This is a genomic window from Butyricicoccus sp. Marseille-Q5471 (assembly GCF_951230135.1).
In the GTDB taxonomy this organism is placed as follows: domain Bacteria; phylum Bacillota; class Clostridia; order Oscillospirales; family Butyricicoccaceae; genus Agathobaculum.
Genome location: NZ_CATNVC010000004.1, coordinates 57,672 through 173,014 on the forward strand (window position 1 = coordinate 57,672; position 115,343 = coordinate 173,014).

A 115,343-nucleotide genomic window follows, 5' to 3' on the forward strand; every position below is an offset into this window, starting at 1 on the left:
GACCCTTGGGGGTAACCGGGCTGGTGACATAATCGGTCGCCATGAAGATCGCGCCGAGCATCAGGCCGCCCGAAAGCACCTGGGACAGCATCCAGTCCAGACGAGCAACGCCGCCCATCGGGAACAGGAAGGTAATCACGGCAACGGTCAGGATGTAAGCCGCGGGGATGTTGATGGTGATGACCTTGCGGTACAGCAGGTAGATACCGCCAACCAGCAGAGCCAGTGCCGAGGTCTCGCCGATTACGCCGCCGGTCTGGCCGAGCAGCAGATCAAGCGCGGAAGCGTCCGGCAGGGTGCCGTTCTTCAGCGCAACCAGCGGGGTTGCGGTCGAAACCACGTCCACCTTGCCGAACAGCGGCAGTGCCGTGTGCGGGTCGGTCCATGTGGTCATCAGTGCCGGCCAGGAGGCCAGCAGGAACGCACGCGCACCGAGCGCGGGGTTCATAAAGTTACGGCCCAGACCGCCAAACAGCATCTTAACGATGATAATTGCGAACATCGCGCCGAGAACCGGCAGCCACCACGGCGCCGAAACGGGGATGTTGAAGGCAATCAGCGCACCGGTCACCATGGCAGAAAGGTCGCCGACCGTGACAGGCTGCTTGGTAATCTTGCAGTACAGTGCCTCAAACACGCCGCAGGCAATCATCGAGATGACGGTCAGCACAAGCGCGCGGGGGCCAAAGGTGAATACTGCGACGGCGAGCGCGGGAATCAGCGCAATCAGCACGTCGAGCATGAGGGAACGGGTGTCGTCCTCCGCCTTGATATGGGGCGAGGAGGATACGACGACTTTACTCAGATCGTACATTTCGTTTTCTCCTCCTTACTTGTTCTCGGCTTCGGCCTTGGCCTTGGCTTCGGCTTCCGCCTTTGCCTTGGCAGCCTGACGGGCAGCCATGATCTTGCCCTTGGACAGGCGGAACTGCTGCACGAGCTGGATACGGGCCGGGCACACATAGGAGCACGAGCCGCACTCGATGCAGTCGAGCATGCCGCATTCGACCGCCTCATCAAGGTTGTCGTTCTTGCCGTGGACGTTCATGTAAATCGGAAGCAGGTGCATCGGGCAGGCGTTGATGCACTTGCCGCAGCGGATGCACTGGGGATTGGCCTCACGCTTATCCTCATCGCCGCAAAAGGCGAGGAACGCGTTGGTGCCCTTGAAAATCGGGATTTCGAGCGAGAACTGCGCCACACCCATCATCGGGCCGCCCATAAGCAGCTTGTTGGGCGCTTCCTTGAAGCCGCCGCACGCGTCGATCATCTTTTCGACCTGCGTACCGATACGCACCTCGAGGTTCTTGGGTTCCGCGATCGCCGAGCCGGAAACGGTGACGATACGGCGGATAACCGGCATGCCGGTTGTAAAGCGGCGGTAAACCGCGCCCGCGGTGTCTACGTTGAACACGGCGCAGCCTGCGTCAGCTGGCAGCTTGCCCGAGGGAACCTCGCGGCCGGTGCAGGCGTTGATGAGCTGCTTCTCCGCGCCCTGCGGGTACTTGCACTTGAGGGGATACAGCTTCAGGCGCGGATCGTCCGCGATCAGCTTTTCGATGCCGGGGAAGGTATCGGCCTTGTTCTCCTCAATGGCGATGATGGCGTTCGGCACGCCCATGATGTCGGCGAGCATCTTCAGGCCACCGATGACCTCCTCCGGCCGCTCAAGCAGCAGACGGTGGTCGCTGGTTATGTACGGCTCGCACTCAGCCGCGTTGATGATGACCGTGTCGCACTTGCCGATACCCGACTGAATCTTGACGTGGGTCGGGAACGTTGCGCCGCCGTGGCCGACGATGCCGGCCGAGCGAATCGTCTCGATGCGCTCCTCGTTGGTCATTGCCGCAAAGTCATAGGGATGCACGGATTCGTGCAGGCGATCCTCACCGTCATTCTCAATGACGATGGACAGCACCTTGCTGCCATTGGGATGCAGCCGGGGTTCTACCGCCGTGACCTTACCGGACACGGTTGCATGGATGGGTGCGGAAACGAAACCGCCTGCCTCAGCGATCGTCTGACCCAGATCCACGGTGTCACCGACCTGAACGATCGGCTTCGCCGGGGCGCCGATATGCATCGAGACGGGCAGGATTACCTGTTCGGGCAAAGCGAGCTTCTCGATCGGCTTGGTGTTTGTCGCGGCCTTGTAACCCGGATCGCTGTGCGGACCGGGGTGAATGCCGCCACGGAACGAATACACCATGTTTTTCACCTCTCTAGTTTTTTGCACAAGAAGAGCCGAGGCTCCATCTTATCACGGAAAAATACAGGTTGAGCCTTCGCGCAACCTCACATAGTAGATTATACTGTTTTTACACCCATGGGCGCAAGGGTGAAATGCAAAAAAGTTCACCATAAATTAAAAATATTTCGTATGAGTTGGGCAAAAGTTGGTCACTTTGTCTATTCCTATATGAACAGACTGTGAATCATTGCGGGCGATACCTATTAATAGCAAACAAAAACGGGGCGCTGCCGTTTCATACGGCAGTGCCCCGTTTTTTCATTCGATTGCGCCTTTACAATACATTTCGGTATAAGCGGTTGCGGCAGGGTCAACGCGCGGCGCACCGTTTTGCGGCAGATCGGGCGGCGGCGTGATTGCGTTTGAGTCGATATGCCGAACATCGTCATATCTCGGGAATTTCTTGGGATGCTCCATCGCTTAAACACGCTCCTTTCGCCATTAGTGTGCCGCGATACGCCGCAGGTTAAACCTGTCACATCGCTACTCGTTTGGATAAAAATTGAGCGGCGGTTTGGCTCAGCTTGGAGTCGACCTCACTTGCAGCTGCGCCTTCATCCTCGCTGAGGAAGGTAACGCAGCCGGTCACATCACCATCGGTGATGATGGGCGCTGCAACTACGATATGGTAGTTGTCATGCTCCGAGACCGTATAGTCCTGCGCATCGCCCAAGCGGTGCTCATAGACGGTACGCTGTTCCATCAGCGTTTCAAGGCCTGCGGAAATGCTTTTTTCATAAATATCCTTTTTCGCCCCGCCAGCCGCGGCAATGACTGCGTCGCGGTCACAGATGGCACAGGACATGCCGGAGGTGCGAGCCAGTGCTTCGGCCAGTTCGCCCGCTACCGCACCCATTTCCCCCATCGGGGAATACTTTTTAAAAATGACCTCGCCGTCCCGATCCGTGAAAATCTCCAGCGGATCACCCTCGCGAATACGAAGTGTTCGGCGGATTTCCTTTGGAATGACGACGCGGCCTAAGTCATCAATTCGTCTGACAATACCGGTTGCCTTCATTAATGCGTTCCCTCCCATTACGGAATTTCTGGTTGTGTTGTTAGTATGACGAAAGGAACGTTAATTATGTAAGCAATATGTATGACAAATTTTTCTTAAATTTGCGATGCGCCTTTAGGCCGCGCTTCGCCGTTTATCTGCACTTAGACAGTAGCTCTTTCCACTTTTTATCCACATAATTCTGTGCAACCTCGAGCATCCACTCGTTGCCGGACGCAAACATGTGCTTAAAACGCCCCTGCTTTTTCAAAAACTCCGCAACAGGCAGCTTGGTTTTTGGCTCATAGCTCAGGCGGTACTCGCCTTCAATGACCTCATAGAGCGGCCAGACGCAGGTTTCAACCGCAAGGCGACAGATTTCGGCCATTTCCTCGGCCGGATAGCGCCAGCCGCGCGGACACGGGCTCATCACGTTCAAAAACGCGGGGCCGGGTGTGTAAATGGCGCGGTGCGCCTTTTCGTGCAAATCCTTAAAATTGCCCAGGAAGGTCGACTGTGCCACATACGGAATGCCGTGCGCCACCATGATTTGGGTCAAGTCCTTCTTGTTCTGGCGTTTGCCGTTTGACACCTTGCCGGTCGGCGAGGTGGTCGCGTCGGCAAAGCGCGGCGTGGAGGACGAACGCTGGATGCCGGTGTTCATGTACGCCTCGTTGTCGTAGCAGACGTAAACCATATCGTGTCCGCGCTCCATCGCACCCGAGAGCGACTGAAAACCGATGTCATACGTGCCGCCGTCGCCGCCAAAGGTGATGAACTTGAAATTGTCCTGCACCTTGCCTTTTTTCTTGAGCACATTGTATGCCGCTTCGACACCGCCGCAGGTCGCGGCCGCATTTTCAAACGCGGAATGAATGTAGCTGTCCTCCCACGCGGTATAAGGATAGAGGAAGGACGAAACCTCAAGGCAGCCCGTCGCATTGGTGACGACGGCTCTGTCCTCCTCCTCGAGTGCACGCAGCACCGCGCGCACCGTGATGCCTGCACCGCAGCCCGCGCACAGGCGGTGTCCGGGGGCAAAACGTTCTTTTTTCTGCACTTCGGCTCTGAGATTGTATGCCATATTGCTCATTCGCTCCTTTGTCCGATATGGCGATAAACCTCGCCCGTTTTTCCGGTTGCAACGATTTCGTCCAGCGCGGCGAACACGGTTTCCGCCGTGTCGACCGTGAAATCGCGGCCGCCCAGACCGTATACGTAATTGATCGCCTTGGGGCGCGTATCCAAATCGTACAGTGCGCTTCTTGTTTCGGCAAACAGCGGGCCGCCCGCGGCGGAAAAGCTCTCCGCCTTGTCCATGACGGCAATCGCCTTGCAGCCCGCAAGCGCCGCGGCCAGCTCCTCCATCGGGAACGGACGGAACACGCGCAGCTTGACCATGCCGACCTTTTTGCCCTGCGCCCGCAGCTTGTCGACCGCGGCACGTGCCGTGCCGGCCGACGAACCAATCAGCACGAGCGCGGTTTCCGCGTCCTCCATGCGGTAGCTTTCAAAAAAGCCGTATTTACGACCCGATACCTTCTCAAACGCCTCCGCGATCTTGAGAATGACCGGCTTTGCCGCCTTCATCGCTTCGGCCTGCTGGATTTTGTGCTCCATATAATAGTTGGTCACGTCGTAAGGGCCGACGGCGAGGGGATTTTCGTGCTTGAGCAGGTAGTTTTCCGGCTGATACTCGCCGACAAAGTCCTTGACAATCTCATCCTCAAGCAGCTCGATGTTTTCCACACCGTGCGAGGTGATAAAACCGTCCTGACAAATCATGACCGGCAGGCGCACGTCGGGATGCTCGCCAATCGGCATGGCCTGCAAAAAATTGTCATAGGCCTCCTGATTGGTTTCGGCGTAAATTTGAATCCAGCCCGCGTCGCGCGCGCCCATTGAATCAGAGTGGTCGTTATTAATGTTAATCGGCCCTGTGAGCGCACGGTTGACGCAGGCAAGCGTCACCGGCAGGCGGGACGAGGACGCGACGTACAGCAGCTCAAACATCAGCGCCAGACCGCAGGACGAGGTCGCAGTCACCGCGCGTCCGCCTGCCGCCTGCGCACCGATGCAGGTGGACATGGACGAGTGCTCGCTCTCGACAGTGACATATTCGGTGTCCACCAGACCGTCGGCCACGTACTGGGCAAAATACTGGGGAATTTCGGTCGAAGGCGTGATTGGGAACGCGCCCATCACATCGGGATTAATCTGCTTCATCGCATAGGCGACAGCTTCGTTGCCCGAAAGACGTTCACGAATGGACATATTATTCCCCCTCCTTTCCGAAAGAAATCGCGCCGAAGGGACACACTTTTTCGCAAATGCCGCAGCCCTTGCAGTGGTCGAGGTCAAAATCCAGCCGTTCTTTTCCCACGACCGGAATTGAGCTGTCCGGGCAAAACGGCACGCACAGCATGCAGTGTTTGCACTTTTCCGCGTCAAATACGGGCGTTTTGGTGCGCCATTCGCCGGTCATGGTCAGGCGGGACGTGCCGCCCTCGTAAATCTCACCGCCGATGGTCATCTTCTGCCACGGCGATGTTTCGTGAATCTCTGCTGCTTTGAAACTCATCCTACCTGTACCTCTTTCATCGACTGGGTGAGCGCGGCCATATTGCCGGTAATCACCTGCGGTTTGTGCGCAAATTTGTGTTTGAAGGACGCCTCCATGTCGGAAACAAACTTGTCGGCCTCCACCACGCCCGAAATCTTGACCGCCGCGGCCAGCATCGGGGTATTCGGAAAGTTCTTTCCAAGTGTCTGCTCGGAAATGGCGCGGGCATCAATGGTACATACCTTGCCCGCGTAGTCGCCCAGCATGGGGCGAATCTCCTCCGGGCGCTTGGGTGTGTTGACGATAATCGCGCCCTCCTCGCTCAGGCCGCGGGTCACGTCGACCGCGTCGAGCAGCGTTTCGTCCACCACGACCACGTAATCCGGCTCATAGATGTTGGAATGCACCGGGCAGCGCTCGTCCGATATGCGGTTGTAGGCCGTAATCGGTGCACCCATGCGCTCCGGGCCGTACTCCGGAAAGCCCTGCACATATTTGCCCGAGGAAAACGCCGCGTCCGCCAGTAGCAGGCAGGCCGTTTTCGCACCCTGACCGCCGCGGCCGTGCCAGCGGATTTCTACCGGTTTGTTTGCCTTTTTCATAACATACCCCTCCGTTTGAAGTGTTTTGATGACAAATAAAAAAAGCGGCCGTCCTGTAAAAGGACGACCGCTGTATTACCGCGTTCGCTGTACCACCTGTTACCTGCATACCAACATATGCGCTCCTGATAACGGCAGGAATCCGTCGCGTCCTACTCTCTTCGCGCAAAGCGCGAGAGGGGTCGGTGCGCGGCTCGGGAGTGATTTTCAGTCGCCTGCTACTTGCACCGGGCTTGCACTGTCCCCGGCTCGCTGTGTCGTTCGCGTTTGGCGGCTTACTGTCTCCGTCGTAGCCTTTCACGTGTTAACTGGTTACCAGTATACGCCGCACTTTCATCTGATGCAATGGTAAAACCCCACAAAATCGCGCGTTTTCATCCATGCTTTATGCACAGTTGTCCACGCCTCGCGTACATTCCCAATGTTTGTCTTCTGATTCACCCTTTTATTCTGCCAGTCGACAAAAAAGTGCGGCCGCAATCCCACATCACGGCCGCACACCTTCCGCCCCCCACGGACGGTCGGATTCTACTCACTATCCTACTGTTGCGCCCTCCCCACGAGGGCTTTCTGCTCTGTTTTCCTACTGCTTGATGGTCACGCCGCCGACCGTGACCGATGCCACCTCGCGCACAATGTCGAGAAATCGCTTGCCGCCCTCCGGGTCCTGATAGTCAAAGCTCAGGTCGAACCGCATACTGCCGCCCTGTGCATCCCCGGACAGCGCACTCATGCCGCAATGGGTTTTTATGCTCGTGCCGTCCCGCAGCGTCAGGTACACATCATCGTCCTCGAGTTGATTGATCCAATCACTGTCAATCGCCCCGCTGCCGCTGATTCGAATGCTGAGCGGCGAAACGCTCAGCTCGTCCACCTGCACCTGCGCACCCGCCAATTGCGCCGCAATGCCATCCCGAATGACCCAGGAGTTCACGCCGCGCGCCTGAAAACGGAACGTCCACGGCTGCTGCGTAATCGGCGTCTGCATACGGTATGTAATTTCGGCTTCAAGATAGGGCAAATCACGCGCCGACAGTCCTTCAAAGGCGGTGCTGTACACCGTCATATGCTCGCCTGCACCGCTGCCCGAGGTCGAATCCGCCCGATAAACCTGCCCGCTGCGCGTGTCGGTCAGGTGCGTGACCTCCACCGATTCACAGTAGGAACTGTCCGACCTGCGGCTGTCATCCAGTTCAAAAACCACCTGCAACGCACCGCCGAAAAAACCGACGCCCGCCAGACGGCACCCCTTTTCCGCGCCGTTTGGCAGCGCAGGTGCGCTGTCGCGCTGTCCGGCAAACAAGTCCATTTCATCGGACATGATATCCGGCTCGGCCGCCTGCTCCACCGGCTGCGCACGATACATCCCATCCAGTGCGCCGGCTTGCAGCGTGCTGTGCTGTTCTCCTTCAATGGCGGCCGTACCCATGCTGAGCGTCAACTCACGCCCGCGCGGATTCTCAGTCAACTCATATTCCTGGTACAGGTAGGCTACACTGCCATCCTCCTCAGGCCGAATGGTCATGCTGCTGCCGTTCATGGCGTCCGTACCTTCAATGAGCAGTTCGTTCTGCCCAAACTGCGGCACATCCTCCATCCGCTGGCCGTCCGCACGGCGCAGGGTCAGAATGAGCGCCGCATCGGTGTCGCTGATGATGGCATCCTCAAGCGTGAGCGTGTAGCCGTTCTGTGACAGGCTTTGGTGCAGCGAAATCGGCAGATGGGCGGGCAGCAGCACGCGGTCGCCGAACATCGCTTGCCACGCGCCCGACAGCTGCAAAACCGCGGTCGCGGTGACGGTCAGCAGCGCGGCGGCGACGGCGGCAAGTACAATGCGGCGGGTGTTGTGCCACGGAATGCGGCGGAGATGGGTGCGCCGCCGCTCCCGCACCGAGGATTGAATATCAAACGCGGGCGTTTCAATGCCTTGAAGCGCCAAACGGATGATGCACTCATCCGATTCTTGATTCACAGCCTCTCCCCCTTTCTGCGGCCGTTCCGGTCAGCGCGGCGGCCAATTTTTTTCGTGCGCGTTCATAGCGCTTGCGCAGCGTTGCGGCAGATTTTCCGTAAATGACCGAAAGCGCTTCGAAGCTGCGCTGCTCAATCACGCGGCCGAACACTAGCGCACGCTGTTCTGGGCTGAGCTTTTCCAGCGCCTGCCGCAGCTCGTCCCCAATATAGTCGGGATCGCTCTCGGCAGCAGGCGGCGTGAACAGCTGCACCCGCCGTCTGCGCAGCAGGTCGATGCAGGTCGTATAGGCCAGCCGATACAGCCACGCGCTCAGTGAACTGCCGTTTTGAAAGCGCTTTCGGTTGTCATAGGCCTTGATAAAAGTGGTCTGCACCGCGTCCTGCGCCTCGTGATAATCACAGAGAATGTGGTGACAGTACCGCAGCAGCGGCTGACCGTATAACGCAATTGCCGCGTTGAGAGCCTCTTCGCCCGCTGTGGCAAAGCAAGCGTCGAGCGCACGTGCATCCATGCAGCCGCCCCCTTTCGATAGAACATGTTCATTTACTATAACGAATGACAACAGGATTTTGTGACATGATTTCGCAAAATTTGTAAAAATTTTTCCACAAAAAAACCGCCCCTCTGCAGTTGAGGGGCGGGAATTTCAGTTTTCCATGATACGAACACCGGTTACTATCGCGCGCGGCGTACCGAAGAGCGGCATGTTTGTATACGGAGTGTTATTTGATTTGGATTTATACTCTTTGTATACCTTCTCGCCATCCCAGTCAAGCAGCACCAGCCGGGCGAAACCGCCCGGTGCAACCGCGTGGGCGGGCAGACGGTAAATTTCCGCCGGACTTTTACTCATTTTCTCAATGAGCTGCATTTTTGTCAGCTTTCCCGTGCGCACCAGATAGGTATTGCACACCGAAAACGCGGTTTCCAGCCCCGTGATGCCGGACGGCGCTTTGCCAAACGCACGCGCCTTTTCCTCGGCGGTGTGTGGGGCGTGGTCGGTCGCAATCATGTCAATCGTGCCGTCGAGCAGGCCGTCAATCAGCGCGAGCCGGTCGCTTTCTTCGCGCAGCGGCGGGTTCATGCGGGCAAGCGTGCCGTGGGCGATGACATCGTCCTCGGTCAGGCTCAAATGGTGCGGCGTTGCTTCGGCAAAGACCTTTGCACCCATCGCCTTGCCCGCCCGGATGAGCGCGACCGACTGTCCGCACGAGATATGCTGAAACAGCACGCGCGCACCGGTGTCGAGCGCAAGGGCAATGTCCCGCGCGACCATCGCCGTTTCTGCGCAGCCCATCGCGCCGGGCACACCGAAATGTTCTGCCGCCGCCGAGCCGAAATTCACGCCGGGCGAGGGCACAAGCGAAGGCTCCTCCTCGTGGAAGGACAGCAGCATGTCATGTTTGACCGCCTCGCACATCGCCGTGCGGCATAGCGCCGCCGAGGTCAGGTTGATGCCGTCATCGGTCAGGCAGGGCGCACCCGCTGCACGCAGTGCAGCAAAGTCGGTCATCTCCTGCCCCTTGAGGCCGCGCGTCACCGCGCCCGCCTGCAGTACCTGAACCGGCGCGTCTGCGGCCTTTTCGGTCACATAACGGATGGTTTCCGGCGTATCGCAGGTCGGAATCGTGTTCGCCATGCAGATTACGGTGGCATAACCGCCCGCAGCAGCAGCAGCCGCGCCTGTGTGCACGTCTTCCTTTTCGGTCTGACCGGGATCGCGGAAGTGCACATGCCCGTCGACAAAGCCGGGCGATACCGTCAACCCGCGTGCGTCAAGCGTTTTGCAATCCGCAGGCGCGTCGATGTGCTCTTCCACGCGCACAATCACGCCATCGTCCCCGATGAGCACGTCGCGCGGCGCATCCACCCCCGTAAAGGGGTCGAGCACGCGTCCGTTCTGAATCAAAAGCATAGGGTCTTTCCTTTCTTACATCTGGTGATCGAAGGTTACCACCAGATTATACCGTTTGTCTATCTCTTTCATTTTATTACGCATTGTAATCATTAAAGTTCGCTTGCCCTCATCGTTATAGCTATACGGCACGACGACATCGAAAATCAGGTTGATGTGCCGTTCACCGTCTACCACGCGGAAATCATGCATGGTCAGTCCCTCGTCAATCTCGCGCAGCACGCCGTCTACCTGCGCGCGCAGGGCGCTGACATGGGCGTTGTTGACGTCCACCGGATCCATATGAATGACCAAATACACGCCTGTTTTGTGCCAAACACGCTTTTCCGCCTCGTCAATCACCTCGTGCACGGCGACAAAGTCCGCGTCGGACGGCACCTCAGCGTGCAGCGAAGCGAGCGTGCGCCCCGCGCCGTAGTTGTGAACAATCACGTCATGTACGCCGACAATATGGTCCGCCTCCATGACGATATTTTCAATGGTGCGTACGATTTCGGGGTCAGCCGCCTCGCCCAACAGGGGCGCGACCGTGTCACGGGCGATGTTAAAGCCCGCCCACAGGATAAACAGCGCGACAAGCACGCCGATATAGCCATCCACCGGCAGTGTGGTGAACCGTCCGGCAATCATGCCGACGACGACCACGCCGGTCGTAATGACATCATTTAAGCTGTCCTGCCGCGCCGCCATCAGCACGGGTGAGTCAATCAGCGTGCCGATGCGGTGGTTAAACGTGCCCATCCACAGCTTAACGAGCATGGAAATCGCCAAAATCACCGTCAGCACGGCAGAAAAGGCAATCGGCTCCGGATGCAGGATGCGGCTGAACGAGGTTTTGAAGAATTCAAAGCCGACAATCACAATGATGAACGACACAATCAGCCCCGCGATATACTCCGTGCGGCCGTAGCCGAACGGATGCTTAGCGTCCGGCTCGCGCCCCGACACCTTGAAGCCGACGATCGAAATCAGACACGACAGACCGTCCGATAAGTTGTTGAACGCATCGGCTGCAATTGAAATCGAGCCGGTGAACAAACCGATCAGCACCTTGAGCACGAACAGCAACAGATTGCAGGCGATACCAACCGCGCCCGACAGCACGCCGTAGCGTTCCCGCACCCGTGCATCGCGCACGTTATCGCGGTCTTTGATGAAAATACGGATTAACGCGTTTGTCATACAAGTCCCCTCGAATACAAAATGTAATATATCCCGACAATGATTACTAGCTGTAAAATCATAATTGCCGGGATGCCCAGCATGAACTGCTTATGCAGCGTTTTATGGCGGATAAGCAGCATGGTCACATAAACCCCGGGACCGCCGCCGACCAGCGCCCAGAAAAACAGAGTGCGCTCGGGCACGCGCCGCCAATCCCGTCCGGCGGCGATCTTGTCGTATGCGCAGACAATTGCCCCGATCAGGCTGACTGCGGCGAAATAGGTTAATAGATATGGAAGCAACGTTCTCCCCCTTTTCTTCGGAACGGAATGTCTTCATATTTTACCATAACCCATGGAACGATGCAAAGATTTCGCCAAAAAGTAGCCGCCCCTAACGCAAAAGCAAAAAAATCGCCGCAAGCGGCGATTTTTGGTGCATTTTTCAGAGAGTCGCAAGCATTTTGGGATTGCCGCTGTCAAACGGCTCATCAAACTCCTGCCGCAGGAACCAACCGTCCGCAAGCTGCGCGGCATACTGCCCCGCAAGGGCGGCGGCGCGGATGCGGGCAAGCGACAGCAGCTCGGGTACCGATTCGGTGCGCACTTCCTCCGGTCTCCACAAATTGCGCCATGGCGCATGCTCTTCATTGAGTGCGTCCCAGTCGGGCGCGGCAACCTTCATGTGTCCGGTCAGCAACGCGCCGCGGCCGAGCAGCCGCTCCGCCCCGCGGGCGGTATGATACACCGCGCGGCTCTCTGAATACAGGAAGTTTTCCCACGCACGCATTTCCGAAAAGGCACGGCGCAACTCCTGCGTCGGCACATCCTCGCCGTAGACACAGCGCAGCACCGTGTGCAGCAGGCAGGACAGCACCGCGACCTCGTCCGGCGCAAGCTGATACTGCTCGTCCGGATCAAACGCGGTCACTTTGCAGCCGGTTTTGCCCTGATAGAGCAGAAAATCGATGTCGCTTTCAATCTGGCAGTGCACCGCAGCACCGGAAACCCGAGGGTCGGCGGCGCGAATTTGCTCCTGCCGGCAGTATACATAAGGATGAATCACGCTGTCGAGCGCGTAATGGCAGAGAAAGCCGTAAAAATAGGCCTGCGCCATATCGCCCGCCGTGCCGGACAGGCAGTGCACTGCACGGGACAGCGCCGAGAACAGCGCGGTCGTCCGCTCCGAATGCATGCTGTTGCCCACCTTGTGCAGCGGACTTCCGCCGAGCACTTTGCGGTAGAACAGCGGGTCAGGGCCTTGACAGCCCCAATAAAAGCACGCGGGTCGTATCGCCGCCACCCGCTGCGCGGGCGCAGGGAAAACAGACAGCGCTTCGCCGCCGAACAGATGATGGGAAACGAAATCAGCCATGACAATCCGCCCTTTCCTTTGTGAGATATGCATTTATTATACCTTCTTTTTACAAGAACCGAAAGAACAATTTCACATATTGAGCGAAAAAGCATATATCCGGTCATTTTCCCGCCGTCCGCGCATTGTGCGGACGCGCTGTGCATGGTAAAATAAAATTATCTTTTTCTTATCCAAGGAGGCTGACCATGGAGCACCAACCCACTGCCCCGCTGCATTTTGCCCGCTATGAGGACGGCGCCCCCCCGCCGGCTCTCAGTCACAGCATTCTGGATTTGCTGTGTCTGAACATCCCCGGCGGCATTATAGGCGGTTATATCTCCAAAGGATATCCGGTTTACTGTGTCAATGACTATATGATTCAGCACCTCGGCTACGAAAGCTTCGCGGCGTTTTCCCGCGACATCGGCGGACTGCTCGCAAACGGCATTCACCCGGACGATCTTGAGGCGGTTGACCGTCAGGTCGGCACGCTGCTGACCACGGGTGAAACCTATGAGGTGCAGTATCGCATGCGCCGCCAAGACGGGCGCTACATCTGGGTCAACGATATCGGCCGCACCCTGACCGACGCGCACGGCGACGCGGTCTGTATCAGCGCCATCCGCGACATCACGCGCGAGGTCGAGGACCGCATCGAACTGGAAAAGCGCGAAGCACGCTACAACGGTCTGTTCCAGTCCGTGCCCTGCGGCATCACGCGGTATGCGATTGCGGGCGATGCCCGCTTGCGTTTTATCGCAGCCAACGACGAGGCGCTGCGCATCTTGGGCTACTCCTCCGCAGAGCTGTTTGAAAAGGAATACTGGTCGGTCGATGAGCTGATTGCAACGCCTGACTGCGATCGTGTCAGCGCCGATTTGACACAGCTCAGCCGCCTTGGCGACAAGCTGGAATTTGAATACTGCGTGCACAAAAAGGACGGCTCTCCGTGCTGGATTCTGGGCACCTCGGAAGGCGTGACGGATGAACAGGGACAGTCCATTGTGCAGAGTGTCTTTTTAGACGTCACCACCCGCAAATCCTCTGAGCGGCGCAACCGCATGTCGGACGCGCTGCTTCGTCTGGCGCTGCGCGGCACCACCATCGGCGAATTTTACTACTTCCCTGCCGAGCACCGTCTGACCGCACCCGACCGTACCTGTGAATGCTACGGCTGCGACCCGCTGTACCGCGACGCGCCCGCGGATTTCACGACGCGGTTTGTGCATGCGGACGACCGCCCCGCCATCACCGCACTGTTTGCACGCGTCAACGCCGGTGCGGATACCGCGTCGGCAGAATGCCGCACGGCGGACAGTCTGCACTGGAACCGGCTGACGCTCTCGGTCGCCGACCGCGATGCGGGCGGCCAGCCGCTGACCGTCGTCGGCCTAATCGAAGATTTGACCGACCAAAAGCGCGTCGAAACCGAGCACTCCGAGCTTTCCGCACTCAATCAAGACATTCTGCATTCGCTTGAGGATCTGTTTCTGGGCGTTTACCGTATCGACCTCGCTGCCGGAACCATCCGTGGCATTCGCATCCCACAGGATGCCGCATGCTACGGTCTGTTCCGCGAAGATCAGCCGTACAATCCCGATATGCTGGCGCGCGCCTACCATCCCGAGGACCGGGAGGACTTCACCCGCGACCTCAGTCTCGATGCGCTGCGCCGCCAAAAAGCGCAGGGCGTACGCTCGTTTGAGGGCGAATACCGCCGCCTGATTAACGGCGAATGGCTCTGGGTCTCCTGCGTGGTCTATCTCAACCACGCCGACTTTGGCGAGGATTCGGCCATCGTCGTGCTGACCGACGTGTCCGACCGCCGCCGCCAGAATGACATCATCCGCACACTCGGCCGCAGCTATTTCGCCATCGGCTATATCGACCTTGACCGCAACACGATTGACGTCATGCGCAGCGAGGACGAGATTTTCAGCCTGCTCGGCGGCGAAGTCGGCAACAACTACAGCCAGTTCATGCGCCGCTATGTACAGCGCTTTGTTCATCCGGATGATCAGGCGGTGTCCTCGGTGTTTTTCAGCCTGTCCAACCTGTGCGGCACGCTGCTTGGCGCTGACGATGCGACCGAGCTGTGCCACACCTTCCGCAAACGGGACGGCGCGGGCTACCAGTGGGTGCAGGCGACGATTATGCCGAGCGACGCACCCGCCGCGCTCTCGCGCAAGGCCACCATCGGCCTGCGCGTGGTGGATGATACGCTGCGGCACAATTTGGAGACCAAGCAGCTGCTTGAGGCCGCGCTGCGCCGCGCGGAAAACGCCAGTGCCGCCAAGAGCGACTTCCTCTCCAAAATGAGCCACGACATCCGCACCCCGATGAATGCCATCATGGGCATGACCTCGCTTGCCGCCATCCACCTGAACAATCCGGATCGCGTGCGCGACTGCCTGAACAAAATTGCAATCTCCAGTCAGCACCTGCTCGGCCTGATTAACGAGGTGCTCGACATGTCCAAAATCGAAAGTGGCAAGCTTGACCTCGACCTGCACGAGAGCAGCCTGCCGGAATTCGTGCAGAATACGCTGACCTTGGTGCGCCCCTCTATCGAGCAGAAGCATCAGCGCCTGCGCATCAATCCCCGCCTGATTGAGCACGAACGCGTTATCTGCGATGCACTGCGCTTGCAGCAGGTGCTGGTCAACATCATCTCCAACGCCTGCAAATACACGCCCGAGGGCGGCGAAATCCGACTGGGACTGAGCGAGCTTCCCGGTCCTACACCGGGTTACGCGCGGTATCAGTTCACCTGCCGCGACAACGGCATCGGCATGGACCCGAATTACCTCTGCCACCTGTTTGAACCGTTCTCCCGCGCCGCCGATTCACGCGTCAGCGCCGAGCACGGCACTGGGCTTGGCATGGCAATCGCCCAAAGCCTGATACAAATGATGGGCGGTGAAATCGCCTGCGAAAGCGAGCCGAACCACGGCACACTGTTCACGGTGACAGTCGACCTCGAGCTTGCCCATATGGATCAGGATGAGCTAAACCGATTTAAAGGGCTGTCCGTACTGATTGCGGACGATGATTCGGACAGTCGCGAAAGCACCTGCGCCATTCTATCCTCTATCGGCATCAAGGGCGAAAGCGTTCGCACCGGAGGGAAGGCGATCGAACGTGCGGTGCAGGCACACGAAGCCGGGCAGGACTTTTTCGCTATTTTGCTTGATTTTGCTCCGTCCGATATGGATGGAATTAAAACTGTCCGCGCCATCCGCAGCCGCATCGGCGACGCCGTGCCGATTATCCTGCTCTCCTCGTGCGATTGGTCGGATGTGCAGGAGAAGGCCGCGCGGCAGGCCGGCGTGGTCGAATTCCTATCCAAACCGCTGTTTCGCTCCAGCCTTGCCTACCTGTTCAAACGGCTTGCGGGCGAACACGGGTGCGCGCCCAGTACAGACACCGCCATCAATCAGGATGCGCTGCGCGGCAAGCGCTTACTGGTGGCAGAGGACAACCTGATTAATCAGGAAATCGCCTGCAACGGCCGCGAAGCAGTCGAACGGTTCGCAGCATCGCGCTCGTTCTATTATGACGCCATTTTGATGGACATCCGCATGCCCGAAATGGACGGTTACACCGCGACTCAAACCATTCGCAGCATGCGCCGCGCAGATGCCGGCATCATTGCCATTCTTGCGATGACCGCCGATGCCTTTGCCGAGGATGTGCAGCGCGCGCGCAGCGCCGGCATGAACGGCCACATCGCAAAGCCGCTTGACCTTGCAAAGCTGCTGCGCATGCTCCAGCTCTGGACGTAACGCGCATAGCCTGTACCGTAACAAAGTCACGGAAGCACAAGACCGTTTGGTGTATCCTGTTAACAGGAATTCACCGAACGGTCTTATTTTGTGTTTTGAAAGGGTTTTTCCATGAAAGTTGCAAGCATTCAAACCGATGCATGTGTCGCCTGCGGCGTGTGCGCGAAAACCTGTCCGCGAGGCGCGGTCACCATTTTCAAAGGCTGCCACGCTGTGGTGGACGAAAGCCGCTGCGTCGGCTGCATGCTCTGCGCCCGCGCCTGTCCGGCAAGCGTTATCACCAAGAAGGAGGCAAATACATGAAAAAGCACTGGTATGACTATCTTTGGATTGTCTCTCTGGCCTACCTTGTATTGGGATTTTTCAATATCTTATTCGCATGGCTCGGTCTGATTTGTTTTTTTGTGCCGCTCCTGATTTCGATTGCTACGGGCAGTAAAGCCTATTGCAACCGTTACTGCGGCCGCGGACAGCTGTTTTCCGTGCTCGGCGGGCGGTTCGGCCTGTCCCGCGGACGCGATATTCCCGCTTGGATGCGCTCCAAGGCATTTCGGTACGGATTTTTGGCCTTTTTCCTCATTATGTTCGGCAATATGCTGTTCTCAACCTATCTGGTCTTTTCCGGCGCAAACAGCCTGCGTGAAGTTGTAACGCTGCTGTGGACCTTCCGCCTGCCGTGGCAATTTGCCTCCCCCGCCATCGCCGCGCCGTTCTGGGTGCAGCAGTTTGCCTTCGGATTCTACTCCGTGATGCTGACCTCGACCGTGCTCGGACTGATTACTATGGTGCTGTTCAAGCCGCGCTCGTGGTGCGTCTACTGCCCGATGGGTACCATGACACAGGCCATCTGCCAATGCAAAGCCAAGAAAACCGACAATCGCAGCGCATAAAAAAAGCAGCCTTCTCCGCCATATTTCGGCGAAGAGGGCTGTTTTTTAATTGTCCGGCCGCAAGACTCCCACGTCACGCCGTTGTTGCCGTAGGGATACTAATATAATCCCGAATCACAAGCCAGTCCTCAATCATGTCCTTCAGATGAATTTCCGACGCGCCATGCTTATGCAGCATGGAAACAATCCATTCCGCCTCCGACCTAATAATTGTGACATCATGTACACAGATTTTCCCGACCCTCACTCCATAGTGCTTTTCCGCAGCATCCACTAGCAGTTGATACATCCAAAAACCCCCTTTTTAGGAATTATAGTGCATAACGATCTTTGAGAAAATACTCACTCTCCACAAAAGTATACTAAAAGGCAGATGTTTTTTTGTCCGCTTACAATATCTAGTTACTTTAGCCTGATAACAGTTCAATCCGCTGATTTACTTTGATTTTCGAAACAACAGCTTACAAATTTAGAATCCGTTGTCTACGCCACACCAGCACGCTTTGAAATGCGTATATTGTTACTGAAGTCTAATAAAAAGTGAGCTGATTCATTTGAAAGGAATTCGATTCATTACTGCTTGGGGATTGTGTTTTATTTGCCTGCTGCACCCCATCGCTGCGCATGCGGCTGAATTTGCCGGACTGGATGTCAGCTTCTGGCCCGGCACGATTGACTTTGACGAAGTGCATGATGCCGGATACGACATCGTCTATATTCGCGCGGGCTATGGCCTGACCGAGGATTCTCAGTTCCAGACCAATGCGTCAACCGCCAAAGAAGCCGGTTTATTGATTGGTTTTTATTTCTATGTTACGGCCACAGATGTCTACTCCGCCGAGCAGCAGGCAAAATACTTCGTGTCGCTGATTGAAGAGTACGACTACGATTGTCGCCCAGCGGTTGATTTTGAGCAGTTCGGCTCCCTATCGAACGATGAAATCAACCAGGTCGCACTTGCATTTGCCCAAACGCTCGAAACCGAAACGCAGGTTACGCCGGTTTTCTACTCCGATGCCTCCAATGCGTCCTCCGTTTGGGATGAGGCGCTGACCGTCTATCCGCTTTGGGTGGCCGATTACGATGTTTCCTCCCCCTCCACGGGCGTGTGGAGCGACTGGGCAGGCTTTCAATATACCGATGAAGGCAGTGTACCCGGCGTGTCGGGCGATACCGACCTTGATTATTATACCAGCGCGGTCCTGACCAGCGACCTGCCGTTTCTCGATGTGCAGACGAGCGACTGGTTTTACAAGGACGTTCTGCGGCTGTATCGAAAGCAACTCATGAACGGCATCAGCGCCGACGAGTTTGCGCCCTATGCCGGGGCGGTACGCGCCGCACCAATCACCATCCTGTATCGGCTGGATGGATTTACGGCCTTTAAAGATGTCACCGGCAGTATTTGGTATACGGATGCCGTGCTGTGGGCAAAACAGGCCGGCATCGCGATGGGTACCAATGACTATTTCTATCCAAATCGAGTGATTAGTCGGGAGGAGCTATGCGTGTTCCTGTACCGCTATGCCGACTATCGTTCCTATGATGTGACCAAGCGCGCCGATTTGTCGAAATATACAGACGAGAGCGACGTTGCCGACTGGGCGCTTTCCGAAGTGGAATGGGCCGTAGCGATGGATCTGCTCGATGGCACCACCGACACCATGCTTTCCCCCACAGCAAATGTCAGCCGCGCCGATTTGGCCGTCATGATTGATCGGTTTATGACGGTTTACGACGTCAGCTAATTGCCGCCGCTTTGAAAGAAAAAGCAGTCCATCCCCGCGGACTTTTCGTCTGCAGGGTGGACTGCTTTGCTGTATTCATCAAACCGCGTGAGCGTAACGCTTTGTTGCATAACCGTAAAATACCCCAGCCTATCCAACAGATAAGCCGGGGTATCAATTTATGTTCAGTTAAACATCCAAATAGATAGATTCAGGTATGCCGCAAAACAAAGCCACACCAAATACGGAACAAGCAGCCACGCAGCCGCCTTATCAATTGGATAAAACGCTAAAATTGTTTCCACTACCAAAACAATCAGCAACAACAATAGAATAAGTGCTGCTCCATAATTCTGTTGGTTAAAGAAAACAATCGGCCAAATAAAGTTCACAGCCAGCTGCAGTGCATAGAGAATCAATGCGCGTTTTTTGACGCCCTGCTCGGCCTCTGCCGTATAGATTTTATACGACGATATACCCATCAAAATATACAGAATCGTCCATACAATCGGAAAAACCAACGGTGCCGGCGCAAGCGACGGCTTAATGAGTGTTTCATATACTGCGACATGATCTGCCGTCAGTGCGCCGGAAACCCCGCCGACAACAAGCGGAAGCAGGATGCTGATTAACAATTTCATGATAGCCACCCCTTTTCCACATCCTATGCATGTCCTGCGGGCGAGATGACTATTTTTTCCACAGTGCTAAAGTACACTTACATACTCCTGTGCCTTGACAGGGATATCCCAATCCTCACGCATGACAAGCCAATCATCAATAATATCCAGGGCATGAATTTCTAACACTTCATAGTGTTTCAAGGTTGCTACTATTACTGCAGCCTCAGCGTAACTGGTGGTTATGGATGGAATAACGGTGTTTCCCACTTGGACTCCGTAATTCATTCCCACCGGATTAATGATTAACTTGTACATTTAGCACCTTCTTTTCCATTATTATACTTGAGCCGGCAGCCTGTTGCAATTAGGCATTTATACATATATTACTATTTATTTTTGTAGCAAACATGCATATAGAATTTCTATATGTTTGGCACCATACGTATTGATTTTTTCAGCTTTTCTAAATATTTGATCGTTTGTATACAATTATTGTTCACACTTTTAGATGTGCGTCTCAAAGTAAAAAAGCCACTCCGAAGGGCGGCGCGAGAGAAGGTTCAATGCGCGTAAATTATAGCACGTGCGGTGCGCGAAAAAGCAAGAAAGCCCCCGGCTAAACGGTCGGGGCATCTTTGCGTCCGGGGTCAGAATCTGACACCACCTATTTATTTCCCGCGCTGCACCATCACAGCGACCTGCTCACGCCTGGCATAGGACTGAGGCGCTGTACCATCTGTTATGCCGTTTTCCTTGGCTTGTGAGAGTTCAGCCTTTGCCCAATCGCTTGCTGGTAGCTGTTCACGCTCAGCTTTATACTTTTGCATCTATGCTTTGAATTGTTCGTATGTCACCATTTTATCGACCTCCGGTTGTGCATTGAAATCTGTCCATGCCTGCGAATCTCACACCCACGGTTTCGGGCAGGCTTTATGCGTTGCGTCATAGTGTCGACAGACACGTGCTGTAGGAATATCGTGATGAAAGTCAACATCCATGCCATCACGCAAACCTATAATATATGTAGCGGTGTCAACTTGATTAATGGTTTTAGTAGCTGACCGTATACCTGTAGCACAAACAATATCTGATGCAAAGTCACGCTCAAATGCCAACAATCCTGATGTCAACAATCTTTTCATTTTTGCCGCACTAGCTTTAAATTGCGTGTTGGTACTATGCCGAGAACTGAAACACCCTTCAAATATGTTGTATTGTTCCATATCCGCTACCAGTTCCTGCAAATCTTCATACTCGATGTTTTCCAGAATCATTTCGCGATACTTTTCACGTTCCTCTGCCCTGTCTGCTACGTCCTCATCCATCGCATCAGCGTCGCTTTGCCTTAAGGGACAACGCTGTGTTTTTGAGGTGATGATTTGCCATCACCGTATAGCCGTGTGTCTTATTGATTCGAAAAACTGCCATTACAGCTGCTCCCCAACAGACGGGATACGCTATATACGTCGCTGCCATTTTGCAGTTGGCACTGTGCAAAATAGTGCCTGCATGTATGCGGTGAGCAACAGATATTCTTTCTCACTTTCGCAGTTTCTCCTGCCATCCTGACCACGCGCTCAACAGCCACAACTGTTAACGGCTTGCCCGTGCAGGACAGAAAAAGAGGATCCGGTATTTGCTTGAACTCGAAGAAGCCTTGATGAAGTGTGTAATACCGCAGTAACACCTTAGCCATGTGCGGGCTTTTGGCCACGAAGCGTTCCTTGTTGCCTTTGCCCATGATGTGGATATTATCATTGAATACATCTGCATTTTTCAAGTCACATGGCTCACTGCATTTCCAAGATGAATTTTGATGTGCACAGCTTTTACATGCTCCACCTCTTCTATGCCGCTGACCTCCAGAAATTTAATCAGCAGCTCATTCCTGTTCCGATATGATTTGATCGTTTTTGGGGAATAGCTTCTCACCTCGCAGTCGATCAAAAATTCGTCCAGCGCCGCTTTCATTTGCATAAAAAATAGCCTCCTCGCGTGTTAGCAACAACACACAAAGAGGCTAAAGTACAACATACAAACCGGCAATCATCGCTCACGAAAAACCGCGGAAATGCTTGTTATAGCTTGCCTGTCGTAGAATCATCGTTCAATTTAAAGCAGTCCAAAGAGTTATGAAAACTCGACTTTTTTTACAAGGAAACAGCTATTTAAGCTTATCCCTCGTAATCGTCCTCATTCTCCCAGTTATGCCAAACGGCCTGCACGTCATCGTTGTCCTCGAGGTTGTCGAGAAGCTTGCGCATCTTGGCCATGTCGTCCGTGCTTTCGATGGTGATGTAGTTCTGCGGTACCATCTCAATCTCGGCCTCGGCAAAGGAATACCCCAGCGTTTCGAGCGCTTCACGCACGACAGAGAACTCCTCCGGTGCGGTGTAAATCTCAAAGGTGTCCTCGTCAGCCTGGAAATCCTCCGCGCCGGCTTCCAGCGCCTGCATCATAACGGTATCCTCGTCCAGATCGCCGCGCTCAATGAGAATGACGCCCTTCTTATCAAACTGCCACGATACGCAGCCCGAAGCGCCCAGACCCGCGCCGTACTTGTCAAACAGGTGGCGCACATCGGCGACGGTACGGTTTTTGTTATCAGTCAGCGTTTCCACAACGACCGCAACACCGGCAACACCGTAGCCCTCGTAGTTGTTTGCCTCGAAATCAACGCTGCCCGCAGCGCCCGAGTACTTGTCAAGCGTGCGCTTGATGTTATCGTTGGGCATATTGTTGGCCTTGGCCTTGGCGACAACGTCGCGCAGACGAGAGTTGTTGTCCGGATTGGCCGAGCCGCCCTCTTTAATCGCAATCGCAAGCTCACGGCCGATTTTGGTGAAAATCTTGGCGCGCTTTGCATCGTTTGCACCCTTGCGCTTGGCGATATTGTGGAACTTAGAATGTCCCGACATGGTGAATTTCCTTCTTTCTATGCAGATTCAATCATAACAAATTCAGGAGCACGTGAAAGTGCATAATAATTTTATCAAAAAAATTCTAATTTCGCAAGGGGTCCCATGCATATTTTGCTGGAAGCGCGTCCATAATAGTCTCGAAATCCAATAAAGAGGTGAATTATTATGGGTAAGCAGAACCAGAACCAGCAGCAGAACCAGCAGAATTCTCAGAGCCAGCAGAATTCTCAGAATCAGAATCAGCAGAACAGCCAGAACAAGAAGAAGGATCAGCAGTTTTAACTGACTGTGCTGCTGAAGAGCCGTCGGAACGTCCGTTCCGACGGCTCTTCCCTTTTGCACCGTAAACGACAGCGGTTGCACCGGGATACGGTATAATGCTATAATAACAGTAAAATCCAAAGGAGCGGCACATATGACAGCGCAGGATATTTTAAAACAGTATTTCGGCTATTCCGCATTTCGTCCGGGGCAGGACGCGCTGGTTTCACACATTCTCGAGGGGCGCGATACCCTTGGCATCATGCCAACCGGCGCGGGAAAGTCAATCTGCTATCAGGTGCCCGCTCTGGCTTTTTCGGGACTGACGCTCGTCATTTCGCCGCTGATTTCGCTGATGAAGGATCAGGTCGGCGCGCTGCACGAGTCGGGCGTCGCCGCGGCATACTTAAACAGCGCGCTCTCCGCCCCTGAAATGCGCGAGGTAATCGCGAACGCACGGGAAGGTCGCTACAAGCTGCTTTACATCGCGCCCGAGCGGCTGACTACCCCCGACTTTCTCGATTTCGCATGCCAAACCGAGATTTCCATGGTTACAATCGACGAAGCGCACTGTATTTCACAGTGGGGACAGGATTTTCGACCGAGCTACCTGAAAATCCTTGATTTTCTCCGCCTGCTGCCGCACCGACCGCTGGTTTCGGCCTTCACAGCGACCGCAACCGCCGCCGTGCGGGACGACGTCATCCGTGCCCTCGGGCTGCGCGAGCCCTTTGTGCTGACCACGGGTTTTGACCGTCCCAACCTCTATTTCTCGGTCGAGCAGCCCTCGTCCAAACCGCAGGCACTGCTGCGCCTGCTCGCTGTGCGGACGGGCAAAAGCGGTATCGTCTACTGCGCCACGCGCAAGACGGTCGAGGACGTGTGCGATATGCTGCGCATCAAGGGACTCGGCGCGACACGCTATCACGCCGGTCTGCCCGCCGAAGAGCGGCAGCGCAATCAGGATGATTTCCTGTACGACCGCGCCCCTGTCATGGTGGCGACCAATGCCTTCGGCATGGGCATCGACAAATCAAATGTGTCGTTTGTCGTTCATTATAATATGCCGAAAAACATGGAAAGCTATTATCAGGAGGCCGGCCGCGCGGGGCGTGACGGCGAAGCCGCCGACTGTATCCTGCTGTACAGCCCGCAGGACGTGCGCACGGGACAGTTTCTGATTGAGCGCAGTCACGAAGCTGCCGACGAGCAGGTCGACCCCGAAACACGGCGGGCACTGATCGACCGCGATTTGGAGCGATTGCGGCAGATGACTTTCTATTCGACGACAACCGAGTGCCTGCGGCGGTTCATTCTGCAATATTTCGGCGAAAGTGCGGCGGTGTCCTGCGGGCACTGCGGCAACTGCGACACCACCTTCGAAGAGATTGACGCAACGGTTGACGCGCAGAAAATCCTGTCCTGTATCTACCGGCTCGACGAGCGACGGCTGCATTTCGGCAAGGCGATTGTGTCGAGCGTGCTGTGCGGCGGCAAGACCGAAAAAATCGAGCAGTTCGGATTGGACACGCTCTCGACCTACGGCATCATGCAGGACGCGACCGCCGCGCGCGTGCGGCAGCTGATTGACGTGCTGCTCGAGCGCGGTTATCTGCTGAGCGACCCCGAACGGTTCAACGCGCTGTTCCTGACCGCATCCGGCAACGCACTGATGCGCGGGCGGGATACCTTCGTCATCAAGCTGCCGCGCGAGAAAAAAGCCGCCCCGGCCAAGGGCGGCAAGGGCGGCGCGGCAATTGCCGGAGACGAAGCGTTGTTCGACCGTCTGCGCACGGTGCGCGCACGGCTGGCAGAGCAAGCGCATGTGCCGCCCTATGTCATTTTCTCCAACGCCACACTCGCCGATATGGCAGCGCGGCAGCCGATTACTGAATTTGAGTTCCTCGAAGTACGCGGCGTGGGCGAAGCAAAGGCCAACCGCTACGGAGAAATTTTCCTCGAGGAAATCAAATCCTATCTGCGGAGCTGACGCATCAGGCGAAAAACAGCACCGCATCCTGCAGAAACTTTGCGCATCCGGCAACATTTCGGTCATAATATGCGGTAAATCGCGCATCCTGAACATAACCCTGTGTCAGTCCCTTATGGGCTTCAGCGGAGTATTGCGGCCACGTATAGCACAGCCACTCACGGTGCTTTTCGACAATGCTGCGGCCCGCATCGCTCGTCGGCCGCTCGCCCGCGCGGACGGCCTGCTCCAAATCGTGCCGAATTTCGGCCTCGAGGGCTTGGAAACGCCCATAATCCGCCCGGCTCAGCCCCAGCATGCGCGCGTTGGATTCCTCCATCGCCGCGTCACCGTATTTTGCGCGTGTCTCCGCGCCGTATGCCTCTTCATTCTCGCGCACCATACGCGCTTTGAAGGCTTCAAACTTCTCTGTATCACTCATTTTGGCTCCTCCTTCCAAGGATAAAAGCGTTTTTTGTACGGTTTCAATCAGCAGTTTAGTCTGCGTCTGCCGTGCACGCAGCGCCGCCAAATGGCTCTCAAGCGCCTGCCTGCGGTCGAAATCATCCGCCTGCACGATGCGGGCAATCTCGGCAAGCGGCAGATCGAGCGCGCGGTAAAACAAAATCTGCTGCAGCAGATCAACCTCTTCCGCGCCGTACAGGCGGCATCCTGCGCGGCTTGTGCCCACGGGCTTTAACAGTCCGATTTGGTCGTAATACCGCAGTGTACGTGTGCTCACTCCGGCGAGCCGCGCCAGTTTGTCAATGCTGTATTCCATTTGGCTTTCCCTCCCTGCAAGCACAGTATAACCGTTGACGCTGCGTCAATGTCAACCGTTTTTTTGAATTTTTTCTTCCGAAAGGCCGATTTTATGATTTACACCGTCACGCTCAACCCTTCGCTCGACTACATCGTACATACCGACTGTCTCGCGCTCGGCGCACTCAATCGGACGCACGACGAACGGCTCTATCCGGGTGGTAAGGGCATTAATGTTTCGCTGATGCTGGCGCGGCTCGGCCTGCCCACATGCGCGCTCGGCTTTGCGGCGGGACTGACCGGACAGATGTTCAGCGAGCTGCTTGCGGAAACCGGCATCGCATCGGATTTCATCGCACTGGACTGTGGCATGACGCGTATCAACGTCAAAATCAAGTCGGCCGCCGAAAGCGAGCTGAACGCCGCCGGCCCGGAGGTTTCCGCCAAAGCGCTGCGGGCGCTCGAACAAAAACTCGGCGGACTGTGCACCGGCGACACGCTTGTACTGTCCGGTTCGGTGCCGCAGGGTGTGCCCTGCGATATTTACGCCCGCCTTGCCCACCGCGCGGCGCAGGCAGGCGCGTTCGCCGTCGTGGACGCGGCGGGACAGGCGCTTGCGGACGCACTGACCGAACACCCATTCCTCATCAAACCCAATCTGGACGAGCTGCGCGGCCTGACCGGCTGCACGCCGCACTCGCTGGACCATCTGGTCGAGTCGGTGCGCGGCTTGCAGCAGCAGGGCGCGCAGAATGTGCTTGTCTCGCTCGCGGGCGAGGGCGCGGTGCTCGTCCCCTGCGAGGGGAAAGCGCTGACCATCCCCGCACCGCATGGCAGGGTGCGCAATTCGGTCGGCGCGGGCGACTGCATGGTCGCGGGTTTTCTGTCCGGACTGTACCAAACGCGCGAATTTCCGACCGCGCTGCAGGCCGCCGTCGCCGCGGGCAGCGCCTCTGCTTTCTCCGATTGGCTGCCCACCGAAGAAGAGGTCTGTGCGCAGCTTGTGCGCACCATACTGCCTGCCACGCTGCACGCATGATTCATACGTTTCTTGTTTGAATTGCAGTTTTATGATATACTATATCCTCACAACGGAGAAAGAGAGGGGATTTTATGAGTAATACCCGTATTTGGATTACGGGCTCGAGCGGCCGTCTGGGCTCGGCGCTGCGCCGCTTGCTCGACTGTGTGGAATGCCGCATTCTGGTGAGTGATGACGACGTTCCGGTCGGAGACAGTGCGGCGGTCAACCACTTTGCGGATGTCAGCCATCCGGATGTCATCATCAACTGCGCCGGCCTGACCGACGTGCATCTGTGCGAAAGCGATCCGGAGCTTGCCTACAAAACCAATGCGCTGGGCGCGCGCAACCTTGCCGTGGCCGCCCGTCGGCTGGATGCAAAGCTCATCCAGATTTCGACCGATGATGTATTTGAAGGCCTTGGCACAAAGCCTTTGCATGAGTTTCTTGAGCCGCATCCGACCACCATCTACGGCAAGAGCAAGTACGCGGGTGAATGTCTGGTACGCGAGCTCACGGACAAGCACGTGATTGTGCGTTCCTCGTGGATTTACGGCGCGGGCACGAATGATTTCGTCGATCAGGTACTTGCAGCCGCGCGGAATGGACAACCCATCTGTCTGCCGGGCGACGAAATTTCCTCCCCGACCAGTGCCGACGCGCTTGCGGACTTCATCCAAAAGCTGATTTACACCCGTGAATACGGTGTTTATCACGCTTCCTGCACCGGCTCATGCTCCCGCGCGGAGTTTGCGCGCGAGATTCTGCGCCTTGCGGGTTACGACGATGTGTCCGTTGAATCGACCATTGCCGGCGAAACGCTGCGGCCGCGCTTTACGCTGCTCGATAATATGATGATGCGCATGACAGAACTGCATCAAATGCCCGACTGGAAGGACGCACTGAGCGTCTATCTCGCGGGACGGAAGGAGGGCAAAGCGTGACGAAAGCGAAACGAAAGCTCGGTTTGACCACGAAAATCTTTATTGCCCTGCTGCTTGGTGCGGTTACCGGCACGCTGCTGCACTATTTTGCGCCAAGCAACGCCTTTTTTGATGATATTTTGGTAAACGGCTTCTTCTATGTCATCGGTCAGGGCTTCCTCCGGCTGATGCAGATGCTGGTCGTACCGTTGGTGCTGTGCTCGCTCGTCTGCGGCGCGGCCGCCATCGGCGATACCAAGACGCTCGGCAAGGTCGGTGTGCGCACGGTTGTTTTCTACCTGTTTACAACCGCGCTGGCCATTTGCGTCGCGCTGGGCGTTGCAAAGCTGATTAATCCCGGCGTAGGCATGGATTTATCGGCACTCGAGACTACTGAAACCGCCGTTACCGCCCAGCAGTCGATGGCGGAAACGCTGTTGGATATCATCCCGAAAAATCCGTTCAGCTCATTGGCAAGCGGCAACATGCTGCAAATCATCGTATTTGCAATTATCATCGGCATCATTCTCGCCAAGCTGCAGGACAAGACGCAGCTCATTCACAACTTTTTTCAGCAGGGCAACGACATCATGATGGAAATGACGATGATGGTCATGTCTCTTGCGCCGATCGGTGTATTCTGCCTGATTGCAAAAACCTTCTCGGGCATGGGTTTTGACGCATTTCGCCCGCTGCTCAAGTATATGGGCGCGGTGCTGCTCGCGCTGATGATTCAGTGCTTCGGTTCGTATCAGGTGCTGCTTAAGGCCTTTACGGGACTCAATCCGATCAAATTCGTCAAGAAATTCCTGCCCGTCATGGGCTTTGCTTTCTCGACGGCGACCTCGAATGCGACTATTCCGCTTTCGATTGACACGCTGGAGCGCAAAATGGGCGTTTCGCGCCGCATTTCGTCGTTCACCATCCCGCTCGGTGCAACGATTAACATGGATGGCACTTCAATCATGCAGGGCGTTGCCGTCGTATTCATCGCGCAGGCGTATGGCATTGCGCTGACACCGGCGGACTATTTAACCGTTATTGCCACCGCGACGCTCGCGTCCATAGGCACGGCAGGCGTGCCGTCGGTCGGACTGGTCACACTGTCGATGGTGCTGGCCTCGGTCGGTCTGCCGATTGAGGGCATCGGCTTTATCATGGGCATCGACCGCATTCTGGATATGACGCGTACCGCAGTCAACATCACGGGTGACGCGGTGTGCACAACGATTGTCGCCAGCCAAAACCAAGCGCTCGATCGTGACGTTTTTAACGCCGAAAGCGTTTAAGCGGACAGACCTATCGCAGAAAGTTGACTTTCTGCGGTAGGTCTGTTATAATACAGGAGCATGCCGCCATGGCGGAACTGGTAGACGCAGGGGACTTAAAATCCCCCGGTGTTATAACCGTGCCGGTTCGATTCCGGCTGGCGGCACCAAACAGGATTCTGTAACTCTTTCAGAGAGAAACAGAGTCCTGTTTTAATTTTTATTTGAAAATCGGAACAAAATATACAGGATTCTCATACAGTTAAAACGCCTGTCTCTGCAGGTTTTTTCGGCCGCTGGCATGCCATTTCTCCAAGATTTCTCCAAAACACTTGACAATTTCTCTTCGGCCTAGAAAAAAGAAGAGGTATTTGAATGTGGCAGCGGCCACAGCATCTCATATCTCATTTCGCAGCCCCACGCGCTGATTCAGTTGCCATTAGTGAAATAAGCACCCTTGCCACTTGTATCTTCCTGATTCTTGAAGTATCATTGAACTATAGTATGATAATGGTGGTATGTACAGACAAACTGCTTGACGACAAAGGAGGGATTGTCATCAAAGAGATGCTGCACCATATAGCCGACAGACTCCAAACCGTACGTAAGCCGGGGGCGGTTCTGTCCCCGCGCTCCATTCGCAGGGAATCGCTGCCGTATTTCGCAGGGTGGATTATCATTTTCACCTGGCTCTACTGCTATTTCCTGCCCAACGGCAATCTGTTGTTCTTGGACGGGGGTGCGCTCACCGGCCATGAGCGCACCGCAACCTATATCTGGCTTATCGTCTGCCCGCTGATTACCACCTTTTCAAAGGGTGTCCGCTATGTGCCTGTCACAATTTACAGCGTAGCAGCGGCGATGCTCAGCTTTGTTCTGCTCACTTTTTTTAAGTTCTCTATGGCAATGGTCTTTTGGCTTGAACTGATTATCGCGGTAGCAGTGGGGCATATTTTTGCATCCTGCGGCTATGGCTTTTTCATGATGCTGAATAACGCAGAAAAGTTTTACTCCATGATCCTTGGCATTTTTGTCCCCAAATTGCTCATGATGATTCATCCGTTGGTAGCCGGTTATCTGAAAGGGATTTCCTTTTCCGCATTTATTCTTTTTTGCTGCCTACTGTCCATGCTAGTCTGCTCCGTCTATTTCACGTGCGAGCGAAGTTTAGTCCCAAATGTGGAGAAAAATCCGTTCCCCAGGCAAGGGTGGTCACTGATGGCTCTCGTATTTGTTATCCTTGCGTTTAATGATGTAATCGCGCCGCTGCTGCTATTTGAGATGAAAAACACATTGAAGCTTCCCTTGGCATTTTGGTATTTCGGGGGCATCGTCGCGGGGCTGTGCCTGGTTCTTTTGTTGCAAAAGCAATGGAAACTTAACCTTTGCACCATGCTCAACCTCTCCCTGGCGCTACTGACCATTGGCTTTGTCATCGGAGTTGTGGCGGAGCATTATATCGCCGCCGCTCTCATCTGCACAGTCTGCTTTGGACTTGCCTATTCCATAGGTCTGGTCAATATCTACTATCTGGCGGGTTTTATGGCAAAAAAGTTTCAAAACATCACTTTTTATCGTGTGGGCATCATTCTTTCTGCCGTTTACTATTTCTATGGCTTTGGCAGTATGCGGTTATTCAAACATGCGCTGCCCATTCTCAGCACGTTGTCGGTCTGCATCCTAATCCTGTTTTTCCTACTCTCGCCGCTGTTTGTGCGGCTGCTGTACAGCGGTGAGTGGATTGACGATAGCTACCGTCAGGACGTGAACTTTGAAAGTCGCCTGCGCGCCAGACTCAAAGACCTTCGGCTCTCCCCAAAGGAAACCGAGGTATGCGAGCTATTGCTGCGTGGCTACACCCTGCGTCAGACTGCCGCCATGCTCGAAATTGCTTACCCAACCGCCAACACTTACTGCACGGCACTTTACCGCAAGCTCTGCATCAACAGCCGCACCGAGCTTACACTGCTCTTTAAGGAATTTATCGAGTAACGCTACATATAGAATGTGCAGATAAAAAGACGCAAAATACAGTACCTCATTAGAACTAATGAGGTACTGTATTTTTGTTTTCAGATAAACTAATGAATTGTGTGTCATCCGTTTTCCTTGCAGAATGAACTTGCCAAAGCAAATTTAACGTTGGGAGGCGAACAGATGATATGTCGTTTTGGGAACAGCTAAAAAAGCAGTTTAGAAAACCGGTCAGACCTGATTCTATCAAAGCCGAGGGCGCACAGCCGTTGGGGTTGACACCAAGGGAGATGGATGTCTTTCGGCTCCTCTTGGATGGCTACACCCTGCAAGAAACAGCCAATCAGCTTGGGGTAAAATACTCTACCGTTAATACCCATATGACGGCAATCTACAAGAAATTGGGTGTTACCTCCCGAGCGGAGCTGATTATCCGCTATCGCGATTTTGAACAGGAGAATGACACATGAATCGAAATAAAAGAAGCTGTAAATTGTGGGAACGGAAGCTGTGGAAGTGCAGGTGAAGGAAATGATGAAACAAATTGCAGCCTTGTTGTCCGCACTGCTGATTTTGTCCGGCTGCTCAAACGCAGCTGTGCAGAATGCGCAGGACAGCCACACCGCAGACAGTTCGGAAAACACGCCAGAGCACTTAACGCTATATCCTCATGCAGTAGAAATGCCGGTAGGGCGTATCCTAAAGCTCAAGACCTCCACCGTGCCGGCAGATGCCGCTGTACAGTGGGAAACGGCGGATGCGGCTTTGCTTGACATCAGCGAGGATGGAACCTTGACTGCGAAGGCGGCAGGAGAAACCACGGTTACCGCGAAAGCAGGAGATAAAGCCGCCAGCTGTGCGGCGAGAGTGACCGCCGAAGGGTTAACACTGCTCTGGAGCGGCAGTCTGCCGCCCGAAGAGCCGCCGCTACCGCCCGACCGGCCAGACGATTCCCCAGAGACTCAGGGCGAGGAACCCGAGATTCCCGTGGAGGTGCCGGACGATGTGATTACCGTAGAAACAATACCCGAGCTTGACGAATATCTCTGGAAAATCAAGATTGATACGCAATACCCTACCACCGTGACCAATGACGGCATAACCTTGGATGCTGATGTTCATATCAAGTTCATTGTGGAAAAAAAGGGCGGCAAAACACCTCTTGGTACATATCACGGCATTTTCTACGGTGACGCTGACTTAAACCGCGAAAAACTGCTGGCCTTTATGAATGCACAATTGGCAGGCGCCGGAGAGGTGATTGATTATCAGGAGCACGATACTGCCGAGGAAAGTCCCATCACCGTGGAGGTTGTGAAAATGGACAATGCCGCTTACCACGCGGTGATCGTTCCCCATCCCGACCCCAACAGCATCACGCAGCAGCTTCCCGTAGCACATCTGCCGGGAAGCTTAATGGCTCTGGGCGAGCTGACCAGTCCCATTACTGTCAGCGGCAGCTATACGTATCAAGTTGGCGGCATTACTGCAACCGCGCCATTCGGCGGTACGAATGCGGAAAGCCAGCCCTATGCCCTTGATATATACGGCCGCTACGCTACGGTGCGATTCCCGGCAGCGGAACAGAACGGCCTTGCCCAATGCAGTGCCGATGGCACGTTCTCCCGCAGTCCTATCTTCCCATAATCACAACTGCCCGATGCGTGTGGTTGACGCTGCGTTTTACTGAGAAAGGAAGCAAACATGAAAGCGAAAATGATTGCCCTTGCCGCAGCCCTGTGTTTGGCAGCGATTTGCATGCCGCAAATCGCCTTTGCAGAAGCCAAGGCGGCAGACTACCGGAATTACAGCGATTGGGCATACCCTGAGCTGGAAAAAGCCGAGTCTGTCGGCCTCATAACCGACCGGGTTCGCGGTAACATGAAAGCGAATGTCACCCGTGAGGAGTTTGCCGAACTCATGGCCAATCTGGGCGAGAGTTTTTACGACCTCTCCTCTCTGGAGCTGAATCCAAACACCTTTACAGATACCCAAAACCCCCGCATTCTGCTCGCCTATGAGATGGCGGTTGTAAACGGTGTGGGCGGCGGCAGATTTGACCCCAACGGAAACGCCACGCGCGAGCAAATTGCCGCCATGCTCGGGCGGGCAGTGCTTGTGCTTGCACCGGATGCGGACACCACCTATGACGTGCGCCGCATGTTCACCGATCAAGACCAAATCGCCCCCTATGCCCTGCCCTTTGTGCTGTATCTCACGCAATATGAGGTCATCGGCGGCATGGGAGACGGGCGTTTCGCCCCGACGGAGCCCTGCACGCGGGAGCAGGCCGTGGTGATGACCGTGCGGCTGTACGAAGCTCTGGGTGGTGCAGTACCGGAGGTGACTACACCGCCGGCACAGGTCAATCAAAGCATTGTCGGCTCCTGGTCCTCCGAGGGGCCGAACGTAGACTATTTTGACGCCTACGGCAAGCTGATTCAGAGCGCTTACAGCGGAACCTATTATCGGTTTAACGCCGACGGAACCTTCAAATATATGTTGGGCGGCTCCGGCTGGGTGGCCAGCGGCCTCCTCCTCTGGCAGGGAAGATACGCTGTTTCGGGAAATACCATTGCACTGACCGGCATTAAAGAGAGCTGGAGTCCCTTTGGCAGCGGCCAACAGGCAGCCTATTCGGACAAAAGCGTGGCCGATGCCCGGCTTCTGTTTGTATTTGAAGCGGATGGACGCCTGACACTGACCGAGGATGACAATATCGGCATCGAAAAGAGCTTTTATCGAATCAACCAACAGGAATGAGTACAAGGAGATAGGTTATGAAACCGAAGGCAACCGCATTTGCATTGGTGCTTGCATTGCTGCTGGCCCTTCCTCTGTCTGCGGCAGCGGCTGATAGCAACGTGATTCACCCCGCCCCTGCCGTTAGCGTTACCGTCACCGGTGAGGAGGCGGATGGCAGGACAATGCCGCTCTATCTGTTCATCAGCTTTTCTATCCCCCAGAGCGTGCAGGACTTAGCAATGGATGATGCCTATCGCGTGGGCTATGTCATTGAATACCGCATTGCGGACGGTCCGTGGCAGCTCCATAACGAGGACTGGGAAAAGCGGGTGGATCTCACTTACAGTAACAGCCCCACCTCCGTGTTCTTCAGCTTGGATATCAAGGGGGTCCAGCACGAAACGATAGGCCTCACAAGCACGGATTTTTACAGGGAGAAAGAATTGTCTGCCGAACACGAAAAACGTCTGGGAGAGCTTGCTGCCGCCGACGATTTTGATGGTTTTAGCGTATATTTGAATACGATAGACCCTTTTGGCTTTTATAAGAATTGGGTCTATACCTTTCGCGTGCGATTCTATTCATTCCTGAAAGTAATGGGTGGCAGTGACTATGCCGTCATGCAGCTTTCTCCTTATTCCGGCGAAGTGCGTGTAAACGGTCTTGGAACCTTTACCGCAGGCGGAACAAGCTCCAATCCTGATGCATTTTGGACAAACGCGTCTCCATGGGCGGCCGATGAACTCAAACAAGCATATAAGAACAACCTTATTCCGGCATCTCTGATAGGTGTCGACCTGACGCAGCCGGTTACGCGAGCAGAATTTGCACAAGTTGTGATGGCCGTATACGGTGCAATTGCCGAAGATCCGCAGGCTTATGACTACGATAGCGCACCCTCTCCATTTTCCGATGTCGTGTTGGGGGAAACACAAGGGGGTTGGGAAATCATTTCCGCAACGCGGTTGGGCATCGTTTACGGGGTCGGAGGCAGAAAATTTGCGCCCGACCTGCAATTAACCCAGCAAGAGCTGGCAACGATGCTGTTCCGATGCATTCAAGTTTCTTTGCCGGAGGAACGCTTAAGTGCCGCTCCTCCCTCTCATTTCAATGACAGCGAGCAGATTGCCGCATGGGCTGTTGATGCGGTTTCCTATTTGTCGTCCGAAGACATCATTAGAGGTTCGGCCGGTGCTTTCATGCCGCTCCATTCCTGTTCAAGAGAGGCGGCGCTGCTGCTTGCCAATCGCATCTGTCATTCATATTAAATAAAGCTGTTTTTAGGAAAGGACGCGTACCATGAAAACAAAAACATTATCCCTTGCACTGGTTTTTATGCTGGTGCTAACCATGCTCCCCACGATCGCCTTTGCTTCCGGTGATCCTAAGGTGGATGCGCCGCAGAACGTGGCGGTTTATGAAATTGCTGCAAACGATGGCCAAACAATCGGGCTTGGCCTCAAGCTCACCTTTGACCAAACCTTTTTAAAGGCTGTCACCCCTGTGGGGGAGGATAGCTACGGCCCATACTGTGCCCGCATCTACTACGAGTTCAAGGTGGATAACGGAAACTGGTTCGCTCTGCCGGACAGCTATTACGACTCCTTTTGGAGCAGCAGCTACGGCACCGGAGGCAGCACCTACAACAATGCATTCTTCGTCTACTTCCAACCTGGATACGGGGCGCAGAACCGAGGGGAGGAATTCTTCTCCGGCTTCCAGCCCATGCTGAAAAAGACCGTGGTGGATGACGAAGCCGACTCTTATATTCTGGACGGAGTCAATCACATGTTGGAAGCGCGGGTGCGCTATGAAATGGTTTCCGCCGAGGATTATGAGGCGGCTGCCATCTATCCCTCTGCTTGGTCTGCCGTCAAATGGGGCAAGGGCGCGGCAGTAGAAAAGCCTAAGTCATTCCCGACCGCTCCTGTACTCTCGGGCATCAATGTGCAGCTTTCCGGCATTGACAAGCGGCCCCAAGTGAAATTCACAGTCAAACACCCCGATGATGTGATGAACGCTGCAACCAATCCCACAGGTCTCGCCTGTTTTCGACTTGAGGTCAGCTATGACAAGGGGACATGGCAGCACGATATGACGCAAACGGTCTCCTGGCTCTTCGCCAGCGGCGAGAGTTGGACGGATTTACCCGCGCGTCAGGACGGGGAGCAAATCAAAATCGACGCCACTGCCGTTCAGCTTCGCATGCGCTATGAGTGGTACGACGGGCTGACCGACGGCCATGCGCCCGTCAACGGTGACGGGACACCCACGTTCGTCTCGCCCTGGTCAAATAGCATCGGCACCAACGCAGATGCATGGAGCAACGCATCCGCTTGGGCGACGCCGGAACTTGAAAAGGCAAATCAAGCGGGGCTCATCCCCGATTGTCTGAAGGGGCAGGATTTGGCCCGTGACATCACCCGTGCCGAGTTTGCCGCCCTGTCTGTCCGGCTCTACGAAGTGATGAGCGGCAAGACCGCCACCCCCAATCCGCAGAATCCCTTTACCGATACCGCTGACGCGGAAATCCTCAAGGCGTATGCTCTCGGTATCACCAAAGGAACCACGCCAACCACCTTTCAGCCCAATCTTCTGATTCCACGGGAGCAGGTTGCAACCATGCTCACCCGTACCGTGCAGGCGGCGAAGCCCGGCGTCTCGCTTGACGCCGCCGGCGCATTGCAGTTTTCCGATGACGCAATGATTTCCTCTTGGGCGAAAGAAAGCGTCTATTTCATGGCGAAGCACGAAATCATCAAAGGGGTGGGTGACAATAAATTTGCCCCCAGAAACACCACCGCTGCAGAGCAAGCTGCAGGCTATACCAACGCCACCAGAGAGCAGTCCCTTATCATTGCGGTGCGCAGCTTGGAAACGCTCGGGAAATAGGAGGTATGATGAATGGCCGTCTATAAACAACCGTGCCGACAGTGCGGCTCGTTGATTTCTCAAGACAGTCGGTTTTGCCCCAAATGCGGCAGTCGTGCACCCTTTGTCGATCTCTGCCCCACCTGCCTGCGGGAAATCCGCCGGGAGGATATGCGATGCTCCGGCTGCGGCAGGCCACTCCATATTGCCTGTCCCCGATGTGGAAAGCAGACCTTTGTCGGCGAAAAATGTGACGCATGCGGCGGCAGTCTGTTGAAGCAGTGCCTAAATCCGCGCTGCGGCGAGATGCAGTTTTTTGAGAATGCCAAATGCACTGCCTGCGGCAAAAAACTATAAATCGGAGGGATTTTATCATGATGACAGCATTCACCCGGAATTATGAGGACAACAGCACGGAGGCCGGGTTTCAATTTACTTTTTACTGCGATGTCTGCAACGACGGCTACAAGACCAGCTTTATACAATCGGAAACCTCAAAGAAAAACCGCGGACTGCGGGGCTTAGCACGAGGTGCGGGTGCTTTAGGCGGCCTCTTTGGCGGGGCGCTCGGCAACCTTGGTTATTCGTTGGAGCGAGGCGGAGATATTCTATCCGAACGGTTCGATGGAATGAGTGCCGAATGGCAAAAGGAGCATGAGCAGGCGTTTGTACGCGCACAAAACGAGGCGCAGCAGCACTTCAGCCGTTGTCACGGCTGCCATCACTGGGTGTGCGCCTCCTGCTTTAATGAAGAGGAAGGCATGTGTACCGACTGCGCACCTCGGCAGAAAACCGCCGTCGCCAGGGCAAAGGCGCAAGCCATGCAGCGCAATTTGGATGAAGCTGCCGCAGAGCAAACGGTTTGGAGCGGCAAGCTGGAAACGCAGGTCATCACCTGCCCTGTTTGCGGCAAGCCGGCCGGTGCGGGAAAGTTCTGCCAGAATTGCGGCGCTGGCTTGCAAGCGAAAAAATGCCCCGCGTGCGGCGCGGCGGTTGCGGACGGGATGCGCTTCTGCGGCGATTGCGGCACAAAGCTTTAGATCGTATTGTTCTTTCGGCTCTCAGATACGCAGTGACAATCTAAACCGTAGTGATATCGCTGTTGCGATATTGTAATTGTCGCATTCTCAGAAAAAGCATTCGTAGATGCCATCGATGCACAGGAAGCGTATACAAGTAATTTGATTAATCACGATATGCTCTGGCTCGAGATGCTCCAAACATTGATGGCACAACGTCCATTAACGCAGCCCAATCGCTGCTATTTACCCAATCAAGCACAAGACCATACTGCATCAGCAAGGTCAATGCTATAAATGAGATTGCGCACAATGCTACCCATACCGATTTTTGATTACGGCACAAGGCCAGCACCTAATTTGTCACAGTAAACACAACGCTTATCCTTCCACATATAATCCACATTTACTTCCCCCTCAAACTCTTGTTTGGCATCGCGTCATAAGCATCACTCTGTTTTTTGTCATTTCCGCATAATTCGGAAGCCCCATCAATTATAACCTTGTCAGGAAGTACGCCAACCCACAAAAGCTTTCAGGCGACAGATATGATCATCTTTCTATCTGCCGCCTGAAAAACTATCTCTGTTAGCGTGAACCTCTCCTCCTTTTATTGTCTGATAAGATGATTCATAATCTTAGTTGCCAACAAAGTCGCACATGAATGCCGCAAATCGTGAAAACGAACTTTTTTGAAGCCTTTCCGCTTGATAAAGTCCCGGAATCGATTGGTAATCTTATCAGGAGTGGGCAAGGCAGTCAACTGCCTCCGGCAGCCGCCGTGCTGCCGAATGATGCCCCCTCCCCCCTGCTTTTCCTTCGCTTTTTAAGCCAAAAGCACCCCCGATACGGCAGTTGCCGTATCGGGGGTGCTTTCTTTACATATGCAGCAGAAAATAGTACGCCGCGCCGACCAGTCCGGCATGGTTTTGCAGCTGCGCTGCGCGCACCTCCAGTCCCTTGGCGAAGGCCGGCATCACGCCCGCCCGAATTTTGTCCCGCAGCGGCTCAATCAGCAGCTTCTGCTGCCCCGAAACGCCGCCGCCAATCAGGATAACCTGCGGGTTAAACAAATGCGTCAGACCAATCAGTCCCTCTGCAATTTCACTCATCCAGTCATCCAGAAGCGCCAGAACATCCTCACGCTGCTCTGCAGCCGCCTGAAAAATTCGGCGGCCGTCAGTCAGTGAAGCATCGAGCGCCCGCGCCCGCCCGACCAGTGCCGTGACCGAGGCGTAGCGCTCCCAACAGCCGCGTTGTCCGCAGCCGCAGGCGATTCCGTCCCGCGCGTGCAGCATCATGTGCCCCAGCTCTCCGCCCAGTCCGCGCGCGCCTTCGAGCAGTCTGCCACCGGTCAGCACGCCACCACCTACTCCCGTGCCCAGTGTAACGCCAATCACATCGGTATAGCCGACGGCCGCGCCTGCCCACGTTTCGCCGAGGCACATACAGTTTGCATCATTCGCAACCGTAACCGGCAGTCCGAACGCCTCGCGCAGACGCTGGGCAATGGGAGCATCCAACCAGCCCGGGAGATTGCCACCCGTTCCCACCACCACACCGCGGCGGCAGTCAACCTGACCGGTGGCGGAGACCCCGATTCCCGCCAAATCAGCGGGCATAGCCTGCTGGTGCGACAAAAACTCCTCCGCCGCACGCAGCACCGTGTCCAGAATGGGCGTGCGGTAGCCGTCAAAGCTGACGCTTTGCTCCGCATGCGCCACAACCGCACCTTTATCGTCCACCAGACCCAGTTTTACCGCAGTTCCACCTATATCAATGCAGAAAATCGGTTTGCTCATGCCGTCCGCCCTCAGTTTCTGCCTTGCAGGGCGGCGGTGAAGCGTGCGGTAATCTCGGCCGGACGCGTAATCGCTCCGCCTACCACGACCGTCCACGCGCCTGCATCCAGACAGCGCACCGCCTGCTCCGGCGTATGGATATGCCCCTCGGCAATGACCTTGGCCGGGCATTCGCGGGCAAGCACCGCGATGAAATCAATGTCGGTCTCGTCAATGCCCTTGGTTTCCGGCGTGTAGCCCCGCATCGTCGTTCCGACGAAGTCTGCGCCTGCCGCCGCGCAGTCCATTGCTTCCTCAAGGCGAGCAATATCCGCCATAATCAGCTGATTCGGATATTTTTCCCGAATCGCACGGATAAAATCAGCCGCACTGCTGCCATCCGGCCGCAGCGCACTTGTGCCCTGCACCGCAATGATATCCGCCCCGCAATCCACCAGTGCATCGACCTCGTCCATGGTCACGGTGATGTACATTGAGGTGCCCGGATAGTCCTTTTTGATAATGCCGATGACCGGCAGCTCCACCGCCTGTTTGATTTGCCGGATGTCCCGTACCGTGTTGGCGCGGATGCCGACTGCGCCCCCCTGTAAAGCAGCCTTGGCCATCAGCGGCATCACGCCGCCCTCCGGCCGGTAAAGTGGCTCGTGCTCAAGCGCCTGACAGGATACGACCAGACCTCCATGCAATTGTTCTAACAGCTGTTGTTTGTTCATGTTTTCCCTCTTTTCAGATTTCAGCGGCCGCTTCTTGATCGACAATCAGTGTAAAGTCGGGATGAATCTGCAAAATGGAGGCGGGCACGGCAGGTGTGACCGGGCCGAAAAATGCCTGTCGAACAATTTTCGCCTTGTCCGCACCGCTTGCCACCATCAGCACGCGGCGCGCCTGCATGATATCGCGAATACCCATCGTATAGGCTTGGCGCGGCACATCCTCCTTCCGCGCAAAGAAGCGCTTGTTTGCCTCAACGGTAGACTCGGTCAGATCGACGCAGTGCGTATCCATCTCAAAAACGGTGTTCGGTTCGTTAAAGCCGATATGACCGTCGGTGCCGATGCCGAGCAGCTGCAAATCTATGCCGCCCACGCTGCGGATCATCTCGGTATACGCGCGGCAGACCTCCTGCGCATTGAGGTTGCTCCCTTCCGGCAAATGAATGCGTTCGGGTGCAATATTGACATGATCGAAGAAATTGCTGTGCATGAAGTGCCAGTAGCTTTGCTCGCTCTCGCGGGAAATGCCGCGATATTCATCCAGATTAACGGTGGTAACCTCGGAAAAGTCCAAATCGCCTCGTTGATACCATTCAATCAGCTGCCGATAGATACCCACCGGCGTGCCGCCTGTGGCGCAGCCCAGCACCGCGTCCGGCTGCATGATGACCTGTGCCGACAGAATATTGGCGGCCTTGCGGGACATATCCGAATAATCCTTCGCGCGAATGATTCTCACGATTGTCTATTCTCCTTCCGCTTTAGCAGTATTTAGAAATTGCCTCGTCAATCATCCGGCAGCAAGTCTCAATCTGCGCTGCGTCGTCCGCGTGCACAGGGGCAAGCGGCGCACGCACGCTGCCAATATCCAGGCCTTCGCGGCGGCGCAGCACCTCTTTGATGACTGCATACATGTTGCCGCGGCAGGCGCACAGTGCATAGATAATATTATCCACTGCGTACTGCACCTCGCGTGCCTGCTCGATTTTGCCTGCGGCAAGCAGTGCGTCCGCCTTGAGCAGCAGCTCGGGCATGGCCGCATAGGTGCCGCCGATGCCGCCGTCCGCGCCCATGACGCGGCCTGCGATAAACTGCTCGTCCGGGCCGTTGAATACCGCAAAATTGCCGCATCCGCGTGCTTTTTCTCCCGCATCCTTAAACATCTGAATGTCCTGCACCGGCATGGAGCTGTTTTTCACCGCCACCACTTGGGGATTCTTCAGCATTTCGGCCAGCAGGCTCATGGTCAGCGCGGTGCCGGCCAGCTGCGGAATGTTATAAATCACAAATTCGGTGTTCGGCGCGGCAGAGGAGATGTCGTTCCAGTATTTTGCCGTCGCATGCTCGGGCAGATGGAAATAAATCGGCGGGATGGAGGCGATAGCATCCACACCGCAGGACTCGGCATGGGCGGCAAGCTCCATCGAATCGGCCGTGTTGTTTGCCGCAACATGACAGATGACCGTCAGTTTGCCCTTGGCCTCCTCCATCACGGCTTCCAAAATCGCCTTGCGCTCGGCAATCGACAGATAGATGCACTCGCCTGACGAGCCGTTGACATACACGCCCTTAACGCCCTTTTCCACCATATAGCGGGTCAGTGCACGCACGCGTGCGGTGTCTACCGCGCCTTCGTCATCATAGCAGGCATAAAACGCAGGGATAATTCCCTGATACTTTGTCAGATCTTTCATGTTAAACTCCGTTTCTCCAAAAGGATGGTTTCTATTCAGTTCCCCGCAAAACGCACGGTTACATCGCCTTGTTTCAGCGCAATTTCGATCCGTTCAGCCAACACGGCCTTTGGTGCGGGATAATCAATTCGATGATGAGATCCGCGGCTTTCCCGCCGCAGCAGCGCCGCCGAGAGCAGGGCATCCGCGGTCAGCAGCTGCGCGTCGACCCGATGGGCGAGCACCGTTTGCGCAATGGTCTCCGCGGGCGTTCGGGTCAGGCCGTCCGCTGCGGTGCGCAGAGTGTTCCGTGCCTCGGCAAGACCCTCCTCGCTGCGGGCAAGCAGTGCATACCTCGACATCACCGCGCGAAGCTGCTCCTGCGCCTGCCCTGCCCGAGCCGATGTCCATGCGTCAAACGCGGCACAGGCCGGACAGCGAGGTGCGGCGGCCGCGTCCCGCGCGGCCTCCCGCCCTGCAATGCCGCCAAACACCAGTGCATTTGCCGTGGACAAACCGCCGATGCGATCCGCACCGTGCATACCGCCGGTCGCTTCGCCGCAGGCAAACAGCCCCGGCACACCCGTTGCGGCACGCGCATCAATCACAATGCCGCCGTTGGACGCATGCGCAAACAGTCCAATCTGCACCGGGTCGTCCCAGCTCAGCCCCTTTTCCCGCCGCAGCCAGTCAAAATAGGTACGGATGAATTCGGGCGGCGCGTCCTTCATCGCCTGCGAATAGCGCACGGTCACGCCCTCCGGATGTGTCAGGCAGGCACGGAAAATCGCCAGATCGACCGCCGCCGAGGACAGGCGCGTGGTAAAGGGCCCATGCGTCGCGCGCTCGGCAAGCAGGTCATCTGTGTGCGTATTTTCCGGCAGCAGAGGGGCATTTCCTGCCCAGAGCGACGCAAACCGAAAGGTTTTTTCATTGAAAATCGTATTCTTCGCAGGCGAAAGATAGCCCGGCATGATTTGAAAGAACTCCAAATTGGTCAGCCTTGCCCCCGCCCGGAGCGCAAGCGCCTGACCGCAGCCAGTCACATCGCCGGTGGTCAGCCGCTCACGGAACAGACCGCCGCAGCCGCCCGTCGCCAACACCAGTGCCCCGCAGCCGAAATAGTGCAGCACACCCTCGTGCGCCGCAATCGCGCCGCACACGCGGCCTTGTGCACGCACCAGTTCGAGCACCTCGCAGTGCGGAACGACCCGAATGTTCAGCGCCGTCAGCCGTGCCGAAAAGACGCTGCGCGCACTGTCAAAAGCAATACCGTTCCAATCGCGTGCCTTGTGGTCAAAGCAGGGGATGAACTCCCGCTGCCCCGCGTGCTCCGCACGCAGCAGATGAACGCCGTCTGTCCGGAGCGCTTCGATTGCCTTACCGATGCCGTCAACCAGCGTGCGGACGAGCGTCGGCTCGGCCATCCCACAGCCAACCGCGAGAATGGTTTCCATCAAATCCTGCCGATCCGCGTCGCTTTCCGGCGCGATAAGTCCCAGACCCCACGTGCCCGGATAAAAGCTGGAGCCGGAAAAGACCGCCCCCGCCGAAAGCAGCGTGACACGCGCGCCGTTTTCGGCGGCGGCGATTGCGGCGGTCACTCCCGCAAGACCGCAGCCGACAACCAATACATCGCTCCTCTGCTCAGGCAAAAGGCGAAGCACCGCGTTGTTTTCCGCGCCGCTCATGACGATACGGCTGCGTCATACAGGTGGCAGGCGACCAGATGCGTCTCATCCCCCGCCTTTGCGCGCAGCGGCGGGTCTTCGGTTTTGCAGCGTTCGGTGCAGTGCGGGCAGCGGTTGTGAAACGCGCAGCCTGTGGGCTTGCGAATGGGACTGGGCACCTCGCCCTCGAGCACCTGCCGTTTTTTCGGGTTGTGAATATCGGGCACAGGAATCGCGCTGAGCAGCGCGCGGGTATAGGGATGCATCGGATCGTCATACAGTGCGCGGGAGTCGGCGAGCTCGACCACCTTGCCCAAGTACATCACCGCGATGCGGTCGCTCATATACTGCACGACAGACAGATCGTGCGCGATGAAAATGTAGGTCAGCCGCAGCTCCTTCTGAATGTCCTTCATCAGGTTGAGTACCTGCGCCTGAATGGAAACATCCAGTGCGGAAACCGGCTCGTCGCACACAAGCACCTCGGGCATGACCTCGAGTGCCCGGGCGATGCACAGGCGCTGCCGCTGCCCGCCGGAAAACTCATGCGGATAGCGCATCAGATAGTCCGGCTGTATGTTGACCATGCGCAGCGCGCGGCTCATCAGTTCCTCCCGCTCCTGCTGCGATTTGATGCCGTGCACAATCAGCGGCTCTTCAAAGCTGGTGTAGATTTTCTTCTGCGGGTTAAGGGCAGAATACGGATCCTGAAACACCATCTGCACCTTGCAGCGGAACTGGAACATTTCTTCGCGGCTGAACTTTGTCACGTCCTTAAAGTCGTTTCCGTAGCGGAACAGGGACTGTCCGCCGGTCGGCTTTTCCAGCATCATGATGGACTTGCCGAGCGTTGATTTGCCGCAGCCCGACTCACCGACCACGCCGAGCGTTTCGCCGCGGTACACATCCAGACTGACACCGTCGACCGCCTTCACGTGCCCGACGACCTTTTTAAACGACCCCTTGGTAATCGGAAACCAGGTGCGCAAATCCCGGATTTGAAAGAGAATCTCTTTTTCCTGCTGCTTCATATCAATCCACCTCCGGGAAATGATCAAATTGGACACAGCGCACCCGATGGCCGGGCGCGATTTCGTATGCGGGGATATTGGCGCCCCGACAGCGCTCCGTGCACTCGGCGCAGCGGTCGGCAAATTCGCAGCCCGGCTTCAAATCGGCAGGGTTTGGCGTGATGCCGGGGATGGTTTCCAGCTTCTGGCCGTCCGCCAGTCCGAGCACCGGCACGCTGCGCAGCAGCGCCTTGGTATACGGATGGCTCGGGTGATCAAAAATATCTTCGAGCGAGCCGAACTCGACCACGCGTCCCATGTACATGACGCACACTTCGTCCGCCATTTCGGCAACAAGACCCATATTATGCGTAATCAGAATGATGGATTTCCCGTTTTCCACCTGCAGTTTTTTCAGCAGCTCCATAATCTGTGCTTGAATGGTCACATCGAGCGCGGTGGTCGGCTCGTCGCAGATGATAAGCTCGGGATTGCAGATCATCGCGATTGCGATGACCACACGCTGCTTCATGCCGCCCGAAAACTGGTGCGGATAGCAGTCGATGCGGCTTTCCGGGTCGGGAATGCCCAGTCTGGGGAACAGCTCGAGCACCTGCTCCCGCGCTTGCTTCTTGCTGATGCCCGTGTGCTGAATCAGTCCCTCCGCAACCTGATCGCCTACCTTATATACGGGGTTCAGACTGGACATCGGGTCCTGAAACACCATGGACATCTGCGGTCCGCGCAGGGCGCGCATTTCGGCGCCGTTGGGATTTTTAATGCCTTCAAGCTGATGGGGTTCGGCAGTGCCATCCGCACGCTTGGCGGTGAAACGGATGCTCTCCGCCTCCACCTTGGCATTGCGGCCGAGAAAACGCATGATGGAATTCATCGTCACGCTCTTGCTGCAGCCGGATTCTCCCACCACCGCAAGCGTTGTGCCGCGCTTGACGGCAAACGACACATCCTTGACGATTCTGGTTTCCTTTTTATCTGAAACGAAGGTCGTATTGAGTTTTTTAACCTCTAAAATCAGTTCCTTGGATTCCATTTCTGCACCTTCCTTACTGCTGCTTGGCGTCAAGCACATCGCGCAGGCCGTCGCCGAAGAAGTTGATCGCCAGCACAAACAGGGTGATTGCAAGTCCGGGGAACACCCAAATCCACCACTGGTTGGTGACAACCGCAACCGACTTGGCCGCGTTGAGAATATTGCCCCAGGTGGGCGTGCTGTCCGCCACGCCGAGGCCGATGAAGGAAAGCGCCGCTTCCTGCAAAATGAAGAAGGCAACGTTCGTCGTTGTGGATACGATAATCGGGCTCATGACGTTGGGCAGAATCTGACCAAACATAATCCGCCTGTTGGACATGCCAAATGCCTCGCACACTTTGACATAGGTCTCATTTTTTAGACTGAGATACTCGTTGCGCACCATGCGGAAGGTGGTCATCCAGCCGGTAATCACGAAAATGAACAGCAGGTTTCCCAATCCGCGCTGATTCATAATTGCAACAATCATCATGACCAGCACCAGCTGCGGGAACGCCTGAAAAATCTCGGACACGCGCACAAGGAGCTTGTCGACCTTGCCGCCGAAATAACCCGCGACCGCGCCCAGTGCCGCACCGATGACATTGCTCAGCACCGCGCACAGCACACCGATCAGGATGGAATAGCACCCGCCATACAGCACGCGCGCAAACAGGTCGCGGCCGATGGTGTCTGTGCCGAATAAGTGCTCGCCGGACGGGCCAGCCTTCATGTTGGACAGGTCGGGCGTGTTGTAGTCCACACCCATCAGCGCACCCGCGACGCAGGCCGCCACCATAACGATAATCACAACCAGACCGACCATCGCCAGCCGGTTATTCAGAAACTTGCGAATATTCTTTTTCAGCAGGGACGCGGATGCGCTTTTATTGCGCTCCTTGATGCCTGTGACTTGGTTTTCCATATGGATGCCCCTCCTCCGGCGTCATTCGCCAAGCCGAACGCGCGGGTCCAGCAAAGCGTTGAGTACATCGACCATGAACGAACAAATCAGCATCGCCGCTGCGATAATCAGCGTTGTGATAAGCACCACCGGATAATCGCCCGAGGTGATGGCATTGGTCATAGTCAAACCGATGCCGGGATAGGAGAACACGCTTTCAATAACAACCGAGCCGCCCACCAGCATCGGAATACGGAACAGTACGATGACCAGTACCGGCTTCATCGCATTGCGGAAGCCGTGCTTGAGGTACACCTTCCACTCGGGGATGCCCTTGGAGCGGGCGGTCTTGATGTAATCGCTGTTCAGCACATCGAGCGTGGTGTTGCGGGCATAGCGCATCAGCACCGCGACCATGCCGATTGTCAGCGTGAGCACGGGCAGGAACAAATGCTGCACCGCATCAATAAAGGCACTCGCCGCCCCCGGACTGACGCGGTTGCCTGCCGGGAACCAACCCAGCTGAATAGACAAAATCTGAATCAGGATAATGCCGACCAAAAACTGCGGCACGGCCTGTCCGAACACGGCCAGCACGCGGCCGACATAGTCAATAATGCCGTTTTGGCGGATGGCCGACAAAATACCGATGCCCACGCCGATGATGGCCGAAAGCAGCAGGCTCCACCCTGCCAGTTCAAAGGTATAGGGCAGGCGCACCGCGATGGTTTCGGCAATGGACGAGCCATCGAACGAATACCCTAAATCACCTGTGACCACCTTGCCCAGCCAGTGAAAATACTGCACGATAACGGGGTCGTTCAGTCCCAGAGAGTCGCGCAGTGCCTCCACATTGGCGGCATTGGCCGACAGAACGTCCGGACTGACCATGAAGTTAATCGGATCAACGCCGGTGAGCTGCAGGCCGAAGAATACGATCATGCTGATGAGCAGCAGCATGGGTATCATCGCCAGAATCTTTTTCAGGATGTACTTTAACATGATACAGCTCCCTTCCAGAGCACGCGAGATTTGGGAAAAAAAGCGGAGACGCGGAACGCGTCTCCGCCGGTGCCGGATGGGTTAAGCCAGTTCCCAGTTGGCAAAATCAAGGTCGCACATATAAAGCGGGTTGCAGAAGGTCACGCCTGAGGGCACTTTGACATGGTTGCTGGTGAATACATAAGTACCTACGGTGAACATCGGCACCTTATAAATGTTGTCCTGCTCCAGCTTCTGCAGGCTGGCCAGCGCGGTCTTGCGTGCACCATCGTCCGTTGCCGCAAGCAGTGCCGCAACCGAGCTGTCAAACGCGGTATCGCCGCCGAACACCTTGCTGAAGAGCGCATCGCCGCTCATATACTCGGTGTACCATTCGTTGATGGTAAAGGCGCTCTTGCCCTTAAAGCCCATATCATATTCACGGGTGGTGAACAGGTCGGTCGTGCCGTCGTTCGAGAGGGTTGCTTCCACCTTGAGTCCGATTTGCTCCAGATAATAAACAACCGCGTTAATCAAGTCAATCGAGGTCTGGTCGTTGTTGTAATAGCAAATGCGCAGCGTGCGGCTCATATCGTAGCCGGAGGCCTTCAAATCTGCCTTGGCCTGCTCGGGATCGTACTTCCACTAAAAGCCGTTGTTCGCGCTGTCCGTCATGGGAACGCCGCTGGACAGAATGTTTGCGTTCGGGTACAGGCTTGCAAGTGCTGTGCGGTCAATCGACTCAATCAGTGCCTTGCGCACGAGCGGATTTTGCATTGCGGTGTTTTCCTTGCCGTCCGCGCCCTTCATATTAAAGAGGAAGTACTTGTAGAACAGCACATCCACCTTGTTTGCGGTATAATTCGGCATGCCGGAAAGGGTTTCCACCAGATCAGATGCATTGCCGAACACATAATCCGCCTTGCCGGACTGTGCAGCCGTGATATAGTCCGCCACAAAGTAAACGGTCACACCCGGAATCTTGGGTGCGGCGCCCTCGTACTGGTCGTTTACCTTGAGCGTGAAATAGTTGCCGGGCTTCAGTTCATCGAGGGTGTACATACCCGAGCAAACCGGTGCAGTCCAGAACTTATCCGACTCCATCTTGAGCGGATCGGCATCCTTCAGGCTGTGCTGCGGCAGGATGGCGAACTGTGCCAGCACCGCTGCCATGGCGGAATACGGTGTGCTGAGCGTAATCGTAATCGTACCATCCGCAGCCGACAGCTCCTTGATGTTTGCAAAGGCGGTTGCATAGTTGGGGTTAATCTGCGCGGCGGTCAGCGCGGTTTGAATCGACCAAACCACATCGTCCGCGGTCAGCGCTTCGCCGTCGCTCCACTTTAGGCCGTCCTTCATTTGAATGGTGTACACCAGTCCGTCGTCGCTGACTTTGTAGGATTCGGCCAAGTCCGGCTTGACCTCGGCGAGCGTGCTGTCTGCCAGGAAGAGAGATCGGAACATCAGGTTGGTGGCAAGCGTTCGGTTGTACCAGGGGGTAGGAATCTTGTCGTCGGTAGACGAGCCGTCGCCGGTAGTAACGGCGAGGTTCAGACTGGTGGCCGCGGCCGTACTGCCGGCCGTACTATCCGCAGTGCCCGCCCCGGTGTCCGTCGTTTTGCCGCCCGCGCCGCATGCGCTCAGAAGAATTGCTGCAGCCAGCGAAGCGCTGACGCCCTTTAATAGCTTGCTAAAGGTACTCTTTTTCATGTTTCTTGCTCCTCTCAATTTGTGCATTACCGCCTGCTTTAACAGTTGCCCGCAAGAGGGGATTCAGGCTTTCTGTTCCTTCGGCTTTCGTTATCAGCATTGTATGCTTTGTGTAAAACTTTTTTAATAGTATAAAAATATGAAAATTTATTTCACAAATTGTGCAAATGGCTGAATTGCATTTTTTTCACGGCTGACGTCTTGTAAGCCGCTCCATTTTCGGCTACACTGATGGCAGACTGATAAAGGCGGTGATTCTATGCCAGAGCCAACCAAGGACGTGTTTTCCCGTATCATTGACGCATACTGCACACTTTCCCGCTCGGAAACCTCGCTGGCCGACTATGTACTGCACCATAAATACCAAATCGCGCAGTCGTCCGTATCCGAACTGGCCACAGCCTGCGGGGTGAGCATTGCCACAGTGACGCGGTTTTGTCGTTCCATCGGCTGCGGCAGCTTCCGCAATTTCAAATATGAGGCCGCACAGGCCACCTTCTCCGATGCAAACAAGCCTGCCGAGGAGGACATTGACCTCTACGGGGAAATTGCGCCCGATGACAGCATTGAGCAAAAGAGTATGAAGCTTTACAACGTCGGCAAGCAGGCGCTTTCCCAAACGCTGGATCAACTGGACTATCCGCGCATTGATCAGGCGGTTGCGCTGCTCGGTCAGGCGCGCAACATTTACTGTTTTGGGCAGGGCAACTCCTCGATTGTAGCAATGGATGCGTGGGGGCGGTTTGCTTCGATTGCGCCCAACTTCCACTGGGTGCCGGATTCGCATTTGCAGGCAGACACCGCCGCCATTCTCGGAAAAGACGATGTTGTGCTGTATTTCTCCTTTTCCGGCATGACGCGCGAGCTGTCCGAGGTGGGACAGCTGCTGCAAAAAACCGAAGCCAAGCTGATTCTTGTGACGCGCTTCCCGACCTCACCCGGCGCGGCTTATGCAGACATTCTGCTCATCTGCGGCGCGGACGAGAGCACCCGTCAACAAGGGTCGATTGCGGCAAAAATCAGCCAGCTTTTTCTGATTGATATTCTTTATAACGAATACTGTGCCCGCCGCCTCGACTACACGAATGAGAACCGGCAAAAGGCGCTCGCCGCCACCAAGGCAATGATGATTGGCAAAAAAGATTGATTTTTTGACAGAAAGGGATAACGCAGCATGATTTATGACAAACTTTCAAACCTTGCGCATTACATCGGCCTTTCCCCCGCGCTCGACCGTACGATTGCGTATCTGACCCGCACGGATTTGTCCGCATTGCCCCACGGCCGCACCGAAATCGACGGCGACACGGTTTATCTCAACCATTTTGGCTATGAAACCTCAGAAAAGCAGGCTGACTCGCTGTTTGAAGCACACGAAGCTTACCTCGACCTGCACATCGTGCTCTCCGGTCGCGAACGCATGGCGGTCACCGCGGTGGAGAAATTGTCCCATGCGGAGGATCGCCTCGCTGAGGACGCCGTCATGTACACCGGCGAAGCCGATTACGCGCTGCCGCTTGCACCGGGCCAGTTTGCGCTGGTCGCACCCGGCGAGGGACATCTGCCCCATCTCGTACTGGATGTCTCCTGCGCTGTGGACAAGTTGGTCTGCAAAATTCACATCTAAACAAAATGCTCCGCCCCCTGCGCAAAAAAACGCAGTGGACGGAGCATTTTTTATGTCCGAACATCCCTTTCAGTTGGTGCAGTCACGGAAACAGGCTGCTGTTTGTGCTCTCTGCGCCGCAGAACCATCCAATACGCCACCAGTGCGACCCCGACCAGCACCCAGCTAATCGGGTAGGACAGGTAGACCCACGCAACCCCGACCTTGCTTGTATCCATCAGCTCTACCCAAATCAGGCGAAACACGCAGGTGCCCAGCAGGTTAATCACGACCGGCACCAATGGGATGCCGTAGCCGCGAATCGCACCGACAAACACGTCGGCCACGCCGAAGATGGTGTAGCAGGTGGCCACCGTCCACAGCCTCTCCACACCCGCCTGAATAATTGCGGGATCGCCGTTGTAGATGCCGATGAGCTGCGGCGCGAACAGCACGGCAAGCGCACTCTGCGCCACACCCAGTACAACGGTGCACAGCACGCAGGTGCGCAGAATACGGCCGACACGGTCATACTGTCCCGCGCCGATATTCTGGCTGATAAAGGTCTGACCGGCCTGATGGAAGGAGTTCATCGAGAAATACAGAAAGTTCTCAATGCTCGCCGCCGCACTGCAACCCGCCATCACAATGCTGCCATAGGAATTGATTGCGCCCTGAATCGCCACATTGGACAGACTGAACAGCGTGGCCTGCACCCCGGCCGGAATGCCGATGCGCGCCATATCAATCAGGCTTCTTTTGTCAAATGCCAGCCAGCGCCAACAGAAGTGCAGCTCATCCGGCGTATCGGTCAGGCAGCGCAGAATCAGCGCGGCGCTCAGTGCCTGACTGATGACGGTAGCCCAGCCTACGCCGGCCACATCCAGCCGCAGCGCAATGACAAAAAACAGGTTGAGCACCAGATTGACCGCTCCGCTGAGCAGCAAAAACACCAGCGGGCGGCGGGTGTCGCCCTTGGCGCGCAGCGCAGCCGCACCGTAATTGTACACAGCCGCAAACGGCGTGCCGACAAAATAAATCCGCATGTATAAAAAGGCAAGCGGACGCACATCGTCCGGCACGCCCATGCTGTCGAGCGCCCAGCCCGACGCAGCAATGCCAATCAGCGCAAGCACCGTGCCGCCCGCCATCGCCACCGCCATCGCGGTGTGCAGCGCGCGGGAGATTTCCTTCTCCTGCCCGCTCAGTCCCAGATAGCGGGCAATCAGCACATTGACGCCGACCGACAGTCCGACGAGCAGCTGAATGAAGAGGTTAATCAGGCTCACCGTGCTGCCCACGGCGGCCAGCGCCGTGTTGCCCGCAAAGCGGCCGACCACAACGATATCCGCCGCGTTGAACAGCAGCTGCAGAATGTTGGACGCCATGAGCGGCAGACTGAACAGCAAAATCTTGCCGAGCAGCGGGCCGTGAGTCATGTCAATCGTCATTTGCTTTCTCACAGGCATCGTTCTCCCAATTCGGTATCAAAACAAATTTTTTAGCAGACGGGCAAAGCGCCGCGGCAATCGGCAGCGTCAGTGCGCCGCAAGCGCGGATTCCGCCGCCGCAAGCGATGGATAACCGTACTGCGCCGTCATATTTTCCAGAATGCGCGCGCCAAGACTCTGATTTTCACGCTGCAGCTGTGCAACATAGGCCGCGTAGTGCTCCAATGTTTGGCGCGAGTAGGTTTGCAGCTCGCCCCAGAGATAGGTTTCAAACGAAGTGACCGCTGCGCTGTCCGACGTGCGCCGAATCGGTCTGCCCTGTCCGGTCAGGCGGGGATACCGCGCGGCCAATTCCTCCTGCCACATCACATGCGCCGCGCAAATGCCGTCAATCAAGCGATCCTTTTCCGCCTCGTGCGGCGGCAGCGCACTTTTGAGTGCTTCATATTCCGCCGGATGGGTGTGCGCCATCATGTAGGCGTATTTTTCGCTCAGCAGACTGCGCCCCTCGAGGGACGCGTCCAGCAGGTCACCGTAATAGCTGTCGCGCATCGCCGGACTCCACGCCGCAAGCTGACTTGACCGCATGATGAAAAACGTTTTCTGATCCTGCTGGCAGTGCGCCTCACCGCCGATGTTGCGCACCTTGCCGAACAACGCCCACTCGGCCGCGACAATCTGTTCCACGCTTTGAGTCATTTCACAAAATCCTCCCGCATCGGGGTGAAAACATCAAGCACCACACCCGTTTCGGACAGGGCGCACAGACCGTGCGGCACGTCCGCCTCTACATATACGCACTCGCCGCCGCGCAGCACACGTTTTTCGCCGTCGACCTCGGCCTCAAATTCGCCCTCGATGATGTAGCTGCACTGGCGGTGCGGATGGGTGTGCACCGCGCCCTTCATTCCCTTTTTCCACCGCAGCTCCACCACCATCAGGTCGTCCAGATGCCCCTTTACCGTGCGCACCACGCCGTTCGGCAGCGTTTCGGGGACAAACGCTGCGGCAGTGATAAATGTTCCTTTCATATCGCTTACTCCTCCATAAAATGTGCCTGCCGCAGCGCATCGTCCTTGATACGCGCTGTCAGCTCGGCGCAATGCGCCTGCAAAAAAGTTTCGCCGCTGCCGCTCAGTCCCTGCCGCCGCAGCTCGGCGGCGCACAGCAGACAGATCCGCTCAATCCCCTCCTGCATCGGCACCTCCCCGCGGCACAGTTCCTCCAGCAGGCCGGATACACGAGGCAGTACAGGCAGCTCCCGCAGACCCCGATGCATCCATTTGTAAAACGGCGCATAGCGACGGTTGAGCAGATAAACCATCGACATCGCCGCGCGCAGAAACTCGGCAAGCGCCAGTTTTGCCGCAACCGCCTCGCCGCGCAGCACGCAGCGCGGATAGTTGTACTGTCCGGCCTGTGCCATGACGGCTGCGCGGGCGGCCAGCTTTTTCAGGCGGACGTCCTCCGGATAAAACGCCAGCAGACGCTGCCGCACGGCGGTGAACTGCCCCACAGGGTCGGCAAAAACCTCACCGTTCGTCGCGGTCGCAAGAAATGCTTCGGGCGCACGCCGCCATTCGGACAGCGTGTGCGGCCCATCGGGTGCACCCGTGTACCGCGAAAACCACTGCTGCCTGCACAGACAGCCGATACGCCCCCCGCTCAGTGTACCGCTCTGCCGCGGCGGGCGGCCATCCAGTCCGGGCAGGGCAGCATAAACCGCCTGCACCCGCTCGCCGTGCGCCCGCCAGTCCTCCTGCTCCAGCCAGATGCAGAAGGCAGGGCCCCAGTCATGGTCGTGCGAAAGCCGATCGTCGAACCCGAAGCACTCCGACCCCTCGCCTGCCAGACCAAAAGCCATGCGCGGCACAAGGTCGGGCAGTGCACGCACAAACGCCGGTCGGCCGACTTCCTCATAATACCGCCGCGCCAGTGCCGAACCGCCGCTCACGCGAGATTGGCGCGCAGACGGCGCAAATCGTCGGCTGCGGCGCGCGTGCGCTCATGTTCCGAGCCGAGCAGGCGCTCAAATACCTCATATGCCTTTTGCAGTGCGGCATCCGCATCCTTCTGACGGCCAAGCTGCTGATATGCCCAACACATGTTGCGGCAGGTGATTGCGTATTCGATGTTCTCGCCGAAAAATCGCTTGGTATACTGCCCCGACCGACGGTAAAGCTGAATCGCGCGCTCGTACTCGCCCTCGGTGTACAAAAATCCGGCAAGGCTGTTGAGTCCGGCGGCATAGTGAACATTTTCCTCGTCCGCACACTTCTCAAACTGCTGCAACGCACAGTTGAGCGACTGCATCGCGCGTTTTTTGTCGCCCGCCGCCTCATACAGCGCGGTCAGGTTGTTGTAGGTCACGGCAAGCTCCTGCGTGCAGCGGGGGTATCGCTCAATCAGCGCACATGCACGCTCCAGGCAGTCGATTGCCGGGGCGAGCTGCCGCGTTTCCCGATAGGCAAGCGACAGATTGTTCAGTAGGCTCGCGTAAGCACAGCTTTCCGTTTCGCCCTGCTGCTCGTAGATTGCGAGCGCCTGCCGAAACAGGGCGATGGCCTCCTCATACTGACACATCAGCCGCTGCGTGCCCGCCATATTGTTGAGGATGGTGGCGTACTGCACGCAGTCCTCGCCGAGCGTCTCGGCCGCGGCGGCACGCGCCTGCGCAAACGCCGCAAGCGACTGGGCATAGCGTCCCTCCCCACGGTAAAAGCCGCCCAATTCGTTGCAGACGGCGATGAGCATTTCCGCGTCTGCCCCGTCCCCCTCCGCCTCTTTTCTGTATTCCAGCAGCAAACGCTCGACCTCATCGCGACTGCCCTGCGTGTAGCAGCAGTCCAACGCTTCGTAGAAATCTTCCATTCTGTTCCGCACGGTCTCATCTCCTGTCTCAGGCTGCACCTATCCCAATTTTGTATCAGTATAGAAGATTCGCCGCCGAGAAGGTGTGCCTGCTCTCACACAAATTTTGCATTTTACCGTAAATCACACGTCCGCACACGGTTGTCTTTGGTGCAAATATGGATTTTGCGCCGCACGCCCGGCAATCGCTTGACAGAGTGCGTCGCCCGTCGTATCATTGGTCTTAATTAAGACTATTGTAGGACTGAAAGGACGAAACCCACTATGGACGCTGAAACCCTGCGCCTGATGAGCGACCTGAACATCGCCATTAACCGTATTCGAGGTGCGTATGCCGGCTGGACGCGCGAAAACCAGCTCAAATACCACGAAATGCTCATCCTCTACACGCTGCAGGATGTTTCCTGCTGCACGCAGAAGCAAATCTGCGACCAATACCTGCTGCCCAAGCAGACGGTGAACAACATCATCACCCTGCTGCGCGCGCGCGGGCATCTGCGCCTGATGACGAACGAAGCCGACCGGCGCGGCAAATATGTCGAGCTGACCGTCTCCGGCCGCCGCTACGCCGAGCAGACGCTGTCCTCGCTGCGGACGGTCGAGCAGCAGGCCGTGCTGAAAATGGGCGCAGACGAGCTGCGCTGCATGACCGATATGGCGCTGCGCTACGGTCACATTCTCGAAACCGTGCTGGCAGATGCAAAGAGCTTGGGAGGCAACACCGCAACATGAACCAAACCACACCGCAGGAGCGCCTTTTTGCGTCCGAAAGCATTTGGAAGCTGCTCATTCGCATTGCGCCGCCCGTTATGCTGGCGCAGCTCATTCAGGCGCTTTACAACATCATCGACAGCTACTTCGTCGGCCAATTTTCGGGCGACGGACTGACCGCGCTGTCCGTTATTTTCCCAATTCAGCTCGTCATCACAGCGTTTTCGGTCGGCACGGGCGTGGGCGTCAACATCCTGATGGCGCGGCTGTTTGCACAGAACCGGTACGAGGAATCAGACGGCATCGCCGGTGCGGGCGGCATGCTTGCCCTGATTACATGGGCGGTATTTTCCGCGCTGTCCGTTGTGCTGCTGCCCGCCTATGTGCGCACCTCGGTCACCTCGCCCGCCGCCATTGAGCACGCCGTCACCTACGGCAACATCGTCTGCATCGGCAGTCTGGGCATCTTCCTTGAAAGCGTGTGGACGAAGGTGCACCAGGCGGGCGGCAACATGCGTCTGCCGATGTTCGCGCAGATTGTCGGTGCGCTGCTCAATATCGTGCTTGACCCGCTGCTCATCTTCGGATGGGGGCCGTTTCCCGCGCTCGGCATCGCGGGCGCGGGCATCGCCACGGTCATCGGCCAATTCGCCGCGGCCGTCCTCGTCGGTCTGCACGGCATGCGCCGCCCGCCCAAGCCCGCCGCCTTTGTGCGCTTTGCGGCACAAATATATCAAATGGGCTACGCTTACATCCTGATGCAGGCACTGTGCACGGTCTACATCATCGTGCTCAACGTCATCCTCGCCGGCTTTTCGGATGGAGCGGTCACCGTGCTCGGACTCTATTACAAGTTTCAAAGCTTCTTTTTCATTCCGCTGCTCGGTCTGGAAACCTGCATCGTGCCCGTGCTCAGCTACAACTACGCCCGCAGGGATTTCGCCCGCTGCAAAAAAATTCTGACCAGCTCCATCCTGATTGCGCTTGTCTTTATGCTGGCAGGTGTGCTGTGCTTTGAGTTCCTTCCCGCCCAACTCATCTCGCTGTTTTCGGGCGATTCCACCGTGCTTGAAATCGGGATTCCGGCCTTCCGCATCATCGGCGCGAGCTTTTTCCCCGCGGTGTTTTCGCTGATGACGCCGGTGTTCTTTCAGGCCATCGGCGCTACGCTGCCGAGCGTCCTGCTTTCGCTCACCCGCCAGATTTTCTGCCTGATTCCGATTTTCTGGCTGCTGTCGCTCATCGGTCTGCCGTTTACCTGGATTGCCTTTCCCGCATCCGAATGCATCGCGGGAGGGCTGGGCATCGTGCTGTGTGTGCGTCAGATACGCCGGTGGGAGCAACCCGTTCCGGCCGAATAAATGAGATTCTGCAAAGAAAAGAGGAGGGCAGGCACACCCTCCCCGCGCCTCCCGTTCTATAATCAAATTACAATCAAACAGGTAGTTCATAACGAAAAATGTAATTGATTTTAGGGAGGTCTACAGATATGGATAACTTTACTTTTTACAGCCCCACCTACTTTGTCTTCGGCAAATCGACCGAGGAACAGACCGGCGAGCTCGTCAAGAAGTATGGCGGCAGCAAGGTGCTCATCCACTACGGCGGCGGCTCGGTGGTACGTTCCGGCCTGCTCGACCGCGTGAAGCAGTCCCTTGACCAAGCCGGCATCGCGCACGTGGAGCTTGGCGGCGTAAAGGCCAGCCCCTTGAGCGATCTGGTCTACGAGGGCATTGAGCTGGCACGCAAGGAAAAGGTTGACTTTGTGCTCGCAGTCGGCGGCGGCTCGGTCATGGACTCCGCAAAGGGCATTGCGCTCGGCGTACCCTACGGCGGCGATTTCTGGGATTTCTACTGCGGCAAGCAGGGACCTGTCACCGAAGCGCTGCCGGTCGGCACGATTGTCACCATCGCAGCCTCCGGCTCGGAAGGCTCGACCGACTCGGTCGTCACCCTCGTGACCGAGGACGGCAACCAGTACAAGCGCTGCGCGGACGGCGATATCCTGCGTCCGCTGTTCGCCATCATGAACCCCGAGCTGATGATGACCCTGCCCCCCTATCAGACCGCCAGCGGCATTGCCGACATCATGGCGCACTGCATGGAGCGTTACTTCACCCATTCCAAGGATGTGGAGCTGACCGACCGCCTGCTTGAGGCCGTTATGCTGACCATGGTGAAGGAAGGCCGCCGCGTCATGCAGAATCCGAACGACTACGAAGCCCGCGCGAACATTATGTGGGCTGCGATGATTGCCCAGAACAACTCGACCGGCGTCGGCCGCGCACAGGACTGGGGCACCCACCACATGGACAACGAAATCGGCATTCTTTACGGTGCATCCCATGGCGCAGGTCTTGCGCTGCTCTTCCCCTACTGGATGGAGTACGCCATGAAGAGTCAGGGCACCGACCGCTTTGTGATGTTTGCAAACCGCGTCTGGGGCTGCCAGATTGACTTTGAGCACCCTGAAGTGACTGCGACGGAGGGCATTAAGGCCTTCCAGAGCTTCATGCGTGACATCGGCATGCCCACCACCATCGGCGAACTGGGCGGCAAGGAAGAGGATATCCCCAAAATGGTGGAAAACATGTTCCACGGCGCGCCCAACCACGGTAATTTCGTCAAGCTGACCCGCGAAATCGCCGCTGAAATCTACAAAATGGCACTATAAGCCGGCGCTGCGCCGGATATGCTTTCCCGGCAGCGCGCCTCTGACATTGATTTTGCCGGAGCCTGCCAACACATTTCCCTTTGTGTTGGCAGGCTCCGCCCATTTTTCCGATGCGTGTATCCCTCCTCAAACTCGCTTTGCACGGTGGACAGCTCACGTGCGCCGCGCAAAGCTGCCTGATAAGCCAGAAAGGGGCATAGGCCATGAAGTATATTGCGGCAATTGATGCTGTGGAAGAACTGGAGACCCTTGAACAAACCGACGGCGTCATGCTGACCGGTGAAGACTGCCTGATTCGCATGGAGGATCAGCGCCTTTTGATGCAAAGCCTGCTGCTTAATCCGCCGCAGGTGGAAACCGACAAACGGCTTGCGCAGATGCTGCACAGCCAGCACATCCTCTGGCTCGAGAAAATCGAGGAGTGTGCGCGCAGCCAGTTATGCATCCGCCTGCCCGACCGCCCGGCGGACGACATGCTGCCTCAAACGCAGGCGGAGTTTGCCCGACTTGCCGACTACACCGGTCAGTCGGCGGCCGAGTTGCAGGAGCAGGTCGCGAGTCTGCGCTCGGTTAACCCCGATTTGAGCAGCCGCGGCTGCCGCATGATGATTGACAACGAGCTGCTGTTCCGCACGCTTTTGCGCGCGATGTTCATTGCGGCCGATCAGCGCGGCGTGCATGAGCTGTCCATTCTGTTGCCCTTCGTGTCCGACGCACGCGAGGTACAGTTTCTCAAAGCGATTATTGCGCAGCACGCGGCCACCTATCAGATTACCTGTGCCATCGGCATTGAGATCGCCACCCCGCGCGCCGCCTGTATCGCCGAGGAGCTGGCTGTATGCGCGGACGCGATTGTGTTCAACGTGGAGGAGCTGGTGCAGCTGCTTTACGGCATGTCGCAGCGGGATTCCAAAAAGGTGCTGTGCCGCTATCTGCACGAAAAGGTGTTCCGGCACAACCCCTTCCATGAGTTCGACGAAATCGGCATCGGCACGCTGCTGACCATCGCACTCGAGCAGATTCGCCGTGTCAAGCCGAACATCCGCCTGAGTGCAATCGGCCATCCGGTGCTCTGCGAAAAGGGCCGCAAGTTCTGCAACGACATGGGCATCGACATGCTGATCGGCCAGCAGCATCTGTTCCGCATGGCGGGCGTGCTGGAATCGGCCACTTGACCCCGCCTGATTGAGTTCATCGTATGCAACGTCCCACGCCGCAAAGACTATCTTTGCAGCGTGGGACGTTTTTGCTGCCCTTTATCATTTTTCATGCACGCAAAAATGCAGCGAATATTTCCATTCGCTGCATTTTCAAAGAGTACGTCCTTATTTATGCGTCTTTTTCTTCCAAAACCCGCTCATCCTCTTCGATGTGATCCTTATTAATTTCCATCCAAACATCTGCATTCTGAATGCCAAGCTTTTGGGGGTTGAAGTAAGGCTCCTTCACACCGTCTGCACGCTGTTTCATGTAGTCGTCATAGACCTTTTTCACGGTCGGGAACAGGAACACAAGCGCGCCGACGTTGACCCACGCCATCAGGCCGAACATGACCTCGCTGATTGCCCACGCCGTGGAGGCCGTAATGTTGGCCCAAACGAAGAAAAGAATCGGCATGATGATGCGAATTGCCCAAATCAGCTTGCCGCGCGTTTCCTGCTTGAAGCTGCGGAACAGATATGCAAGGCCGGACTCGCCTTCATAGTAGTAAGCGATGCAGGTGGAATATGCAAAACAGGTCAGCGCAATGGCAACCAACGCACCGCCCACGCCGGGAATGACCGTGTTGGCTGCTTCCTGCACCCAAACAACGCCCGCAGTCCCGCTCGCGGCCTGTGTGGCCATCATTTGCGAGCCCTGACCGATGTGCATAAAGGTGCCGTCCGGCCCAAGTACGTTAAAACAGTCCGTGACCAGCGCCATAATGCCCGAGCAGAAGCAGACAGCAACGTCAATATAAACAGAAAATGCGTTTACCATGCCCTGTGTTGCCGGGTGTGCGGTTTCCGCAGCCGCTGCGGAGGACGGCGTTTCGCCGAAGCCGGAACCGGAGGAGTTGACCGCGCGCTTGACGCCGTAAGAGAACGCGCCGCCGATCATACCGCCGAAAATCGCGTGCGTGTTGAAGGCACTGCCGAACATCATTGAAATGGTGCCCGGAATCGCGCTGGCGTTTTTCACCAATACCGCAATGGTGACCAGCAGGTAGCCGATTGTCATAAAGGGAACAATAATGGTTGAAAACTTCGCAATACGGCGCACACCGCCCGAAATGACGAGGAACAGCAGCACGGCAATGACAGCACCGGAAACGACCGGGCTGATACCAAAGCTGTTTTCAAATGCCATTGCAATATTGTTGGCGCTCGGCCCGGTGACGAGCAGCGGCACGCCGATTGTTGCCATCAATGCAAACCCGACGGCAAACACCTTGCCGATTTTCTTCCACGGCAGACCGTTTTCCATGTAAAAGTAGGGGCCGCCGCGGTACTGTCCGTCCATGCGAACCTTGTAAATCTGTCCCAAGCTGTTCTCTGCGTATGCGATTGCCGAGGTGACGAGTGCCGTGACCAGCATCCAGAACACCGCGCCCGGACCGCCGTACATGATTGCGACCATAACGCCGCCGATATTGCCGACCGCCACACGGTACGCAGCAACCGAGCAAAACGTTTCAAACGGAGAGATGCCCTCCGCCGAGCCTTCGCCTGAGGTCAGCAGCTGCCATTGCAGCTTTGCCTTGGTGACATTTCCAAACTTCATTGCGAAGCAATATGCAATTGCGGTGCCAAAAACCAGAACAATCAACGGGGTTGCCCATAACATATTATCTATTTTTAGGATCCAATCTCCAAAACTCATGATAATCTCCTATCTCCGTCCCTTGTTTGTTGGTTAACGTGCAGGAATGTACTCACTCAGTATAATTGCAATTGGCCTTTTTGGCAAACTCAGCGTCCCCTCACGCCGATACCCAGCACCTCGTGCATGTATCGGATGCTCTTGCGCATCGCCTTGAGCTCCTCCTCGCGGCCCTCTTCGAGTGTATAACCCGAAAGCGGCAGCTCAATTTCAAGATCAATGGTGTCCAGTTCCTCCGGCGCCTGCTCGCGCAGGATTTTCATGACCTCAATCACATCCACATCGCCGTCGCCGATTGCGCAGCCGAGCGAATGCGTGCCGTCCGGGTCGGCAAAAACGCGGTTGTCGCAGAAATGGACACAGTAGCAGTAGGGCGCCATCTTGCGCACACATTCCTCAATGCCCTCAGCCATCATCAGCGAGTTAATCGTGTCGCAGCACGCGCCGATCAGCGGGTGATTGAGCTGCTTTACCATCCACACGACCTCGTCCGCAAACAGGTCGCAGTGGTTTTCAATGGCAATCTTCATGCCGTATTTTTCAATCGTCGGCAGGTTTCTTTTGAAATCCATCACGATGTCCGCCATTTGCTTGACCGCCTCGGGGCACATGCAGGCGTGCGAAAGCGGGTGCGGATGCTCAACATCGGTGCTGAATTTGACCAGCGTCGCGCCGATTGCGTGGCCGATTTCGAGCGCTTCCTCGATCGTCGCGTTGACACGTGGGTCGGACGGAGCGTTAAAGGACACGTTCAGCTCCAAATCCAGCCCGTGCTTTTCGGCATTCGCCTTGACTGCCGCCAGATGTGCGGGAGAAACGTCGTTATCCAGATCGACCAGCGTGATGTGCAGCACCTCGATGCCTTCCTCCACCGCCAGATCCATCAGCTTATCCAGATCAATTACCTTTTCAAAGGCATAGGTCTTGCCCTCGCTCTGGAAGCCCCAGCTTTCTCCAAGGCCGCTTAAATGCAGGGTGTAGCTGTGCATGCCCAGTTTGAATTTGCGGTTCGCGTTTTTCATGTTGTCACACTCCTCATTTTAATACGAGACGCATTCCGTCTCTTTTTGCATGGGGTTTTTCTATCCCTCAGCCCAATCGGTTCAGCCAATCCGCTGCAGCTCGGATTGCTCTCGGTACGCCTTGGGCGTCATGCCGGTGATATTGTGAAATGCGCGGGTAAAGGTTGAATTGCTGCTGTATCCGACCATGACCGCAATCTCCATGACGCTGAAATTGGTCGTAACCAGCAGCTCCTTGGCGTGCTTGATGCGCGTGCAGCGCAGATAAAGACTGGGTGAAAAGCCGGTTTGCTGCTTAAACCAGTCGTTATAATAGGTTGCGTTGTAGCTTTCTATCTTGGCGAGCTGATCGACCGTAATCGGCAAGTCGTAATGCTCGCTGATGTATCGGATGGACGGCGCGGCCGAGCTTTCGATGAGCTTGCTGTACAGATAGCTGTACAGGTACCGCACGGCCTTGCTTTCCGGATTCTGCTGCAATTCCGCCTGAATCAGCTCGACCAGACGGGTAATCTGTCCCTGCATCGAGATGATGAGCGGATAGGACAGCAGCACCACGTTGCGCTCGTCAATCATATCTTCGGAAAGGTTGATGGCCAACAGCTTACCGCAGTAGTTGCACTGGTGCGCCATGCCGGAGGGCACGAAGCACAGTTCCCGCGGAGTGACTTGATATTCGGATGTGCCGATGCAAATCTGCATCGTCTGCTGCAGCGGCACGAGGATTTGCGGGTAATCGTGCGCATGCTCTCCGCTGCATTCGTGGAAAATCTGAATGTCTACCTGCTGATTCATGAGTCTCCCTCCCTGTCAGTCAATCTCTGCGGTTGGATACAGTGCCTGCGGCTTTGCGTGCAATTCCTTTTTTGCGCCGGCCGCCAAGCTTACGTCTGCCTCGGTTTGGAGCGTTTCCTCCTCCTCCAGCAGGTGTGTTTTGGACTTCAGCAGCCTGCCGCAAAGGCGGAAGCAGATGAGTCCGAGCCAAAGCGTTGGTATTGTCATCAGCAGACCGCCCAGATTGAGCAGCCCCTTGACCGCGTCCATCCCGCCCGCAACCACGAGCAGATAGGCCACCACCGACACGCCGATGCCCACGCCGATTTTGATGTTGCGCGGCGGCTCGGCGTCGATCTCCTGTCCGTGTACGCACAGGGTGGACAGTGCCGAGGTGTTGGGATCTGCCAGCGTGACAAATGACAAACAGACGGCAATCAGGAACACAAACTGCACGATTTTGCCGAACGGCATGCTGCCAAGCACCTGATAAAGCGCGGTCTGCATGCCAAGCTCCTGCACCTTGCCCCAAACGTCCACCATGCCGGAGCACTGCATTTTCATAATCATGCCGGCGAAGATAGCAATGAACATGCAGCAGAACAGCGAGGGCACCAGAATTTCAACCAGCAGGAACTGCCGCACGGTGCGTCCCTTGCCCATGCGGGCGAGGAACATGCCGATGACCGGCGCGTAAATAAAGAACGAGTTCCAGAAGGTAATCGTCCACTCGTTGGCCCATTGATCCTGCGGCGCGAGCGTGTTGTTGAAGGTAATTTTCTGCCAGAAATTGTTCATCAGATCGCCCATGGCCTCGGTGCCGATTTTACCGATGAACTGCGCATCGCCGAATACCAGCACATAAATCATCAGGCCGAAGAAGCAGATCATGCAGGCGGTGGACACATAAGTAAGTCCCTTATTGATGCCGGTCAGGCACGAAAGGATGAAAAACGCGGCCACGAACACGGTAATGAACAGATACATCGCCGGCCCCTGCTGCACACCGAACACGGCGTTGATGCCGCCGCTGATCTGCATCAGTCCCGCGCCCATCGAATTGGAAACGCCGCTCGCGACCGCATAGGCACACAGAATGTGCAGCAGCGTGGTCATCCACGGCCGCTTGCGCCGAAAGGTAACATCCAGCAGCGAGGAAAAGGACAGTGTTTTCTTGAAATTGAACGCCAGCAGCGCGAAGGCTACGGCGGGCAGTGCGTAAATAAAATACTGTACGAATGACCAGTCAAACATCGCCTGACTGACCGCGAAGATTGCCGCGTCCCGGCTTTCGGGCGTAATATTTGCCGCCACGGGAGGCGATATGTAGTGATAAATCGGCTCGCCCATCGCCCAGAACAGCAGGCCGCAGCCGATGCCGCCGCAGATGGAAATCGAAAACCACTGCCAGGTGCTGAAATCGGGCTTGGCGTCCTTGCCGCCAATGACCACATCGCCGTATTTAAAGATAACAAGCGCAAGGCCGATCACAATGCAGACAACCGCCAGCAGATTGATCCACCAGCCGAAGTTGTCGCCCACCAGATAGATCATATTGATCATCAATCTGCCGAACTGATCGGTGAAAAATACACCGAATATCATTTCAATCAGCAGCAGCACGCCCAGCGTGATCAGCACAGGCTTGTAGATTTTCCCTTTTTGTGTGGATTCCTTCATTTGCGTAAATTCCTCTCTTGTCCTTTGAAATGATGCGCGCAGCAGCAAGTAAGGCGGCCGTCAGACGGTATTTTCCACAAACCGCCGCACTGTTGCGCGGCAGCGCTCCATCTCGCCCGCCGAGGGGGATTTGACGCCCTCCAACAGATAAGGGCGACCCAGTTTTTGATAGGTGCCCGTCCCCAGTCGGTGATAGGGCAGCAGCTGAATATGGCGCAGCCGCGTCAGCGATGCGGCAAACGCGCCGATTTTCTCCAGCTCCTCTTCTGAATCGTTCACGCCCGGCACAATCGGCGTGCGGACAATCAGGCGAAAATTTCCTTCCGCATCGTTCGTATGCAGCAGATTCTGCAAAATCTGTTCATTGTCCACGCCGCAGAACGCGATATGCTTTTCGCGGCTGACCAGCTTCAGGTCGACAAACACAGTGTTCAGATACGGCAGAATCGAACTGATTTGTTCCCACGAAGCGAAGAATGTGGTTTCCATCGCGGTATTAAAGCATTCCTTCTTGCAGTTTTGCAAAATAGCCTTGGTGAACTCCGGCTGTGCCAGCGGTTCGCCGCCCGAAATGGTCACCCCGCCGGTCGAGATGAAGAAAAACAGCGAATCCTTGCGAATTTCCCGAATCACATCCTCAACCTTCATGCGCGAGCCGTACCGCGTTTCCCCCGCCTGCTCCGGCTCAAACTTCTGGCTTTCCGGGGTGGAGCACCATTGACAGCACAGTGGACAGCCCTTGAGAAATACAACCGTGCGGAAGCCGTCACCGTCGTGGATGGAGGAGCGCTCGATACGGAGCACCGTTCCCTCTCTGTCATTGTCGATCATTACCATTGCGCCGTGCGCCCCTTTCCGGAAAGCTCCGTTTTTCTGTCTTTTCACAAATCATCCGCCCGCTTTTTCAGTCCGTACCGGAAAAGCGCAACCGCCGCCGAGCTCATGCCGATAATTTCGCACAGCGCGCCCCCATAGGAGCGGATGAATACACAATAAATGAGAAAGGTCGGCCCCGCGATTGCAAGCTTTGCCATCCGGATGACCTTTGCGCTGCCCGACCACGCGCTCCAAATCACCGACAAAATCGAAGCAAAGGAGCACAGGCTCGGAATCGGGTCAAAGCTTTTCTGCCAGACCATCAGACTGGCGGCCAGCAGAAGGGCGGAAAAGAACCATTTCCAACCCTTCCACTCTGCCCACCGGCTGCCTCTGCAGCCGCAAACCAGACCGTTCAGTGCACATACGGCAACCGTCACGCAGCCGGTATATGCGCCAAGCAGAAAATAGTGGAGCACGTAGATGGAGTCGCCGATCACCTTGCACAGGATCAGCAGCCTTCCGCTTTTGAGCTGATAGCTGCCCACGCAGAACAGCATGGCGAGAAACCCCAACCCTTGTGCAAATATTTCGTACATCGGCAGCACCTACTCTCTTTTTTGCGGCAATTTTCTGCCGGTGCTATGCTTTTCGTTAACCGCAGCAGCCCTTACCGTCCCAGCTTCCGATCTCGGTGCGGCCGATGATTTCATCCTGCGTCTCCTTGCCCAGCTCGACGAAGAAGGCGGTGTAGCCTGCCACGCGAATCAGCAGATCGCGGTGCTTTTCGGGATACTGCTGCGCATCGAGCAGGGTTTCGCGATCAACCACGTTAAACTGTGCATGGTACACATCAAGCATGCACAGGGTTTTGAGCAGGTTCATGCCGTGAGCCAGTCCGTCGTTGCCGCGCAGCAGCTCAGGTTCGACCTTCATATTCAGCTGCGTGCCCTGTGTGAAGCGGGCGTGCGGAATACGGCTGACCGATTTGAGCAGCGCGGTCGGGCCGTTCACATCCGTGCCGCCGGTCGCGCCGATGCCGTCCGTCAGCGGGGTCAGTGCGTTGCGACCCGAGGGCAGCGCACCCACCCACTGCCCAATCGGGGTGTTGCCCGATACCGGCAGCATGCCGCAGGTCATCTTGCCGAACTTGGTGTCGTATTTCTCAAACTGGTCGATGATGTGGGTGAACACCTCACCCACGCAGAAGTCCGCGCGCTCGTCGTCATTTCCGTACTTCGGGGCGGCCAGACACATCGCCTGCACATCCTCATAGCCCTTGAAGTCGGCAGCAAGCGCGGTGCAGAGCTGCTCCATCGTCAGCTTTTTCTCGTCGTAAATCAGGTATTTGACCGCTGCGAGGGAGTTTACAATATCGGCCTGCCCGACGGTAATCACGCCGCCGCCGCACGAATACTTGGTTGCGCCCGGCTGGCTGTAATCCTTGCCGACCTCCATGCAGTGCGGAAAACCAAGGGACAACGCGGGCACGGTGCGGTAGTTCATGCTCAGGTAATCGAGCAGCTGGTTGCCCGAGGTGATAACGTCGACCGCATAGTCGATATGCGCCTTGACGGCATTGAAAAAGTCCGTAAACGTCTTGAAATTCTTCGGATCGCCGGTTGAAACCGACACGCGCTCGCCCGTGATGCGGGATACGCCGTCGTTGAGCGCAAACTCGACCATCGCGCCGAGGTTGATGTCCGCGATGTCGGTATACTGCTTCATGCGGCCCGCGAGGTTGGTTTCCACACAGCCGCAGGGGTTCCAGTCCCACGCCTCGGAGAGCGGCACGCCCTTGTTCTGCATCATGCGCAGACCGACGTCGTTGCTGTACACCGCCGGCATCGTAAGGCCCATGCCAATGGCCTCAACCGCCTTGCGCAGCAGCGCGTCCGGGTTCTTGGACAGACTGTAGGTGACTGCAAGGTTCGGCTCCTTAAACTTAACATCCATTGTCGCCTGAATCATCATATAGGACAGCTCGTTCGTCGCATCGTTTCCGTACTGGTCGATGCCGCCGCAGCTCGTCTGCACGGTGATGCAGTAGCCTGCCGCGTACTGTGCGGTGATTTCATCCTGAAACAGGCTCATTTCGGCAATTTTAATCCACATGCAGTCGAACAGCTCCTGCGCGCCCTCGTCATCGAGCAGACCCGCAGCCTTATCGGCCTGATAATACGGATATAAGTACTGATCCAAACGTCCAAGGTTGTAGGACGAAGCGTTTTGCTCCATAAAGATTGCAAATTCATAGAACAAGATGGACTGGCAGGCTTCATGGAAGCTTTGTGCCGGATTTGCGGGCACATTGCGGCAGACTGCGGCGATTTTCAGCAGCTCGGCACGGCGTGCCTCGTCGGTGCAGGCAGCGGCCTGCTCTTCGGCGAGCGCGGCGTGGCGTTTGGCCAGCAGCATGATACCGTCGCAGGCGATCATTTCGGCCTTGTAGAAGAACATTTTCTCCAAATCGCCCGGCACCGCGTCGTCCAGCGCTGCCAGATGCTCCTCTGCCTCCTTACGGATGCCGAGGATGCCCTTTTGCAGAATGCGGTTCCAGCTCGGGGTTGTCTCGCCGTAGCCGCGCACGGCCTTGCGGTCGATGAAGATCGCGCCGTTGTTGCGCAGGGTTTCCATGTCCTTCGGGGCGAGCAAGCGCCAACGGTCGAGCAGGCACTTGTTCTTCCAGTAGTCCTCAACCTCTTCCTGATAGACCTTTTTTCCTTCCTCACTCAAATAGAAGGGGTCGAACGGACGGGTCGAGATGGTGTCCAGCTCTGCGGCGATGATGCCCGCGGAGCTGTCCGCGCACAGGATGCCGCAGCGCGGCTTAAAGCCCGGTCCGCCGACGAGCAGCTCGTGCTCCTGAATATAGATGTTCTTCTTTTCGCACTGGCGGTAAAAGCCGGTCGCTTTCTGAATAATCCACGGCTGACCCTCGGTTTCCTTAAACCCCTCAGTCAGATATTTGGCGTTATACACATCCATATCCACGCGTGTGTTCAGATACTGCTCGCGCAGCGCTTCAATTCGCTTCATATACTGCTTTTCCATCACATGTTCCTCCTTTGTCCCTTGGCCTTGATCCGGTGCGTTCCTGCCGCCCGCCGTTTTATGCAGGTCCCGGGAATCTTTCTGCCTATATAGGTAGCAATATCTGTGCCAACTCGTGTCAACTCAGTGAATTCTTTTTTATTTATAAAGGTTTTTGTATAAAGCATCAATACGTTTGTCTTCGGTTTGTCTAATTTCTCCGAAAAACTGATTGAAATATAAAATTTTTCTGTTTGAAATATGCAACCTGCCAGTTTCGCTTGATTTGGCAGAAAATCCGCTGTTTTTGCAACCATCCCCTGTCTCATTCGTGCCGTTCTGCGCACGGCAATTTTTTACCTGCAAAGCGCTGTTTTTTCCTTATCCCCCTCTGCAAACTCGTGTGCAGACTTTTTTGCACCCCTGTTTGCAGGTGGTGCATATTTTTTTGCACCACCTGCAAACGACAGAAAATGCAAAGCGCAGAGCAAACATGCTCTGCGCTTTGCGGAATGAAAGAAAAAGGTGGAAGTAATCTTATTTTGCGGTGAATACGCCCTCGCGCATGTACTGCTGCAGCTGCTCGTGCGTCATATGGTCAATGTCGAGGTAGTCCAATGTATACTTGGAACCGGCGGCCAAATCCCGCTTGAGCATAGTGCTGGCGAGCAGGATCATGGAGTCAATGACCGGGGTAGCAACATCGTACTTCTTGCCGAGCTGGCTCATCAGGTAGCAGCCGACCGGCACGTCCTCGGTGATGTAACGGTTCTCCAGATCGAACGGGCCGTCGCCGAAGAAGTTCTCGTACTTCTCCTCATACGGAACCGCGAAGTCGGGACCCATGTATTCCTTGCCGTACATCGTGGTGCGGGAGAAGAAATCCTCGTAGTTGACCGTGCACAGGCCGACTTCCATCTTGGCGGCCAGCGCCTTTTCCTCTTCCCAGAACTTGGCCTGCACCTCGGCAATCGCCGGGCACGCGCCGAAGCCGTACAGCGAGTAGTTCTTCATTTCCTGACCGAGCACGGTGTCAAAGTTCTGCATGGTGGAAACCGCCAGCACGGTGCCCGGTACATGGATGACCGGATTTACGTTGGAAAGGTTGATGTCGAGCACGGTATTGCCCTCGACAAAGCCGTGATGGAATTCCTCGCCCTTCTGCGAGATGGTAACCTCACCCTCGGCGTCGATAATCGCGCCGAACGCCGGAATATAGTAAGCGGAGGCCATAAACTTGGCATTGTCCTTCATCGGCAGCGCACAGCCGCGGATGGTGGTGATGCGATCTTCCACCTTGCACTCGTTGGTGACAACGCCGCCGCGGCGAACCACGCGGATGCCGTAGGGCGCGGTATACCAAGCGCCGACTACAACGTCCTTGGTGCAGCCCAGCTCACGCATCAGCTTGCGGAAGATAAAGGTGCCGCAGTTGTCGGGCAGGATGTGGATGACCTGACCATCCTCCAGCAGCGGAATCAGCTCGCGGAAAATATTCTCGTGCGCCAGTGCAACGGTGGCTACAATGATGATGCCCGCGCCCTTGACCGCCTTGGCCATATCGTCGGTCGCCATGGAAATCTTCACGGTGCCCTTGCGCGTATAACCAAAGAAGCTGAACTGGTGACCGCTCAGGGTAATGCCGGTCTTTTCAATATTGAGGAAGTTGCGCTTGGCGAACGCGGGCTGATCCCAGATGCGAACCTCCTTGCCCTCCAGTGCGCAGTCCGCCGCCATCGTCTTGCCAACAGCGCCGCCGCCCAGAATCGCAATCGGCATGTCCTTCAGATAACTCATGTCCATGATAATGTGCCTCCTTTAAAATTTCGGTGCCGGTTTTTTCGTCCGACAGGATTTACAGTAATGCTTGCTTGTGTCCCGGCAGGCTTTCCTGCCTTATGGCTTTATTTTATGGACTGCGGAAAAAAGAAGCTTTGCCGCAACTGCCTTGTTTTTTGCTTCTCTTCAGGTGCACGGGTTTTGCCGCAAAACACGGCAAACCGCAGCGGGAGATGCACTTTGCCGAACCTTTTGCAACAGGTGATAAACGGCAAAGAAAATGTGAAATCAGGCAAGGACGGCATGCCCCGCGGCGCTTATGATGAAAGCAGCAAGAGAATGGATCGGCTGAATGCGGCAAGCATCCGGGCTTCGTCTGAATTCTTGCCGCACAGCCTGATCGGGCGTCTGCCGGATCGGTCACGCCGCCGCGCGTGGCATCAATAAACCAAACCCAAAAAGGACAAGGGGGCAATTTGTATGAGCAAATCAACCGCAATCATGGACGGCAACCAGGCAGCTGCATATATTTCTTACGCCTTTACCGAGGTGGCGGGCATATTCCCGATTACACCATCCTCACCTATGGCGGAACATGTGGATGAATGGGCTGCAAACGGAAAGAAAAACCTGTTTGGTCAGCCGGTGCAGGTCGTAGAAATGCAGTCTGAGGGCGGCGCGGCCGGCACGGTGCACGGTTCGCTGCAGTCCGGCGCACTCACCACGACCTATACCGCATCGCAGGGTCTGCTGCTGATGATTCCCAACATGTACAAAATCGCAGGCGAGATGCTGCCGAGTGTATTCCATGTTTCCGCACGCACACTCTCCGCGCACGCGCTTTCCATCTTCGGCGACCATTCGGACGTCATGAGCGTGCGCAACACCGGTTTTTCGCTGCTGGCCTCCTCCTCCCCGCAGGAGGTTATGGATCTCGGCGCGGTATCGCATCTGGCCGCCATCCACTGCCGCATGCCGGTGCTGCACTTCTTCGACGGCTTCCGCACCTCGCATGAAATCCAGAAGATTGAGTCAATCGACTACGAGGCGCTTCGCCCGCTGGTGGATATGGACGCACTGCGCGCCTTCCGCAAGCATTCGCTCAACCCGGAGCATCCCGCCACCCGCGGCACGACCGTAAACCCGGATATTTTCTTCCAGTGCCGCGAGGCCTGCAACGAGAAGGTTGCGCAGATTCCCGCCGCTGTCGAGCATTACATGCAGGAAATCAGCAAAATCACCGGCCGCAGCTATCACCTTTACGACTACTACGGCGCACCGGATGCCGATCGGGTCATCATTGTGATGGGCTCGGTCGCAGAAACCGCCAAGGAAACCGTCGATTTCTTAACCGCGCAGGGTGAAAAGGTCGGTTTGATCAATGTGCATCTGTACCGCCCCTTCTCGGCGGAGCATTTCCTTGCCGCCGTTCCCGCTACCTGCAAGCGCATCGCCGTACTCGACCGCACCAAGGAGCCGGGCGCAATGGGCGAGCCGCTTTATCAGGATATTTGCTCGATTTATAAGGAAAAGGGCATTCCGATGGACATCGTCGGCGGCCGCTACGGTCTCAGCTCCAAGGACACCACACCGGGACAGATTCTGTCGGTTTACGAGAATCTTGCCGCCGAAGCACCGAAAAACGGCTTCACCATCGGCATTGTGGACGACGTGACCATGACCTCGCTCCCGCTGACCCGCGAAATCAATACCGCCCCCGCCGGACAAACCAGCGCAGAATTCTGGGGCATGGGCTCGGACGGCACAGTCGGCGCGAACAAGAACTCCATCAAAATCATCGGCCACGCCACCGATCTGTACTGTCAGGCGTATTTCGTGTACGATTCCAAGAAGTCCGGCGGTCTGACACAGTCCCATCTGCGCTTTGGCAAGGAGCCGATTCGCTCCCCTTACCTCATCAGCTCGGCTGATTTCGTCGCCTGCCACAACCCATCCTATGTCCATCAGTACGACATGGTCAAAAACCTCAAGGACGGCGGCACCTTCCTGCTCAACTGCCAGTGGGATATGGACGGTCTGGAGCACAACCTGCCCGCCTCCATGAAGCGCAGCCTTGCTGCAAAGCACGCCAAGTTCTATACCATTAACGCGATTGACATCGCCCGCGGTCTGGGTCTGGGCAACCGCACCAACACCATATTGCAGGCGGCGTTCTTCAAGCTTGCCGCCGTGATTCCGGTCGATCAGGCAGTCGCCGAGATGAAGGAGGCTATCTACAAGTCCTACTTCAAGAAAAAGGGGCAGGCAGTGGTCGATATGAACAATGCGTCCATCGACCACGGTCTCAACGAGCTGGTTGAAATTGCGATTCCCGAAAACTGGCTGACCGCTGAGGACGCGGCCGTCGAAAACAATACCCCCGCCTTCATCAAGGAGGTTGTCTCCGTCATGAACCGTCAGGAGGGCGACGTGCTGCCCGTCTCCATGATGACCAAGTATGGTCTGGAGGATGGCACCTGGCCGGCCGGCACCTCCAAGTACGAAAAGCGCGGCGCCGCTGTTGAGGTTCCGGAATGGAATATGGATGCCTGCATCCAGTGCAACCAGTGCTCGCTGGTCTGCCCGCATGCCGCCATTCGCCCCATTCTGGTAGATAAGACGGAAAAAGCCGCCGCACCGGATGGCTTTGCCACAAAGACCGCCCTCGGCGCAGGACTCGATCAGTATCAGTTCCGCCTGCAAGTCTCCCCTTATGATTGCACGGGCTGCGGCAGCTGCGTCAACGTCTGCCCGGCAAAGGAAAAGGCACTCGTCATGAAGCCGCTCGCCACCCAGCTCGGCGAAGGCATCAACTGGACGTATGCCGTTGACAAGGTTGAAATCAAAAAGGACGCTGTCAGTGCAAAGAGCGTCAAAACCTCGCAATTTGCAAAGCCATACTTTGAGTTCTCCGGCGCGTGCGCAGGCTGCGGCGAAACGCCGTACATCAAGCTGGTCACGCAGCTGTTCGGCGAGCGCATGTACATTGCAAACGCTTCGGGCTGCTCGTCCGCATACGGCGGTTCCACGCCGTCCTCCCCGTACTGCACCGACAAGAACGGCCACGGCCCCGCTTGGGCGATGAGCCTGTTCGAGGACAACGCCGAGTACGCTTACGGCTATCTGCTCGGTCAGGATGCCGTTCGCCTGCAGCTTGCACAGGCCGTACAGGCGCTGTCCGAACGCGGCACCGCCAAGGATGCCTGCGAAGCCTATCTCGAAAAGGGCAACGATGCCGCAGAGTCCCGCGCTGTCAGCGATGCTCTGCTTGCCGCTCTGGCCAGTGATGCAAGCGATGAAGCTGCATTCATTCGCCAGAATGAAGAATTCCTCACCAAAAAGAGCGTTTGGGCCTTCGGCGGCGACGGCTGGGCGTACGACATCGGCTACGGTGGTCTTGACCACGTGCTCGCATCAGGCAAAAACATCAATGTCCTCGTGCTCGACACCGAGGTGTACTCCAACACCGGCGGTCAGGCCTCCAAGTCCACTGCGGCGGCGGCAATCGCCAAGTTCGCGGCCGGCGGCAAGGCCACCAAGAAAAAGGATCTCGGCCTGATGGCCATGAGCTATGGCTATGTCTACGTTGCACAGATTGCAATGGGCGCCGACCCCGCGCAGACCCTGAAGGCCATCCGCGAGGCCGAGGCATATGACGGCCCCTCCCTCATCATCGCTTACAGCCCCTGCATCGAGCACGGCATGAAGTGCGGCATGGGATTGAGCCAGGCAGAGCAGAAAAAGGCCGTTGACGCGGGCTACTGGCACCTCTACCGCTACAATCCGGAACGCAAGGACGAGGGGCAGAATCCGTTCTCGCTCGACTCCAAGGAGCCGACCGGTGATTTCCAAAAGTTCCTGCTCGGACAGAACCGGTATGCATCCCTCAAGCTGTCCTTCCCGGACAAGGCGGAGGAGCTGTACGCCAAGGCGGAGCAGGACGCGAAGGAGCGTCTGGCAAGCTACCAGAACCTGACCCGATAATTTTGGAGGAATATCATGTCAATGATGACCGCAGAGCAGTATATTGAAAGCCTTCGGGCGCTGAAAACCCGCGTATACATGTTCGGCGAGCAGATCGAGAACTGGGTGGATCATCCGATGATCCGCCCCTCGATCAACTGCGTCGCCATGACCTATGAGCTGGCACAAAATCCGGAGTATTCCGCTTTGATGACCGTAACGTCCAGCCTGACCGGCAAACCCATCAACCGCTTCACCCATCTGCACCAATCGACGGACGACCTGATGAACAAGGTGAAAATGCAGCGTTTGCTCGGCCAGAAAACGGCCAGCTGCTTCCAGCGCTGCGTGGGCATGGACAGCTTTAACGCCGTTTATTCCACCACCTTCGAGGTGGATGCTGCGCACGGCACGCACTACCACGAGAATTTCAAGAGCTTTTTGACCATGGTGCAGGACAACGATCTGACCGTGGACGGCGCGATGACCGACCCCAAGGGCGACCGCTCCAAAGCGCCGCACGAGCAGTCCGACGCCGACATGTTCGTGCACATCGTTGAGCGGCGGGCGGACGGTATCGTTGTCTGCGGCGCAAAGTGCCACCAGACCGGCTCGGTCAACTCCCACTGGCACATTTTCATGCCCACCATTTCGATGAATGAGGCTGACAAGGACTGGGCGGTTTCCTTTGCCTGCCCGTCCGATGCCGAGGGCATGTACATGATTTACGGCCGTCAGTCCTGTGACACCCGCAAAACCGAGGAGGATGCCTGCATCGACGTGGGCAACGCCAAATTCGGCGGACAGGAAGCGCTTGTCGTGCTTGATCATGTGTTTATTCCGAACGAATACATTTTCCTGTGCGGCGAATACGAGTTTGCCGGCATGATGGTCGAGCGCTTCGCGGGATACCACCGTCAGAGCTACGGCGGCTGCAAGGTCGGCGTGGGCGATGTTGTCATCGGCGCGGCCGCGCTTGCTGCTGAGTACAACGGCGCGGAACGCGCATCCGCCGTCAAGGATAAGCTGATTGAGATGACCCATCTCAACGAAACGCTGTTCAGCTGCGGCCTTGCCTGCTCCTGTCAGGGGCACGCGACCAAGGCAGGCAACTACCAGATCGATTTGCTGCTGGCAAACGTGTGCAAGCAGAACGTCACGCGTTTTCCGTACGAAATTGTCCGTCTGGCCGAGGATATCGCGGGCGGCCTGATGGTCACCCTGCCGTCGCAGCAGGACTTCACATCCGACACGGTGGTCGGCCGCAGCGGCGAGACGATTGGTGACATCTGCAACAAATTCTTTGCCGCGCGCGATGGGGTTCCCACCGAACACCGACAGCGCATCATGCGATTCCTGGAGAACGTGTGTCTGGGCGCGGCCGCGGTTGGCTACCGCACCGAATCCATGCACGGTGCAGGATCTCCGCAGGCGCAGCGCATTATGATTGCCCGTCAGGGAAATATTCAGGGGAAGAAGCAGCTTGCCAAAGCGATTGCCGGCATTCCTGCCGAATAAGCAATCAAACAAAACCCACTTGCCTCTCCGCTCACTTATTTGCACCCTTTGGCATTTTCCTCACACCCTTAATATTTTTACTGCTTCCGGCGGCTCGCAAAGGGTCGTCGGAAGTGCCATTTCCGCAGGATTTTCCAATAAAAAACAGCCCCCGAGCAATCGGAGGCTGCCAAATCCGTATTTTTCAGTCAAGTAGTGCTGTTACGTCAATCTTATAGCGTTTGATGCGGTATTGCAGGTTCTGCCGGCTCATTTGCAGCACACGGGCGGCTTCCGAGATATTGCCGCCGGTCTCCCGCAGTACACGGCAGATTGCGGCATGCTCCATCTCCTGCATCGCGCCGCTGAGCGAGCTTTTGTCCGCAGCTGCCGGGCTCTGCCGGGGCGCGGGCGCGCCGTCCTCCACAATATGCTCCGGAATGTAGCCAAGCGTGATGGTGTCCGCGTCGTCGGGCAGAATGTTCATGGCGTGCTCGATGGCGTGCTGCAGCTCGCGCACATTGCCCGGCCAGCTGTAGGCACGGAAGCGCTCGAGCACCGCGCCGTCCACATCGCCGACATTGCGCAGCAGCTTTTTGTTGCACTGCATGATGAAATGCTTGGCGAGCAGGGCAATGTCCTCGCTGCGCTCGCGCAGCGGCGGCACGTTGATGTTGACCACGCCCAGCCGATAAAACAAGTCGCGCCGCAGCTTGTTTTCCGCCATCGCCTGATAGGGCGGGATGTTGATATTGGACAGCACACGCACATCCACCTGAATCTCATTCATGCCGCCGACACGGCGGATGATACCGTCCTGCAGCACGCGCAGCAGCTTGGACTGCAGCGTGATATTCATGGAGTTCAGCTCATCGAGCAGCAGCGTGCCGCCGTTTGCCTGCTCAAACAGTCCCGCGCGGCGCTCCGCTCCGGTATAGGCGCCCCGTTCGGTGCCAAACAGCATGCTTTCCAGCAGATTTTCGGGAATCGCCGCGCAGTTAATGGCCAGAAATGGCCCGTCCGCACGGCGGCTGGCATTGTGGATACCCTGCGCAAACAGCTCCTTACCCGTGCCGGTCTCACCGTAAATCATCAGCGAAGAGTCGGATTTTGCCGCCTGCCGGCAGATGCCGACCACCTTGTTCATCTTGGGGCTGACATGAATGATATCGTCAAACGTATAGCGAGCCGTCAGCGCACTTTTCCCCTTCGCGCGGTCGGCCTCGGTGCGGTTGGTCAGCTTTTCCTGCAGGCCGATGATTTGACGGTGCAGGCTGTCGACCGTGCTCCAGTCCTCCATCACGCTGAAGCCGCCCAGCACCTGCCCGCGCTGCACGATGGGAAAGGTGTTCGAGACGATATCCACATTTTTGCCGAAGCGGGTCGTGTAATACTGGTGCACGTCCAACTTGGGTCGTCTGTCGCGGATGACGCCGGGAATCAGCAGTTCGGAGCCGTCGAGCGCATGATACACACTTGAAAGCGGCTCGCCCAACACGTCCTTGGTCACGATGGAATCCATGCGCACGGCTGCATCATTGAGCATCCAGATCCGGCTGTGCTCATCACACAGAATCACCGCTTCGCTGATTTGATTGAGCACGTTCATCAGCATATCGTGGCAGGTATCGCTCGTAGCGTCACGGAAAACAATCAGCTCGCAGCCCTCCGGCACATCGTCCGTTTCGGGCGTGGGGCAGCGTGTGAGATATTGTGAAAAAGTAACGCTTGCATAGGTCTTTGCTCCGCTTTTGTCAAACAGCGGCGCGGCCAAATCAAGCAGGCGCTTGCCCTGCGGCATGTCTTCTATCTGCAGCAGCCGGCAGGCCGCCGCATTTGCCGCAATCAGGCAGCTGTCCGCATCGGTGAGCACCGCACCCAGGCCGCACTGGGACAGCGTTTCCATCACTTGCCGGTATTGCACACCGTTTTCCCCCTTTTCTCCGCTGTTTTCCGTATTATGGTTTTATTATATCATAAATTCCGTAGAAACAATAGGATTTCCGCGTTTTTCCCCGTCCCTGTCATTTGATTTGCTGCATCCGTTGTTTTTTCTTGCCGCGCGCCTGCCAATATGCTACGATTGAATCAATAACACCGCACAGACCAATTGGATGAGTTTTTCCCGAAAGGATGTGATTGTTTGGAGCCGGTGCTGCTTCAGCGTCAAACGCTGACCCCTGCCATGCAGACCTCGCTGCGGGTGCTGCAACTGAACAACCTGCAGCTGCGCAGCTATTTGAGCGAGCTGATGAACACCAACGCCGTCGTTGAACTGGAGTACCCCGATATGGATTGCCGCCCCAGTCCGTTCGACCGGCTGCACGATACACGGCAGACCCGTCAACCGGGCGAGCGCACGGACGAATTCTCCAAAGAGCAGCTGATGGAGGACAAGGCGAGCGCCACCTCTGCGCTGCATGATTTATTTTTGCAGTGCGCGGCGCTGAATGTCTCCCCTGCCGACCGGCGCATGGTGCGCTATCTCATCCAGTCGCTCGATGAGCGCGGCTTTCTAACCGAGACCGCCGAGGCTGCCGCGCAGGACTGCGGCGTGCCGACGGCCGACGTACGGCGCTGCATCTGTCTGCTGCAGGGTATGGAGCCTGCGGGTGTGGGCGCGGCTGACCTGCGGGACTGTCTGCGGCTGCAGCTTCTGCGCGCAACCCCGCAGCAGGACAGGCTTGCCCTGCAGATTGTGGACGGCTATCTGGAATGCATGGCCAAGCAGCAGTACAGCCAAATCGCGCGTGCGCTGGGCGTGACCAAGGCGCAGGTGGAACACTCGTGCGACCGCATCCGAACGCTAAACCCCAAGCCGCTCAACGGTCTGTGCGGCGAGGCAGTGACCCAGTATCTGATTCCGGATTTCTACGTCATAGAGGAGGACGGGTGCCTTCACTGCATCATGAATGACTATTTCCTGCCCAAAATCAAGATTGATTCGTCCTACCGTGCGCTGCTGCGCGGCAAAACGCTCTCGGAGGAGGACGCGGAATACATCCGCCGCAACTACAAGCAGGCGGACGAGGTCATGCAGTTCCTGTCCTACCGCAAATCCACCCTGCAGCGCGTTGTTGATTTCGTTTTAATTGCGCAGCAGGACTTTTTCCGCCGCGGCCCCGGCCACCGCGCGGCACTCAGCAACCACGAGCTTGCCGAAGCGCTATCGCTGCACGAATCAACGGTCAGCCGTGCGGTCAGCGGCAAATTTTTTGAGTGCAAATGGGGCGTTTTTCCACTCAAATCGCTGCTTGTGCACAGCGTGAAAGCGGTTTCGTCCGAGCAGGGCAGCTATGACCGGATTCTGCATCACCTGCAGCAGCTCATCGCCGCAGAGCCAATCGGTTCGGCATACAGCGATCAGCAGCTCATCGCACTGCTGTCCGAAGCCGATATCCACATTGCCCGCCGCACGGTGGCCAAATACCGCCAGATGCTGGGCATCCCAACCGCCAGCAGGCGAAATGCGATGCAGGGCGCTCGGAAAATCTGATACACCGATTAATTTGGGGGTTCACCCCGATGCAAAAGGCCGCCTTTATGGCGGCCTTTTGCGTGCGCCTCAACCGCACCGACTAAAAGAAGTGCCGTTACTGCTCCTCCTCAAGCGACGCGATGAGGGGCGATACGACCTGCTTTTTTCGGCTGACCACGCCGGGCAGCCGGACGGTGTGCGCCCCTGTCTCCTGCCGGAAGGCGGCGCGGACGATATCCGCCGCCCCCGCGCCGACGAACAGCAATTCGGTCGATTCGTCAATGATGTTGGTCAGCATGGCGAACAGCATGGACAGTCCCGAGGTCGGCAGGCAGCTTTGCATATAGCCGAGCATGGCAGGCACGAGCGCGGTCAACTCCTCCTGATTGACACTTGCCACCTGCGACACGGCGATGCGTTTCTCCTTGATTTGATAATACTTATAATCCATGTGAAAAATTTCGTCGGTCGACCGATTGACCAGCTGCGACCCTGCGCGGAGCATGGCGACCGCGTGCGCCTGCGCGTCAATGCCCGCAATCTCGGCCAGGTGCAGCGCGGTCCGGCGGTCAATCTCGGTGCAGGTGGGCGAGCGGAACATCAGCGTATCCGACAAAATGGCAGAGCACAGCAGTCCTGCGACGGTCGGCTCGATTTCGATCGGCTGCTCCTCGTAAAGCTGCGCGATGATGGTCGCCGTACAGCCGAGCGGCTGGTTGCGGAAGTAAATCGGGCTGCTCGTCTCGACCGCATCAATGCGATGATGGTCGATAATTTCGACAATCTCGGCCGCTCGGATACCGTCTACCGCCTGATCCTTCTCGTTATGATCGACCAGAATGACGCGCTGCTTTTCCATATCGAGCAGATTGCGCTGCGAAATCATGCCGATGTATTTGCCTGCGTCGTCCAGAATCGGATAATAGCGGATGCGGCGTTTGGACACGGTTGCCTTGACTTCATCCACCAGGCTGTTGTACTGGAAGGTGACCAGACCGCTTGTGCGCATCACGTGGCTGACCGGCACGGCCTGATTGATGACGCGCGAGCAGGCATAGGTGTCCAAAGGCGTTGCGATAATGGTGCAGTTTGCTTCCTCGGCCAGCTTTTGAATGGTGCGCGAAACCTTCGCACCAAGGCCGATGATGATACATCCCGCCTTCATTTCGATGGAGCACAGCTGGGATTCATAGCGGTTGCCCAGAATGACCACATCGTCCTCGCCGATGTAATCCTCCATCACATCCGGGTTTGCGGCGGCCACCACCACCCTGCCCTTGGAGATGCGGTGCTCCAAATCGCCGACAATCAGCTCGCCGTTTAACACATCCACCAGATTGCGGTAGCTCGTTTGGGAGGCGGCCAGCGCGTTTGCGTCCTGATCCTCCATGTAAAAGCGCGCGATATCGCTGAGCGTTAAAATGCCCTGCAAATAGTTCTCCGCATTCACAACCGGGATGGTCTGAATGTTGTTTTCGCTCATATGCTGCCACGCGCGGCGCAGAGACAGCTTCGCGTCGATACCGGCCACATCGCGATACTGCACATCGGACAGACGCGGCTGCAAGGAATCAAGGTATTTCGGTGCTTCTACGCCGAAACAGTCGAGTACATACTGCGTTTCCGCATTGACCTCGCCCGCACGGCACGGAATGTACTCCTTTCCGGTGAGCAGCTGCTTGAGACGGGCGTAGCAGATGGCCGAACAGACGGAATCCGTATCCGGTGTTTTATGGCCGATGACAAGGATGGGTTTCATACGATGCACAGCTCCTTTGCTCCGTCAGTTGTTTGTTACTCCGCGGGGTCGGCGCTGACCGGCTGCGCGTCCCGGGACGTGTCCTCCATTTGCTGCCGCGCACTTTCGGCCTTGCTCAGCAGCCGGGGAGACAGTAGATTTGCCAGTGTAAGTGCACACACGCCGCAGGTCAGCTTGGCCGCAATCATCGGCACAATCATGGTATCGTTCACTCCGGCCACAAAGCCCAAATGATCGCCAAACATAAAGGCTGCGCAGGACGCAAAGGCAATATTGAGCAGCTTGCCCTTGGGATTCATTTTGCTGACCATTTGAAAGGTAGGAATGTTGTTTGCCAGTGTCGCCACAATGCCGGACGAGGCAGTTTGATCCATCCCAAGCTTTGCGCCGAGCTTTGCCAGCGCGCCGCCGCAGTGGCGCTTGACCCACTCAACCATCGGGAATGCACCGAGCAGGATGAAGGCGATATCGCCCAGAATCTCAATGCTGTTTGCAAGCGGTGAAATGCCGTCCGCCCCCTTGTCTACCATCAGATGGAACAGCGGCAGGCGCAGGCCGGTCTTTTGCTGCAGCACGGCGAGCGCGACGAAAATGGCAATCAGTCCCGTGACGAACGCACCGAATTTGGCAAAGCCGTTCATCAGCGCAACCGGCTGAAACCACAGTCCGACCGCGAGCACCGCCGCCACCAGTACTACTGGCAGCAGGCTGAAGAACATCGTCACCAGATTCATATGGTAATCGGTCGTCAGATTCATCACGATGCCGCCCGCAAAGCAGCCGATCGGCGCGGTGACAACGCCCACCAGAATGCCGCAGGCGAGCACCGGACGATCCTCTTTTTTCAGCAGCGTCAGCGCGACCGGAATGTCAAACAGCAGAATACATCCCATCGTGCAGCCGATAATTAGGCCGGCAAACTGCCCCATCACCACATCCTGTCCGGCCAGCTCAACCGCGAGCGAGTACCCGCCCGCATCTGCCAGCAGCAGCGTGGTGGCAAACACGGAGGGTGAGGAGCCGAGCAGTTCATACAACGGACTAATCAGCGGACGCAGCACCATGCTGAGCACGGGCGCCGCCGCGATGACGCCCACCATCGCAATGGCGAGCGGCCCCATCGCTTCAAAGCCTTCGTCAAAGGCTTTTCCGTAGCCGCGTTTATTTCCCTGCGCTTTGTCAATTGCGCCGAGCACCATGAACCCCATCATAATCGCCACAATGACCGCGTTGAAGGACAGATTGGACACAAATTCCCGCAGGCTGTCGGTGAAAATCGACCAATTGGTAACTTCCTCTGCAAGCTCTGTAAACATTGATACCCCTCCCGCTCTTTTACAAAACGCCCATCCGGATACGCCGCGGCGTTCATCCCTTATTTAATCGCCGGAGCGGTATTCTGTCAATTCAAACGGCGCAACCTCTGATTTACTACAAAAGAATCCTGTCTTTTTGCAGAATGGCGCATCGTTTTGCGTCCCGCCGATGACAAAAAAACACAGGGGATTGCAGCGCATCTTGCAGCTGCAATCCCCTGTGTTCATGTTTTGCGAAGCCTGTTACTTCGAGCGTTTGAGCACCTCAAGCACATACTTCCATACCCGCTGGGTCGATGCGATGCTCAGGCGCTCACGCGGCGTGTGGATATCGTGCATATCCGGTCCGATGGATACGCAGTCCAATCCCGGCAGCTTGCCGGAAAACAGACCGCACTCCAGTCCTGCGTGAATGGCTTCGATTTTGGGGTCGCGGCCATACTGCTCACGGAACACCGCAGTCATCAGCTCACGCAGTGCGGAATCGGCCTTATACTCCCATGCCGGATAATCGCCGGCGAACGTAACCGTTCCGCCAAGCTGTTCCATCAAACATACCAGTCGATTTTTAAGCATTTCCTTCTCAGTCGCAACCGAGCTGCGCACACAGAAGGACGCTTGCAGGCAGTCCGACCGGGTGTTCAGCACGCCGAGGTTGAGCGAGGTTTGCACCAAGCCCGCAATATCGGCGGACATGGTTTGAATACCGTTCGGCATGCAGGTCAGGACGCAGACAGCACGCGCCGTGGAATCTTCGTCCATCGGCGTTTCGGTGTTCTTTGCCGCCTGCACGGTCACCCGCACCGCGGGGTCGGTCACGCGAAACTCGTTTTGCAGCGCCTTTTCAAGGTCGGATGCTGCCGCCCGCGCAGCCTGTTCGTCGGCCACAACCACCTGCGCCGTTGCCGCCGCCGGAATCGCATTGTCCTTGAGGCCACCTGCCACGCTTACGAGCCGCATATCGGTTTTCCGGCCGATTTCCCACAGCACACGCCCGCACAGCACACTTGCATTGGCGCGTCCCTTATCAATCTCCACGCCGGAATGGCCGCCGCGCAGACCGTCCACCGTGACAGACAGCGCTGTGCCCGTAAACGCCGCGCGGCTGACCGGCAGCGTGCACAGGCTGGTATTGCCGCCCGCACAACTGACCGTCAGAATGCCCTCGACCTCACTGTCAATGTTGAGCAGCTTGCGCCCCTTGAGCGGGGACATGTCCATCGCCTCCGCGCCCACCATGCCGATTTCCTCGTCCGTGGTGAACACCGCTTCGATGCGCGGGTGCGGAATAGACGCATCGTCCAAAATGGCAAGTGCCATGGCAACGGCAATGCCGTCGTCGCCGCCGAGCGTCGTGCCCTTGGCGTAAACATAGTCGCCGTCAATGGCGAGGTCAAGCCCCTCACGGGTCATGTCCTTTTCGCAGTCCGCCGCCTTTTCGCAGACCATGTCAAGATGTCCCTGCAAAATGATGGTTTCGGCATTTTCATAGCCCGGTGTCGCCTTACCGATGATGACCACGTTGTTTGCGGCATCCTGCCAATGCTCCAGCCCGCGCGCCTCGGCGAATGCGACACACCAGTCGCTGATGGCTTTGGTATGGGTGGAGCCATGCGGAATCGCGCACAGTTCTTCAAAAAAGCGGAACACACCGCGGGGTTCGAGATGATCCAATACGCTCATAATACAATTTGCTCCTTTATCCTGCGTTAGCGTTTTAAACGATATTCTTTCTTCTTCCCGGTCGGTTCAAGCAGCTGCTGATCGATCAGAAAGGCAACAAGCTGCCCCGTGAACGGTCCGGGATCTTGGATGGCAACGCGCCGGCGTGACCAGAACTGTCCGGCCTTGACGCCTACAATCAGCGTTTCCATCTCCTTCTCGGTCACCGTGCCGTTTTTCTTCAGATAGCGCACGATGCGTCCCGCGCACTTGGAATACAGCGTGCGCTGCAAATCCTCCTGCTGCGTCAGCGAACGCTTGAGTCCCCAAACATACAGGATGGCGGTCGCCAGCGCAAACAGCGCAATGCCCAAAACAATCTGCAAGCGGCTCACTGCTTCACCTTGTCCTTCCCCTGCATGTAGATAAAGCCGTTGTTTCGCAGAATCTGCACGTATTTGACCAGTCGGTCATAGACCGGCTCGGCCGCCTTGCCGAACTGCGCGCGCATATCATCTGCCAGCCGGCCGACGGTCTTTTTCCCGTCAATCAGCTTCCAGAGAAAGCTGCCGTAGGCGTCCAAATCAATATGGCTGACCCGGGGCGTGCGGAAAAACTTCTGTGCGATGAAGGCGTAAAAGCCTTTATGCACCATGTGGATGGTGACAATGCCCTTGTCGTTTTCGCTCCACGTGTGGCGCGGATGATACTGCGGGATATAGTCCAAATAATTTTCGTCTTTCTTTTTTGGCACGTGCAATTCTCCTTTTATTCAAACCGGGCTGTATACCTTAAAGTATACAGCCCGGCCGAAGTCCGCACAATAGCGGATTTTATTTATCGATCTTCTTGTTCCAGATGGTAAACTTCAAAATCGACAGCAGCAGCAGTGCAAAGCACACCAGTGCGCCGATATTGCCAAGGCTAACGCCGCGGGCAGAAATATTGATGAAATCACCCAGGTTCTTGCCGTACTCGCTTGCAAACGGAATGATTGCAAACACCGCCAGCAGAATGCCGATGATGCCCTCGCCCGCAATCAGGCCCGAGGTATACAGCACGCCTGCCTGCACGGTTTCATCCTTTGCCTTTTCCGAGGAATACTTGCGCTTTTCGAGGAACATACGCACCAGACCGCCCGCCATGATCGGCGTGGACAGGTGAATCGGCAGGTAGAGACCGATGGCAACCGGCAGCACCGGAATGCCGAGCACCTCGACAACAATCGCGATGAACACGCCGATGAACACAAGCGCCCACGGCAGGTTGCCGCCCATAACGCCTTCAACGACCATCTTCATCAGCGTAGCCTGTGCGGCGGGCAGCTCAGCGCCGCCGTAACCCCATGCTGCATTGAGCAGATACAGAATGCCGCCGATGGCAACTGCGGAGACCACACAGCCAATCAGCTCGCCGATCTGCTGCAGGCGCGGTGTCGAACCGACGAGGAAGCCGGTCTTCAAATCCTGCGAGGTATCGCCTGCGATTGCGGCAATGATGCAAATCAGCGAACCGATGACAATTGCGGAGACCATGCCCTCTGCGCCGACCGTACCGGTTGACTTGAGCAGCATGGTGGAAATCAGCAGCGTTGCAATCGCCATGCCGGAAACCGGGTTGTTGGACGAGCCGATCAGGCCGACCATACGGGAGGATACCGTTGCGAAGAAAAAGCCGAATACGATAACGATGAAAGCGCTGAACAGGTTCAGCGGAATCGCCGGAATCAGCCACAGCATAACCGCCATCAGCAGCACGCCGAGGGCAACGACCTTCATCGGCAGATCCTGCTCGGTGCGCAGCGTGCTCGAAGCGCGCTTGCCGTAGTCGCCGACTGCCTCCTTAAAGGTGCGGAAAATCAGCGGCAGCGACTTGAGCAGGCTCATGATGCCGCCCGCGGCAACCGCGCCCGCGCCGATATACTTGACATAGTTCTTCCACAGCGCCCAGGGGCCGCCCTCAGCGAACAGCACGCCAACCGGCTGATCGGCCGGGAACAGCACGATTTCGTTGCCGAACAGGGCAATCAGCGGCATGATGACAAACCACGCCAGCGTACCGCCTGCGAACAGGTAAGACGAAACCTTGGTGCCGCAGATGTAACCGACACCCGCCAGTGCAGGCAGCACGTCCATGCCGATGCCCGAACCCTTGTAGGCCGGAATCGCCCAGTCCACTTCGCTCGGGAACAGCTTCAGGCCGTCCGCGATGAACTTGTAGCCGGCTGCAATGCCGAGTCCCGCGAATACGGTGGACGCCTTGGCGCCGCCCTCTTCGCCGGCAATCAGCACCTGCGCACAGGCCTGTCCTTCGGGATAGGTCAGCACGCCGTGCTCCTTGACAATCAGTGCACTGCGAAGCGGCACCATCAGCAGTACGCCGAGCACGCCGCCGCACAGGGCGATCAGGCCGATTTCAATCAGGTTCGGCATGTTGCCGATGCCTTCCTGCGCCCACATGAAGAGCGCGGGCAGTGTGAAAATCGCGCCTGCGGCAACAGATTCACCGGCAGAGCCGATGGTCTGCACCATGTTGTTTTCCAAAATGGAGTCGCGTTTGAGCACCTTGCGAATGATGCCCATCGAAATGACCGCCGCCGGAATTGACGCGGAAACCGTCATACCGACGCGCAGGCCGAGGTACGCGTTGGCTGCGCCAAACATAATGGCCAGCAATGCACCCAATACGACCGATACGACCGTAAATTCCGGCATCACCTGATTGGCCGGAATGTAGGGCTGGAAATTTTTTTGATCCATACTCTTTTCCCCTTTTGCGTGTTAACACTTTAGTAAATGTGCACACTTTTTAGCAATCTACCGTAGTCATTATAGGAGATTTTCATTTTTTCGTCAAGTCTCGACAGCGTATTAGCCGGATAAATCTTTATTCCAAATTCAGGCACCGCCCATGCCTTTTCCCGATATTCATGCAGTTTTAGCCGAACTGCGGTAATCTATGCGCAATGATGTAACATTTTATCAGTCTGCAGTTTTAGGAAAAATATCTTTATCTTTTAGCGGGAATTCTATGTGTTGTCCTTCCCCCGCGCACAATTTCTTCAGTATTTTGTTCTAAATCGTCAATTTGTTTAAATTTCAACAGACGTGCTCCCTGCCGCATGCTATGCTTTGAATATTCATTTGGCTGCCGCGAATGCTAATGATTCTTTTACTCTGGAGGGGATATGCTATGGATGGATATATCGGAACCTATGCCTCACCAAACAGTGTGGGTGTATACCGCTTTGCGTTTGATGAGAGCATGGGTACGGTCGAGCCGCCGACGCTGCTCTGTGACGCACCGGATGCGAAATATACCGCTGTGACCGGCAATATTCTGGCCGCGCCCGTGCGCCGCGGCAAAGCCGCGGGCATATTGATTGCCGACTGTCAAACCGGACAGATTCTGGACGAACTGCTCACCGAAAGCGTCCCTGCCTGCCATCTGGTCTGGCGAAACGATTACCTGTTTACCGCCAACTATCACGAGGGCACGGTGCGCATTTACCGTTGGGCAGACGGCAAACTGCACGCAAAGCAGCAAATCGTCATCGCGCCCAAGGCCGGCTGTCATCAATGCCTGTTTTACGGCTCAACACTGCTGGTGCCCTGCCTCGAGCTGGATGAAATACGGCTTTTCGACTTGGAGCGGGACTGCGAACCCCTCGGCCGCATTGCGCTCCCATCCGGCACCGGCCCGCGTCACGGTATTTTCTGCGGTCAAACGCTCTATCTTGTGGGTGAACGCAGCCGACAGCTGCTCACGCTGCACGCCGACAGCTGGGAGATAACGAGCAGTACCCCCATCGCAGCACAAGGCACTTCGGCGGCGATTAGACTTTCATGGGATAAGCGATTTTTGTATGTTTCCACCCGCGGAGCGGACGAAATCGCGGTGTTTCGAATCGATGGCGACACGCCCGAGCGGATTCAGCAAATCTCCTGCGGCGGCGAGCATCCGAGAGACATTCTGCTCTCGCCCGACGGCCGGTTTCTGCTGGTCATCAACCGCAGCAAGGGCGGGCTTGTCAGCTTTGCGCTCGACCCGCTGCATGGAAGCATCGAACAAATTGTAAGCCGTGCGGAAATCAGCGAAGGGGTTTCGCTGTGCATGGCAGAAGGGACGGATGAATATGTATGATATCGGAATGGTAGGACTTGCAGTCATGGGACGCAGCCTTGCCTTAAATCTTGCCGACCATGGCTTTCGCGTGGCCGGCTATAACCGCAGCCGCGCAGTCACCGACGAAATGACAGCGCACTGGCCGCATGAGAATTTTGCCCCGTTTTATCAGCTGGAGGAGTTGATTGACGCGCTGCAAAAGCCGCGCCGCATTCTGCTGATGGTCAAAGCCGGAGAGGCCGTGGACGCGGTTTTGCGCCAGCTTGTCCCGCTGCTCGAACCGGGCGACATCGTTATGGACGGCGGAAACTCCTTTTTCGAGGACACCCGCAGGCGTGAAGCCGCACTGAGGGAAAAGGGACTGCTCTATTTCGGCGTCGGCGTATCCGGCGGTGAAGCAGGTGCGCGGCGCGGCCCTTCCCTCATGCCGGGCGGCGACCGTGCGGCGTATGAAGCCTACGTGCGTCCGCTGCTCGAAGCCATTGCCGCAAAGGCGGCCGACGGCTCGCCCTGCTGCGCGTATATGGGTCCGGACGGTGCGGGGCACTACGTCAAAATGGTGCACAACGGCATTGAATATGCCGATATGCAGCTGATTTCCGAAGCTTATCTGCTGCTCAAGCACGTAGGCGGCTTGGACAATCAGGAAATGGCGCGGTACTTCGCGGAGTGGAACCGCGGAGAACTGAAAAGCTATCTCATGGAAATCACGGCCGACATTCTGCGCGAGCCGGACGATTTGACCCCGGGCGAGCTGCTCGACCGCATCGAGGACAGCGCTGCCCAGAAGGGCACCGGTCGCTGGACCAGCATCGAAGCGCTGCGGCAGGGCGCGGATGTATCCCTCATCACCGCCGCGGGCGCGGCGCGGGTTATGTCCAACCGTTTGGAGCAGCGCGCCCATGCCGCGACCCTGTTCCCCGCCCCGCCGATGAAGCAGGCGCAGGACACGGCGGCCTTTGCCGAAACCGTGCACCGCGGTCTGTATGCCGCAAAGCTCACCGCCTATGCACAGGGCTTCGCGCTGCTGCGCACCGCATCGGAAGCCTATGGTTGGGGACTTGATTTGGGTGCAATCGCCGCCATTTTCCGCGCCGGCTGCATCATTCAGGCCGTTTTTCTGGATGATATCACCGCCGCCTTCCGCCGCAATCCCGATTTGGAAAGTCTGGTGCTCGATCCGCACTTCCTCTCGGAAGTTACCGCACGCATTCCCGACCTGCGTGCCGCCGCCGGTGCGGGTCTGCAGTCCGGCGTGCCGGTTCCCGCCCTGTCCGCCGCCACAGTCTGGCTCGATCAGTTCCGCGGCGCGCCGATGGGCGCAAACCTCATTCAGGCACAGCGAGATTGCTTCGGCGCACACACCTATCACCGCACCGACCGGGACGGCGTGTTTCACCATGAATGGGGGGCACAGCAATGAACCGCGTATTTACCATTTTCGGCGGCACGGGCGACTTGACCTTCCGCAAGTTGCTGCCCGCTCTCTATAATATGAGCCTTTCCGGACAGCTCGCAGCGGAGGACCGCATCCTCATCATCGGCCGCCGGGATTATTCCAACGCGGCTTACCGCGTGCTTGTGCAGGATTGGGTCAACCGGTTTGCCAGACTGCCCTATCACGAAGCGGATTTTTCGCGGTTTGCCTCGCAAATTGATTATCTTCGCATGGACTTTACCGACCCCGCGCAGTACGCTGTGCTTGCCGAGCGGTATCATGTTCTTGGCGACGCTGCGCATATTTTTTATCTGGCTGTCGCACCGCGGTTTTTCCGCGTCATCGCTGAGGGTCTTTCGCACATTCCGGCTGCCCGTGCAGGCAAACTGGTGCTGGAAAAGCCGTTCGGAGAAGATTTAGCCTCCGCCAAAGCACTCAATCGGGAGTTGGAGGCCATTTTCGGCGCGGAGCGGATTTACCGCATCGATCACTACCTCGGCAAGGAAATGGTGCGGAATATTCAAACCATCCGTTTTTCCAATCCCCTGTTTACCGACAGCTGGAACGCACGGCAAATCGAGTTCATTCAGATTTCGGCGTTGGAGGATGTCGGCGTAGAGACGCGCGGCGGCTACTATGACGCGAGCGGCGCGCTCAAGGACATGGTGCAGAACCACCTTTTTCAGCTGCTCTCCATCGTTGCTATGGAGCGCCCCGCGCACTTTTCCGGCGCGGATATGCACGCCGAGCAGTTGCGGGTGCTGCGCTCGCTGCGTCCGGCCGGACGTGAGCCGATTGCGGACACGTTAGTGCTCGGGCAGTATGACGGCTATCGCGCCGAACCGCAGGTCGCACCGGATTCGCAAACAGAAACCTACGCCGCACTCCGCCTCTTTGTGGACAATGACCGCTGGCGCAACATGCCCTTTTACATCCGCACCGGCAAAAAGGCGGGCAAGCGCGAGATGGAGGTGGCGGTGGTCTTTCGCAGTCCCGCGCCGGGCGTGCCGCGCAATGTGCTCATCATCAAAATTCAGCCCACCGAAGGGGTTTATCTGAAATTTAACATCAAAAAACCCGGTGACACCGAGGAAATGGCCGAGGCCAAGATGGATTTCTGCCAGAACTGCGTGCTGGAATACCGCATCAACACCCCCGAAGCATATGAACGGCTGCTGGGCGCCTGCATGCGGGGCGAACGTTTTTGGTTTGCGCAGTGGGATCAGATTGAGGCCGGATGGGACTATATCGAGTCCCTCAAGGCACTGGCCGCGCAAGACGGCGCAGCGCTCTATCCCTACGAGCCCGGCATGCCGGGGCCTGCGCAGGCTGATGCATTGCTCGCACAGTTTGGCCACCACTGGTATGCGCCGGAAGATGCGTGATTTGCATCGCGCTGTCGGCTAAAACAAATACCGCTGTCCCAACGGACAGCGGTATTTTTGTATCAGATGATTTTTTACCGTATGCCCCGGCGTTCCCGCACAGCAGCACAACCGCTGCATCCGAGGGCGTTTTGATTGATTTTACACCGAATATGTCAAGGAAAAACGCACTGTGCACACAGATTCAGGTAACTTCTCACAATTGATTTTTTCGATATTTGTGGTATAATAGTATTAATACTGTACTGAAAATAACAAAGTATAGAAGCGAGGAGTATGCTCCTTGCTTTTCTTTTTGAACAGAACAAGAAACGAGGAGTCCATGTCTAATCATCCCTTTTCCGAACTGAACCTCTCCCCCGCAATTGCAAATGCCGTTGCGGAAATGGGGTTCACCTCTGCCACCCCGATTCAGGCGGAGGCAATCCCTGTCATCCGAACCGGTGCGGACGTGCTTGCACGCTCTCAGACCGGTACCGGCAAAACCGTAGCCTTCGGCATTCCCGCCGTTGAATGCGTCGACCCGCAGGCAAGCTGCGTCCAGGTGCTGGTACTGTCGCCGACGCGCGAGCTGGCGCACCAGTGCGGAGACGAAATCCGCAAGCTGGCAAAGCACCTTTCCCACGTGAAAACCGCGGACATCTTAGGCGGCGGCGATTACCGAGGACAGTTTAAAAACCTGCAAAGCGCCAATATCGTCATCGGCACGCCCGGCCGTATCATGGATCACATCCGCCGCGGCTCGCTGCAGCTGGGTCAGCTGAAAATGGTCGTGCTGGACGAAGCGGATGAAATGCTCAACATGGGCTTCCGTGAGGACATCGAGTTCATCCTCGAGGGCGCGCCCGAGGAGCGTCAGATCGTACTGTTTTCGGCAACCGTGCCCGATGCGATTCTCGCCATCGCGGCGCAGTTCCAGACCGATCCGGTTCACATTGCCATCAACCGCGAGCAGGTCACGCTTGACCAGATCCAGCAGTTCAGCGTAGATGTGCCCATGCGCCAGAAGAAGGACGCCCTTAAGCTGCTGCTGCATTATTATCAGCCGACACGCTCGATGATTTTTGCCAACACCAAGTCGATGGTCGATGAACTGACCGAGCTGCTCGCCGAAGCCGGCTTCTCCGTTGAAGGCCTGCACGGCGATATGAAGCAGCTGCAGCGCACCAATGTGATGAACGGCTTTAAGAAGGGCCGCATCTCGATTCTGGTCGCTACCGATGTTGCCGCGCGCGGCATCGACGTCAGCGATATCGATTATGTCTTTAACTTCGATATTCCGAAGGAAACCGAGTATTATGTGCACCGCATCGGCCGTACCGGCCGCGCCGGCCGCTCCGGCACCGCCATCACCCTGCATTGCGGCCGCCAGCAGATGTACCAGCTCAAGCGCCTTGCCAAGGTCACCAAGTCCGACATTGCGGAGCTTGCGCTACCCACGGCGGACGATGTGCGCCAGAAGGCGCAGACCCGTTTTGTGGACGGCCTTGCGCAGCAGCTTTCCGCTGCCCCGCAGGAGCAGTACACCCAAGTGGTCGCGCAGCTGATGGAGCAGGGGCACGATGCCCAGACCATCGCCGCGGTTCTGCTCGAAAACAGCTTCGGCAAAACGCTCGAGCAGCTCAATACCCTGCCCACGGTGTCGTCCAAGATGAGCCCGCGCCGCGACCGTCCCGAGCCGTTTGTGTCCCACGCCCGCGACAACCGTTCCGAGGCGCTGTTGGTCATTGACACCGGCTGGGAAGACCGCATCACCAAGAGCCACATCGTCGGCGCAATCGCAAAGCACACCGGCATCAAGGCGTCGGATTTGGGCAAAATCCAGATTTCCGAGGCCTTCACCATGGTGGCAGTGCCCGAAGAGCTGCGCGATAAGATGATGCATTCGCTGCACGGCTGCACCATCTGCGGCAAGGCGGTCGATGTGTTCCCGATGGAGGGACAAATCCCGCCCCGCAAGCCTGCCAAGGCAAGACCGGCGCACAACCGCGGCGATCGAAACCACCGCAACGCGCCCGGTCGGGGTGCAAGGCCCTATAAAAAGCACTCCGGACAGCATCAGGCACACCAATAAGCGGACCGTGCATCAGTTTAGCGTGCCGCCGCAGATGACCTGTCCGTCCTGATAGACCACCACGGCCTGTCCCGGGGCAACCGCGGACAGGGGCGACTGCGCCGCGATATGGATGCCCTCGGCCGTCGGGGTAACGACAGCCGGACACGGCGCCGCATGGTACCGAATGCGCACCTGCGCCGCGAAGGGCGCCTCGGGAATCCGACCGGCGAGCCAGTTGACCTGGCGCGCCGTGCACGAGGTGCGCAGCAGTGCGGCCTTGCCGCCCAGTGTAATCGTGTTGGTTTCCGGCTCAATGCGGGAAACATACAGCGGCTCGCTGCCTACAATGCCAAGTCCCCTGCGCTGACCCACGGTGTAGCGAATCAGGCCTTGGTGCTGCCCGAGCTTGTTGCCCTGTGCATCGACAAACAAACCCGGCGGATACGTTCGGCCGGTATAACGCTCCAGAAAAGCGGCGTAATCGCCATCCGGAACAAAGCAGATGTCCTCACTGTCGCGCTTGTGCGCGTTGAGGAAGCCTTGTTCCTCGGCGATGCGCCGCACTTCGTTTTTTGTGAGGTTTCCGAGCGGAAATTCGGTGTGCGCAAGCTGCTGCTGCGTCAGTGAATACAGCACATAGCTTTGATCCTTATCCGCATCGCGTGCGGCGTGCAGCTGAAAAACGCCGTCCTGCTGTGTGATTCTCGCATAATGACCGGTGGCGATGCTGTCGCACCCGAGCTCACGCGCACGATGATACAGCCGGTCGAATTTCAGGTAGCGGTTGCAGTCGATACAGGGATTGGGAGTCATGCCGGATTCATAAGCGGCGACAAACCGCCCGATGACCTGCGTTTCAAAGTCGGCTGCGAACTGAAAGACATGGTAGGCGATGCCGAGCTTGGCCGCCACGCTTTTTGCGTCCTCAATGTCGTCCAGACTACAGCAGGTGCGGCTGCGGCAGTACCCGACCGTTTCATTTTCATACAGCTTCATGGTAACGCCGACGCAGGTATACCCCTGCTGCTGCATCAGCCATGCCGCAACACTGGAATCCACGCCGCCGCTCATGGCGACCAATACTTTTTTCATACTGTTCCCTTCCGCAGCCGCGTGACGATTTCGGACACGGCCAAAATGATTTGACGCACCTCTTCGGGCGTGTTGTCCGCGCCGAGCGACAGGCGCAGCGCCCCCTGTGCCCACGCGCCGGAGATGCCCATGCTGCGCAGCACATGACTCGGCTCCAACGCGCCTGCCGCGCAGGCCGAACCAGCGGAAGCGCAAATGCCGCGTTCATCCAGCAGTGCCAGCACGGTTTCCGATTCCACACCCTGTATGCAAAAATGGGCAATTCCGGGCACGCGTGCATTGGGGCTGCCGGTCAGCATCACCTGCGGCAGCTCCAGCAGACCGGAAATCAGCTGCTCACGCAGGGCGGTCACAACAGCGATATGCTTCGGCATATCGCTGTTTTTTTCTTGCAGCGCGGCGGCCATACCGACAATGCCTGCCGCGTGCTCGGTTCCCGCGCGGCTGCCGCGCTCCTGCCCGCCGCCGCGGATGAGCGAATACGGCTGTATGCCGCGCCGGGCAATCAAAGCACCTGTGCCCGTGGGGCCATTGAACTTGTGCGCGGAAAGCGAAAGCAAATCAGCTTGCAGGCCGCGCACAGACACCGGAATGTGCCCGACCGCCTGCACCGCGTCCGTATGCAGCAAAATGCCCCGTGCGCGGCAGCCTACGGCGATTTCCGCAATTGGCTGCAGCGTGCCGATTTCGTTGTTTGCCAGCATGACGCTGACGGCGACAGTATCCGGCCGCATCGCTGCCTGCACGTCGGCTGCGGAAATCAGACCGTCCTGATTTGGGGCGAGCCGCGTTACCGAGAAGCCTGTGTCCTGCAGCTCGTCCAATGTGCGCAGAACAGAGGGATGCTCGAAGGCGGAGCAAACGATGTGCTGCCGCTGCGTCTGTTTGCCGATGGCCGCAACCGTGCGCAGCGCTTGATTGTTGGCCTCGCTGCCGCCCGAGGTGAAATAAATTTCCCGCGGGGCACAATTGAGCAGCAGCGCCAGCTGCTCCCGCGCCGCGAGAATGCCGCGGGAAACGGCTGTTCCAGCGGCGTGCGTGCTCGAAGGGTTGCCGTAATATTCGGTGAAATAGGGCAGCATAGCGGTGAGCGCCGCTTTGGAAAGCGCCGTGGTTGCGGCGTGATCTGCGTATATCATAGGGTTAAAATCACTTCTTTCATGTGTTGGGCAAGCGCCAAATGCCCCATCGCGGTTAAATGCTCGCCGTCAACGGGTGAGGCGCTTGCCGCTTCGCCGACATCGACAAAGCCAAAGCCATGCCGCTCTGCCGTGTGCTGATACGCGCCCGCCAGCCGGAGCGAGGTGATGAAGGACATTTCGTCATAATCAGCATAGGCTGAGGAAAGGACGATGGGGTCAAGAGGGGCAGGCGCTGCCAGAATGATTTTGACCGCGGGATTCTCCTGCCGGCAGACCTCCGCCAAGCGAAGCATACCGTCCGCTATCGTCTCGGGCAGGGCGGCAAACTGCGCCTTGCAGTCGTTTGTGCCGAGCATCAGCAGCACCAGATCCGGTTTTGCAGCCTGCACGCTTTGCCGGATTGCATCCAGCCCGTTTCGGCCGGGGCGGACAGCGTCTTCAAATGCCGTGGTGCGTCCCACAACGCCGTCTTCCTCTATACGGTAGTCCGCACCGAGAAAATCGGCCAGAATGCCGGGATAGCGTCCTTCGCGCGGATAGCGCCCGCTTCCGCCCGGAATGTAGCCATAGGTATTGGAATCGCCAAAGCATAAAATGGTGGTCATAGGGAAAGCCTCCTGTCGATCATAACGGTAAGCCGCATTGCTCTTCCGCTGAAGAGATTTTTTGTTATTTCTATAAAACCTATTGACATTATAGGTTTTAAGTGTTATCTTGTCAATAGCCTATTAAACATATCGGAATAAAAAGAATTGGAGGGTGTGCCGTGAGCAAGCTTGTACGCAAGATGATGTGTTGTCGTTGTATGTCGATGGATACAGCGTTGGTTTGCCATGCGTGCATTTCCTCTTAATCCCTTCATGTTGTCGATGAAAAGGGAGTGGGTGCACCCGTGCATCCACTCCTTTGCTGTTTTTATGCGCAGATCGTTCGGGAGGATGGTGTTTATTTGGATTTTGCATTTATTTCACAGTATGCGCCTCTGTATGTACAGGCCGCGGCGCTGACGGCACGCATTGCCTTCTGGGGCATTGTGTTTTCCCTGCTGCTGGGGGCGGCGTGCAGCTTTGTACAGTATTACCGCATTCCGGTGCTCCGCCGCGTCGCCGCCGTTTATATTGAGCTGAGCCGCAACACGCCGCTTCTGGTGCAGCTGTTCTTTCTGTACTTCGGCCTGCCCAAGCTGGGCATCCGCATTTCCGCAGAGGGCTGCGCCGTGCTCGGTCTGACCTTCCTCGGCGGCAGCTACATGGCGGAAGCACTCCGCAGCGGGCTGGAGTCGGTGGAAAAAAACCAGATTGAGTCGGCACAAAGCCTTGGCTTTGGCAGACTGCAGGCGCTACGCCATGTGATTTTGCCGCAGGCGGTGGCGACCTCGGTGCCGGCGCTGTGCGCGAATGTCATCTTCCTCATCAAGGAGACCTCGGTCGTCAGCGCAATCGCTCTGGCCGATCTCATGTATGTGGCAAAGGACTTGATCGGACTGTATTACAAGACAGATGAGGCACTGCTGATGCTGGTTGTGGCCTATCTGGTGCTGCTGCTTCCGATTTCGCTGTTGGCCACATTCTTGGAAAGGAGGCTTCGCTATGCAGGATTTGGGAATTAGTCTTCTGTTCAAGGGCAGCAACATGGCGCGCCTGTTCGGCGGCCTCTGGGTGACGGTGCAAATCAGTCTGATCGCCGTGCTGCTTTCCATCCCGCTCGGCATTCTGTTTGGACTGTTTATGACGCTCAAGCATCCGGCGGCGCGGCTGGTCAGCCGAGTATATCTGGATTTCATCCGGATTATGCCGCAGCTGGTACTGCTGTTTCTGGTTTATTTCGGCGTCACGCGCACCTTTGGGGTGAATTTGTCCGCATGGACGAGCGCCATTCTGGTGTTCACGCTGTGGGGCACCGCGGAAATGGGCGACTTGGTGCGCGGTGCGCTGATTAGCATCCCGCGGCATCAATATGACAGCGCCGAGGCCTTAGGGCTGACCCGACTGCAAACCTACACTTATATCATCATCCCGCAGACCCTGCGGCGGCTGCTGCCGCTGGCCATCAATCTGACCACACGCATGATCAAAACGACCAGCCTTGTGGTGCTGATTGGCATTGTGGAGGTACTCAAGGTCGGGCAGCAGATTATCGACGCGAACCGCTTTGACTATCCGACGGCGGCGCTTTGGATTTACGGTGTTGTGTTCTTTTTATACTTTTTTGCCTGCTGGCCCATCTCCTTGGTGTCCAAACGGCTTGAAAAACGATGGAGGTGAGTCGAAACATGGATTCTACCATACAGTTGCAGGCATCCGGCATTGTCAAACGCTTTGGCAGTGAGACGGTGCTCGACGGAATTGATTTGCAGGTACACCGCGGCGAGGTTCTTGTGGTGCTAGGGCCGTCCGGCTGCGGGAAAAGCACGCTGCTGCGCTGCCTGAACGGGCTGGAACGCGTAGACAGCGGCCAGATTGCGCTCGACGGCGAGCAAATCACGGCAGACGGAGCGCATATGGCACGCATGCGTCAGAAAATCGGCATGGTGTTCCAAAGCTATGACCTGTTTCCGCACAAGACGATTTTGGATAACATTACGCTCGCGCCAATCAAAGTACAGCACCGACCGCGCCGCGAAGCGGAGCAAGAGGCGGAAGAGCTGCTGCACCGCGTCGGCCTGTGGGAAAAACGGGACGCCTATCCCCGGCAGCTGTCCGGCGGGCAGAAGCAGCGAGCCGCCATCGTGCGTGCACTGTGCATGCACCCGGAAATCATGCTGTTTGACGAGGTAACGGCAGCTCTGGACCCCGAAATGGTGCGCGAAGTGCTCGATGTGATGCTTGAGCTTGCGCAGCAGGGGCTGACGATGATTATCGTGACTCATGAGATGCAGTTTGCCCGCGCCATCGCCGACCGCATCGTGTTTCTGGACGGCGGCCGCATCATAGAAGAAAGTGCACCGGAGCAATTCTTCACCGCACCCCAAACACCGCGCGCAAAAGAATTTCTGGGCACATTTACGTTCACCAAACGAAGCACCGAGCAAAACTCGGTCATTATCTGAAAGAAGGTTACTCAAGATGAAAAGAAAAAACATTTTTGCACTGGCACTCACAGGCCTTACGCTGACAGCGGCGCTTGCCGGCTGCGGCTCGGCAGCGTCCACCGGCGGAACGGACTCGTCTGCGGACAATGCGCCCAAGGGAACCTTCCGCACGCTGGAGGAGATTCAGAACAGCGGTAAAATCACCATCGGCGTGTTCAGCGACAAGGCTCCGTTCGGCTATGTGGATGAAAACGGCGATTATCAGGGATACGATGTGTATTTCGCGAATCGAATCGGCAAGGATTTGGGCGTTGACGTGGACTATGTCTCGGTTGACCCCGCAAGCCGCGTGGAGTTTTTGACCACCGGCAAGGTCGATGTCATTTTGGCGAACTTCACCGTGACCGAGGAGCGCGCGGAAAAGGTTGATTTTGCGCTGCCGTACATGAAGGTGGCACTGGGCGTCGTTTCGCCCGAGAACGCCGTGATTACAGACGTCAGCCAGCTTGAAGGCAAGACGCTGATTGTGGCAAAGGGCACGACCGCTGAGACCTATTTCGAGGCAAACTATCCGGCAGTGACCCTGCAGAAGTATGACCAGTACGCCGATGCTTACAATGCACTGCTCGACGGCCGCGGCGACGCGTTCTCGACCGACAACACCGAGGTGCTCGCTTGGGCGATTGCCAACCCGGGTTTCCAGGTAGGCATCGAATCGCTGGGCGATCTGGACACCATCGCTCCGGCCGTGACCAAAGGCAACACCACCGTGCTGAACTGGCTCAATGAGGAAATCGAAGCGCTGGGCAAGGAAGAATTCTTCCACGCGGATTATGCCGCCACGCTCGCTCCGGTTTACGGAGACGCGGCAGACCCGGACTCCCTCGTCGTAGAGGGCGGCGTCATCGAATAAGCGGCGATCATGAGATAAAAACACCCCCAAATGCAGCAAAACCATGCTGTATTCGGGGGTGTTTTGGTTGTCGTGCGCCTATAAATATCCGATGTTTTTATCCGTAGACCTTTGCGATGCACGCGCGGCACAGGTCGGTCCACTTGCGAAAACGCGAGGGGTCGTGCTGGATGGTATGGGTATCCTTCAGAATAATCTCGTACGGCGTACCCTTGCCGTCCTGCAGCAGCTTCATGGTATAGGCGCGCATCTGGTCTTCGTCCCACCCATTGGTCACATAAGACGGATTCGGCTTGCACGAGAAGATGGCCTTCATCCCGATTTGATCGCGCATCGAGGCAACATTGGCCCACGGCGACACCGAAATACGGCGGATATTCGGAATGGTCAGCACGTCGGACAGCTTATCCTCCAGATTATCGCAGCAGCCGTAGGCGGACAAACCGAACCGCGAGAGCAGGCGCTTTTCATAATCAATGGCGAACTCCCGCGTCATTTCGGGTGAAACGGAAATGAACTCCTGCGACTCGGCGCACGCCCACAGATGCTTAAAGGTCAGCTTTTCTCCCGGCGCGGGCGCGGTCAGGTCGTTTGTGTAGCCGTATCCGCCCGTGCCGTTGTACTGGCAGCCGTTGTTCATGTCGAGCAGACCCATGTCAAGCTGCTGCTGATAGAGATTCAGATATCCCTTTTCCAGCACGCTGAGCAGACGATGCATCTCTTCGGGATAGTCATACAAGTCATACAGCGCATTTTCATAGCCGCGTATTTTTGTGTAAACCTCCATCCATGAGAACTTCGGATACAGGTTGCCCACCCAGTGCACATCCAGAATGTCTCCGAGCAGCTCCTGATGAACCGCCAGCTTTTCCTTTGAGCCCTGCTCGTCATAGATCACTTGCGGAGCAATCAGCTGATCAATCTGCTCCGCGTTGTCCAAATCCTTGATGAGCGGATCGAACTCGGCAGCCGTTTCATCGAACCGGAACCCCGGCTTCCACACGCCCGGAACGGACGAGATGGTCGGAATCATAATCTCTTCGTTGGAAAAGGCGTTGTGGGCAAGCTGCCCCTCGATGCGCCAGCCGGTGTCCGAAATGAGTTTTTGGCAGTCCCACCGCAGCTCCGCCGGCACGTCGTCCTGAATCACCTCGGCGCGGTAAATGCGGGCGCGCAGCGTCCACTCAATTTCCCGTGCCAATGGGTCTTCGCTGACCAGCATATCGGGCGTGATGATTTCGCGCCACGCGCCTTCGGGCGAGCAGTCTATGACCGGCTGATCGGTTTTCAAATCATTGTGCGCGTACCAAAGCCGGCGGCGCTCCTCCATGACCGGCTCGTGCGCCAGCTCTGCCAGACGTTTCGCCAGTTCCTGTATCACCTGTTTTTCTTTTTGCTGAACCATATGTATCCCTCCTGCTAACACGCTCAAAACCTGTTTGATTCTGCTTGCTGTCTTGAGTCTGTTCGATAAAAATGTTACACTGTTGTTATTCCCGCACGACGAGAAAGGAGTGTCCCCTATGTTAGTTCGGCATTACAGTCCCGACCGGATCGGCACCGGCATGCTGCCGACCTCTGAGGTATTCTTCCACACGGCAACCAAGTTTGCACGTGAAGCGCTGTATTACCTCATCTGCATGGGCGATTATCAGGTGGACAGCCGCTATATCGTTGCGCGTATTGCGCCCGAAAAACGGGTTCAGTATTTTCAGCTGTTCCTGATTACCTCGGGTGCGCTGCATTTTTCCTATCAAAACCGCCTGTTTACCGCGCCGAAAGGCTCGATTGTGCTCATCGACTGCCGCGAGCCGCACGATTATCGCGCGCAGGGCCCGGCCAGCTTCAAATGGTTTGCCTATGACGGTCCGACCGCCAAGGCCTACTGCGACTGGCTGCTTTCCTTCGGCAGTCCGCTGTTTTTTCCGAAGGACTTTGCCTCGCTCAACGCCCAGATGCTCAGCCTGCTGCAAATGTTTGCCTCGCGCCGCATCAATGAGCAAAAGGTGTCCATTCAGCTGCAAAGCGTGCTGTGCAGCCTTGGCAGCGTTTCCTGCGACCCCGCCGACTCGACCGACCAGACCATCAACGAGGCTGCCCTCTACATGGAGGAGCATTTCATGGAGCCCCTCCGCGTGGAAACGCTTGCCGCCGGCAACAATTTGAGCGTGCCGTACTTCATTCGGCAGTTTCGCAAGGTGCATGGGTCTACCCCGCACGAATATCTGACCAACGTGCGCCTGACGCACGCCAAGCGCCTGCTGCTGACCACCAAGCTCTCGGTCATTGAAATCAGTGCGGCAGTCGGCTTCAAATCCTCTACGAATTTCATCCGGTTTTTCAAGTCGGAAACCGGTCTGACGCCGCTGCAATTTTGTGCTTATGAGCCGTTTTACGGATTGTAGTCTTCCTTTTAAAATACCTCCAACGTTGTCTTGTGCACAGCGTATGGAGGTATTTTTTATTCTGTTGGCTGTGACAGCACAAACCCTTTCTTCAAAATCCCGGCAGCTGGCCAAACAGGTTTGCGCCTGTCTGGCCGCACCGGAAGAGAGAGAAGAGATATGACCTTATTTGGATGTCTTTTTCCGCAGCACGTCAAGCAGCACCGCGACGATGATGATAACGCCCTGCGCAACCTTTTGCCAATAACCGTTTACATTGAGCAAATCCATGCCGTTATTGAGCACGCCGATGACCAGTGTGCCGCAGATGACGCCGTAAACCGTGCCCGCGCCGCCGGAAAGGCTGGTGCCGCCGATAACCGCGCCCGCAATGGCCTGGAGCTCGTAGCCGTCACCCAGACTGGGCTGGCCGGACGCGACGCGCGCGGTCAGCACAAGACCGGAAATCGCCGCCAGAACCGAGGCAAAAATGTACACAAACAGCTTGACAAACTTGGTCTTAACGCCGGAAACGATGGCAGCCTGCTCGTTGCCGCCGAGCGCGAAGATGTGGCGGCCGGTCTTGGTATACTTGAGCATGTACCACGTAATCAGCGACAAAATCGCCAGAAAGATAATCGGCATCGGGACGGGACCTAAGCTGCCCGCGCCGAGAAAGACGAACTTATCGCTCAAACCATTGACCGGGCGGCCGTTTGAAATCAGCAGCGCAATGCCGCGGCCGGTGATTTGCGTGCCGAGAGTTGCAATGAACGGCGGGATGCCGCCGAACGCGACGAGCGAGCCGTTAATTGCGCCGAAAATGACGCCGACACAAATTGCAATCAGAAACATGACAACCAGCGGGGTGTCCGGGTTTTGCGCCGCGCCCGCGACCAGCAGACCGGCCACGCCGGCAACCGAGCCGGGCGAAAGGTCGATGCCGGTCGTAATGATGACGCACATTGCGCCCAAACCAATCATCGCCCAGAACGCAATCTGGCGCACCACGTTAATGAGGTTTCGCGGAGAAAGGAAGGTATCCGTCGCAATGGACAGGATGATGCACATAATCAGCAGAATGACCAGCACACCGGCTTTGCCGTAAATCTGTGCAAGCTTGCTCTTCCAGGAGCCTTTTGTCTTTTCCATCAGGTGTTCCCCCTTATCTGAACTGGTTTTCCAGGCCTGCCGCGTAGCGCATGACCACGTCCTGCGTTGCGTCCTCCCGGTTCAAGATGCCTGTAATCGTGCCTTCGTGCATGACGACTACGCGGTCGGACATACCAAGCACCTCGGGCATTTCGGACGAAATCATGATAATCGCCCGTCCCTGCCCGGCCAGACGGCTGAGCATGCGGTGGATTTCGGATTTCGAACCGACATCGATGCCGCGCGTCGGCTCATCTACAATGATAATCTCCGGATCGCTGTACAGCCAGCGGGCAATCAGCGCCTTCTGCTGGTTGCCGCCCGACAGATTGCCGATAATCTGCTGTGCGCCCGGCGTTTTAACGTTGAATTTCTCAATCTGCTCGTCGCAGGTCTGTTTCACCTTGCCGTAATCAATCTGCTTCATGGTGTTTTTCATCATGTCCCAGTTGACGACCATAATGTTGTCCTGCACGCTGAGGTTCAAAAAGCAGCCGTTGCCGCGCCGATCCTCGGTCAGGAACGCGATTTTATGTGAAATCGCCTGCTCCGGCGTATGAATTTTCACCGTTTTTCCGTCGATTTGGATTTCGCCCGTATCCGCTTTGCGGATACCGAACAGCGTTTCCATCACCTCGGTGCGGCCCGCGCCCATCAGTCCGGCAAAGCCGAGGATTTCTCCCCGCCGTACCTCGAAATTGATGTCGTGCAGCAGTCCCTTGACCGACAGATTGCTGACCCGCAGCTTCACATCCCCGATTTCCGCGGGTTCTTTGGGGAACATATCCGTAATTTCACGGCCGACCATGTTTTTGACCAGCTCATCCTGCGTCAGATTGTCCGCGTCCCAGGTGCCGATATAGCGCCCGTCGCGCAGAATTGCGATTTCATCGGAAATTTGGAATACTTCGTCCATCTTGTGCGTGATAAAGATGAAGGCAACGCCCTCTGCCTTGAGCTGCCGCACAATGCGGAACAGCTGCTGGCATTCCTTTTCGGTAATGGCCGAGGTCGGCTCGTCCATAATAATCAGCTTCGAGTGGTACGAAACCGCCTTGGCGATTTCAATCATCTGCATTTTTGCAACCGACAGCGTGCCCACCTCGGCGCGCGGGTCGATGCCCTCGATGCCCAATTGGCCGAAAAGCGCTTTTGTGTCCTGCACAATCTTTTTGCGGTCGAGCATGATACCCTTGATGCGATACGGCTCGCGGCCAATGTAGATATTCTCTGCCACGGTCATGTTGGAAATTGGGTTCAGCTCTTGGTAAATCATCGAGATGCCCTGCTGAATTACCTTGGTGATGGAACTGGTATCCAGTTCCTTGCCGTCAAAAACAATGCTGCCCGAGGTTCTCTGGTAAAGACCGACCAGAATCTTCATCAGCGTGGATTTGCCCGCGCCGTTTTCGCCCATCAGCGCCAGTGTGGTGCCGGGATGAATCGTCAGCTCCACATCGTCCAGCGCGACAACGCCCGGAAAGACCTTTGAGATGTGTTCCATCCGCAGCAATACCTTGCTTTTATCCATAACTGCCCTCCTTTTGGAAAACGACCCGGCATGCATGCCACGCCGGGTCGTATGTCGCTTATCGGTTAGCCCCCTACGAGCTCCAGATACTTATCTGCCTGATCGGGCAGCACGGTCTCATACGGTACGTCGATGTACTTTTCTACACTTTTGCCTTCGATGATATCGACCGCCGCCTTGACGCCCTGATAGCCCTGCTCATAGCCGTTCTGGAACACGGTCATGGCCATTTCGCCGCTCTTGAGTGCGTTCAGTGCTTCCGCGGTTGCATCAATGCCGCAGACCAGAATGTCCGTAATGCCGTTTTCCTTGAGCACCTTGGCAGCGCCCAGCGCCATTTCGTCGTTGCTTGCGATAATGGCATTAATGTCCAGACCCGAGTTGAGCCAGTTTTCGGTCTTGGTCATGGCCTCGTCGCGCATCCAGCCTGCATCCAGTTCGGAAACAACCTCAATATCGGGATATTTTTCTTCAAATACGCTCTTGTTGCCCTGCAGACGATCAATCGCGGCCTGCACCATCAATTCACCCGTCAAAATTGCGACCTTGCCCTTGCCGCCCAGTGCTTCGCCGACATATTCGGCCTGGAGCTTGCCAGACAGCACGTGGTCGGAGCCGATGTAGGTGTCATAATCGCAGTTGGCCTGTGTGTTAACGATGATGAACGGAATGCCCGCTGTGCGGCAGGCCGATGCCATCGGCGCGCAGCCCTCTGCGTCCACCGGCTTGATTACGACCGCGTCATAACCACCCGCGATAAAGTTCTCCACCTGCTGCAGCTGCTTGGCAACGTCGTACTCCGCGTCCTGCACGGTAACGGATACCTTGCCGTTGGATTCCGCCGCATAGCCGTTAACGCCGTCGGTTACGTTTGCCATGAAGTCGCTTAGGTAGTCAAACGAACAGCCGATTTTGTACGAACCCGTGTCGGCTGCCGCGCTGTCGCCCCCGCTGGCATTCGCATCGCCCGATCCCTCGCCTGTGCTGCCGCAGCCCGCCATCGTAGCGCCCAGCAGACTCATCGCCATCACCAGTGCAAACAGTCTCTTTTTCATTTTGCAGTCCTCCTCAAATCTTCTCAGCTTCTTCTATTGTCAAACGCACGCTGCGCTTGATTTCAGTTTTTATCGTCAATATGACTATTTACGCCTTGTTCGTTTTGTAGTTTTTATGCACTTTTCTTCTTGTTGCCCTTACTATATCTTAAAAAGCACAAAGTAGCAATCCACGCAATTACCCAAAGCATATGCAAAAATTAACCTGCAGAAATTTCACGCATGTATTTTTGTAGATTCTGCACAATCCCGCTCCGCTCTCAAAGATGTGCTAAATCACAAATAATTCCACAATATTTCCGCACTTTTCTTATTTCTTCTGTCGATTAAGCAAAACCCTTCTTTGTGCCGGTATAATCACAATTAATACAACACGATATGCGTCCCTGTGTTTCAGGTATAAAAAAACTGACGGAATGGATTTTCCGTCAGTTTTCAAATCAATATGCTATTGTGTGCCCGCGAACAGCGCTTCGCGCAGCTGCTGCCGGAGCTGCAAGCACCGCGCGTCCCCCGCCTCCATCGGCCGCGGCACGTCGAACGCTGCCTGCACGCGCCCCGGCCGCGGCGTGAGCACAATGACGCGGTGGGCAATTTTGAGTGCCTCGTCGATGTCGTGCGTTACAAACAGGACAGTCGGCTTGTGCTCCTCCCAAAGGGTGTGCAGCAGCTGCTGCATCTGCTCCCGCAGCTGTGCGTCGAGCGCCGCGAACGGCTCGTCCATCAGCAGGAGTGCGGGGCGCAGCACAAACGCACGCGCCAACGCCACACGCTGCTGCATGCCGCCCGAAAGCTCATGCGGATAGTGACGCTCAAACCCCGTCAGACCGACGCCGGCGAGCATGGTTTCCGCCGCCTGTCGGCGCTCATCCCGCGGCATGCCGCTTCGTTTCAGCCCGTAGGTCACGTTTTGCCGCACCGTAAGCCATGGAAACAGCGCGGGCGACTGGAACACAACGCAGCGTTCGGCCGATGGGGCGCTGATGGGCTGTCCGTCAAAGCATACCTCGCCCGAAGCGGGCGGCTCAAATCCCGCCGCAATGTTCAGCAGCGAGCTTTTTCCACAGCCAGAAGGCCCGAGCAGCGCGACAATCTGCCCCGGCTGCACGGCAAACGACACCCGATTGAGCGCTTCGACGATCATCCCATTCTCGGATACGAACCGCTGGCTCAGGCTGCTCACGGTGAGTCCCTGTTTCATCCGTGCACGCCCCCTTTCCGCAGCTGCGGACTGATGCGGCGACAGAGCGCGAGCAGCAGCCAGTCGGTCAGCTTGCCCGCCATGGCGATGACCACCATTGTTGCAAGCACGATGTCCACATGGCCGAGCATGCGACCGTCCGTCATGACCGCGCCCAGTCCCTCGGTCACGCCCGTGACCTCGCCCAGCACCAAATACGCCCACGCGATGCCCAGGCCGAGCCGCAGACCAACCGCAATTTCCGGCAATGCCGCAGGAAAAATGACCGTGCCGAACAGTGTCAGTCCGCGTGCACCAAGCATGCGCCCCGCGCGGACGGTCAGCTCAGGCACCGCCGCCGCACCGTGCGCCGTGTTCACATAAATCGGGAAAAAGCTGGCAAGCGCGATTAAAAACCGTGTGTTTCCCTCGCCCACGCCGAACCAGACGATGGCAATCGGCAGCCATCCGATGCCCGGAATGCTGCGCAGCAGGTGGATAAACGGGTCGAACAGCCGGCGCAGCAGCGCGATGCGCCCGGTCAGAAATCCGAGCGTCAGCCCGCACGCCGCCGCGATGGCAAAGCCGTTCAGCACACGCAGCAGGCTGTGCCACAGATGAAACCACAGCGTACCGGAATAGGGCGTGACTCCGTACCATCCGGTTGCAAAATCAATCAGCACGTGCAGCAGCCTCTGCGGCGAGGGCAGCTTGTATGCGGGCACGCCACACCAGTTCGTCGCCGCGAACCAGACGAAAAGCACCGCCGCCGGTACAATCAGGCCGACGGCGTCAAACCTGCTTTTCTTCATGCGCCCTGCTGCTTTGCCTGCTCGAGGAAGGACAGGTCAAACAGCGCGTCGATGTCGGGCACATGGTCAATCATGCCCAGCTCCACCATCTGCTGTGCAAGGTTTTTGGTGTTCTGGATGAACACCTCGTCAATGTCCCAGCACAGCTCAATGTTGTCCGCCGAGGTCTGGAGCAGTGCTTTGTCCGTGCCGAAGGAGGCGGCCTTGTCAAGCCACGCGTCCTGATCCTCGTTCATGAACTGCGCGGCGGCGATGTGCGCGTCGACCAGCGTCTGCACCAGCTCCGGCTTGCTTTGAATGGTGTCCTCGGTGACAATCATCGCGGCGTTGATTGTGCCGATGCTGTCGTCAAAATAGGGGTAGCTCAGGATGCGGCCATAGCCGTCCTGTACTGCCCGTGAGGGGTACGGCTCGCCGCTGAGAAACGCGTCGATTTGGCCGCCCGCAAGCGCCTGTCCCATGTCGAAAAAGTCGATGCGGGTCAGCGTCACGTCCTTTGCAGGGTCGAGTCCTGCACGGCGCAGCACGTCGAGCAGCAGCACATGATGCATCGTGCCCGGCACATAAGCAATGGTCTTGCCCTTGAGGTCATCTGCCGACTGGATATCCGAATCCTTGCCGACGACGAGCGCCGAGCATTTTTTGCACAGGCTGGTGACAATTTTAATCGGCTCACCCGCGGCGGCCGCCTGAATCGCGGTCGGAATGGTCGTGCCGGTCATGTCCAGACTGCCCGCGAGCAGCGCGGTTTTCTGGTCGCCGGGATTGGTGAAGGGTTTTACCTCGACCGTGCTGCCCCCGGGCACAAAATCCTCATAAAAATACGGTGTGAGCGTCTGTGCGGTCTTCCACGTGCCGATTGTGGCCTGCACGGCCGACACTTCCGCGGACGGTATGTCCGTCGAAGCCGCCGCGCCGCAGCCGGTCAGCAGCAGCATTACGCCGCAGAGCAGCAGCGCGGTCAGTCTGTGTTTTCCGTTCATGGTAAGTCTCCCCCCTCTTATTCCGCGGTGTGATGCACCGTGTATCCGGCGTTTTGAAACAGTGTTTTGGCCTGATCCGCGTCAAACTGATTCCATTTCCCGCCCGAACAGCAGCAGGTGTCGCGCGGAATCGAGCCGGTCTCGATGACGGTCACATTCGCGCCGAACTGCATGGCAAGCTCGGTGCCCGGATGAATGCAGATGTCCGGCACGCACGCGCCGCAGGCCAGCCGCACCACCGCGATGATCTGCGCCATGCGCGCGTCGCTCACCTGCGGATGCACGCCGAGCGGCGTGCCGGGAACGGGAATGCGCGCCATCGTGCCCGAAACAATCGCGCCGTACTCGGCCGTGAGCAGGCAGATGTCTGCAATTTCCTCGTTTGTATGCTCAACGCCGACCGGCTCAACCAGAAACACCAGCTTGAGCGGCGAATCCTTGACCGCTTGCAGGGTGTTTCGCCGCACCTGTGGGTCAAAGCGGGTATCCCTGCCCTCGCCCATGCGCAGGGAGTGGTAGATGAAATTCACGCCGCATTCAGCCAGCCAATTGGCCTTTTGCAGGTCAAATTCGCCGATGTTGAGGCCAATCTCGTACTCTCCGGGCACGCGGGCGCGGATGGTGCGAATCATTTCGCCGAGCGCATCCTGCGAATAGAACTCCGTGGTGCGCAGCACAATCCAACGCACGCCGTTTTCCACATAATCGCGCACCTGCGCGACGGTTTGCTCGGCGTCATAGTCGCGCTTGTCGCGCACGATGCCCCACGCTTCGCCCAACGAGCAAAAATCGCAGTTCATCGAGCACGGCGCGAAATCCACACCGATTGCACCCCAGAGGTAGGCGCGGTCGCGCGTAAGGCCTGCGGCGACACGGCGCGAGGCCGCGCCGAGCGCCGTCCACTCCTCGCTTTCGGGCACGATGGACAGCAGCTGCACAATCTGCTCCTTGGACAGCAGGCGATGCTTGTCCGCCGTCTGCTCCGCATAGGAAATGAGTTCCAAATTCGTCATGGTAATCCCCGTTTCTGCTCAAATCGTATATTAGACTTAATCTACTATCAGCATAGCAAATCCCGCAGCCGATGGCTTGCAGGATTTTGCGCTGTTTTGGTACTATGTTACTCGACCGCGATCACGTATTTTTCATACCACTTGCACGCTTCCTTGACCGCGCGGCGCACCGGCATACCCGCGCCGGACAGCACGGTCAGCCAGCCGCATTTCTCCTCCGGCACGTCAATCGCATACGGCGTGACCGAGGCGACATTGCCCACGCAGTCGACCAGACACATACCCTCCGTCGTTTGAACAAAGCCCTTGACGCGGAAGGTGTCCTCCAGGAACATTTCGATGAACTTTTGCAGGTCATAGGCGGAAATATCGGGAGAAATATGAATATTCAGCTGCTTGAGCGTCAAGTCGGCGGTCAGCGGCATATCACCGTCAGACAGGGTCTGCGCCTGCGAGAGCAGGTCGAGCAGCGTCCCGTCAGCCTGTCCGAAGCTGGTCTTTATGATTGGCATATCCGGACGCTGTCCACGGACGAGCGCAAGCGTCTGCGCAAGCTGTTCTTCGCTTGCGCGGTCAATTTTGTTGACCACTGCCACATCGCTCGACGCGAGCTGCTTGATGCAGGTGCGCGCGGTCGCGTACAGCTTGGGAAAGCGCACCGCGTCAATCAGGCACACGCCGCCCATGTATTCGATGTGCGCAAAGCGGTCGGTCTGGGAAAACAGACGGCGCACGCCCGTTGGGTCGGACAGACCGGAGGCCTCGACCAGAATCACGTCCGCGTCAATCTCCGCCGACTCCCGCAGCACCTTTTCAAACTGATCGAGCCGGCACGAGCAGAACACCGAGCCGCCCGAAATCTCCTGCAGATACGCCCCCAAATCAGAAAGGAGGGCGCCGTCGACGCCCTCCTTGCCAAATTCATTGACGATCAGCTGAATCTTCTGCCCGGCAAACAGGCGGATGAAGGTTTTCAAAAAGGTGGTCTTGCCTGCACCGAGAAAGCCGGTAATCAGATACAGCTTGCTCATCTCATTACCCCTTACAGGCCTCGATGGCTTCCTTGATGGCGGTTTCCAGCTCGGCCTTAGCCGGGATGATCGAACGGTATTTGAGCTCGCCGTTGATGTACATCGAGGGCAGGTTCGGCACGCCCATCTTGACACAGCGGGCAACGTTTTCCTTGTAGATGAACTTATACTCGACCATGTCGATTGCATCGCCGAAGGTCTCCTTGGCAGCGTTCGCCGCGCCCATCATGTAGCCGCAGGCAGCGCACTGCGCGGAGTCGAGCGTAAAAATCTCGACCAGCGGCTTTGCGAGGTTTGCGTAATCAGGCAGCACAACGCCCGAGGTATCAATTTCCTCTGCCTGATAATTCTTGACCATTTCACGCACGGTATCAGTCTCAATCGCGGCCTGTGCCACGCCGATGCAGTTTTCCACCGGCACATCATACGGCATATCGCAGCCGGGCGCGATGATGAAATTCTTCTTGACCGGAATGCTGTCGAGCAGGTCGACGGCAAACTTCATATTGTCCTGCTGATTGCCCAGCAGCATGATCGAGGTCAGCGGGATGTTGCCGCCGATAACCACGTTGTACTTGTCGGTAATTTCCTTGGCGGCGAGCAGGTTTACGTTTTCGTCCACCGAGATGGAGTCCGGGCCGGTCTGGCACATCGCCTCAACGTTGCGGGTTGCGTCGCCGCAGACGAAGAACGAGGAGAACGCGCCGGCTGCACGGATGTGATCGAACAGCTCGGTGTAGGGTGCGGTCATGTACTGCTCAAAGTGCGCGGTCGAAATCTGAGAAATCAGCGGGTCGACGATGGCGATGACGTCCATGCCGGCCTCAATGTAATAGTCAGCCATCTTCATGCACACGCGGTTGCAGAACGCGAACAGGCTCTCTACCTCTTCCTCGAAGTCGAACATGTCGGTAAAGAGGTTATTGCCGCGCAGATGGGACGCGAGGGTGAACGGGCCGCAAATCAGGCCGTAGAGCGCGGTCGTTTCGCCGACTGCTTCCTTCATGCGGCGCATGACCTCGAGCACATAGGGGATACGGCCGGATTCCTTGGTCGGAATCTTGCAGTCGCAGGGCGTTTCTGGTGCTTCCTCGTCGCTGCCGTCAAGCGGATGGCCGGATACGGACGGCGGGCAGTCATCCGCCCACGTCAGGTCGCAGCCCAGGCACTCGGCCTCAATCTGCAGGTCGAAAATGACCGGCTGACCGTCGGGCTTGTACAGGTTGTTCACCTCGAGCAGCGACTCGACCGCCGCATCGGCGTTGGTCAGCATTTCGGTGGCGGTGTAGCCCTTGAGCTTGCCTGCGTGTACGCCGGCAAACGGCACCCACGGTGCGCGCTCGGTCTCTTCATGGCGCAGGGTGCGGAACAGTAAGTCTTTCATAGGAATAATCCTCCTTCAATAAATACCTTTTCTATTTGCAGCAGCAGCAACCCGTGCCGCCCTGCCCTTGCTCTGCCGGCACTTCGTCCAGCTGGGATTCCAAGCGTCCGATCACATCGCTCACGCCGTCCCGATAGTCGCGCAGCGTGTGCAGCCAGTTATGCATGCACGCCCTGCCCTCCTCGGTGATGGAGAACACCCGTTTTCCGATGCCCGCAATCGACTCGGCATCCAAATACGACTGCACCAGACCCCGCTTTTCCATATCGCGCAGCACACGGTACACACCGGCCGGGTCGGGCAGCGCCTGCTGCCAGAGCGACGTTTGTCCGATTTTCTGCACGAGGTCGTAGCCGTGATCGGCGGACTGGCTCAAAAGGGATAGTATAATCGGCTGAACGAAGCGCATCAGCGTGCTGCCCTGACAGGCGCACTTTTCGGTTTCGTTTTTCAAATCGGCACCGCCCTTCGTTATGGCAACAGTATAGCATTTATTTTTTCAAAAGGATTGCACAATCTTCTACTCCTTTTGTAAAATCGTATTTATGAAAATCCGGTGTTGAAACGGTCTGTTTTGAACGTTTTTGCCGATGTAATTGTTCTAAAATTATGCAATCTTTATAATAGACCTTATCCACTATTCCTGCCCTGTATACAAAAGCAGGCGCACCGCCCTGTGGACGGTGCGCCTGCCGCGGCATGGATTGTGCCGCTGATTTGGGAGAATGGGAAAATAGAAAAGGAGAGAAGAAGAAAAAGAGAGTTCCCCCTCACCGCCGACCCTGTGCGTCCGTTTTACGCGAACGGATTTTCGGTCGGATACGGCAGTGTTTTGGGCTGGTTGTAGGCAATATCGGCGACGCCGAGGTACTTAAACACCTCAAACAGTGCCTTGCCGTAGTGGCCGAATGCGACCGCGCCGTGGTGCGGATACTGCTTTTCAATCAGCACATGGCGGTAGAAGCGATCCATTTCGGAAATTGCAAAAATGCCAATCGAGCCGAACGACTGGGTCGGCACGTCGAGCACCTCGCCCTGCGCCACATAGGCGCGCAGCGTGGTCGACGCGGTGGACTGCAGGCGGTAGAAGGTGATGTCGCCCGCCTTGATGTCGCCCTCCATCGTGCCGCGCGTGATATCCGGCTCGGCAAGATCAGGCTCCAGGTCGCGCTTCATAATCAGCTGGTACCCCATGTGCGGGTTGCGCAGCAGGCTCGGGCAGGTGTTGCCGCAGTGGAAGCCCATGAAGGTTTCCTTGTGGCGGTAGCCGGTCTTGCCCGCGATGGATTCGTCATAGATGGATGCAGGCACGGAGTTGTTAATGTCGAGCAGCGTCACAGGCGCACCGGACACGCAGATGCCGATGTACTCGGACAAAGCGCCGTAAATGTCCACCTCGCACGACACGGGAATGCCGCGGCCGGTCAGGCGAGAGTTGACATAGCAGGGCACAAAGCCGAACTCGGTCTGGAACGCAGGCCAGCACTTGTTGGCGAAGGCCGCGTATTTGCTTGTGCCGAGGTGCTCTGCCATCCAGTCCTCAAGCGTCAGCTCATACTGCGCAAGACGAGGCAGGATGCCGGAAAACTTGCTCTCCCCATTGCCTGCTTCGGCGGCCATTTCAGCCATTTTGGCGGGGATGCGGGGGTCGTCCTTGTGCTTGTTGTAGGCGACGAGGAGGTCAAGCTCGGAATGCTCCTCCACCGCAACGCCGAGGTCGTAAAGCGCCTTGATGGGCGCGTTGCAAGCGAGAAAATCGTTCGGACGCGGGCCAAACGCAAAGATTTTAAGTCCCTTCAGACCAATCAGCGCGGTAGCAACCGGCGCGAACTCGCGAATCTGCTGTGCGGCTTCCTCTGCGGTGGCGCAGGGATAATCCGGGATGTACACGCGCTTGCCGCGCAGGCCGAGGTTGTAGGACGCGTTGAGCATGCCGCAGTACGCGTCGCCGCGTCCGTCGTGCAGGTCACCGTCACCCTCGGCGGCCGAGGTGTACATCATCGGGCCGTCAAACCAGTCCGCAATCATGGTTTCGGGCGTTTCCGGTCCGAAATTGCCCAGAAAGACGCACAGCGCATTGACGCCCGCCGCCTTAACGTCGTCTACCGCCTTGCGCGCGTCCAGCTCGGTTTCGACGCAGATGGGACATTCGTACAGTCCGCCGCCAAAGGCCTTGACCACATTGGCACGGCGCTTTTCCGAAAGGGAAATCGGAAAACAGCCGCGGCTGACCGAAATAATACCCAGTTTCAGTTCAGGAATATTGTTCATTTTTCTATCCTCCGTTTCATCACAGCAGTGGTGCAATGTCTATATTTTCGCCTTTCAGACCGACAAACGCGCCCTGCTTGGCTTCATTGCTGTCCGCATGGGCAATCAGCCACTTGTTTTTTGCCCAGAGTAGGCCGTCTTCCTCATAAGTGCCGTCTGTCTGCGGCTTTTCGGTGTTTGTGCCGCGCGGCAGCACAACCGCTACGCGAAAGCCTTTGCCGGTTTCGCCGTCACAAGGCGCGTAGTGCAGCGTCGTTGCGTACAGCTCTACTGCCGTACCGGCGGGTGCGCGGAAGGCCTCAATCCGGTCGGTGCGGAGCGTGCCGTCCGCAAGCTCCTGCTGACGGCCGACCAGAAAGACCATTTCCTCGTCCACGATATTGATTTCACTGTCGCGGTGGTATTCCACGCAGTTTAGCTTTGTGTTTGTGCCGTTACAGTAGCCGATTTGAATCGGCATGCCGCCGTACACGCTGTTTTGCAGCGCCTCGTATGCCGCTGTCTCCTCAAGCGCCGCGCAGGACGGCACATAGACAACGCCATCCGCAGGCTTTTCGGTTTGCTTGCGCAGCACGCTCAGCAGCTGCGTCACGTCCAGTCCGCGCAGCACACGTCCATATGGTGCGAAGGACTTACTGAATACACTTTGCAGTTCCATAATTCCTCCTTACAGCTTGGCGAGCGCGGCATAGCTGTCGCGCAGCGCGGGATACAATGAGCGATACACCTCGTACACCGCGTCATACCGTTTTCCGGCAGCCGCATCCGGCTGCTGCGGCGCACTCGTGCGGATGACCGCCGCGCAGGCGGCCGGCACGCTCTCATACAGTCCCGCACCGACGCCCGCGAGCAGTGCCGCGCCGAGCGCCGGACCTTCCCGGCTGGCCACGGTGGACACCTCACAGTCCAGCACATCGGCCAACATCTGCCGCCACAGCGGACTCGTTCCGCCGCCGCCGCAGGCGACAATCTCCCGATTGGTCACGCCCATCTCATGCAGAATCTCGGCGCAGTCGCGCAGGCTGTACGTCACGCCCTCCATAATCGCGCGGATCATCTCGGCGCGTGTGTGGATGGCCGACAGCCCGATGAACGCGCCGCGGCAGTCCGGATCGAGATGCGGCGTGCGCTCGCCCATTAAATAGGGCAGGAAAAGCAGGCGCTTTGCGCCCTCGGGCACGCGCTCGGCCATATGGTTCATCAAATCGTACGGGTCGACCCCGCGCTTTTCCGCATCGGCGATGATGTCCGCGCAGAAATTGTTGCGAAACCACTGCAGCGACGCGCCTGCAGCGAGCGTCACACCCATCACATGCCACGCGCCGGGCACGGCACA

Annotated in this window: 105 protein-coding genes, 1 tRNA gene and 2 pseudogenes (2 of these 108 cut by a window edge); 36 read left to right on the forward strand and 72 right to left on the reverse strand. The window is 56.9% G+C overall.

All coding sequences use genetic code 11. The features are described 5' to 3' along the window. The 14 genes from QOX26_RS06500 to QOX26_RS06565 all read right to left on the reverse strand — a co-directional run. On the reverse strand, positions 1–814 hold the 5' portion of the coding sequence (locus QOX26_RS06500; protein WP_283674159.1) for an RnfABCDGE type electron transport complex subunit D. 176 nt of this gene lie to the left of the window's left edge; the window shows 814 of its 990 coding nt (coding positions 1–814); the start codon lies at positions 812–814; its stop codon lies off the left edge, out of view. Between the two features lie 15 nt (positions 815–829). Continuing rightward, positions 830–2,209 carry an electron transport complex subunit RsxC gene (rsxC, locus tag QOX26_RS06505; RefSeq protein ID WP_283674160.1) on the reverse strand — a complete coding sequence of 460 codons (1,380 nt, stop codon included), beginning with the start codon at positions 2,207–2,209 and terminating at the stop codon, positions 830–832. 300 nt (positions 2,210–2,509) lie between these two features. After that, on the reverse strand, positions 2,510–2,668 hold the full coding sequence (locus QOX26_RS06510) for a hypothetical protein (RefSeq protein ID WP_283674161.1): 159 nt from the start codon (positions 2,666–2,668) through the stop codon (positions 2,510–2,512). A gap of 58 nt (positions 2,669–2,726) precedes the next feature. Next, complete coding sequence (locus QOX26_RS06515) at positions 2,727–3,269, reverse strand: stage V sporulation T C-terminal domain-containing protein (protein WP_283674162.1); 543 nt, start codon at positions 3,267–3,269, stop codon at positions 2,727–2,729. 133 nt (positions 3,270–3,402) lie between these two features. Further along, positions 3,403–4,332: a thiamine pyrophosphate-dependent enzyme gene (locus QOX26_RS06520; protein WP_283674163.1), complete on the reverse strand. Its 930-nt coding sequence runs from the start codon at positions 4,330–4,332 to the stop codon at positions 3,403–3,405. A 5-nt stretch (positions 4,333–4,337) separates the two neighbouring features. Beyond that, entirely contained in the window at positions 4,338–5,522 is a 1,185-nt protein-coding gene (porA, locus tag QOX26_RS06525) for a pyruvate ferredoxin oxidoreductase (protein ID WP_283674164.1), read from the reverse strand. Position 5,523: 1 nt separating this feature from the next. Beyond that, a complete protein-coding gene (locus QOX26_RS06530) occupies positions 5,524–5,829 on the reverse strand; it encodes a 4Fe-4S binding protein (protein WP_283674165.1) in 306 nt (101 codons plus the stop codon). Continuing rightward, the gene (locus QOX26_RS06535; protein ID WP_283674166.1) at positions 5,826–6,413 is read right to left on the reverse strand and encodes a 2-oxoacid:acceptor oxidoreductase family protein; all 588 of its coding nucleotides are present in this window, start codon (positions 6,411–6,413) and stop codon (positions 5,826–5,828) included. The genes QOX26_RS06530 and QOX26_RS06535 overlap by 4 nt, the downstream gene beginning before the upstream one ends. 583 nt (positions 6,414–6,996) lie before the next feature. Next, positions 6,997–8,385, reverse strand: a complete 1,389-nt coding sequence (locus tag QOX26_RS06540; RefSeq protein ID WP_283674167.1) for a hypothetical protein — start codon at positions 8,383–8,385, stop codon at positions 6,997–6,999. Continuing rightward, complete coding sequence (locus QOX26_RS06545) at positions 8,366–8,899, reverse strand: RNA polymerase sigma factor (protein ID WP_283674168.1); 534 nt, start codon at positions 8,897–8,899, stop codon at positions 8,366–8,368. The genes QOX26_RS06540 and QOX26_RS06545 overlap by 20 nt, the downstream gene beginning before the upstream one ends. 135 nt (positions 8,900–9,034) lie before the next feature. Beyond that, positions 9,035–10,303 (reverse strand): dihydroorotase, encoded by a 1,269-nt coding sequence (locus QOX26_RS06550; protein ID WP_283674169.1) that lies wholly within the window; start codon positions 10,301–10,303, stop codon positions 9,035–9,037. 15 nt (positions 10,304–10,318) lie between these two features. Then, a complete protein-coding gene (locus QOX26_RS06555; RefSeq protein WP_283674170.1) occupies positions 10,319–11,485 on the reverse strand; it encodes a cation diffusion facilitator family transporter in 1,167 nt (388 codons plus the stop codon). Then, positions 11,482–11,769 carry a DUF1294 domain-containing protein gene (locus QOX26_RS06560; protein WP_283674171.1) on the reverse strand — a complete coding sequence of 96 codons (288 nt, stop codon included), beginning with the start codon at positions 11,767–11,769 and terminating at the stop codon, positions 11,482–11,484. Before QOX26_RS06560 ends, QOX26_RS06555 begins: the two co-directional genes overlap by 4 nt. A 142-nt stretch (positions 11,770–11,911) precedes the next feature. Then, the gene (locus QOX26_RS06565; protein WP_283674172.1) at positions 11,912–12,841 is read right to left on the reverse strand and encodes a zinc dependent phospholipase C family protein; all 930 of its coding nucleotides are present in this window, start codon (positions 12,839–12,841) and stop codon (positions 11,912–11,914) included. Between the two features lie 188 nt (positions 12,842–13,029). Between QOX26_RS06565 and QOX26_RS06570 the strand changes: the two genes are divergently transcribed. From QOX26_RS06570 to QOX26_RS06580, 3 genes are all read left to right on the forward strand, one after another. Continuing rightward, positions 13,030–16,608, forward strand: a complete 3,579-nt coding sequence (locus QOX26_RS06570; RefSeq protein ID WP_283674173.1) for a PAS domain-containing protein — start codon at positions 13,030–13,032, stop codon at positions 16,606–16,608. A gap of 111 nt (positions 16,609–16,719) precedes the next feature. Continuing rightward, positions 16,720–16,911 (forward strand): ATP-binding protein, encoded by a 192-nt coding sequence (locus QOX26_RS06575; RefSeq protein ID WP_283674174.1) that lies wholly within the window; start codon positions 16,720–16,722, stop codon positions 16,909–16,911. After that, positions 16,908–17,498, forward strand: a complete 591-nt coding sequence (locus QOX26_RS06580) for a 4Fe-4S binding protein (protein WP_283674175.1) — start codon at positions 16,908–16,910, stop codon at positions 17,496–17,498. The genes QOX26_RS06575 and QOX26_RS06580 overlap by 4 nt, the downstream gene beginning before the upstream one ends. A gap of 73 nt (positions 17,499–17,571) precedes the next feature. On the opposite strand, the gene QOX26_RS06585 is transcribed toward QOX26_RS06580, so the two are convergent. Continuing rightward, positions 17,572–17,787, reverse strand: a complete 216-nt coding sequence (locus QOX26_RS06585; protein WP_283674176.1) for a hypothetical protein — start codon at positions 17,785–17,787, stop codon at positions 17,572–17,574. A 298-nt stretch (positions 17,788–18,085) separates the two neighbouring features. Between QOX26_RS06585 and QOX26_RS06590 the strand changes: the two genes are divergently transcribed. Beyond that, positions 18,086–19,246, forward strand: coding sequence for a GH25 family lysozyme (locus QOX26_RS06590; protein ID WP_283674177.1), 1,161 nt, complete (start codon positions 18,086–18,088; stop codon positions 19,244–19,246). A gap of 164 nt (positions 19,247–19,410) precedes the next feature. On the opposite strand, the gene QOX26_RS06595 is transcribed toward QOX26_RS06590, so the two are convergent. The 8 genes and pseudogenes from QOX26_RS06595 to QOX26_RS06630 all read right to left on the reverse strand — a co-directional run bounded on the left by QOX26_RS06595 (position 19,411) and on the right by QOX26_RS06630 (position 22,766). After that, a complete protein-coding gene (locus tag QOX26_RS06595) occupies positions 19,411–19,866 on the reverse strand; it encodes a TspO/MBR family protein (protein ID WP_283674178.1) in 456 nt (151 codons plus the stop codon). Positions 19,867–19,932: 66 nt separating this feature from the next. Next, on the reverse strand, positions 19,933–20,163 hold the full coding sequence (locus QOX26_RS06600; RefSeq protein ID WP_283674179.1) for a hypothetical protein: 231 nt from the start codon (positions 20,161–20,163) through the stop codon (positions 19,933–19,935). A 353-nt stretch (positions 20,164–20,516) separates the two neighbouring features. Next, positions 20,517–20,675: a hypothetical protein gene (locus QOX26_RS06605; RefSeq protein WP_283674180.1), complete on the reverse strand. Its 159-nt coding sequence runs from the start codon at positions 20,673–20,675 to the stop codon at positions 20,517–20,519. Between the two features lie 78 nt (positions 20,676–20,753). Then, a complete protein-coding gene (locus QOX26_RS06610) occupies positions 20,754–21,173 on the reverse strand; it encodes a hypothetical protein (RefSeq protein WP_283674181.1) in 420 nt (139 codons plus the stop codon). 13 nt (positions 21,174–21,186) lie between these two features. After that, a pseudogene (locus QOX26_RS06615) lies at positions 21,187–21,276 on the reverse strand (helix-turn-helix domain-containing protein); the annotation flags it as partial. Beyond that, positions 21,254–21,628 (reverse strand): tyrosine-type recombinase/integrase, encoded by a 375-nt coding sequence (locus QOX26_RS06620; RefSeq protein ID WP_283674182.1) that lies wholly within the window; start codon positions 21,626–21,628, stop codon positions 21,254–21,256. The gene QOX26_RS06620 and the pseudogene QOX26_RS06615, both read right to left, overlap by 23 nt. Then, positions 21,625–21,825, reverse strand: coding sequence for a site-specific integrase (locus QOX26_RS06625; RefSeq protein ID WP_283674183.1), 201 nt, complete (start codon positions 21,823–21,825; stop codon positions 21,625–21,627). Before QOX26_RS06625 ends, QOX26_RS06620 begins: the two co-directional genes overlap by 4 nt. 197 nt (positions 21,826–22,022) lie before the next feature. Next, complete coding sequence (locus QOX26_RS06630) at positions 22,023–22,766, reverse strand: YebC/PmpR family DNA-binding transcriptional regulator (RefSeq protein ID WP_283674184.1); 744 nt, start codon at positions 22,764–22,766, stop codon at positions 22,023–22,025. Between the two features lie 418 nt (positions 22,767–23,184). On the opposite strand from QOX26_RS06630, the gene recQ reads away from it, so the two are divergent. Then, positions 23,185–25,020: a DNA helicase RecQ gene (recQ, locus tag QOX26_RS06635; RefSeq protein ID WP_283674185.1), complete on the forward strand. Its 1,836-nt coding sequence runs from the start codon at positions 23,185–23,187 to the stop codon at positions 25,018–25,020. A 4-nt stretch (positions 25,021–25,024) separates the two neighbouring features. Here the strand turns inward: recQ and QOX26_RS06640 are convergent, their stop codons facing one another. Beyond that, positions 25,025–25,780: a MerR family transcriptional regulator gene (locus QOX26_RS06640; RefSeq protein WP_283674186.1), complete on the reverse strand. Its 756-nt coding sequence runs from the start codon at positions 25,778–25,780 to the stop codon at positions 25,025–25,027. Between the two features lie 48 nt (positions 25,781–25,828). Between QOX26_RS06640 and pfkB the strand changes: the two genes are divergently transcribed. From pfkB to QOX26_RS06700, 12 genes are all read left to right on the forward strand, one after another. Next, a complete protein-coding gene (gene pfkB, locus QOX26_RS06645) occupies positions 25,829–26,800 on the forward strand; it encodes a 1-phosphofructokinase (protein WP_283674187.1) in 972 nt (323 codons plus the stop codon). 74 nt (positions 26,801–26,874) lie between these two features. Then, positions 26,875–27,726 carry a dTDP-4-dehydrorhamnose reductase gene (gene rfbD / locus QOX26_RS06650; protein WP_283674188.1) on the forward strand — a complete coding sequence of 284 codons (852 nt, stop codon included), beginning with the start codon at positions 26,875–26,877 and terminating at the stop codon, positions 27,724–27,726. Continuing rightward, entirely contained in the window at positions 27,723–28,994 is a 1,272-nt protein-coding gene (locus QOX26_RS06655) for a dicarboxylate/amino acid:cation symporter (protein ID WP_283674189.1), read from the forward strand. The genes rfbD and QOX26_RS06655 overlap by 4 nt, the downstream gene beginning before the upstream one ends. Positions 28,995–29,056: 62 nt before the next feature. Next, positions 29,057–29,143: transfer RNA gene (locus QOX26_RS06660), tRNA-Leu, on the forward strand. Positions 29,144–29,477: 334 nt separating this feature from the next. Next, positions 29,478–30,965, forward strand: a complete 1,488-nt coding sequence (locus tag QOX26_RS06665; protein ID WP_283674190.1) for a helix-turn-helix transcriptional regulator — start codon at positions 29,478–29,480, stop codon at positions 30,963–30,965. A gap of 170 nt (positions 30,966–31,135) precedes the next feature. Beyond that, positions 31,136–31,417 carry a helix-turn-helix domain-containing protein gene (locus QOX26_RS06670; protein WP_283674191.1) on the forward strand — a complete coding sequence of 94 codons (282 nt, stop codon included), beginning with the start codon at positions 31,136–31,138 and terminating at the stop codon, positions 31,415–31,417. A 61-nt stretch (positions 31,418–31,478) separates the two neighbouring features. Then, positions 31,479–32,594 carry an Ig-like domain-containing protein gene (locus QOX26_RS06675; RefSeq protein WP_283674192.1) on the forward strand — a complete coding sequence of 372 codons (1,116 nt, stop codon included), beginning with the start codon at positions 31,479–31,481 and terminating at the stop codon, positions 32,592–32,594. A 57-nt stretch (positions 32,595–32,651) separates the two neighbouring features. Then, positions 32,652–33,710: an S-layer homology domain-containing protein gene (locus QOX26_RS06680; RefSeq protein ID WP_283674193.1), complete on the forward strand. Its 1,059-nt coding sequence runs from the start codon at positions 32,652–32,654 to the stop codon at positions 33,708–33,710. 17 nt (positions 33,711–33,727) lie between these two features. Then, positions 33,728–34,960, forward strand: coding sequence for an S-layer homology domain-containing protein (locus tag QOX26_RS06685; protein WP_283674194.1), 1,233 nt, complete (start codon positions 33,728–33,730; stop codon positions 34,958–34,960). Between the two features lie 31 nt (positions 34,961–34,991). After that, on the forward strand, positions 34,992–36,584 hold the full coding sequence (locus QOX26_RS06690) for an S-layer homology domain-containing protein (protein WP_283674195.1): 1,593 nt from the start codon (positions 34,992–34,994) through the stop codon (positions 36,582–36,584). 12 nt (positions 36,585–36,596) lie between these two features. Continuing rightward, positions 36,597–36,920 (forward strand): double zinc ribbon domain-containing protein, encoded by a 324-nt coding sequence (locus QOX26_RS06695; protein ID WP_283674196.1) that lies wholly within the window; start codon positions 36,597–36,599, stop codon positions 36,918–36,920. A gap of 17 nt (positions 36,921–36,937) precedes the next feature. After that, the gene (locus QOX26_RS06700; protein WP_283674197.1) at positions 36,938–37,603 is read left to right on the forward strand and encodes a zinc ribbon domain-containing protein; all 666 of its coding nucleotides are present in this window, start codon (positions 36,938–36,940) and stop codon (positions 37,601–37,603) included. A gap of 857 nt (positions 37,604–38,460) precedes the next feature. Here QOX26_RS06700 and QOX26_RS06705 read toward each other — a convergent pair. From QOX26_RS06705 to QOX26_RS14330, 10 genes and pseudogenes are all read right to left on the reverse strand, one after another. After that, positions 38,461–39,384 carry an ROK family protein gene (locus tag QOX26_RS06705; protein WP_283674198.1) on the reverse strand — a complete coding sequence of 308 codons (924 nt, stop codon included), beginning with the start codon at positions 39,382–39,384 and terminating at the stop codon, positions 38,461–38,463. A gap of 11 nt (positions 39,385–39,395) precedes the next feature. Beyond that, positions 39,396–40,097, reverse strand: a complete 702-nt coding sequence (locus QOX26_RS06710) for an N-acetylmannosamine-6-phosphate 2-epimerase (RefSeq protein ID WP_283674199.1) — start codon at positions 40,095–40,097, stop codon at positions 39,396–39,398. A 13-nt stretch (positions 40,098–40,110) separates the two neighbouring features. Next, entirely contained in the window at positions 40,111–40,836 is a 726-nt protein-coding gene (gene nagB / locus QOX26_RS06715; RefSeq protein ID WP_283674200.1) for a glucosamine-6-phosphate deaminase, read from the reverse strand. Between the two features lie 22 nt (positions 40,837–40,858). Then, positions 40,859–41,791, reverse strand: a complete 933-nt coding sequence (locus QOX26_RS06720) for a dihydrodipicolinate synthase family protein (RefSeq protein WP_283674201.1) — start codon at positions 41,789–41,791, stop codon at positions 40,859–40,861. Between the two features lie 35 nt (positions 41,792–41,826). After that, positions 41,827–43,461, reverse strand: coding sequence for an FAD-dependent oxidoreductase (locus QOX26_RS06725; RefSeq protein WP_283674202.1), 1,635 nt, complete (start codon positions 43,459–43,461; stop codon positions 41,827–41,829). Continuing rightward, entirely contained in the window at positions 43,458–44,471 is a 1,014-nt protein-coding gene (locus QOX26_RS06730; protein WP_283674203.1) for an ABC transporter ATP-binding protein, read from the reverse strand. Before QOX26_RS06730 ends, QOX26_RS06725 begins: the two co-directional genes overlap by 4 nt. Position 44,472: 1 nt before the next feature. After that, positions 44,473–45,501 (reverse strand): ABC transporter ATP-binding protein, encoded by a 1,029-nt coding sequence (locus QOX26_RS06735; protein ID WP_283674204.1) that lies wholly within the window; start codon positions 45,499–45,501, stop codon positions 44,473–44,475. Between the two features lie 13 nt (positions 45,502–45,514). Next, positions 45,515–46,405 (reverse strand): ABC transporter permease, encoded by an 891-nt coding sequence (locus QOX26_RS06740; protein WP_283674205.1) that lies wholly within the window; start codon positions 46,403–46,405, stop codon positions 45,515–45,517. Between the two features lie 21 nt (positions 46,406–46,426). Further along, positions 46,427–47,386, reverse strand: coding sequence for an ABC transporter permease (locus tag QOX26_RS06745; protein WP_283674206.1), 960 nt, complete (start codon positions 47,384–47,386; stop codon positions 46,427–46,429). Positions 47,387–47,467: 81 nt separating this feature from the next. Further along, positions 47,468–49,102, reverse strand: a pseudogene (locus QOX26_RS14330) (ABC transporter substrate-binding protein). A 232-nt stretch (positions 49,103–49,334) separates the two neighbouring features. Between QOX26_RS14330 and QOX26_RS06760 the strand changes: the two are divergent. After that, positions 49,335–50,222 (forward strand): MurR/RpiR family transcriptional regulator, encoded by an 888-nt coding sequence (locus QOX26_RS06760; RefSeq protein WP_283674209.1) that lies wholly within the window; start codon positions 49,335–49,337, stop codon positions 50,220–50,222. Between the two features lie 27 nt (positions 50,223–50,249). Beyond that, complete coding sequence (locus QOX26_RS06765; protein ID WP_283674210.1) at positions 50,250–50,702, forward strand: YhcH/YjgK/YiaL family protein; 453 nt, start codon at positions 50,250–50,252, stop codon at positions 50,700–50,702. Positions 50,703–50,752: 50 nt separating this feature from the next. Here the strand turns inward: QOX26_RS06765 and QOX26_RS06770 are convergent, their stop codons facing one another. From QOX26_RS06770 to QOX26_RS06790, 5 genes are all read right to left on the reverse strand, one after another. Next, positions 50,753–52,144 carry an MATE family efflux transporter gene (locus QOX26_RS06770; protein ID WP_283674211.1) on the reverse strand — a complete coding sequence of 464 codons (1,392 nt, stop codon included), beginning with the start codon at positions 52,142–52,144 and terminating at the stop codon, positions 50,753–50,755. A gap of 75 nt (positions 52,145–52,219) precedes the next feature. After that, positions 52,220–52,831, reverse strand: a complete 612-nt coding sequence (locus tag QOX26_RS06775) for a DUF4125 family protein (RefSeq protein WP_283674212.1) — start codon at positions 52,829–52,831, stop codon at positions 52,220–52,222. Next, positions 52,828–53,163 carry a cupin domain-containing protein gene (locus QOX26_RS06780; protein ID WP_283674213.1) on the reverse strand — a complete coding sequence of 112 codons (336 nt, stop codon included), beginning with the start codon at positions 53,161–53,163 and terminating at the stop codon, positions 52,828–52,830. Before QOX26_RS06780 ends, QOX26_RS06775 begins: the two co-directional genes overlap by 4 nt. 5 nt (positions 53,164–53,168) lie before the next feature. Beyond that, entirely contained in the window at positions 53,169–54,086 is a 918-nt protein-coding gene (locus tag QOX26_RS06785; protein ID WP_283674214.1) for a DUF4037 domain-containing protein, read from the reverse strand. Further along, positions 54,083–55,015, reverse strand: coding sequence for a tetratricopeptide repeat protein (locus QOX26_RS06790; RefSeq protein ID WP_283674215.1), 933 nt, complete (start codon positions 55,013–55,015; stop codon positions 54,083–54,085). The genes QOX26_RS06785 and QOX26_RS06790 overlap by 4 nt, the downstream gene beginning before the upstream one ends. A 252-nt stretch (positions 55,016–55,267) precedes the next feature. Between QOX26_RS06790 and QOX26_RS06795 the strand changes: the two genes are divergently transcribed. From QOX26_RS06795 to QOX26_RS06810, 4 genes are all read left to right on the forward strand, one after another. Continuing rightward, positions 55,268–55,735, forward strand: a complete 468-nt coding sequence (locus QOX26_RS06795; protein WP_283674216.1) for a MarR family winged helix-turn-helix transcriptional regulator — start codon at positions 55,268–55,270, stop codon at positions 55,733–55,735. Next, a complete protein-coding gene (locus QOX26_RS06800) occupies positions 55,732–57,075 on the forward strand; it encodes an MATE family efflux transporter (RefSeq protein ID WP_283674217.1) in 1,344 nt (447 codons plus the stop codon). The genes QOX26_RS06795 and QOX26_RS06800 overlap by 4 nt, the downstream gene beginning before the upstream one ends. A gap of 128 nt (positions 57,076–57,203) precedes the next feature. Next, a complete protein-coding gene (locus QOX26_RS06805; protein ID WP_283674218.1) occupies positions 57,204–58,388 on the forward strand; it encodes an iron-containing alcohol dehydrogenase in 1,185 nt (394 codons plus the stop codon). Between the two features lie 203 nt (positions 58,389–58,591). Continuing rightward, positions 58,592–59,563 carry a putative PEP-binding protein gene (locus QOX26_RS06810; protein ID WP_283674219.1) on the forward strand — a complete coding sequence of 324 codons (972 nt, stop codon included), beginning with the start codon at positions 58,592–58,594 and terminating at the stop codon, positions 59,561–59,563. Positions 59,564–59,717: 154 nt separating this feature from the next. Here QOX26_RS06810 and QOX26_RS06815 read toward each other — a convergent pair whose 3' ends face one another. From QOX26_RS06815 to QOX26_RS06855, 9 genes are all read right to left on the reverse strand, one after another. Next, positions 59,718–61,214, reverse strand: coding sequence for an alanine/glycine:cation symporter family protein (locus tag QOX26_RS06815; protein WP_283674220.1), 1,497 nt, complete (start codon positions 61,212–61,214; stop codon positions 59,718–59,720). A 125-nt stretch (positions 61,215–61,339) separates the two neighbouring features. Further along, positions 61,340–62,272, reverse strand: coding sequence for a sugar phosphate isomerase/epimerase family protein (locus QOX26_RS06820; protein ID WP_283674221.1), 933 nt, complete (start codon positions 62,270–62,272; stop codon positions 61,340–61,342). Positions 62,273–62,353: 81 nt separating this feature from the next. Further along, positions 62,354–63,067: a helix-turn-helix transcriptional regulator gene (locus QOX26_RS06825; RefSeq protein WP_283674222.1), complete on the reverse strand. Its 714-nt coding sequence runs from the start codon at positions 63,065–63,067 to the stop codon at positions 62,354–62,356. A 15-nt stretch (positions 63,068–63,082) separates the two neighbouring features. After that, entirely contained in the window at positions 63,083–64,726 is a 1,644-nt protein-coding gene (locus QOX26_RS06830) for a BCCT family transporter (RefSeq protein WP_283674223.1), read from the reverse strand. Between the two features lie 60 nt (positions 64,727–64,786). Further along, positions 64,787–65,563, reverse strand: coding sequence for a glycyl-radical enzyme activating protein (locus tag QOX26_RS06835; protein ID WP_283674224.1), 777 nt, complete (start codon positions 65,561–65,563; stop codon positions 64,787–64,789). A 44-nt stretch (positions 65,564–65,607) separates the two neighbouring features. Beyond that, the gene (locus QOX26_RS06840) at positions 65,608–66,141 is read right to left on the reverse strand and encodes a YgjV family protein (protein ID WP_283674225.1); all 534 of its coding nucleotides are present in this window, start codon (positions 66,139–66,141) and stop codon (positions 65,608–65,610) included. Between the two features lie 55 nt (positions 66,142–66,196). Further along, entirely contained in the window at positions 66,197–68,596 is a 2,400-nt protein-coding gene (locus tag QOX26_RS06845) for a glycyl radical protein (RefSeq protein ID WP_283674226.1), read from the reverse strand. Continuing rightward, positions 68,596–68,922, reverse strand: a complete 327-nt coding sequence (locus QOX26_RS06850; RefSeq protein ID WP_283674227.1) for a hypothetical protein — start codon at positions 68,920–68,922, stop codon at positions 68,596–68,598. The genes QOX26_RS06845 and QOX26_RS06850 overlap by 1 nt, the downstream gene beginning before the upstream one ends. Before the next feature lie 190 nt (positions 68,923–69,112). Continuing rightward, on the reverse strand, positions 69,113–70,378 hold the full coding sequence (locus QOX26_RS06855; protein ID WP_283674228.1) for an NAD/NADP-dependent octopine/nopaline dehydrogenase family protein: 1,266 nt from the start codon (positions 70,376–70,378) through the stop codon (positions 69,113–69,115). Between the two features lie 228 nt (positions 70,379–70,606). Here QOX26_RS06855 and QOX26_RS06860 point away from each other — a divergent pair, with 228 nt between their 5' ends. Genes QOX26_RS06860 through QOX26_RS06870 form a run of 3 tightly spaced genes read left to right on the forward strand, consistent with a single transcriptional unit; the run spans position 70,607 to position 75,835 of the window. Next, positions 70,607–70,801, forward strand: a complete 195-nt coding sequence (locus QOX26_RS06860) for a hypothetical protein (protein ID WP_283674229.1) — start codon at positions 70,607–70,609, stop codon at positions 70,799–70,801. 33 nt (positions 70,802–70,834) lie between these two features. Then, positions 70,835–74,338: a pyruvate:ferredoxin (flavodoxin) oxidoreductase gene (nifJ, locus tag QOX26_RS06865; protein ID WP_283674230.1), complete on the forward strand. Its 3,504-nt coding sequence runs from the start codon at positions 70,835–70,837 to the stop codon at positions 74,336–74,338. A 15-nt stretch (positions 74,339–74,353) separates the two neighbouring features. Further along, positions 74,354–75,835, forward strand: coding sequence for a 4-hydroxyphenylacetate 3-hydroxylase family protein (locus QOX26_RS06870; protein ID WP_283674231.1), 1,482 nt, complete (start codon positions 74,354–74,356; stop codon positions 75,833–75,835). A gap of 184 nt (positions 75,836–76,019) precedes the next feature. On the opposite strand, the gene QOX26_RS06875 is transcribed toward QOX26_RS06870, so the two are convergent. Beyond that, positions 76,020–77,738, reverse strand: coding sequence for a sigma-54 interaction domain-containing protein (locus QOX26_RS06875; protein WP_283674232.1), 1,719 nt, complete (start codon positions 77,736–77,738; stop codon positions 76,020–76,022). 228 nt (positions 77,739–77,966) lie between these two features. Here QOX26_RS06875 and rpoN point away from each other — a divergent pair, with 228 nt between their 5' ends. Continuing rightward, positions 77,967–79,310, forward strand: a complete 1,344-nt coding sequence (gene rpoN, locus QOX26_RS06880) for an RNA polymerase factor sigma-54 (RefSeq protein WP_283674328.1) — start codon at positions 77,967–77,969, stop codon at positions 79,308–79,310. Positions 79,311–79,407: 97 nt separating this feature from the next. Here rpoN and QOX26_RS06885 read toward each other — a convergent pair whose 3' ends face one another. The 6 genes from QOX26_RS06885 to QOX26_RS06910 form a co-directional block, all read right to left on the reverse strand. Next, positions 79,408–81,051, reverse strand: coding sequence for a putative manganese-dependent inorganic diphosphatase (locus QOX26_RS06885; protein WP_283674233.1), 1,644 nt, complete (start codon positions 81,049–81,051; stop codon positions 79,408–79,410). Between the two features lie 35 nt (positions 81,052–81,086). Beyond that, positions 81,087–82,367 carry an ethanolamine utilization protein EutH gene (locus QOX26_RS06890; RefSeq protein WP_283674234.1) on the reverse strand — a complete coding sequence of 427 codons (1,281 nt, stop codon included), beginning with the start codon at positions 82,365–82,367 and terminating at the stop codon, positions 81,087–81,089. 243 nt (positions 82,368–82,610) lie between these two features. Beyond that, on the reverse strand, positions 82,611–84,050 hold the full coding sequence (locus tag QOX26_RS06895; RefSeq protein WP_283674235.1) for an aminoacyl-histidine dipeptidase: 1,440 nt from the start codon (positions 84,048–84,050) through the stop codon (positions 82,611–82,613). Between the two features lie 26 nt (positions 84,051–84,076). Beyond that, positions 84,077–84,424 (reverse strand): hypothetical protein, encoded by a 348-nt coding sequence (locus tag QOX26_RS06900; protein WP_283674236.1) that lies wholly within the window; start codon positions 84,422–84,424, stop codon positions 84,077–84,079. Beyond that, positions 84,421–84,783 (reverse strand): PqqD family protein, encoded by a 363-nt coding sequence (locus QOX26_RS06905; protein WP_283674237.1) that lies wholly within the window; start codon positions 84,781–84,783, stop codon positions 84,421–84,423. Before QOX26_RS06905 ends, QOX26_RS06900 begins: the two co-directional genes overlap by 4 nt. Positions 84,784–84,862: 79 nt before the next feature. After that, entirely contained in the window at positions 84,863–86,788 is a 1,926-nt protein-coding gene (locus QOX26_RS06910; RefSeq protein WP_283674238.1) for an OPT family oligopeptide transporter, read from the reverse strand. Positions 86,789–87,221: 433 nt separating this feature from the next. Here QOX26_RS06910 and QOX26_RS06915 point away from each other — a divergent pair, with 433 nt between their 5' ends. The 4 genes from QOX26_RS06915 to QOX26_RS06930 all read left to right on the forward strand — a co-directional run bounded on the left by QOX26_RS06915 (position 87,222) and on the right by QOX26_RS06930 (position 93,051). Continuing rightward, on the forward strand, positions 87,222–88,172 hold the full coding sequence (locus QOX26_RS06915) for a lactonase family protein (protein WP_283674239.1): 951 nt from the start codon (positions 87,222–87,224) through the stop codon (positions 88,170–88,172). Beyond that, positions 88,159–89,577, forward strand: coding sequence for an NADP-dependent phosphogluconate dehydrogenase (gene gndA, locus QOX26_RS06920; RefSeq protein WP_283674240.1), 1,419 nt, complete (start codon positions 88,159–88,161; stop codon positions 89,575–89,577). Before QOX26_RS06915 ends, gndA begins: the two co-directional genes overlap by 14 nt. Beyond that, positions 89,574–90,977 carry a glucose-6-phosphate dehydrogenase gene (gene zwf, locus QOX26_RS06925; protein WP_283674241.1) on the forward strand — a complete coding sequence of 468 codons (1,404 nt, stop codon included), beginning with the start codon at positions 89,574–89,576 and terminating at the stop codon, positions 90,975–90,977. The genes gndA and zwf overlap by 4 nt, the downstream gene beginning before the upstream one ends. A gap of 322 nt (positions 90,978–91,299) precedes the next feature. Then, a complete protein-coding gene (locus QOX26_RS06930) occupies positions 91,300–93,051 on the forward strand; it encodes a DEAD/DEAH box helicase (protein ID WP_283674242.1) in 1,752 nt (583 codons plus the stop codon). Positions 93,052–93,063: 12 nt separating this feature from the next. On the opposite strand, the gene mnmA is transcribed toward QOX26_RS06930, so the two are convergent. The 3 genes from mnmA to QOX26_RS06945 are packed head-to-tail and all read right to left on the reverse strand — an operon-like array spanning position 93,064 to position 95,872. After that, a complete protein-coding gene (mnmA, locus tag QOX26_RS06935) occupies positions 93,064–94,125 on the reverse strand; it encodes a tRNA 2-thiouridine(34) synthase MnmA (protein ID WP_283674243.1) in 1,062 nt (353 codons plus the stop codon). Continuing rightward, positions 94,122–95,264: a cysteine desulfurase family protein gene (locus QOX26_RS06940; RefSeq protein WP_283674244.1), complete on the reverse strand. Its 1,143-nt coding sequence runs from the start codon at positions 95,262–95,264 to the stop codon at positions 94,122–94,124. The genes mnmA and QOX26_RS06940 overlap by 4 nt, the downstream gene beginning before the upstream one ends. Continuing rightward, on the reverse strand, positions 95,261–95,872 hold the full coding sequence (locus tag QOX26_RS06945; RefSeq protein WP_283674245.1) for a GDSL-type esterase/lipase family protein: 612 nt from the start codon (positions 95,870–95,872) through the stop codon (positions 95,261–95,263). The genes QOX26_RS06940 and QOX26_RS06945 overlap by 4 nt, the downstream gene beginning before the upstream one ends. 344 nt (positions 95,873–96,216) lie before the next feature. Between QOX26_RS06945 and QOX26_RS06950 the strand changes: the two genes are divergently transcribed. From QOX26_RS06950 to QOX26_RS06965, 4 genes are read left to right on the forward strand one after another with little or no spacing between them, the layout of a single operon-like run. Continuing rightward, positions 96,217–96,876 (forward strand): amino acid ABC transporter permease, encoded by a 660-nt coding sequence (locus tag QOX26_RS06950; protein WP_283674246.1) that lies wholly within the window; start codon positions 96,217–96,219, stop codon positions 96,874–96,876. Beyond that, positions 96,857–97,531 (forward strand): amino acid ABC transporter permease, encoded by a 675-nt coding sequence (locus QOX26_RS06955; protein ID WP_283674247.1) that lies wholly within the window; start codon positions 96,857–96,859, stop codon positions 97,529–97,531. The genes QOX26_RS06950 and QOX26_RS06955 overlap by 20 nt, the downstream gene beginning before the upstream one ends. Next, entirely contained in the window at positions 97,522–98,316 is a 795-nt protein-coding gene (locus tag QOX26_RS06960) for an amino acid ABC transporter ATP-binding protein (protein WP_442870212.1), read from the forward strand. The genes QOX26_RS06955 and QOX26_RS06960 overlap by 10 nt, the downstream gene beginning before the upstream one ends. 16 nt (positions 98,317–98,332) lie before the next feature. Then, positions 98,333–99,211: a cysteine ABC transporter substrate-binding protein gene (locus QOX26_RS06965; RefSeq protein ID WP_283674249.1), complete on the forward strand. Its 879-nt coding sequence runs from the start codon at positions 98,333–98,335 to the stop codon at positions 99,209–99,211. A gap of 97 nt (positions 99,212–99,308) precedes the next feature. On the opposite strand, the gene QOX26_RS06970 is transcribed toward QOX26_RS06965, so the two are convergent. After that, positions 99,309–100,616 carry a hypothetical protein gene (locus tag QOX26_RS06970; protein WP_283674250.1) on the reverse strand — a complete coding sequence of 436 codons (1,308 nt, stop codon included), beginning with the start codon at positions 100,614–100,616 and terminating at the stop codon, positions 99,309–99,311. 118 nt (positions 100,617–100,734) lie between these two features. On the opposite strand from QOX26_RS06970, the gene QOX26_RS06975 reads away from it, so the two are divergent. After that, complete coding sequence (locus QOX26_RS06975) at positions 100,735–101,616, forward strand: AraC family transcriptional regulator (protein WP_283674251.1); 882 nt, start codon at positions 100,735–100,737, stop codon at positions 101,614–101,616. A gap of 165 nt (positions 101,617–101,781) precedes the next feature. Here QOX26_RS06975 and QOX26_RS06980 read toward each other — a convergent pair whose 3' ends face one another. The 13 genes from QOX26_RS06980 to xylB form a co-directional block, all read right to left on the reverse strand. Further along, positions 101,782–102,747 (reverse strand): ABC transporter permease, encoded by a 966-nt coding sequence (locus tag QOX26_RS06980; protein ID WP_283674252.1) that lies wholly within the window; start codon positions 102,745–102,747, stop codon positions 101,782–101,784. A 13-nt stretch (positions 102,748–102,760) separates the two neighbouring features. After that, positions 102,761–104,278, reverse strand: a complete 1,518-nt coding sequence (locus QOX26_RS06985; RefSeq protein ID WP_283674253.1) for a sugar ABC transporter ATP-binding protein — start codon at positions 104,276–104,278, stop codon at positions 102,761–102,763. 65 nt (positions 104,279–104,343) lie between these two features. After that, positions 104,344–105,333 (reverse strand): substrate-binding domain-containing protein, encoded by a 990-nt coding sequence (locus QOX26_RS06990; RefSeq protein WP_283674254.1) that lies wholly within the window; start codon positions 105,331–105,333, stop codon positions 104,344–104,346. Positions 105,334–105,781: 448 nt separating this feature from the next. Then, complete coding sequence (locus tag QOX26_RS06995) at positions 105,782–106,534, reverse strand: ABC transporter ATP-binding protein (RefSeq protein ID WP_283674255.1); 753 nt, start codon at positions 106,532–106,534, stop codon at positions 105,782–105,784. After that, positions 106,531–107,325 (reverse strand): ABC transporter permease, encoded by a 795-nt coding sequence (locus QOX26_RS07000; RefSeq protein ID WP_283674256.1) that lies wholly within the window; start codon positions 107,323–107,325, stop codon positions 106,531–106,533. The genes QOX26_RS06995 and QOX26_RS07000 overlap by 4 nt, the downstream gene beginning before the upstream one ends. Next, positions 107,322–108,308: an ABC transporter substrate-binding protein gene (locus QOX26_RS07005; protein ID WP_283674257.1), complete on the reverse strand. Its 987-nt coding sequence runs from the start codon at positions 108,306–108,308 to the stop codon at positions 107,322–107,324. Before QOX26_RS07005 ends, QOX26_RS07000 begins: the two co-directional genes overlap by 4 nt. 17 nt (positions 108,309–108,325) lie before the next feature. Next, positions 108,326–109,321: a radical SAM protein gene (locus QOX26_RS07010; RefSeq protein WP_283674258.1), complete on the reverse strand. Its 996-nt coding sequence runs from the start codon at positions 109,319–109,321 to the stop codon at positions 108,326–108,328. A gap of 107 nt (positions 109,322–109,428) precedes the next feature. Beyond that, positions 109,429–110,352: a CobW family GTP-binding protein gene (locus tag QOX26_RS07015; RefSeq protein ID WP_283674259.1), complete on the reverse strand. Its 924-nt coding sequence runs from the start codon at positions 110,350–110,352 to the stop codon at positions 109,429–109,431. Positions 110,353–110,356: 4 nt separating this feature from the next. Further along, positions 110,357–111,736 carry a uroporphyrinogen decarboxylase family protein gene (locus tag QOX26_RS07020; protein WP_283674260.1) on the reverse strand — a complete coding sequence of 460 codons (1,380 nt, stop codon included), beginning with the start codon at positions 111,734–111,736 and terminating at the stop codon, positions 110,357–110,359. A gap of 31 nt (positions 111,737–111,767) precedes the next feature. Beyond that, positions 111,768–112,190: a PadR family transcriptional regulator gene (locus QOX26_RS07025; protein WP_283674261.1), complete on the reverse strand. Its 423-nt coding sequence runs from the start codon at positions 112,188–112,190 to the stop codon at positions 111,768–111,770. A gap of 341 nt (positions 112,191–112,531) precedes the next feature. Next, positions 112,532–114,007, reverse strand: a complete 1,476-nt coding sequence (locus tag QOX26_RS07030; RefSeq protein ID WP_283674262.1) for an L-fucose/L-arabinose isomerase family protein — start codon at positions 114,005–114,007, stop codon at positions 112,532–112,534. A 19-nt stretch (positions 114,008–114,026) separates the two neighbouring features. Continuing rightward, on the reverse strand, positions 114,027–114,665 hold the full coding sequence (locus QOX26_RS07035) for a DUF4867 family protein (RefSeq protein ID WP_283674263.1): 639 nt from the start codon (positions 114,663–114,665) through the stop codon (positions 114,027–114,029). 9 nt (positions 114,666–114,674) lie between these two features. Next, on the reverse strand, positions 114,675–115,343 hold the final stretch of the coding sequence (gene xylB / locus QOX26_RS07040; RefSeq protein ID WP_283674264.1) for a xylulokinase. 855 nt of this gene lie beyond the right edge of the window; the window shows 669 of its 1,524 coding nt (coding positions 856–1,524); the start codon falls outside the window, past its right edge; it ends in the stop codon at positions 114,675–114,677.

Excerpts from the sequence above, each read along its gene's own strand:
- rsxC (WP_283674160.1), bottom strand. The coding sequence starts at position 2,209 with ATGGTGTATTCGTTCCGTGGCGGCATTCACCCCGGTCCGCACAGCGAT.
- QOX26_RS06510 (WP_283674161.1), bottom strand. The coding sequence starts at position 2,668 with ATGGAGCATCCCAAGAAATTCCCGAGATATGACGATGTTCGGCATATC.
- QOX26_RS06515 (WP_283674162.1), bottom strand. The coding sequence starts at position 3,269 with ATGAAGGCAACCGGTATTGTCAGACGAATTGATGACTTAGGCCGCGTC.
- QOX26_RS06520 (WP_283674163.1), bottom strand. The coding sequence starts at position 4,332 with ATGGCATACAATCTCAGAGCCGAAGTGCAGAAAAAAGAACGTTTTGCC.
- porA (WP_283674164.1), bottom strand. The coding sequence starts at position 5,522 with ATGTCCATTCGTGAACGTCTTTCGGGCAACGAAGCTGTCGCCTATGCG.
- QOX26_RS06530 (WP_283674165.1), bottom strand. The coding sequence starts at position 5,829 with ATGAGTTTCAAAGCAGCAGAGATTCACGAAACATCGCCGTGGCAGAAG.
- QOX26_RS06535 (WP_283674166.1), bottom strand. The coding sequence starts at position 6,413 with ATGAAAAAGGCAAACAAACCGGTAGAAATCCGCTGGCACGGCCGCGGC.
- QOX26_RS06545 (WP_283674168.1), bottom strand. The coding sequence starts at position 8,899 with ATGGATGCACGTGCGCTCGACGCTTGCTTTGCCACAGCGGGCGAAGAG.
- QOX26_RS06550 (WP_283674169.1), bottom strand. The coding sequence starts at position 10,303 with ATGCTTTTGATTCAGAACGGACGCGTGCTCGACCCCTTTACGGGGGTG.
- QOX26_RS06555 (WP_283674170.1), bottom strand. The coding sequence starts at position 11,485 with ATGACAAACGCGTTAATCCGTATTTTCATCAAAGACCGCGATAACGTG.
- QOX26_RS06565 (WP_283674172.1), bottom strand. The coding sequence starts at position 12,841 with ATGGCTGATTTCGTTTCCCATCATCTGTTCGGCGGCGAAGCGCTGTCT.
- QOX26_RS06570 (WP_283674173.1), top strand. The coding sequence starts at position 13,030 with ATGGAGCACCAACCCACTGCCCCGCTGCATTTTGCCCGCTATGAGGAC.
- QOX26_RS06575 (WP_283674174.1), top strand. The coding sequence starts at position 16,720 with ATGAAAGTTGCAAGCATTCAAACCGATGCATGTGTCGCCTGCGGCGTG.
- QOX26_RS06580 (WP_283674175.1), top strand. The coding sequence starts at position 16,908 with ATGAAAAAGCACTGGTATGACTATCTTTGGATTGTCTCTCTGGCCTAC.
- QOX26_RS06585 (WP_283674176.1), bottom strand. The coding sequence starts at position 17,787 with ATGTATCAACTGCTAGTGGATGCTGCGGAAAAGCACTATGGAGTGAGG.
- QOX26_RS06595 (WP_283674178.1), bottom strand. The coding sequence starts at position 19,866 with ATGAAATTGTTAATCAGCATCCTGCTTCCGCTTGTTGTCGGCGGGGTT.
- QOX26_RS06600 (WP_283674179.1), bottom strand. The coding sequence starts at position 20,163 with ATGTACAAGTTAATCATTAATCCGGTGGGAATGAATTACGGAGTCCAA.
- QOX26_RS06605 (WP_283674180.1), bottom strand. The coding sequence starts at position 20,675 with ATGCAAAAGTATAAAGCTGAGCGTGAACAGCTACCAGCAAGCGATTGG.
- QOX26_RS06610 (WP_283674181.1), bottom strand. The coding sequence starts at position 21,173 with ATGGATGAGGACGTAGCAGACAGGGCAGAGGAACGTGAAAAGTATCGC.
- QOX26_RS06625 (WP_283674183.1), bottom strand. The coding sequence starts at position 21,825 with ATGCAAATGAAAGCGGCGCTGGACGAATTTTTGATCGACTGCGAGGTG.
- QOX26_RS06630 (WP_283674184.1), bottom strand. The coding sequence starts at position 22,766 with ATGTCGGGACATTCTAAGTTCCACAATATCGCCAAGCGCAAGGGTGCA.
- recQ (WP_283674185.1), top strand. The coding sequence starts at position 23,185 with ATGACAGCGCAGGATATTTTAAAACAGTATTTCGGCTATTCCGCATTT.
- QOX26_RS06640 (WP_283674186.1), bottom strand. The coding sequence starts at position 25,780 with ATGGAATACAGCATTGACAAACTGGCGCGGCTCGCCGGAGTGAGCACA.
- pfkB (WP_283674187.1), top strand. The coding sequence starts at position 25,829 with ATGTCAACCGTTTTTTTGAATTTTTTCTTCCGAAAGGCCGATTTTATG.
- rfbD (WP_283674188.1), top strand. The coding sequence starts at position 26,875 with ATGAGTAATACCCGTATTTGGATTACGGGCTCGAGCGGCCGTCTGGGC.
- QOX26_RS06665 (WP_283674190.1), top strand. The coding sequence starts at position 29,478 with ATGATAATGGTGGTATGTACAGACAAACTGCTTGACGACAAAGGAGGG.
- QOX26_RS06670 (WP_283674191.1), top strand. The coding sequence starts at position 31,136 with ATGTCGTTTTGGGAACAGCTAAAAAAGCAGTTTAGAAAACCGGTCAGA.
- QOX26_RS06675 (WP_283674192.1), top strand. The coding sequence starts at position 31,479 with ATGATGAAACAAATTGCAGCCTTGTTGTCCGCACTGCTGATTTTGTCC.
- QOX26_RS06680 (WP_283674193.1), top strand. The coding sequence starts at position 32,652 with ATGAAAGCGAAAATGATTGCCCTTGCCGCAGCCCTGTGTTTGGCAGCG.
- QOX26_RS06685 (WP_283674194.1), top strand. The coding sequence starts at position 33,728 with ATGAAACCGAAGGCAACCGCATTTGCATTGGTGCTTGCATTGCTGCTG.
- QOX26_RS06690 (WP_283674195.1), top strand. The coding sequence starts at position 34,992 with ATGAAAACAAAAACATTATCCCTTGCACTGGTTTTTATGCTGGTGCTA.
- QOX26_RS06695 (WP_283674196.1), top strand. The coding sequence starts at position 36,597 with ATGGCCGTCTATAAACAACCGTGCCGACAGTGCGGCTCGTTGATTTCT.
- QOX26_RS06700 (WP_283674197.1), top strand. The coding sequence starts at position 36,938 with ATGATGACAGCATTCACCCGGAATTATGAGGACAACAGCACGGAGGCC.
- QOX26_RS06705 (WP_283674198.1), bottom strand. The coding sequence starts at position 39,384 with ATGAGCAAACCGATTTTCTGCATTGATATAGGTGGAACTGCGGTAAAA.
- QOX26_RS06710 (WP_283674199.1), bottom strand. The coding sequence starts at position 40,097 with ATGAACAAACAACAGCTGTTAGAACAATTGCATGGAGGTCTGGTCGTA.
- QOX26_RS06720 (WP_283674201.1), bottom strand. The coding sequence starts at position 41,791 with ATGAAAGATCTGACAAAGTATCAGGGAATTATCCCTGCGTTTTATGCC.
- QOX26_RS06725 (WP_283674202.1), bottom strand. The coding sequence starts at position 43,461 with ATGAGCGGCGCGGAAAACAACGCGGTGCTTCGCCTTTTGCCTGAGCAG.
- QOX26_RS06730 (WP_283674203.1), bottom strand. The coding sequence starts at position 44,471 with ATGAAGCAGCAGGAAAAAGAGATTCTCTTTCAAATCCGGGATTTGCGC.
- QOX26_RS06735 (WP_283674204.1), bottom strand. The coding sequence starts at position 45,501 with ATGGAATCCAAGGAACTGATTTTAGAGGTTAAAAAACTCAATACGACC.
- QOX26_RS06740 (WP_283674205.1), bottom strand. The coding sequence starts at position 46,405 with ATGGAAAACCAAGTCACAGGCATCAAGGAGCGCAATAAAAGCGCATCC.
- QOX26_RS06745 (WP_283674206.1), bottom strand. The coding sequence starts at position 47,386 with ATGTTAAAGTACATCCTGAAAAAGATTCTGGCGATGATACCCATGCTG.
- QOX26_RS06760 (WP_283674209.1), top strand. The coding sequence starts at position 49,335 with ATGCCAGAGCCAACCAAGGACGTGTTTTCCCGTATCATTGACGCATAC.
- QOX26_RS06765 (WP_283674210.1), top strand. The coding sequence starts at position 50,250 with ATGATTTATGACAAACTTTCAAACCTTGCGCATTACATCGGCCTTTCC.
- QOX26_RS06775 (WP_283674212.1), bottom strand. The coding sequence starts at position 52,831 with ATGACTCAAAGCGTGGAACAGATTGTCGCGGCCGAGTGGGCGTTGTTC.
- QOX26_RS06780 (WP_283674213.1), bottom strand. The coding sequence starts at position 53,163 with ATGAAAGGAACATTTATCACTGCCGCAGCGTTTGTCCCCGAAACGCTG.
- QOX26_RS06795 (WP_283674216.1), top strand. The coding sequence starts at position 55,268 with ATGGACGCTGAAACCCTGCGCCTGATGAGCGACCTGAACATCGCCATT.
- QOX26_RS06800 (WP_283674217.1), top strand. The coding sequence starts at position 55,732 with ATGAACCAAACCACACCGCAGGAGCGCCTTTTTGCGTCCGAAAGCATT.
- QOX26_RS06805 (WP_283674218.1), top strand. The coding sequence starts at position 57,204 with ATGGATAACTTTACTTTTTACAGCCCCACCTACTTTGTCTTCGGCAAA.
- QOX26_RS06810 (WP_283674219.1), top strand. The coding sequence starts at position 58,592 with ATGAAGTATATTGCGGCAATTGATGCTGTGGAAGAACTGGAGACCCTT.
- QOX26_RS06815 (WP_283674220.1), bottom strand. The coding sequence starts at position 61,214 with ATGTTATGGGCAACCCCGTTGATTGTTCTGGTTTTTGGCACCGCAATT.
- QOX26_RS06820 (WP_283674221.1), bottom strand. The coding sequence starts at position 62,272 with ATGAAAAACGCGAACCGCAAATTCAAACTGGGCATGCACAGCTACACC.
- QOX26_RS06825 (WP_283674222.1), bottom strand. The coding sequence starts at position 63,067 with ATGAATCAGCAGGTAGACATTCAGATTTTCCACGAATGCAGCGGAGAG.
- QOX26_RS06830 (WP_283674223.1), bottom strand. The coding sequence starts at position 64,726 with ATGAAGGAATCCACACAAAAAGGGAAAATCTACAAGCCTGTGCTGATC.
- QOX26_RS06835 (WP_283674224.1), bottom strand. The coding sequence starts at position 65,563 with ATGGTAATGATCGACAATGACAGAGAGGGAACGGTGCTCCGTATCGAG.
- QOX26_RS06840 (WP_283674225.1), bottom strand. The coding sequence starts at position 66,141 with ATGTACGAAATATTTGCACAAGGGTTGGGGTTTCTCGCCATGCTGTTC.
- QOX26_RS06845 (WP_283674226.1), bottom strand. The coding sequence starts at position 68,596 with ATGGAAAAGCAGTATATGAAGCGAATTGAAGCGCTGCGCGAGCAGTAT.
- QOX26_RS06855 (WP_283674228.1), bottom strand. The coding sequence starts at position 70,378 with ATGGACATGAGTTATCTGAAGGACATGCCGATTGCGATTCTGGGCGGC.
- nifJ (WP_283674230.1), top strand. The coding sequence starts at position 70,835 with ATGAGCAAATCAACCGCAATCATGGACGGCAACCAGGCAGCTGCATAT.
- QOX26_RS06870 (WP_283674231.1), top strand. The coding sequence starts at position 74,354 with ATGTCAATGATGACCGCAGAGCAGTATATTGAAAGCCTTCGGGCGCTG.
- QOX26_RS06885 (WP_283674233.1), bottom strand. The coding sequence starts at position 81,051 with ATGAAACCCATCCTTGTCATCGGCCATAAAACACCGGATACGGATTCC.
- QOX26_RS06890 (WP_283674234.1), bottom strand. The coding sequence starts at position 82,367 with ATGTTTACAGAGCTTGCAGAGGAAGTTACCAATTGGTCGATTTTCACC.
- QOX26_RS06895 (WP_283674235.1), bottom strand. The coding sequence starts at position 84,050 with ATGAGCGTATTGGATCATCTCGAACCCCGCGGTGTGTTCCGCTTTTTT.
- QOX26_RS06910 (WP_283674238.1), bottom strand. The coding sequence starts at position 86,788 with ATGGATCAAAAAAATTTCCAGCCCTACATTCCGGCCAATCAGGTGATG.
- QOX26_RS06915 (WP_283674239.1), top strand. The coding sequence starts at position 87,222 with ATGGATGGATATATCGGAACCTATGCCTCACCAAACAGTGTGGGTGTA.
- gndA (WP_283674240.1), top strand. The coding sequence starts at position 88,159 with ATGAATATGTATGATATCGGAATGGTAGGACTTGCAGTCATGGGACGC.
- zwf (WP_283674241.1), top strand. The coding sequence starts at position 89,574 with ATGAACCGCGTATTTACCATTTTCGGCGGCACGGGCGACTTGACCTTC.
- QOX26_RS06930 (WP_283674242.1), top strand. The coding sequence starts at position 91,300 with ATGTCTAATCATCCCTTTTCCGAACTGAACCTCTCCCCCGCAATTGCA.
- mnmA (WP_283674243.1), bottom strand. The coding sequence starts at position 94,125 with ATGAAAAAAGTATTGGTCGCCATGAGCGGCGGCGTGGATTCCAGTGTT.
- QOX26_RS06940 (WP_283674244.1), bottom strand. The coding sequence starts at position 95,264 with ATGATATACGCAGATCACGCCGCAACCACGGCGCTTTCCAAAGCGGCG.
- QOX26_RS06945 (WP_283674245.1), bottom strand. The coding sequence starts at position 95,872 with ATGACCACCATTTTATGCTTTGGCGATTCCAATACCTATGGCTACATT.
- QOX26_RS06955 (WP_283674247.1), top strand. The coding sequence starts at position 96,857 with ATGCAGGATTTGGGAATTAGTCTTCTGTTCAAGGGCAGCAACATGGCG.
- QOX26_RS06960 (WP_442870212.1), top strand. The coding sequence starts at position 97,522 with ATGGAGGTGAGTCGAAACATGGATTCTACCATACAGTTGCAGGCATCC.
- QOX26_RS06965 (WP_283674249.1), top strand. The coding sequence starts at position 98,333 with ATGAAAAGAAAAAACATTTTTGCACTGGCACTCACAGGCCTTACGCTG.
- QOX26_RS06970 (WP_283674250.1), bottom strand. The coding sequence starts at position 100,616 with ATGGTTCAGCAAAAAGAAAAACAGGTGATACAGGAACTGGCGAAACGT.
- QOX26_RS06975 (WP_283674251.1), top strand. The coding sequence starts at position 100,735 with ATGTTAGTTCGGCATTACAGTCCCGACCGGATCGGCACCGGCATGCTG.
- QOX26_RS06980 (WP_283674252.1), bottom strand. The coding sequence starts at position 102,747 with ATGGAAAAGACAAAAGGCTCCTGGAAGAGCAAGCTTGCACAGATTTAC.
- QOX26_RS06985 (WP_283674253.1), bottom strand. The coding sequence starts at position 104,278 with ATGGATAAAAGCAAGGTATTGCTGCGGATGGAACACATCTCAAAGGTC.
- QOX26_RS06990 (WP_283674254.1), bottom strand. The coding sequence starts at position 105,333 with ATGAAAAAGAGACTGTTTGCACTGGTGATGGCGATGAGTCTGCTGGGC.
- QOX26_RS06995 (WP_283674255.1), bottom strand. The coding sequence starts at position 106,534 with ATGAAACAGGGACTCACCGTGAGCAGCCTGAGCCAGCGGTTCGTATCC.
- QOX26_RS07000 (WP_283674256.1), bottom strand. The coding sequence starts at position 107,325 with ATGAAGAAAAGCAGGTTTGACGCCGTCGGCCTGATTGTACCGGCGGCG.
- QOX26_RS07005 (WP_283674257.1), bottom strand. The coding sequence starts at position 108,308 with ATGAACGGAAAACACAGACTGACCGCGCTGCTGCTCTGCGGCGTAATG.
- QOX26_RS07010 (WP_283674258.1), bottom strand. The coding sequence starts at position 109,321 with ATGACGAATTTGGAACTCATTTCCTATGCGGAGCAGACGGCGGACAAG.
- QOX26_RS07015 (WP_283674259.1), bottom strand. The coding sequence starts at position 110,352 with ATGAGCAAGCTGTATCTGATTACCGGCTTTCTCGGTGCAGGCAAGACC.
- QOX26_RS07020 (WP_283674260.1), bottom strand. The coding sequence starts at position 111,736 with ATGAAAGACTTACTGTTCCGCACCCTGCGCCATGAAGAGACCGAGCGC.
- QOX26_RS07030 (WP_283674262.1), bottom strand. The coding sequence starts at position 114,007 with ATGAACAATATTCCTGAACTGAAACTGGGTATTATTTCGGTCAGCCGC.
- QOX26_RS07035 (WP_283674263.1), bottom strand. The coding sequence starts at position 114,665 with ATGGAACTGCAAAGTGTATTCAGTAAGTCCTTCGCACCATATGGACGT.